This is a genomic window from Flavobacteriales bacterium (assembly GCA_016712535.1).
GTDB lineage: Bacteria > Bacteroidota > Bacteroidia > Flavobacteriales_F > PHOS-HE28 > PHOS-HE28.
This window is the reverse complement of sequence record JADJQW010000002.1, coordinates 2131419-2246761: the sequence shown is the minus strand read 5'-3', so window position 1 is coordinate 2246761 and position 115343 is coordinate 2131419. Positions and strand designations below refer to the sequence as shown.

Sequence of the window (115343 nt, the reverse complement as noted above, 5' to 3'; positions counted from 1 at the left end):
CAGATTGGGCGGCATCCTCTGCGGTGCGCGACCATGGCGCGCGGCCAGAGCAGGTCGCAGTAGTGCCATTCGGGGCGAACTTCAAGACGGTCCCAAGCGTGGCAATAGCTCACGGGGAAAGGCCCTCGGGCGAATTGCGGCTGCTTTTCCTCGGTGTCGATTGGGAACGAAAGGGCGGTCCGTTGGTGCTGGAGACCGTTTTGCAGCTCCGGTCCGCAGGGGTGCCCGTTCGCCTCACCATCGCCGGTGTCGTCCCGCCCATCGAAGCATCGGAGCACATCGACGTGATCCCCTTCATCGACAAGAACACACCGGATGGCGAGCGGAGGATCCAGGCGCTGATGCTGAGCCACCATTTCCTGTTCGTGCCCTCGCGCGCGGAGTGCTACGGCATCGTGTTCTGCGAGGCGGCTGCGTGCGGATTGCCTTCCATCGCGCGGCGCACCGGAGGAATCGCCGGCGCTTTGGTCGATGGCGTGAATGGTCGCTTGCTGCCTTCGGATGCTCCGGCGGCGGACTACGCGGAAGTGATACGCTCCCTGTGGGCCGACCAAAGCGCATACAGCGACCTGCAACGATCCGCCCGCCGACTCTTCGAGACCACCCACAACTGGAAGCACTGGGGCGATCGCATGGAAGAGCTCATCGCTTCGGCGCTTCGCTGAACAGGTGCGAATAGCGCTGGGTATCGCTCATGATCGCGGCCGGCCAGTTCGCATCCATGGCCACGAAGCGGTAGCGGAAGCCGCGCCCGAAGATGTCATCGCCCTGCTCGATCGCGCGACGGATGCGCTCTGGGTCCTTGTACTCGGGCTTGTTGTACTCGGCATGGGCGAATGCCTCGAGCTTGCTCACGATGCGGTCCACGCCTCCCAGGTAGCTGAAGTGCCAGCCGCCTTCGTCGAGGTAGGTGACCGCTATGCCTTCACGGAAAAGCCGCCAGCGGAGCTTCACGGAATAGTAGAGCGCGCGGACCATCGGCGGCGCGAAGGTGTTCTGGAGCAGCATGGCCAGCTCCCGGTAGTGCTGCGGCTTTCGCTGGAGCATAGCTCCATCGATCATCACGGTGCCGTTCCACCGGTAGTCATCGCCGCCCTGCTGCGTGGCGTTCACGCAGTTCAGGTAGTAGTAGTACATGCGCTGCCGGAAGATCCGCAGCCCGCGCTTCGAAGCCGCTGCGCGCACCTTTTCCGGGCGCGGGATCTCGTCCACATCGCTGATCATCACTTGATCCGTCGGCGATATGTCCTTGAGCCCATCGAGGATGCAGTTGCGCTGGTGCTTCTCGTACACCCAGCCATCGCCATCGGGGCGCGGCGGGTAATGCTCAACCACCACATGATGGATCTTGTGCAGCCATTCCGAATAACGGGCCTTGTTCTCCGCGAAGTGCAACGGCTTCGGTTTCCCTTGGTGCGTCAGCGTCGCCTCCACGAGCACGAAGCGGTCCACCACGGGGTCGAGTTCGCGGAGCCGGATCTCCAATAGGTCCAGCTCATTGAAGAAGGTGAAGCAGTCGTGGATCATCGGCGGAAAGGTCGCGCGACCAACCAAAATGGGCATAGCGCCAAGGTGATGGGCACAAGTTGCAGAAGGAAGGCGTTGCGCCGGAGCGGGAGCAGGATCGCCGGTTCACGCTTGATCAACCGCAGCTCGAGGAGGAAATCCGCGTAGCGGACCAGGACCTCCATGCGCAAGATGAAGCTGAGGCAGCCATGGGCCCAGAGGTCCTGCAGCACGGGCAGATACCAGCGCCGCATCCCCGGTCCATCCTTGCTCAATCCGCGCGGGTTCACGCGAACGGCAGAATGGCATGCCGCATCGTCGAGGAACGCGAAGCGATGGCCCATGCCAGCAAGCATGAGCCACAAGTGCCAGTCCTCGACTGCGCGGAACTGCTCCCGGAATCCGCCCACGGATCGGACTGCGGTGGCGCGGACGAGCGCCGTGTTCAGTCGGATCACATTGCCTTTCAAGAGGCGATGGACGACCGCATAGCCTGATCCATGCAGCTTCTCATCGGCCCTGTACTCACCCGGCTTCGTGAAATCCGGAGCAGCGGTGAAATGCGTGAAGTTCGAGCACACGATCGCTGCATCGGCATCCATATCCAGGAGCGCTGCCTGCCGGGCGAGCTTCTCCGGCGCGATGGCGTCGTCGGCATCGAGGAACTGCACATAACGGCCCTGTGCTGCGGCGATGCCCCGGTTGCGCGCTGCCGAGACGCCGACGTTCGCATCCAACCGGATGCTCCGGAATCGCCGGTCCTTCGCGACCGCCTCAGCAACGATGCGCGGCGTCTCATCGCCGCTGGCGTCATCGACGATGATGCACTCCCAATCCTGAAGGGTCTGCGCGGATACGGAGGCCAATGCCGTTGGCAGGTGCTCGCCGTAATCGCGCGCTGCGATGATGATAGAGACTTCGGGCGTGCTGCTCATCGGCCGATCATGCGATTGAAGGCCGCCCAGCCGTGGTAGGCCAAGTACCAGAAGCGCGGGGCGAACCGCCGCTGGATGTCCTTGCGCTCCCATGCGAAGCGCTCCACCTGATCATTTCGCGAGCTGAGGCCTCGGGTATCGAAGACGCCAACGACGAAGGGCAGCTTCACCAGACGCAAACCGCCCTGCCAGAAGGCCCGCGCGAAGAGCGCGTAGTCCGCAGCGATGCGATACTGGGTATCGTACCCTCCCATGCGCTCGAGCAGCGACCTGCGGATGAACTGCGATTGGTGCGCCACCACTTGCTTCATGAGCCAAGGGCTGCGGATGGGGAAAGGATGATGCTTGGTCGCGTACGGCCCTCGATCATCGCTCAAATGAGCGTCGCCGTAGGCGATGTCCACGGCAGCATTCAACGAAGGCAATGCACGCTCGAGCGCATCCGGTGCCGCGAGGGTGTCGCCGCTGTTCAGGAAGAGCACGAACTCCGCTGTGGCGGCCCGCCAACCCTTGTTCTGGGCATCGTACACGCCACCGTCCGGTTCGCTCACCCACGTGGTGAAACGCGCGGCTTGCTCGCGTATCAGCTCAAGGCTGCCATCGCTGCTGGCCCCATCAACCACATGATGCGCGAAGCCTTGCCAGCCCTGCTCGCTCAGACTGGCCAGCGTTCGCTCCAGCCCAGAGCGATCATTGCGGCACACGGTGACGACGGCGAGCTTGCTCATGAGCGCAGGTCGCTGTAAAGCTGTGCATAGCGGCCGGCTATCCGTGTCCGGTCGTAGCGCGCCGCTGCACTCCCCGCAATGGATGAGCGGTCCCACGGATGAAGGAGCGCTTCCCGCATAGCGTCTCGCAGGCCAACTGCATGGCCGGCCTCTACGAGCAGGCCGTTGCCGGCATGGACCTGCTCCGGAATGCCGCCCACGTTGAAGGCGACGACCGGTGTACCGCAAAGCAGCGATTCACTGATCGTGTTCGGCAGGTTCTCTGCCAGCGAGGGCAGCACGAACAGGTCAGCGGCCGCATAGTGCATCGCGATTCGCGATGCATCATTCAGCAGTCCGGTGCTGGTGGTCCTGGGTCGATCCAGCAGGTCCTGCATCGGATGGCCCATGCTCACGAGATGCGCATCGATCCCCAGTTCATCGAGCGCCTTCAGCAGGAGCGGCATTCCCTTCCGCGGGTTTGCGGCATCGAAAGCGCTGAAGAGGATGATGCGTGCTTCCATCGGCAGGCCGAGCGCCGCGCGGGCCTGCGCGCGCGGCATCGGATTAAGTGTCCTCAGGTCGAAACCGTTCGGGATCACCGTGCACTCACGGCCGGCCAGGATGGAACTTCGCCGTGCGCGTGCGGCCAGCCACTCCGATGGCGCCACCAAGGCCTTCCGATCCTTGGGGAAGCCCTTCAGGGCAACTTGTTTCACGCGCCAGTAACCATGCGCCTTGCTCTTATCCGCGAGTTGAGGGCAATCCCGGCATTCGCGTGTGAATCCGTGGCACGCATCAGCATGGTGGCAGCCGCCGGTGAACGGGTTCATATCGTGCATCGTCCACACGATCGGGGAGCTGCATCGCGCGAAGAAGCGGTCGAACCCGATCATGCCGCGGCTCACCCAATGCAAGTGGACGATATCCGCTCGCTGCACCAGTGGATGGCGGCCGGCATCGAAGAAGGAATAAGGCAATGAGAATATCTCAAGCCCTGATGGACGGCCTTGCAGGTTCGCATTCCCCGGGCCGACGCTCCGGTCATCAACAAGGCCAGCCTTCTCCATCGCGCGCCGCGCATGGTATCGTGCACGAGCCAGAAGGGGAGAACCAGCAAGCTCGAAAGGGGCGATGGCATGATGCCGTTGAACATCATTGCGCGTGCGGCCCAATGTGAGCAGATCGCTCTCAATGCCTTGAGCGAGCAAGGCCTCATGCAGGTTGATCGCTGCGACGGCCGCTCCACCGAAATCGTTGGTGCAGAGGTGGACGATGCGCATCATCGCATGAAAGGTCGCAGGCGGCGCGCGAATTCCGCGGCTTCCCAGTCGCGCGCGATCACACGGGGGAAGGCGAATCGAGGGGAGCGCTTATGGACGATGCCCGTCATATTGGCGGCTGCATGAAGGAATCCGGCCTGCTCACAGATGCGCATGGAGACGGCATTGAACTCTGCACCGGTTCCGAACGGGTATGCGAAGCGCTCGATGCGGCGATCGAGGAGCTTCTCGAGCGCGAGTTTCGATCCGATGATCTCTGACCGCTGGCCATCCTCGTCCCGGCTCGATAAGGCGCAGTGCCCGACGGTGTGCGCGCCGATTGCGACTGAAGGGGATGACGCGAAGGCGCGCAGCTCATCCCGGGTCATGGGCAGATGCGTCGAACGCGGCTCTGGCGAATTCAGTCGAAGGCGCGCTTCGCTCAGGATGGCATCGCGTGCCTCGCTCGACAGGATGCGAAGTGTGGCGATCAGGAAACCATACCGCTCGCGCATGTCCGAAGCATTCGGCGGGTGGTCGTATCTCCAGTTCAACTCACCTTCGAGCCCATCGAATTCAAGGGTCTTCGGCAGGTTCGGATTCACCATCAGAAGCCGTTCCAGCTCGTCCCACCAGTATTCCCGTCCAGCACCGATGTAGCCGGAAGCAATGTAGAAAAGGCCTTGCAAGGCGTGCCGCTCCAGGATCGGCCTTGCGAGCTGGTGATTGTCGGCGTAGCCATCGTCGAAGGTGATGAGCGCGCTGTTGCGGGGGAATCGCTTTCCACTCAGGAGGATCGCATCGAACTCATCGGCCGTGAGCACCTGGCAATTCGCCTTGAGCCAGGCGAGTTGAGCATCGAATCGCGCTGGAGCGACTGCCAACTGCTGCGGGTCGGTAGCCAGATCAATGACGCGATGGTAGAGCAGGACGATGCAATTGCAGCCGAGCAGCGCGTCGCCCCGTTGGCGCAAGCGGTGCGCCATAGGGCGCAAGGCGCGCTTCAGATCAGCAGCGGAAGGCATGGATGTCGAGCTGAAGGTCCATGGGTGCGGCCGGCGGGACCAGGAATGGCTGCATTGGCGCGGCGCCGATGCCGCGCAGGTGGTATCGGAATCCGTTCGCAGACAGGACAGCCAGCAATTCATGCAAGCGCTGCGGCCTGGCCGCGTGCGAATGGTACTCCACGAATACCCTGTCCACGCGCTGCAGCACGTCCCCGCAATCGAGCAGCACATCGGTCTCTGCGCCCTCGATGTCGATCTTCAGCAAATCGATGCGCTCATGCGCGAGGAGCTCCTCACGCAGCCTCACTGATGGCACTTCTGTCGCCGCTGGGCCTTCGCTTACCGACCCTCCGTCTGCTCCGTCACCGTTGAAGGACACCCCATCACTGTGGACCCACACCGCCGCTCGCCGTGCCTCAACGCCCTGTGCTCCGTTTACTTTGAGGTTGCGCTCCAAGCACGCGAACACCTTCGGGTCCGGCTCATAGGCGATGATCCGCGCGCGGGGATGCCGCTGCTGCTGATACAGCGCAGTTATGCCCACGTTGGCACCGCAATCGACGATCAGCGGTGCCCGATCATGCGGCTCGAAGCGAATGCGCTCTTCACCGAAGGTCTCCGCGATCTGCCACGCGACGGATAGGAAATCGGTGCATGCGATCGCGAGGCTGCGGTAAGTGAAGGTGTGCGGGGTGTGGCGCGCAAAGGCGGAGGCCTCATTGATGAGCCGCGCCTCATCCGAGGGCGATCCGTGCACGATGCGGGATAGGACGCTGCGTATCATGCCTTTGTCGCGCTGATGCCGATCACGACCGGATAATCCGGATCAGGCGCATCGAGCAGCCGTGCGTCGCACTCTTCGGCAGCGAACCCTTTGAGCAGGCAGGTTGCTGCATAGCTGTTGCCGAATGCGCGCACGGTGATTCGCTCCGATCCGAATGCCTCTGCGAAGAGCCGTTCGATCCCTTGCGGGGTGAAGCGCCAGAAATCTCCCCATCGGTCCGCATCGTGCCGAGAGATCTGGCAGAGCCCGGCCACGGTGACGAGCGCGGTACCGCCCGGCCGCAATGATCGATGCAGCCCTTCGATCGCGGCACGCACGTCGAAGATGAAATTGAGGGTCTGTGTGCAGATGAAGGCGTCAACTGCACCATGCGGCAGGCTCTCGTGCCGCGTGAGGTCGCCGATGCGCTGGCCCGCCATTGCGTCGCCTTGGAAGTGCAGCACCTCGCTCTGCGCAACGCCCGATCCGAATCGCCGGGTGTACCGGTCCTCGCCGATCTCCATGACATGACCGGTGATGCATTCCTTCTTCGAAGACAGGAATCCTTCAATGTAATAACGGTCGATCGGTTGCCCTCTGTCGAATCCGAATGCGCGCGACACGGGCTCGAAGGCGAGCTGCTCAGGCGATGCGCCACTGCTGTTGCGGCGCGCCCACCATTGCCTGAGCTCAGGTGGCAGCTTACGCCAGATGCGGGTCTTCAGCGAGGCGTTCCGACCGATGAAGTGGGCTTGGGCATATTGGGTCCAGAGCGCGAGCGCTTCCTGGCTCTCCACCGCATCGATCCGCTCAACGGGAACGGGCGCCGCAGCGATGGGCAATTCGGCATTGTGGTCATTGCCGGTCTCATGCGTGCCGCCATGGCCGATGCCCTTGTTGCGCAGCAGCGAAACACGGGGGTAGTAACAGAGCCCTCCTGCGGCGATGCAGCTCGCCGTCCAACGGATGGCCCAGCTATCGATGTGCCCTTCAACTTGCGCGCGCAGCATCTCCGAATAGATCTCCACGCGGCCATCGCCATCGAATGCCTTCAGCTTCCCTGTTCGCTCAAGATGATCAAGCAAGGCCTTGCCATCGGGCTCGAAACGGTCCCAGGCTCGCTTCCAAGTGGCCCAGGCCTGGCTGTCGGGATAGCGCAGGAAGAAATTGCGCTGGATCCTCTCCTCCGGGGCGAAGTAGTTCCACGCTCCAATGCCGAAGACCCGCCCATCATCAGCGTAAGCATCGAGGGCCTCGTTCATGAAGCGCAGGAAGTGCGGGGACAGGACCACATCATCCTCGACGATGATGGCACGGCCGTGCACGGCAATGATCCGCGTCACGCCATCGATCACTGACCGCGCGAGGCCCTTGTTCGTCGGCGCCTCGATCACCGTGACGCTTCGGAATCCTTGGGCCCCATGGGCAACGGCGCGCACTTCATCAATGGCGCTCACGCCCGCCGGGGGAGCCCCCGGTTTCGGACCGTCGCAGAAGATGTGCAGATCGCTCGCGGCGGCAATGTCATTCGCCGCCAAGGTGCGCAGGGCTTCGCGGAGCAGCACCGGCCTATTGTAGGCGAAGACAATGACCGGTGCCGTGCTCATGCGTGCTTTCGGTAGATGCGGGTCTCGGAGAAATCGGGTCCGTAAGGCACCGGGCCGATGCCCTGAAGGACTGGAGTGAGCGACCCAAGCGCATGTCCGTTACGTGCCGTGTAATGTGCTCGTTCGGCATTGTCCAGGATCAGCAGGCCGCCAGGTTTCAGCTTGGGCACGCTCACAGCGAGGCAGGAAGTGCGCGCCCTTCCATCGATCAGGATGATATCGAAGTGGGCATCCGGGTAGGCAAGGATGGCTTCAACGTACTTGCGGAATTGCCTGCCTTCCGAGGGCTCATCAGAGCTGGCGAAATGCGACGGGTCCGAAGGGTCGAGCGATGCTCCATTGCCGGGTTCCGCAGGATGGTGCATTCCTGTCCACTTCGCCTTAGCGCCTTTCACCATTTCCTGTTGCAGTGCTGCGAACCACGCTGGATCATGCTCAACGGTGACCACCTCGGCTGCACGATCGCACCAGAAGAGCGTGCTGCCGCCTCCGCCGTATTCGAACACGCGATCCGTGGGCTTCACCAAGTGCTTCAGCAGGTCGATCGCGGCGAAGCTGATCCATGGCTGCCGGTCGCGCAAACTGCTGGCGCCGGGCAGTCGGCTCTTGCGCCAGCGTGGGAAGTAGCGGAGCATGGCCCAGCTCGTATGAGGCTTGCCGTACCGGATTCGGCGTGCGAAATGGATCAATCGCTCCACCTAGCTGATGCTGAATGAATGTTCGAGCAGCACTGCACCCTGGTCGCCGGGAGGCAGCTTGCCGGTGCCATAGAAATCGCCGTCCTCCACATCGAAGCTCCCTGCATTGAAGAGGTAATCGGCCGTGTCTCCGGCTACGGAGCTGAAGAGCGTGAAGGTGTAGCGCCCATTGCGCAGCGCGCATTTCGGAATGCTGATCGTGATGCGCCTCTTGCCGGCGGCGTCCACGAATACCTGCCCTGTCGCCTCGTTGTTGAATTGCGCCACGCGCGTGCCCAGTTCATCGTCGATGCCGATGGCCAGGTGCAGGTCGTGCACTGCACCTGCCGCTTCGAAGTCGAAATGCAGCGCTGCGGGTGATCCGCATTGCAAGGCGGCCAGTCCCCGCCCTTGATCATCCGTGATGCTGAAGCTCATGAAGCGCACGGCGCCGTTGCCTTGGCGGTCCTGCCGAAGCGCAAGGTCCTGCCGGGCGGCGTCACTGCTGCTGCGGAGGTACTCGGTGATCACGGTGCCCGCTTCGCCTTGGGCCTGCACCTGCCCGTGCTTCAGGTAGATGGCCGTGCTGCACAGGTTCTGGATGGCGGCCATGTTGTGGCTCACGAAGAGGATGGTGCGGCCGCCGTGCGCCACTTCCTTCATCTTGCCCATGCATTTGCGCTGGAACTCAGCATCGCCCACGGCGAGCACTTCATCCACCACGAGGATCTCGGGCTCCAGGTGCGCGGCCACGGCGAAGGCGAGCCGCACGTACATGCCGCTGCTGTATCGCTTCACCGGGGTATCCAGGAAGCGCTCCACCTCGGCGAAGGCCACGATCTCGTCGAACTTGGCGCTGATCTCCTTCCGGCCCATGCCGAGGATCGCGCCATTGAGGTAGATGTTCTCACGGCCGCTCAGTTCAGGATGGAAGCCTGTGCCCACCTCGAGCAGCGAGGCCAAGCGCCCCTCGATCTCCACGCGGCCCTGGGTGGGATGCACGATGCGGCTGAGGATCTTCAGCAAAGTGCTCTTGCCCGCGCCATTGCGACCGATGATGCCGACGCGATCGCCCGGTGCGATGCCGAAGCTCACATCCTTGAGCGCCCAGAACTCCGATGCCTCACTTGAGCCGTTCGGCCTGAAGAGCCCACGCGCCTTGTCCGCGATCACATCGCGCAGCGCGGTGTAAGGCTCCGTGCGCTGGTGCCGCAGCACGTAGCGCTTGCCCAGCCCTTCCACGCGGATGATCGGTGCGGCCATGGATCAGATGATGTCGGCGAAGCCGCGTTCGGTGCGTCGGAAGCGAACGACGCCGATGAGCAGGAGCGCAAGCGAAGCACCGCATGAAACGAGGAAGCCCGTTTGATGGATGGGCTCATTGCCGCCGAGCAGGCACCAACGGAAGCCATCGACCACCGCCACCATCGGGTTGCACGCATAGAGCAGCTTGAGCGCCTCCGGTATGGCGGGATTGCCGAACACCGCAGCGCTGCTGAACGCCACGGGCGTTATGTAGAGCCCGAACTGCACGATGAAGGGGACGAGGTAGCGGAAATCCCGGTACTTCACGTTCAGCGAAGCGATCAGCAGCCCTGGACCGAATGATGCCACCAACGCGAGCAGGAGGAAGAAGGGCAGGAGCAGCGCTTCGATGCCTGGGACGAATCCGTAAATGACCATGAGCATGGCCATCACGGCGAGCGCGAGCGCGAAGTCGATGAGGCTGGTGAGCACCGTGCTGAAGGGGAGCACCAGCCGCGGGAAATAGACTTTCGTGAGCAGGTTGCTGTTGGCCACGAGCGAATTGGCCGTTTCACCGAAGCTGGTAGCGAAGAACTGCCATGGAAGCACTGCGGCGCAGACGGTGATCACGCGCGGCGTTCCCTCGGGCACCTCGGCACCGAAGAGCCATCCGATGAAGCCCATGGCTCCAATGGTGATGGCCGGCCGCAGCAGGCCCCAGAGGATGCCGATGGCGGTCTGCTTGTAGCGCACCAGCACATCGCGCCAGGCAAGGAAGAGGAGCAGGCCGCGATGATCCCAGAGCTCGCGCCAGTACCGGAGGTCGGCGGTTCCGGGCTCGATGACGATGCGGTGGCGGTGCATGGCGGAGAAGGCGGCCAAATGTACCCAAGGGGTACTGGGCCGCTATCCCTTCGGGTACTTGTGCGGATCGGTGTTGTCCTCCTCGATCGCAGCTTTCACCACGCGCATCTTCTGCGCGAGCATGGCCATTTCCCGGTGGCCATGCTGCAGGAGCCACTTGAAGGCCTCGTCATCTCCATCACCGGTGAGGGCCACCTGCTTCAGCATGCCCATATTGTTGCGCTCGAGCCAGTCCAAGGCGGCAGCGTTCCCCTCGATCCCGTTGATCACCGCCATCAGGTGCGGGTGGCCGTTGTCCATGAGCCATTTGCGCGCGTCGGCCTTGTTGCGCAGGGCGAACGTGAAGATGCCCAGCTCGGGATAGCCGTTCTGGATGAGCCAATCGCGCAGCGCCGCGTTGCCGCTGATGGCTTCGCCCCAAGCCAGCAGGATCTTCGCAGGATAATCGGTGCGCATGGCCGAAAGGAACGACGAACGCGCGGCATTCAGCGCCCATCAACGCTTTGATCGATCACGGCACGATCGATCGTGGATAAGTGCGCGCACCGTCCACCCAAGCCCCGTCCGGCACCCGGATACTTTTGGCTCACACCGTTCCTTGAGCGAATGAAGAAGAAAGACCGGAAAATCTTCGTGCTTGACACATCCGTGATCCTGCACGACCACTCAGCCATCACCAACTTCGAAGAGCATGATGTAGCCATACCGATACAGGTGCTCGAGGAGCTTGACACCTTCAAGAAAGGGAATGATACGATCAACTACGAGGCGCGGGAGTTCATCCGCCACCTCGACAGCATAGCCCAGCGCGACGTCCTCACGGACTGGATACCGCTCAACGGCGCCACCCACGGCAAGCTGAAGGTGGTGGCCAAGCACGACCTCAACGGGGTCGATGCCACCAAGGTGTTCCAGGATGGCAAGAACGACCACCAGATCCTCAACGCCACGCTCACCCTGCAGCGGCAGAACCAAGGCCGAAAGGTGGTGCTGGTGACCAAGGATGTGGCCCTGCGCCTGAAGGCCAAGAGCCTCAACTTGCTGAGCGAGGATTACCTCACCGGCAAGGTGCGCAACGTGAGCGACCAGCTCTACACCGGCCGCACGGTGGTGGATGATTTCAACGAGGCCGCCATCGATGGCCTATTCGAGAAAGGCTCAGTTCCCGCTGAGGAACTGGGGCTTGAGGTGCCGAAAGGCAACCACTTCTTCATCCTCAAGCACAAGAAGAAGAGCATCCTCGCCAAGTACGATCCACGCACCTCCACGGTCGATCGCGTAGAGAAGAAGAATGTCTTCGGCATCGGTCCCAAGAATGCCGAGCAGGCACTGGCCATGAGCGCGCTGCTCGACCCGGAGATCAAGCTCGTCACCCTGCAAGGCGCTGCGGGAACCGGCAAGACGCTGTTGGCGCTGGCCTGCGCCCTGGAGCAGCGACGCGACTACCGCCAGATCTACGTGACGCGCCCCGTGGTGCCCTTGAGCAACAAGGACATCGGCTACCTGCCCGGCGACATCCAGAGCAAGCTCGATCCCTACATGCAGCCGCTCTGGGACAACCTCAAGCTCATCAAGGGCCAGTTCGAGAAGCACGACAGCACGCCCAAGCGCATCGATGAGATGCTGGAGAACGACAAGATCTCCATTGCGCCGCTCGCCTACATCCGCGGCCGCAGCCTTAGCAACATCTTCTTCATCGTCGATGAGGCGCAGAACCTCACGCCGCTGGAGGTGAAGACCGTGATCAGCCGCGCGGGCGAAGGCACCAAGATCGTCTTCACCGGCGACATCCACCAGATCGACTCGCCCTTCCTCGACAGCGAGAGCAACGGCCTGAGCTACCTCATCGACAAGGCCAAGGGCGATCCGCTCTTTGCGCACATCACCTTGGAGAAAGGGGAGCGCAGCCCGCTGGCGAACCTGGCGAACGACCGTCTCTGATAACGGATAGCTTCGCTCGCATGAAGCTCTCCGACCTGCTGGGAAAGGCGCGCCATTCCTGGGCGCATCGCTGGCTCGCGAATTTCCTGCTGCCCTGGTTCATTCCTTTCAACCGGCCGCACGGATTCCGAGTAGTGCCTTTGAAGGATGGCGGCATGAGCGTGGAGCTTCCGTACTGGCGCATCAACCGGAACCACATCAAGGGCATGCATGCTTGCGCGCTGGCCACGGCGGCGGAGATGTGCAGCGGGCTGGCGGTGATCGAGCGCCTCGACCCCAAGCAGTACCGCATGATCCTGCGCGAGCTGCGCATGCAGTACAGCTACCAGGCCAAGCAACGTGTCATCGCATCGGCACCGGACCTGTCGAGCGCCATTGAGGAACAGGTGATCGCGCCTTTGCGCATAGCCGAGTCCGTGGACTACACCAGCACCGTTGAATTGCACGACATCGCCGGCAACCATGTGGCCACCGGAACAGCTACCTGGCAGGTGAAGCCTTGGAGCAAAGTGCGCACGAAGCGCTGAGGCTCACTTAGGCCGATGAGCCTCAGGGATCGTGAGCAGATACACGAGATCTAAGGAGTAAGTGCGCTCGTAGCCACTCAGCTGCCTTACGACTACGCCATAAGAGTCCGTTACGGTAGCCGCGCCCATAAGATCGGTGAATCCATGGGCATATCGCCCATCGACCATGAGCCGATGACCACCGACGCGGAAGGTGAAGCCCGCACCCGCAACCAAGCTGAATTGCGTCCGGCCCAGTTTCATTCGCTCAGCATCGAGCGATTCCCTTTCAATGACCTCATTATCGTGCAGGTGAAGCAGCCATGCGCTGTTCAATAGGCCGAAGGATGGCCCGATCAGGAAGTGCGGGCGAACCGGGTTCTGGCCGACTCTGACGATGGCTATGGCATTGAGGTCGATGTAGTTGAACTTCCAGATCAATCCGTATCGTCGAGCCAGGAAATTGAGGGATTCGCGCGCACCGCGCACGTGGTAGGCAGCCTCAGGCATGAGCGACAAGTAGCGCGTGATCGGTACTTCGAAAGCAACCCCTGCCGCTGGCACAAGGCGACTGCTATAGCCTACGGTACTTGCACTGGCCATTCCCGACCATGCGCCGCCCACGTGATACCCTATAGCCGTCTGGGCATCGGTTTCCGCGGTAAGCGCAACGCTCAGCACGGAAAGGGCGATAACGTGGAAGGTTGTCATGCGCCTCATCCTGATCAAGACGTTCCGATCGGGCTTGAACGCGGCTTCATCCGTTTCACCATGCTCGCCAGCACCATCGCCAGCACCGCTCCGCTGAAGGCCAGCCCCATGTCTTTTTGCGCATCCCAAACATCGCCTTGGGTGCCTAGGTAGGCCACGCCCTGCGCGGGGAAGAAGATGTCGGCCACGGCCCACTCGATCAGCTCGTAGGCCGCGCTGAAGCTCATGGTGATCTCCACGGGCAGCACCCAGCACACCCAATTCGGCCATTGGAAGTGGTTCATGAACCAGTCGCGCATCGGGTAGGCGAGGAGGAAGCCGAAGCTGAAGTGCACGATGCGGTCGTAGTGGTTGCGCTCCCAATGCAGGGCATCCTTGAGCCAGTAGCCCATGGGATTCTCGGAATAGGTGTACATGGCCCCGTAGATGTGAAGCAGGATGTACACGAACATGAGCGTGTAGCTTGCATCACTGAACTTGAAGCGCTTGTGGGTGATGGCCAGCCCGCCGATGAACAGGATGGTGAGCGCGTTCTCCGTGATCCAATTGGCGCGGTCGGTGGTGCCGATGAAAGTCCAGGCCCAAACGAGCAGGAAGAAGATGAGGAAAGCCTTGAGCAGCGGATGATCGCGGAAAGCCTTGCGGGCAGGGGAGGAGGCTGTTGTGAAGGGCATGTGGATCGGATCAATGGTCAATCCTCCTGCTTTTCCTCATCATTGGTTGGAGGTGGCTTCGGATTATTGAAGCGGAAATACACCGTGAGCATGTACACCTGGTTCTGCGGACGCACCACCGGATCCAGCAGGCCGGTGCTCGATTGCCCCCGCGCATCGAATCCCCAGCGCTGCCCTTCCATGCCGAAGCCCAGGGTGATGCTGAACTGCGATCGGCGCTCATTGTCAGCGAGGGTCACGGGCTCATCGAAGGTGAGCTGGCCGTTCAGGTAGCGCTGCTCGCGCCCGCGCACGAACCAGCCGAGGCCGGGCCCAGCGAGGATGAAAAGGCCATTGGGCTTGCGGTCGGTGGAGACCTTCAGCAGCAATGGGACCTCGATGTAGCGCAGGGTGAAAACGGTGCTGAGGCCTGATGCTGGAACACGGACCAAAGCGCCCTTGGTCATCCAGAGCAACTCCGGCATCAGGGATACCTGCGGGTGCAAGGGTGCCTCGAAGTACCAGCCGAACAAAGGGCCGGGCAGCATGTCGGCCTTGCTCCCGCCGAAAACGCCCGGACCTCGGGTGGCGAGGCCGATGCCGATGCGCGGCCCATGCTGCGCCGAAGCCATGCAAGCCACGAAGGCGCAGATTATGGCGATGAGGGAGCGCATGCGCCGAAGATCGCACTTGAACGCGATCACGCTGTGGTGGTGATCAGCTGCTCAAGGCTGGCTGCGCTCCGGTCCCAGTCGAATCGCTCTCGGACGAAGGCATATCCATTCCGTGCGATGCGTTCGCGCTCCTCGGCGTCGTCGAGCAGGCGCAGCACCAGGCGGGCGTAGTCCTCGGGCGTCTCCCCGATGAGCACGGCATCGCCAGGCGGCGCGCCCACGGCATTGTTCGCCAGGGCGCTGGTGATGCAAGGCATGCGCATGGCCATGGCCTCGAGCAATTTGTTCTGAAGGCCGGTGCCGATCTGCATGGGGGCGATGAAGATGCGCGACGCCGCGTAGGAGCTGCGGATGTCCTTCACCCAGCCGGTGACCGTGATGAGGGGGTCCTTGCGCGCCAGGTCGCGCACGCTTGCGCTGGGGTCCACCCCGCTGATGAGCAGGTTGGTTCCTGGTTTCGCTTGTCGCACCAGCGGGAGCACCTTGTTCACCAGGAAGAGCACGCTGTCGATGTTGGGCGGGTAATTCATGTTGCCCGTGAACACCAGGTCGAAGGTGGGTTTCTCCTCCTGCGGCGTGAAGTGCTCCATGTCCACACCGTTGGGCACAACAGCCATGCGATCGCGCCATGGGTGGTAGATGTAGTCACGGTCCTGCGTGCTGATGATCACCTGATGGTCGAACTGGTCGAACATGAGGTTCTCGTAGCGGATGAGGCGTCGCGTCTCCAGCCGGAAGATGGGCTTGAGGTACCAGGGCGCGGTCTCCGTTCGGCGCTCCATGCCCTTGCTCAGGGTGTCCATGTAATCAAGCGTCTTCGGCAGTTCGTAGCGGTGCCTCACATATTCCGTGGTGCGGACGAGCTGGCAAAGCACGTGGTCAGGCCTGATCCGGTCGATCGCGGCATCGATGCGGCGCTGCGCATGGGCATGGTGGAAATAGACCACCTGCACAGGCAACCGCGAGAAGAGGGCCGTGAACAGCTTGAGCACGATCCGCCAGCGTTGGATCCGCACCACTTCGATGCTGGTGCAGAAGCGGGCCAGGTGATCCATGTGCGCTGGGTCGGTGGGCGTATCGCTCAGGCAGACCAGATGCACCTCATGGCGCTTGGCGAGCCGTGCGATCAGGTGATAGGCGCGCAGCTTGTCGCCCTTCTCCAGCGGATAGGGCACACGGGAGAGAAGCACCAGCAATCTCATGCCTTCAGCAGGCGCTTGTAGAAGGCGGTGAGGTCCTCTACGATGGGCGCATCGGCGTAGGAGCGAAGCACCAGCTTTCGCGCGGCCCTACCGATGGCGGCCGCGCGCTCCGGACCGCTATGCAGCGCGATGAGGTGCTCGGCGAATTCTTGCGCGGTGGTGCCGAGCAGGATGTCCTTGCCGTCGGTGCATGCGATGCCCTCGGCGCCGATGGGCGTGCTCACCACGGCCTTGCCCATGGCCATGCCCTCTATGATCTTCACCCGCATGCCGCCGGCGCTGAAGAGCGGCACCACCATGACCTGGTGCTTGTGCATGTAGCTCACGGCATTCTTCACGCGGTCCTTCACCTGGACGCCTTGCATGTCGATCCGCAGCAGGTCAGCGGGCATCTTATTGCCAGCCAGATGCAGCTGGGCCTTGGGCTGCTTGCGTAGCACCTTGGGCCATACGCTCTCCAATAGCCAGCGGATGCCTTCCTCGTTCGGGAGCCAATCCATGCTGCCCAGGTGGAAGAACGCAGGGGCGCGATTCGGGTCGATGGGGTCCGACGGGTATTCGGCTGGGTCCACGCCGAAGGGGATGGAGACCACCGGGGTGCGCGTGCCATGAGCGCGGAAGTGCTTTGAATCGCTGGGGCTGATCGCGGCTACGCCATCCACGCGGTCGAGCACGGCCATCTCGTAATCCTCCAGCTGCTTGGCCAGGTAGCGCCGATAGGGCCGCTTGATGATGTTGCGCTCACCGCTGGCAATGCGCGCTTGGATCAAGTGCTCGAGGTTGTGGCTGCGCAGCACGATGCGGGCCTTGGAATAACGCCGGATGGTGGCGATGTAAGGCGTCATGAAGAGGCTCTCGAGCTGAACGATGTCGAACTTCTCCTCGGAGAGCAGCCGGATGAGCCGGATGTCCATGTCCGGCGAGAAGAAGCGGCTGATGTTGTAGTTGTCCGCCGTGAGCAGGTCGGACAATGCATCCACCACATTGATGGCGGTGTCCACGAACACGCCTTCCATCCGGGTGGCGCGCATGAAATCAGGGGGCACGGATTCTGGATCGAGCGGCTGCTTGGCGGTGCTGATGCAGAGCACCTTCACCTGATGGCCGGCGCTGAGCAGGCCCCTGGTGATGTTGTGCATGGCCTTGCTCCCGCCATCGATGGGCGGCCAGGGCGGCTTATTGCAGAGCTGCAGGATGCGCATCGTTCTTGCTTCGGCGCAAACGGGAGCGGAGGCGCTCCCAGCCGCGATGATACGCATCGCGGTCAAGCAGGGGGCTGTCCACCGATGCCTTCCAGGTGATGAAGAGGCCAACGGGCAGGAGCACGAGCAGGCCCATCCACATGCCCGGCCAGCCTCTCATCTCACCGGCGATCACGAGTTTCTCCGTGGCGAAGCTCACGATGTGGAACACCAGGAAGAACAGGATGGCGAGCACCACCGGGAGGCCCATGCCGCCGCGGCGGATGATGGCTCCGAGTGGAGCGCCGATCAGGAAGAAGACCAGGCAGGCCATGGCCAGCATGGGCTTCCGGTGCCATTCAGCGGAGAAACGCGCGAGCTGGTCCTGCCGGCCCTCCACTTCGCGCGCGCACCGCTCGGCGAAGCTGGCATTGGCGCGCGCCATGTTCATGGCCAGGTCAAAGGCTTCGCTCCGGGCGGCAGGCGGCAGCGAATCGAGCCAGGACCGCATGGAGGGCTTCGGATCCTGTGCGTCGCGGATCGGTGCTTTCACGGTGCGCAGCGCGAAGAGGCTGTTGCGCAAATGATCCGCTTGCTCTGCTCGGCGGAGCGCCAAGGTCCCGTTGAGGCTGTCGATCCCGTTGGTGAGCTGCCCCATGGTGAGCATCTTGTAGTGGTCACGGTACAAGTCCTCGTCGGTGCGCTGCATGCCCAAGCCGCTGAGGTCCATCGTGATCACGTCCTTGGTGAAGGTGCCGCGCATCATGGGCCAGCGCGCACGGCGGTCGGGAGGAGCGCCTCCCTCATCGTAGAAGTGCCCGTCCTCGAGGGTGAGCACCAGGAAATTCCCATCGGCGCTGCGTTCCATGATCCCGCGTTCGGCTCGTATCACCGTGCTGTTGCCCCGCCGGGCTCCGCGATGGTCATAGATGAGGACATCAGTGAGCCGGCCGGTCTCCACATCCTTGTCCATCACGCGGATCGAGAAGCCGTCGATGCCGTTGTAGAAGATGCCGGGGGTGATGCTCAGCGCAGGCTTCTTCTCGCGCATGTCATAGAGCAGGCTGTGGAACTTGAGGTTGGCCCGGGGCAGCACGTTGTTGCTGAAGAACAAGGAGAAGCCGGCCAGCACCAGCGTGAAGGCGATCAGCGGCATCAGGATGCGGCCGAGCCCGAGGCCAGCAGAGCGCATCGGCACCAATTCGCTGTTCTCCCCCAATCCGCCCATGGTCATCAGCGAAGCGAGCAGGATGGCCAGCGGCAGGGCCAATGGCACGAAACTCGAGCCTGCATAGAGCAGCAGTTCCAGCACCACGCTGATCGGGAGTCCCTTGCCCATCAGCTCGTCCACGTACTTCCACAGGAACTGCATCACCAGGATGAAGACCACCACCAGGAACGTGATGGCCAGCGGGCCGATGAAGGCCCGGATGATCATGCGATGCAGCTTCTTCATGCGGCCATTGGGCGCACCAACGGCGGCAAAGGTGCGCCGATCAGGGACCTATGCGCCCAGCACGCGCGTGAGGTTGGCAATCTGCGACGACCAGAGGCTGCGCACATTCTCCACATCGCCGGGCCAGGCATGGTCGGTGACGATCAGGGCCACCTCATTGGTCATATCGTCGATGCGGATGCGGAACTCGAAATAGGCGGCCGGGTCGTCATCATCGTTCCGACGGAAGCGGATCACCTCCGGTGCCTTCCGTCCGATCATGGTGGCGGCCTCCTCATCGGTGCCCCATTTGAAGGTGTAATGGTCGCCGCGCACGTCCACATCATCGCAATACCACTCACTGAAACCGCTCGGTGAGCTGATCAGCTCATAGAGCACGTTGGGGTTGCTGTTGATCTCGAACTCGATCACCACGCGCTCCTTGAGGGGTTTCCGCTCCACTGGGCGCGGCACCGGTTTCTCGGCTGGCGCTGTTGCGATCACTGGCGCCGGTGCAGCGCGCTTGGGTTCCGGCTTGGGAGCAGCTGCCTGAATGGGATCTGAGGTCTTGGGAGCAGCAGGCTTCGCGACCTTCTTCGCCAGCGGGGGCTTGGCGAGCGGCTTCTTCGCTGGTGCCTGAGCTACGGGCTTCACCCCCTTCTTGGGGCTCGCAGCCTTGGCCTCGGACCTCGGCTTTGCGGCCTTCTTCAAGCTCGGTGATTGGGTATTCGGTTTCGGCTTGGTTGCCTTTGGTGCCGGCTTATTGGCCTTGGCAAGGGACTTCTTCGCGACGGGTTTCTTCAAGGCCTTGGCAACGGTCTTCGGCTTTGCCTTCGATGGCTTCACGCTTTTTCCGGCTGAAGGCTTCTTCTTCGGGGGAGCGGAAGGCTTGCTCGAGGTTTTCTTCACTCCCTTGGATGTCGAGGACTTCTTCTTGGCCATAGGTCGATGCGCGTTGGTAGGGTAGCGGCTAAAGGTAGACGGATGATTTTTCCGTGCAAGTCCGCCTTGGATGCCGATCCTATATTTGCCGCCCCTCGAATACCCCCTTGGGGCTTGGCGCGGTAGCTCAGCTGGTTAGAGCGCATGATTCATAATCCTGAGGTCGGGAGTTCAAGTCTCCCCCGCGCTACCAAGGCCATCCCCCGAAAGGCGGATGGCCTTTTGCTTTCTTTAGCCCGCATGCGTCAATTGGTCATCCTGCTGCTCTTGGTCGCATCGTGCCAAGCTCCCTTCGGGCAGGCCGATGAATCGGCGATCCGCCAGCTCATGGCCGAACAGGAAGCTGCTTGGGACCGGGGCGATATTCCAGGCTTCATGGCAGCCTATGCCGACAGCATCTGCTTCCACAGCCCGAAGGGCAATACATGCGGCAAGCAGCAGGTCACGGAGAACTACATGCGTTCGTACCCCACACCCGAGCATATGGGCGATCTCCGGTTCGGCATACACGAGCTGCTGCCCGCAGGCGCGGACCATGCCTGGCTCTCGGGATCCTGGGCCCTGCACCGGAAGGCCGATACCTTGGAAGGGGCCTTTGCACTGCTTTGGGAGCGGCAGCCTGAGGGGTGGAGGATCTTGCGGGACCATACCTATTGATGCATGCTCGACGAGACCGGCGCCCCCATCACCTTGCTTCTGCTTGGTGCCAGCGTGGTGCTATCGGTCCTCGCGTTCGGGAACCAGAAGCTCTTCAGCGACCTGCTCTTCGAGCCCTTCGTGATCAAGGCTCGCGGGCAATGGCACCGCTTCATCACGCACGCCTTCATCCATGCGAATTGGCCGCACCTGCTGGTGAACATGTTCGTGCTCTTTGGCTTCGGGCAGCATGTGGAGCAAGCGCTCTGGTTCTACGCCCCGGCGGCGCCGGCGCTCGCTTTCGCCACGCTCTACCTCGGTGGCGTCCTTTTCTCTTCGCTTCCCGCATACCGGCGCCACATCCATGATCCGAACTACCGCGCTGTGGGGGCCAGCGGGGCTGTCTCGGCGGTGCTGTTCGCGTACATCCTGATGACCCCCACCAACACCATCCGCTTCCTGTTCATTCCGGCGCCCATACCGGCCTGGGTCTTCGGTGGTCTCTACCTGGCGTACAGTTGGTACATGGACAAGCGTGGCCAGGACAACGTGGCGCATGATGCCCACTTCTATGGCGCCGTGTTCGGGCTGGTGTTCATGATCGTTCTCGACCCGGGCACCGTGGCCGCCTTCATCACGCAGATCCTCGGCGAATGAGCTTGCGACCCGGATTCTTCCTGGACCGTGATGGCGTGATCAACCGCGAGCGCGGGGAGCACACTTGGCGCATGGCCGATTTCGAGCTGTTGCCTGGAGTGGCCGAGGCGGTGCGGTCCGCTTCGGATGCTGGCTATGCCGTGGCCGTGATCACGAACCAGAGCGGGATCGGGCTGGGATTGTATGGGCACGCCGAAGTTTCGGCCCTCCACGAGCGTTTGGAATCCGAATTGGCCGCTTCAGGCGCGCGAATCGACCTGGTCCTGTACTGCCCGCACCACCCCTCGAAGGGCAAATGCTTGTGCCGCAAGCCCGGGAGCTTGCTTCTGGAGAGGGCCGTGGCCCGCCTTGGCATCGACCCTGCGCGTTCGGTGATGATCGGAGACCGCGAGCGCGATGTGCAGGCTGCTGGATCAGCGGGCGTTCGGGGGGTGCTGGTGCCTGCCAACGGCGATCTGCGCGTGGCCGTGAAGCGCGAACTTCGCCCCGCATGACCGAATGGGTGGACCATAACGGCGATCTGCACCCGGCCGATGAGCCCGTGCTCCGGCTGGACAATCGTGCATTCCACTTCGGCGATGGCCTCTTCGAGAGCATCCGCGTGGTAGGGGGCAAGCCGTGCTTCCTCGATGCGCATTGGGCGCGCATGAGCACTGGCGCCGATCTGCTGCGGATCACCCTCCCGAAAGGATTCGACCGGCAGCGCTTCGGTGAGGCGGTGCAGGCCATCATCCAGAAATCGGGGATCATGAGCGGCCGCATGCGCTTCACCCTGTACCGCGGCGGCAGCGGGTATTACCGCCCGCAGACCGACCAAGGCGCCTACACCATCGAACTCAAGCCGATCGAAGAGCCGCATCACGTGCTCAACCCGAACGGACTGCTGGTTGACATCTGGCCGGAGATGCGCAAGCCGGTGAATGACCTCTCCAGGCACAAGACGCTCAATTGCCAGTACTACATCATGGCGGCGCTCTGGAGCCGGGCGCGCGGCCTCGATGATTGCCTGCTGCAGAACGATCGCGGCAACATCATCGAGAGCAGCGCGGGCAACCTCTTCATCGTGAGCAACGGCGTGCTTTACACGCCTTCGCTCACCGATGGCTGCCTGGGCGGTGTGATGCGCGCGCAGGTGATCAACCTCGCCATCGCCAATGGCATCAAGGTGTATGAGTGCTCCTTGAACCCGCAGAACCTGCTGGCGGCCGACGAGCTGTTCTTCACCAACGCGATCCAAGGCATCCGCTGGGCGGGCGGCTACCGCACCAAGCGATACACGCACAAGATGGCTGGCGCGCTCACCGACCTGCTGGTGCAGGCCACCGCTAATTGAGCGAAGGGTCCTCCGGGAAATTGGCGAGCGGCGCGAAGGCCCGGCCCATGCCGCGTAGGGTGTTGCCCCAGAGCGCTTCCACACGACGGTCCATCACGCGGCGGCGATCAGCAGGGGCAATCAGCCACGAGCGGTCGCCGAGCTCTTTCTTGAGCTGGTCGGGCCCCCAGCCGCTATAGCCCACGAAGAAGCGCACATGCTTGCTCAGCTTGGGGTCCGTGGCCAGCAGGGAGCGCAATTGCTCATAGTCGCCGCCCATATGCACCCCGTCCACCACTTCGGCGCTGCCCTCAATGGCCTTGCCCAGCGTGTGCAGGTAATAAAGCTCGCCGCTCTGAACGGGCCCGCCGATGCCCACGTGTGCATTCACGGGCGGGAAATTCTCCATGAGGTCGTTGATGGTGATGTCCATGCTTCGGTTCAGCACGAAGCCGAATGAGCCTTCGTCATTGTGGTCGCAGAGCAGCACCACCGTGCGCCGGAAGTAGGGGTCCGGTAGGTAGGGCTCGCTCACGAGCAACCGGCCGCGGGAAGGGAGGAGGCGGTTCTCCGGATCGAAGTCGAGCAGGTGGCCCATAGGGTGCGGAAGATAGCAGGGATGCGTGTCCAGCACCAAGGGCGAGCGAGCAGCGGTCACGGCAGCTTGTTCGCAGGTAATGGATGGCTTTCGGAACTGGACACGGATCCAGAGCCGACATTCGCGGAATGAGGTGCATGCTCATCGCGCTCTTGATCCCATCTCTTGCAGGAGCGCAGCTCATCACGCCCGACCTGCTCTCCGTGCTCCCTGCGCAGCTGAATGAGACCAGTGGGCTGGTGGTGATTGATGGCACGGTGTGGACGGTGCTTGATAGCGGCAACCCGCCAGCGGTGCTGCAGGTTGATCCAGTGAACGGCACCGTCACGCGCACCGTGCAGCTCATCGGCGCGGGCAACATCGATTACGAGGACATCACGGCCGACGCCGATTGGGTCTATATCGGCGACTTCGGCAATAACTCGGGCTCCCGCACGGACCTCCGCATCTATCGCATCCCGCGATCGGAGCTGGAGGATGAAGGCGTCGTTTCGGTCCAGGTGGAGGTGATCGCCTTCTCCTTCGCCGATCAAACGGACTTCACGCCGGCGTTCAATGGCACCAACTTCGACTGTGAGGCCTTCATCGCCGTTGATGACAGCCTTTTCCTGTTCACGAAGCGCTGGATCGACGAGACCACGCGGCTTTACGCGTTGCCTGCCACCCCAGGAACGCACGTGGCCAACGTTCGCGGCGATCACGACTCGAACGGCCTGGTCACCGCAGCATCATGGGATGGCGCCGGTCGCCTCGTGCTGCTCGGCCATGAGGATGATCCTGGCCAGCCCTTCATCATCCTGTTCAACGCGGTGCAGGGCCACGATTTCTTCGGCCAGACGGGCATCCGCCGCCAGGTGGACCTCTTTGACCATCAGACCGAAGGGGTCGCCTGGCTCACGCCCGATGAATGGATCCTGAGCAACGAGCTCGCGAACGGCTTCACGGCGGCGCTCTGGAGCATCGACGTGAACTCAACCCTGATCGTCACGACCGCGAACGATCTTATCCGAGCCTTTCCAATTCCCGCGAGCGATCACCTCTTCTTCGCTGGCTCATGCGGAGCCATGCACGTGGAATTGCGGGATGCATCCGGACGCATGGTCCTCACCGCCCGCTTGGGCATCGAAGCATCTGTGGATGTGAGCGGCCTGGCTCCTGGGCGCTATGCGGCGCGAATCGCATGCGTTGGCAGCGAGTGGCGCGTGCCTGTCGTGATCGCGCGCTGAGCTATTCCGTTCGTACGGGAGGCTCGAGCAGCACGACTTCCAACTTACGATGGCTGTAGGAGCGGTGCAGCGAGGCCCGTTTCTCATCGGCTTCGTCCTTGGTGCCGAAGAGCAGCACGTCGAGATTGTCATCGGCGATGTCCTTCAGCTCAGCGTATTGCGCGCGGAACTGCGCTGCGAGCTTCACCTTGCTCATGGCTTCAGTGGTCTGGATCACCGGTGTGAGGTACACCGGGCTGCCGCTGCGCCAATTGCCGATGGCGAGGCTGTGGATGGTGTTCTGGGCCAAGGCTGATAGGCCGCACAGCAGGAGTGCGATGGCGAGGAGGTGTCTCATGGCGTTCTCGTTGCGCAAAGATCGTTCTAGCGCACCTCAATCTCATCCAGGAACATCCATGCCGGGTTGCCCGCGCCGGCATGGCCATCGGGGATCTTGCCGATGTGCTCGATGTCGAGCCGGATGTAGCGCGCTCTGTGCTTCGTCACGAAAGCCGCTTCATAAGCCGCGCGACCGCCGTGCTTGTTCCCTTGGTACGGCGAAAGGACGGACCGAGGAACATATGTCCTGCCATCCACGCTGGTGTGCAGCTTGACGTACTTCGGCAGGTGGATCCAACTATGGGTCTCGTCCAAGGCGCCGATGCCGACGTATCCGAATTCCTGCTCGCTGCCCAGGTCCAACGTGATAGTAACGCCTTCGCGCCAGCCGAGCCACTCGGTGTTCACGCGCTTCTCCTGCGCGGTGATGCCATCCACCAAGGTGAACGAGCCGCCTTCGTTGTAGCGCTCGTTAGGCTGTACGCTGAGCGTGATGGGGCGGGCGGTGGCGAGGTTGAACAGAAGTGTTCGCTTCAGCGGATTCCCCACCATAACATCACCTCGAAAACTGGCGACCTCAATTGTCAGGTTGCTCATGTTCGCGGATGAAACCGTGGTAGATGCTTTCATTGGCTGCCATACCAGTTCGAATGGCCAATCCTTGAATGCACCTTTTGCACCTGAGGCCAGCATTCGCGCTCGTACCTCGGTATTTCCAGCACTGGCCTGTGCTTCAATGCTCATCACGCCAGCACCGCTCGACTTAAGTTTGACCGTGGGGGCGTACATCGTTTTGCTCGCATTCACATTCATTGCATCCAATCTCGGAAACTCATCTTCCAGCCGTCGGATGAAGTCCCCTTCAACCCGCTTCTCCTTCGGCGTCCACAGCACCTCTGCCAGGGCTAGCATGCGCGGAACGGCCATGTACTCCACGTGCCCCGGCGTCAGGATGTACTCCGTCCACACATTGCCTTGCGCGCCGAGGATGTACTTGGCCTCTTCGGCGTTCAACTCCGCGGGCACTGGCTCGTAGCTGTACACCTTCTGCACGGTGGTGTAGCCGCCGATCGCCAGCGGCTCGTTCGCGGGATCGCCTTGGTAGTGATCGAAGTAGCAATGGCTGCCGGGGCTCATGACCACATTGTGATTCTGCTTCGCCGCCGCCACGCCGCCCTCGGTGCCGCGCCAGCTCATCACGGCTGCATTCGGCGCAAGCCCGCCTTCCAGGATCTCGTCCCAGCCGATGATCTTCCGGCCCTTGCTGTTCACGAACTTCTCGATGCGCTGGATGAAGTACGACTGAATCTCATGCTCATCCTTCAAACCCTCCGCCTTCATGCGCATCTGGCATTTCGCGCAGGCCTTCCACCGCTCCTTGGGGCACTCATCGCCTCCGATGTGGATGTACTCGCCAGGGAATAGCGCCATCACTTCCGTAAGCACGTCCTGCATCACGGTAAAGACGCTGTCGTTGCCCGCGCAGAACACATCCTCGAAGACGCCCCAGCCTTTCTGCACTTCGTAAGGTCCACCCGTGCAACCGAGATGCGGATAAGCGGCGAGCGCAGCCATGGCATGCCCCGGCATCTCGATCTCCGGCACCACGGTGATCTGCCTTGCCTTCGCGTAAGCCACCACCTCGCGGATCTGCTCCTGCGTGTAGAAGCCGCCATAGGGGATGCTGTCGTATTCGCGCCGACTGTACGGCCCGACCTGGCTTCCCTTCCGCCATGCGCCCACTTCTGTGAGCTTTGGATATTTCTTGATCTCGATGCGCCAGCCCTGGTCCTCGGTGAGGTGCCAGTGGAAGCGGTTCATCTTATAGCGTGCCAGCAGGTCGATGTACTTCTTGGTGAACTCCACGCTCCAGAAGTGACGGCAGGCATCCAGATGCATGCCGCGCCATTGGAAGCGTGGCCAATCGGTGATGGTGAGGCAGGGGAGGGAGCCCGCTTCGCGGCCTTGCTCCATGAGTTGGATCAAGGTGCGGCTGCCACGGAAGAGGCCGGCTTCGGTTGGTGCCATGACACTGATGCCATCCGGCCGCACATGCAATGTGTGCCACTCATCCGATGCAATGGTCTCGGGTTGAATGATCTCGAATCGGATCCGGAGCGGCAGCAGGCAGTCCTTGGCCTTCGGCAATTGAAGCGGCGCCAGTTCCGCTTGAAGCAGGTCGAATAATCCCTTGGAGGCGGATTCGCTCACTTCAACCTGCCACGGGCAGCCCAAATCCAGCTTGCCGGGCTCCATCCGCAATTCCACGGGTTCAGGGATGAGGTTGGGCTCGGCGGTAGTTTGTGCCAAGGCGCTGGACGCCAACAGGAATAGAAGGGCAGGGGTGATGCGCATCGGGCTAAAGGTCGTGCCGGCGCGTGCTTCGGTGAACCTCTTTGGCCCTAGGCTGAAGCCCTTCATGCGCTCTTCGCCCGAAAAAGCCCATATTTGCGGCCCCAATTCCGGGAACTAAACACAAACCGCGACATGCCAACTCGCATCCGCCTTCAGAGGAAAGGCAAGAAAGGCCAGCCCTACTACCACTTGGTAGTGGCTGATTCCCGCGCCCCGCGCGATGGGAAGTACATCGAACGGATCGGCGCCTACGATCCCAACCAGAACCCTGCGTTCATCGAGATCAACAGCGAGAAGGCGCTAGACTGGCTGCAGAAAGGCGCCCAGCCCAGCGACACCTGCCGTGCGATCCTGAGCTACACGGGCATCGTTTACCGTAACCACCTTAATGGTGGCGTGAAGAAAGGCGCGTTCACGCAAGAGGAGGCCGACCGCCGTTTCGATGCGTGGATGAATGAGAAGAACGCCAAGATCGAGAGCAAGCGCACCAAGCTCGCCGATGGCGCCGATAAGGCCGCCAAGGACCGCGTTGCCGCCGAACTGAAGAAGGCCGAGGAGATGGCCGCGAAGCTCAGTGCCAAGCTTGCCGCTTCGGCCGCTGCTGAGGTTGCCGCTCCTGCTGCCGAGGAGGCTCCCGCCGAGGGTGCTGCAGAAGGCGAGGCTCCTGCCGCCGAGTAAGCAAGCACGCGATTCATCAGAAGCCTCCCGATCTGTCGGGAGGCTTCTTCATTTCCGGCTCTTTGATTCCGGAGGCTCCGGCCCTTTCCCCACTTGGAAATGACCGGCCTCGAATCGCCGCAGAAGCTCTGCGATCCGCTTGGCGCGCGTGGATTCGGTCTTGGCGCTGCCTACCCAGTAGCACATGCTGCGCTTCATGCCAGGCGTGAGCTTGCCCCAAGCTGCCTTCATCTCCGGGATGAAATCGAGCGTCTCTGCCAGCTCCACCGGGATGTTGATCCGGTCGGGCTCGGGGTCAAGCCACAATTCCACCTTCACCGGTTCGCCGGGCCGTTCTATCCCGGCCTGCCTGCGCAGGTCTCCGCCGAGCACGATGATGTGGTAGCCGCTTTTCGTGGGCATCAGTGCACGGTCTGCGGCCACACCGTTGATCACGCATTTCACGCGCACTTCGCCGCGTTTGCCGAAGAGCTCCTTCACATCGTGCGGGAACTCCACGTAGCTCCAGGCGAACCGTCCCGTCATGCGCTCCAATGGGGCCGTGAACCTGAAGACCTGAGGTCTCTTCTTCGCTGGCATGCTGGCTGGTGCAAGTGTAGTTCGCGGTGGAGCGTTGCGGGGTTGGGGAATGGGTTCATACCGGACGGAGTCCAGCGGACCGACAGGTTGGCGTTGACAAGGCGGCGACCCCGGCACGGGATCGGGTGGGCCGTGCGCGAACTTCGCGCACCCTTAGGGCAGTCAAAACCAGGAAACATGAAGAAGTGGCTCAAGCGAATCCTCCTTTCGTTCGGCATCCTGCTCATCCTCCTGCTCGCGGCAGCGGTGCTCATCCCCATCCTCTTCAAGGATAAGATCGAAGCAGCGGTGAAGGTGGAGGTGAACAAGAGCCTCAACGCCACGGTGAATTGGGGCGAATGGGACATCACCCTGCTTCGGAGCTTCCCCAATCTCACGGTGGAAATAGCTGATGTGAGCGTGCTGAATACCGCTCCATTCGAAGGCGTGGAATTGGCCCGTATCGCTGGCCTGATCGCCACCGTGGACATCAAGAGCCTGTTCGGCGACCGCATCGAAGTGAAGCGCATCCACCTCGAGAAGCCGAACATCCATGTGAAGGTGCTGACCGATGGCACAGCCAACTGGGACATCGCCAAGGCCGACAGCGCTGCCGTGGAAGCGGAAGCATCTGCGGACACCTCTGCAGGATTCCGCCTTGGCTTGGATGAATTCTCGATCGCCGATGGCCGCTTGGTCTACGACGATGCCTCACTCGGCTATTACATGGATCTGCTCAGCCTCGACCTCACGGGGAGCGGAGACATGACGCAGGACCTGTACCTGCTCAAGACCGTGCTGCATGCCGACACGGCCAATGTGGTCTTCGATGGCGTGAAGTACCTGCGCAACGTGAAGGCTGACGTGAAGGCTGACATCGATATGGACATGCCGAACATGAAATTCGCGTTCAAGGAGAACGAGGCGACCATCAATGAGCTCGTGCTCGGCTTCGATGGATGGCTGGCCATGCCCGGCGACCCCATCGACATGGACCTGACATGGAACGCGAAGAAGACGGATTTCGCCACCCTGCTATCGCTCGTCCCCGCTGATTTCGCAACCGACTTGAATGGGGTGGAGATGAGCGGGAAGGCGGCCTTCAGCGGTCATGTGAAGGGCACGTACAGTGAGAGCAGCATGCCCGGATTCGGCTTGGTGATGGAGGTTGATAATGGCCGATTCAAGTATCCCGACCTGCCCGCTTCGGTAGACGACATCCATGTTGACCTCAAGGTGAACAGCCCGGGCGGGAAGGACCTCGACGGCACTGTGGTGGACCTGAAGCGGTTCGCCATGAAGATGGCCGGCAATCCGGTTGAAGCGCGCATGCACCTCACGCATCCCATCAGCGACCCGAATGTGGACGCGGAGCTGAAGGCCGACCTCGATCTCGCCAGCGTGAAGAAAGTGGTGCCCATGGAAGGCGACGAGCTGCAGGGCAAGCTCGCAGCCGATGTGCGCATGAAAGGCGCCATGAGCGATGTGGAGGCGCAGCGATACGAGGAGTTCCAGGCCGATGGGCGCGTGACGCTCGCGGGCATGAACTACGCCTCCGACTCGCTGCCGTACGCCGTCGGCATCAAGGCGCTGCAGTTCGATTTCAGCCCGCGCTTCCTGGCGCTCACCAGCTTCACCGGAAGCCTGGGAAGCAGCAACCTGCAGGCGAACGGCCGCATGGACAATTACATCCAATGGTGGCTGCGCGACAGCACGCTCACGGGCAGCTTCGACCTCGTGGCGGACAAATTCGACCTGAATGAACTCATGGGTCCGAGTGATTCGCCCGAAGCCGAAAGCGCACCGGCCGACAGCACGCCGATGAGCGTGATCGAAGTGCCCAGCAACATCGACTTCCGGATGGGGCTGAAGGCCGGTGAGGTGATCTACGACCAGATGAAGCTCACCAATGTCCGTGGCGGCATGCATGTGCACGACCAGCGCGTGGACCTGAAGGATGTGTTCTTCAACCTCTTCGACGGCAGTGTGCTGATGGCTGGCGGCTACGAGGCCACGGACAACAAGGCTCCGCGCATCGACTTCCGCTACGATATCAAGGACCTCGATATCCAGAAGACCGTGACCTATGTGGACATGGTCCAGAAGGTGGCGCCCATCGCGAAGACCTGCAAGGGCACTTTCAGCACCAAGCTCGACATGAAAGGCCGCTTGAACGGGCGGATGGAGGCTGACCTGAACACGCTCACTGGCGATGGAACGCTCCTGACGAGGAATGTCCAGGTCGATGGCTTCCAGCCCTTGGTTGACCTCGCGAAGGCGCTCAAGGTGAAGGAGATCGAGAACACGAAGCTGCAGGATGTCAGCTTCAGCTACGAATTCAGGGACGGCCGAATGGAAGTGAAGCCCTTCAAGGTGAAGATCGATCGGATCCAGAGCGAAGTGAAGGGAAGCACGGGCTTCGCGCAGCAGGACATCGACTACGACATGAAGGCGAAGATTCCCACGGACATCTTCGGGGCCAGCGCGGCCAGTGCGGTGGGCGGCCTGCTCGGCAAGGCCAATACCGCCATCGGCTCCAACTTCCAGGTGCCGAAGGAACTTGATGCCACGATCAAATTCACCGGCACGGTGACCAAGCCCGTGGTCAAGCCCGTCTTCGCCGGCGGCACGGCCAATGTGAAGGATGCCGTGGTCACCGAGGTGAAGGAGACCATCAATGCGGAGATCGGGAAGAAGAAGGAAGAGCTGATCGCACAGGCCAAGGCAGAGCGTGACCGGCTGATCGCAGAGGCCCAGGCGCGGGCAGGCCTGCTGAAATCCGATGCGCGCACGGAGGCGGCGAAGGTGAAGGCGCAGGCCTACAAGGCCGCGGATGATGAGCTCGCCAAAGTGTCCAACCCATTGGCAAGGGCTGCTGCGAAGATCGTTGCCGACAAGGCCAAGCAAGAGGCTGAGAAGGTGGAGCAGCGCGCCCTTGCTGAAGCCGATAAGAGAGCCGACGCCCTCGTGGATGAGGCCCGCAAGCAAGGGGATGCGCTCGTTGCCAAGGCGGAGGCCACGGATACAACTGTGAAATGAGATTGAGCAGGTTGAGGTTTGGGGAGGTTGAAGGTTGCGCACAGGCCAAAGCCGCGCGCGCGATCCTATGCGCTTTGCTGTTTATTTCCGGCAGCGCATCGAGTGCTCAAGATGACGACCCGTGCGCACTTCCCACCGACAAGAGGATCATCAAGCTCCTTGATGAGGCCGCCAAGGCGAAGGACCCGAAGGAGCGCCACGCCAAGCTGAAGAGCACGCTGGAGATCGACGCGGAGTGCGTGGAATGCCACTACCGTTTGGGGCTCTCGGCGTCGCGCATCGCGCGTGAGGCCGGCAAGGGCTTCAGCAGCGCGATCAAGTACTTCGAGGCCGTGCAGGCCAAATGCCCTGCCTACCACAGCGAGGTGCTCTACCAGCTCGGCATGATGCGCTACGCCGAGAGCGATTTCGGAGGCGCTGCCCGTGACCTCGAATCATTCCGGAAGTTCCCGACCGATGATCCCGCGCGCGTGAGCAAGAGCTACGACAAGCAATACGCCGAAGTGGAGGCCATGATGCCCGAACTGGGTTTCTACGCCGATTTCTACCGCAACACCGGCAACCTGAATCCGGAGCCGGTCCCGAATGTGAGCACGCCTACCGATGAGTACCTGCCCATGCTCTCTCCCGATAACGAGATGCTGTTCTTCACCCGCAAGCGGCAGGTGAAGGCCAAAGGCGACCTGGTTGCGCGGGACGTGGAGGAATTGACGGAGGCCCGCCGCAAGAGCGCCTCCGATGAGTTCAACGCTGGCCGCGTGCTGCCCGACCCCTTCAATACCGGCGACAGCTACGGCGGCGTGACCATCAGCCTCAACAACAAGGAGATGTTCGTCACGGTGTGCGGCCCAGCGAATGCCAACGGTTACCGGAATTGCGATATCCATCGCTCGCACTTCAACAGCAAATTCAACCTCGATGCAGGAGGGCAGGAGTGGGAGTGGGAAGGGCTCGATGAGATAGGTGAGGCCGTGAACGGGCCAAGCAGTTGGGAGAGCCAGCCCAGCCTCAGCGGTGATGGGCGCACGCTCTATTTCGCCACGAACCGGGAGGGCAGCAGGGGCATCGACATCTTCTATTCGAGCCGCGAGGGCAAAGGGACATGGTCGCCCGCGCAGCCCGTGCCGGGCATCAACACCGATGGCGATGAGAAGGCGCCCTTCATGCACGCTGACAGCCGCACGCTCTACTTCGCGGCTAAGCCTGCGGCGAACGGCAGCGGCCAAAAGGGCATCGGCGGATACGACATCTTCTTCAGCAAGCTCAACGACGATGGCAGCTGGACCAAGCCGCGCAACATCGGTCACCCCATCAACACCGACCAGGACGAGCATGGGCTGATCGTGAGCGCCGATGGACGCACCGCCTATTTCGCCAGCGGGCGCTACAAAGGGGCGGGGGGGCTCGACATCATGCGCTTCCCGCTGCCTATGGATGTCCGTCCCGATGAGGTGCTGATCGTGAAGGGCGAGGTGAAGGACGAGAAAGGCCAGGCGGTGCGCGGCGCCACGGTTGAGGTGAAGTACATGGACACGCGCAAGACCGAAGTGATCAAGGCCGATAGCGTGGATGGGCGCTATGCGACCGTGGTGCGCCTGAAGGCCGGCAGCGATGTGGTGGTCACCGTGAAGAAGGAAGGGCACGTCTTCGACTCGCGCAGCTTCAGCGTGGCCGATACTGCGCGCGGCGGCGTGGCCAAGGCCGATATGAGCGTCCAGCGCATCGCCGTGAACCAGAGCTACCGCGTGAATGATATCAATTTCGGAACGAACAGCGCGGAGATCACGAAGGCGAGCGAGTTCGTGCTCGATGAGCTGATCGCCTTCCTGAAGGAGAACCCGTCGATCAGGATCCGCATCGAAGGCCACACCGACAACGTAGGCCGGTTGGAGGACAACATGGCGCTGAGCAACGACCGGGCCTTCACGGTGATGGGCTACCTGCAGGAAAAGGGCATATCAACGGCGCGGTTGAGCTTCAAAGGGCTTGGGCCCACCCAGCCGGTGGCCTCGAACGATTCGCCCGAAGGCCGCGCGCGCAACCGTCGCACGGAATTCGTGATCGTGGGGCGTTAGGGCATCGGAACCAGATCACGAGCGCGCCTGTCGCCTGCGCAGGCGGTAGCCTAACTTAGCGGCATCATGCGCCTACTGATTTCACTGATTGCTTCCGCCGCCACGTGCAGCGCTGCCGCCCAGGCGCTGCTTTGGACCGCAACGGGGCATCCGGAGCAACGTGCCGTGTACGGTGTAGCCTTCTCCGCCAATGGCCAGCATGTGCTCAGCGGCAGCGAATGCCCTCAAGCTCGGCTGCGCATGTTCCAGACGACCAATGGTGGAATGACCTGGGATTATCAGGTGAGCAATTCACTGCTATGCTCCGCCGGCGTGAAGTTCTCCTCCAACGGCCAATACCTGGTCAATGCCGAAGAGACGGGCAATCTGCAGGTTTTCCAGGTCAGCGGTTCCAGCGCCTCTCTCCTGACCACCATCACCAACAATACCGGCGCCCTTTACTCCGTGGATTTCTCTCCCGCCAGCGACAAGGTCGCGGTGGGGGCTGGCAGCGGTCGGCTCATCGTCTATAGCATGCCCGGTGGGAGCCAGCTCGTGAACGTTGTGGCGCACGCCAATGAGGTGCTGGGAGTCTCCTGGTCGGCTGATGGGCAATTCATCGCCACCTCAGGCAGCGATGGCCTGGTGAAGCTCTGGAGCAGCAGCGGTGCGTTCATACGCTCATTCTCGCATCCAGGCTGGGTCTTCGGCGTGAAGTTCACGCCCGACGGCCAGCGCATCGTGAGCGGCGGCACTGACGACGCCGTTCGGGTGTGGATCGCGGGCACGGGGGATCTCGAGCGGACCATCACGGGCCACACCGGCGATGTGCGGTCGGTGGAGGTGTCGCCGAACGGGGCCTTCATCGCGAGCGCATCCGTGGATCAGAGCGTGCGCATCTGGAGCCTGGCAACCGGGATGCAGCAGCAGGTGCTCACCGCAACGGGGTCGAGCTTCTTCGTCTCCGTGGCCTGGTCGCCCACGGAGAACAGGATCGTGGCAGGCGGCCTCAATAACATGGTTGCCGTCTGGAACGTGGCGCAGCAGGGCATTCCCTCCGTTGCGGTTCGGCCGCGGGTTTACCTTGAAGGGCCTTACAGCACATCCACCTTGCAGATGAATTCCACCCTTCGCGCGAATGGGTTGGTTCCATTGACTGAGCCGTTCACGTCGGCGGGCTATGCGCATGCGGGCGGCGGCGGCGGGGAGGCCACCAGCGCAGCCGTGCTCAGCATCACCGGCGCGAATGCCGTGGTGGATTGGGTGGTGGTGGAATTGCGCAGCTCAAGTGCCCCGGCATTGGTGCTGGCATCGCGCAGCGCGCTGCTGCAAGCGGATGGCGATGTGGTCAACGCGGCTGATGGCACCTCATCGGTCACGATGAATGTGCCAGCGGGCGGCTATCACGTGGCCGTGCGGCACCGGAACCATTTGGGCATCATGAGCGCAGCACCGGTGGCGCTCACCAGCAATCCGTTATCGTTGGACTTCAGCAATGGCTCAGTGGGCCTGCTCGGCGGTGCCAACGCCGCGAAGATGGTGGGGACGCGACTGCTCATGTACGCTGGCGATGTGAACCGCAACGGCACGCTCCAGTACATCGGGCAAGGCAATGACCGGGACCCCATACTCACACGGATCGGCGGGTCAACGCCCACGGCGACGATGGCCGGTTACTTTGCGGAGGACGTGAACCTCGATGGGGTGGTGCGGTACACCGGTAACGGGAACGACCGGGACATCATCCTGGTGAACATCGGCGGATCGGTGCCCACGAGCACCCGGACCGAGCAGTTGCCCTAGGCGGCCTAGCGCTCCATCAGCCCCTTGCGCGCCATGCGCAGGTTCAGCATCTCGACCGTCACGCTGAAGGCCATGGCGAAGTAGATGTAGTTCTTGTTGATGTGCTCGCCCATGCCCTCGATGAGCAGCGCCACGCCGATCATCACCAGGAACGCAAGCGCCAGCACTTTCACGGTAGCGTGCTTCTCCACGAAGGAGCTGATAGCGCCAGCGGCGAGCATCATCACCGCCACCGCGATGATCACGGCCAGCACCATGATGATGATCTCATTGCTCATGCCAACCGCGGTGATGACCGAGTCGATCGAGAAGACGAGATCGATCAGGATGATCTGCCCGATCACCGCTGGGAGGCCCTTCGCCTTGCGTTTCGCACCGCTCTTGTGGTGCGTGCCAACCATCTTCTCGTGGATCTCTGCCGTGGCCTTGTAGATGAGGAAGAGGCCGCCGGCGAGCAGCACCAGGTCCCTTCCGCTGAACGGGTGGCCGAATGGGGTGATGAAGGGCTGATCGAGGCTCATGACCCAGCTCAACGAGAGCAGCAGCGCAATGCGCGTGAGCATCGCCAAGGCCAGGCCCAATTGACGCGCCTTGCGCTGGTCCTTCTTGTCGGAAAGGCTGTTGCTGATGATCGAGATGAAGATGATGTTGTCGATGCCTAGCACGATCTCCAGCGCGGTGAGCGTGAGCAGTGCGATGAGGCCATGCCCGGTAAGGAGCACGGCAGGGTCGAGGTGGCTGAGTTCGAGCATGGCCGCGAATTAAAGCGCGTTCCGGTCGCTGATGCGCGCAATGATGATGACTTCGTTCCGGTTCACCGGATTCAACCAATGCACGATGCGATCGATGAGGCCCGGCTCCGCCCTCCCGATCACCTGCACCGGGCCGTAGCCCGCCTCGAAGCGCGCGATGCGCTCATCGATCTTCTCCTGGCCGATGAAGAGGACATGATGGTCGCGGCCATCGAGCTGTTTCTCGCGCAGGAACTCACCCGGATCCAGATCGGCCTGGCCAGGTCCCAGCGGGAATACCCCCATGTCCCATTGGCCCAGGTAGAACAGCGGCGGCATGGCCGGGTCCTCTTCACGGTCATCGAGGATCAGGCCCCCGAGCGGACGCTCATCGCGCAGCATGAGCATGGCCTCAATACGGCTGCGCTTGCTGTACGTGGTGCTGAGGAATGGAAGCAGCAACAGATTCAACGACCACACGAAGGCCAACGCAGCATGCCAGAGCCCTTTGCGCGCGCTCCACCAGCCCGAAGCACTGCGCCACTGCTCCCAACTTGCATAGCCCAGCACGAAGAGCAAGGGAACGATGGGCAGCAGGAACCGTTCCTGCTTATTCGGGAAGTAGGAGTGGATGGCCACGAAGAGCAGCACGGGCAGCCAGAGCACCAAAGGCTTCCGCTTGCGGAAGAACCCGAACAGGACGGCCAGGCTCAACGGCGGAAGCAGGAGGCCCGCAAGCAAGAGCAGGTAATTGTACCACGGCAGCACGCCATAGGTGGTGGTGTTGCTGAGATTGTAGAGCACGTATTGGGTGATCTCCGCCCATGGCCGTCCCCAGAGGAACAGGTCGATGCCACCTTGGATGACGGCTAAGGGAAGCAGCACGCCCGCCCCGTATGCGATTGCCTGGCCCCATCGCTGCATGATCAGGAACCCTAGCCCTGGACCAGCAGCGAAGAAGATGGTCTGGAACCGAACATTCATGGCCAGCCCGATCCAGAGTCCGGCCACGAGCGCCGTTCGCCAGGAGCGGTCCGCATCGGATTCGAGCAGGCGCAGGCTACCGATCATCAGCAGCGGAATGCACGCCATCTCCACCAGATTGCGCACGCTGAGGAAGGGCATGAAGCAGAAGAGCGCTAAAAAGAGACCAGCTTGCCAGGCCACCACAGGACCGGCGAGGCGATGCGCGATGCGATGCCCCGCACGCACCACGATCAAGCTCCACACGGCGTGGAGCAGTCTAACCACGAGCATCAATGCGCGAGGATCGGTGATCCCGATGGCCTTCAGTCCGGAGAACAGGAGGAAGTGGATGCCCACGTAGAAGAAGCTGTGGCCGCTGGGCGTCGGATCCGAGCCCTGGTTCCAAGGCAGCCAATAGTTGTAGTCGAATCCATCGGCCCAACTGGCCGCGGCCTCGATCACCAGGAAATGATCGTCGTGCGCGAAGTAGCCGGGACTGAAGAGTGCGGCCAACAGCCGTGGCGCAAGGGCGATCAGGGTCAGCCAGCGCAACGCGCTCGTCGGAGGGGCATCCCAGAATCGCTTCACGGCGGCAGGCATGGCGGCGAAGATCGCATCGGCACGGATGGCGCCGCAGGCCATCTTTGCGCACCATCCGAAACATGCGCATCGGCATTGTCTGTTATCCCACCTTTGGCGGAAGCGGCGTGGTGGCCACCGAGCTGGGCATGGCCTTGGCGGAAAAGGGCCATATCATCCATTTCATCACCTACGATCGGCCGGTCCGGCTTCGCGATCACCCGAACGTGTTCTACCATGAGGTGCGCGTGAGCGATTACCCGCTCTTCGATTACCAGCCCTACGAGCTCGTGCTCACCAGCAAGCTCGTTGATGTGGCCAAGTACGAGGGCCTCGACCTCATGCACGTGCATTATGCCATCCCGCATGCCAGCGCAGCGTGGATGGCACAGCGGATTCTGGACGCGCAAGGCATCCGCGTGCCCTTCATCACCACCTTGCACGGCACCGACATCACGCTCGTTGGCCGCGACCCCAGCTTCGAGCCGGTGATCACCTTCAGCATGGAGCGGAGCAATGCCGTGACCGCCGTGAGCGAGAGCCTGCGCCGCGATACCTATTCCCATTTCCCGCTGAAGCGAGACGTGCAGGTGATCCCCAACTTCGTTTGCCTCGAACTGTACAAGCACCATCATGACCCCAACCTCCGGCAGCGCTATGCGCCGAGAGGCGAGCGCCTGCTCGTGCATGTCTCCAACTTCAGGGCGGTGAAGCGCGTGGATGACGTGGTGGGCATGTTCAAGCTGCTGCGGCAGCAAATGCCGGTGCGCCTGCTGCTGATCGGTGACGGGCCGGAGCGGCAACGGATCGAGACCCAATGCAGGCAGGATGGCACCTGCGATCAGATCCACTTCCTCGGAAAGATGACCCGCCCTGAAGAGGTGGTGGCCAGCTGCGACCTTTTCGTGCTGCCCAGCGAGACCGAGAGTTTCGGATTGGCTGCCTTGGAGGCGATGGCCTGCGGGGTGCCGGTGGTCTGCAGCGATTCCGGCGGACTGCCCGAAGTGGTCTCGCACGGGGAGAGCGGGCTCTTGTGCCCAGTGGGCGATGCGCGCGCCTTCGCCGATGCGGCCGCAGCGATACTCGGCGATGACGCAAGTCTCGCCGCATACCGGCAGCACGCCCTGCGCAGCGCTGCGCGCTTCGACCTGATGGAGATCCTGCCTCGCTACGAATCGCTGTATGCGCAGGTGCTGGCACAAGTGAAGGCGTGATGGAGTTCATCAGCGATCGCGTGAGCGTGGACCGTGGCGATGGCCGGTTCAGCGTTGTGATCAGTGCAAGGCCGTCCGGCGGCAAACGGGTGATGCTGCTGGTCTGGGTCGCCGCCTGGCTCCTGTGCGGCATCCTCATCCTCTTTGAGCGCGCCAAGGTTCCCTTGGGCGACCCGCTCCGGCAATACCTGCTCGCATTCCTCGCGTTCTGGCTTTATTTCATGCTGCAGGTGGGGCGGGCGACCCTCTGGCGTTTCAAGGGCTTCGAGCTGTGGAGGGTGAAGGAAGGGAAGCTCACGGTCAAGGATAGCCTCTTCGGGTTCGGGCGGGCCACGGAGTATTTCGCGGAGAATGTCGAAGGCCTCGGCTTGCTCAACATCGATCGTGATTCGTGGAAATGGCAGTGGAACGACAGCGTGTGGATGATAGGCGGCGAGCGCCTGGGCTTCGAGCACCTGGGGAAGAAGGTCGCCTTCGGTAAAGGGCTCACCGATGAAGAGGCGCAGCGCCTGGTGCCCCTCTTGAAGCACGCATTGAAGGCGCAGCGAGCGCCCGCCCAGCGATAAGGCTCAATCGCCGATGCGGAAGGCATTGCCGCGCAACCGCATCGTATGCGCACCATCGATCTCGGATCGGAGGGTCATTCGGCGCGCCGCGGGAGTGGCGAGCACTTCATCCATTGATCGCACCGCCCCGGCCGGCACCCCGCCCTTGAGCAATCGCTCCAACAGCGGATCGCGGGCCTCTGAAGCGAAAGCTGGTGATAGCGCATCGTGCAGAGCCGAACGATGCCGCACGCGAAGGGCATTGGATGCGAATCGCGCATCGGTTGCCGCTGCAGGCGATCCGAGCAACGCGCACAGCACCCTGAACTGCGCATCGCTGCCCACCGCCAGGATGATCCGCCCCGCATCCGCGCAGCGGAACACTTCACCGTACGGAGCGATATTGGGGTGCAGCGTGCCCATGGGCCTGGCCACTGCATCGGCCATCAGGAAATTGCTCGCCTGATTGATGAGCCCTGCCAGCGCGGCCTCTTCAAGGGAGACCTCAACGTAGCTTCCCATGCCGCTGCGCTCGCGATGGAGCAGAGCGAGCAGAAGGCCTTCCTTCAGCTGATGCGCGGCCAGCATGTCGATAAGGGCGATGGGCATCTTCGCCGGGTGGTCGGGTCCGCTGCCGGTCATGCTGATATAGCCGCACTCCGCCTGCAGCACCACATCATAGGCGGGGCGCCCCGGCTGGTCGGCAAAGCCCTTTATGTGGCCATGGACCAATCGCGGATTCAGGTCGCTGAGGCGCTCGCGTGCAAGGCCGAGCTTCTCCGCGTCACCAGCCATGTGGTTGGTGATGAGCACATCGGCATCCTGCAAGAGCGCATCGAACCGAGCTCGGTCAATGGCATCCTTCAGGTTGAGGCGCTGATGGTCCTGCCCCAGTTCACGCTGCTGAAGTACGCGCTCACTGGTCCGTTCGGATCCTCGGATGGCAGCTTCCAAGATCGGGTGACATCGCCTGTGGGCGGTTCCACCTTCACGACCCGCGCGCCCAGCTCCGCCAGGAATAGACCCACGGAGGGGCCGGCGAGCACCGTGGCAGCCTCGATCACGAGGAGGTCCTTCAGCGGAGATTCCATGCTCAGGGTCTTGAGTGGCTTCGTGAATCAGATTACCGCGGTGCGGGCATCCAAGACCCTCGGCCAGGGACTTCGGCTCAAAGATGCGGGCATGGACCGCCGTACGACCGTGATCAGCTCGCCGTATTGGTATTCCATCGCTGAGTTTGCTCACCCGTCCTCATTTTCTCTGGCAGCCGACGCCACCTCTTGGGCAGGGCCTCCTGGCCACCAACGGTGTTGAGGACTGAACTGACACCGGTTCGCGCCGTCGGGCCGGTTCGGCCGTGAAGGGAATCGAGCCCTGCCCGCTCCGCTCGCTGGGGCTTTCATGCGCGCCTCCGGGTTCACGCTGCGCTTGGTCCGTCGAAGCATGAGAAAGCCCCGCCGCGGCGCGGCGAGGCTTTGTTCATCAAGTGCCCAGGACTGGACTCGAACCAGCACACCCTTTCGGGCGCTACCACCTCAAAGTAGTGCGTCTACCAATTTCGCCACCTGGGCAGGCTTTCAAAGAAGCCGATCACGCTCGCTCGTGTGATCGGTTTGGTGACTCGGCCGGGGCTCGAACCCGGGACCCCAACATTAAAAGTGTTGTGCTCTACCAACTGAGCTACCGAGTCCTCCGGCGCGCTTCCCCCGAAGGGTCCCTGCGCCAAGGGGCGGCAAAAGTAGAGATCTGATCCACTGTGCCAAACGGAGTTCATTTCTCCTTTTTCTCGATCACCGGATGCCGCTCGAACGGGGCATTGCGGTCGAAGAGGTACCGGAAGGTGGCAAGGGTGCGGTAATTCACGGCATCGAGGTTCTGGCACACCTTGATCATGCGGGGGTTGAAATCGCCGATCCAGGTGAGGATGGTGTCGTGGTAGAGCTTCTTCTCTACGATGGTCTTCTCAGCGAATACGATGAGTGCACCCTCGAGGCCCTTGCCCTGCCACGCCTTGGCCACGCCGAACACGATGCCCGTCATGGTCTTCACCGTGCCTCTCTTCTTGTGCCAGAGGAATTTCAGCTTGCCCAACCAGTTGAGGTCTCCGTTGACGTACCGGAATATCTCATTGAGCTCCGGCAGGCTGATGTACATGGCCACGGGCCGGTCCTTGTGGCGGATGAACATGAGAAGGCGCGGGTCCATCACGGGCTTCATCGCCTTGACGATCTTGAGCGCAGTGGCCAGCTCCATGGCCTTGTGGTTCTCGTGGTCAACCCAGGCATCATTGTATACCGTGCAGAAATCCTCGGCGATCTGCTTCAGGCTGCGGCCCGTGCATTCATGTATGAGGATATCCGGGTCGTTCTTGAGCTGGTTGTACTTCCGGTGGAAGATGGGCTGGGCGCCGACCGTGACGGAGCGCTTGAAGAAGAGCTGTTTGAAGTACAGCTGGAAACCGTAGGACTCGAGGAGCTCTTCGTAGTACGGCGGGTTGTAGTTGGTCCCGTATATCGGCGGATCGGTGAAGTTCTCGATCAGCAGCCCCCAGAACTGGTTGCGGTCGCCCAGGTTGACCGGGCCGTCCATGGCCTTCATGCCGCGCGCGCGCAGCCATTCGCGGGCGGCGTCGAGCAGGAGCGTTGCCGCGCTTTGGTCGTTGATGCACTCGAAGAACCCCATTCCGCCGGTGGGCTGCTTCTCGGTCCAGGCCGTGCGCGGGTTCACGAATGCGGCGATGCGGCCGATGGCCTTTCCATCTGCGCCATACAGCACCCATCGGACCGCTTCGGCGCGCTTGCCGCTTTCCTTGTCGGGTTGGAACAGCTTGTTTCGCTCGGGATCGAAGACCTTCTCGATGTCCTGTTTCAGGTGGGGGATCCAATTGCTGTCCTTGGAATAGATGCTCCATGGCAGGCGCATCCAATCCTTCAGGGCCTTCGCGTCTTTGGCTTCAATCAGCTTCATGGGCGGCGAAGTTCTTTCTTTGGCGGTAGCCACCGGCTTCTACGGGTGATGTTCACCCGCTGCCATCGGCCATCAGCGCCACAACGGTACTTTCCGGTGTGATCATTCAATCCCCTTTCAGCCATCAGCCACATCCACCTCATCGGCATGATGTGCTGCGGAAAGAGCACCGTAGGGCGCCTTCTGGCGCCGCGTCTCGGTTTACCATTCATCGACCTGGACCGGGAGATCGAAGCCCGCGTGGGCCCGCTTCTGCCATTCGTGCAGCGCTCTGGGGAGGAGGCTTTCCGCGCGGTAGAAAGCGAGGTGCTCGCCGCCTTAGCGGATGCTCCGGATTCCGTGATCGCTACAGGCGGGGGAACGCCTACGGTGCCCGGGAATCTGGCACTTCTGCGGTCGATCGGCACGATGGTCTGGATAGACGTGGCGTTGGAGACCTTGATGCCGCGGATCGAACGCGCCGGAGGCGATCGGCCCTTGCTCTTCGGTTTGAAGGGCGACGCCTTGCGCGAACGGGTCATGGACCTGCTCGACCAGCGTGCCCTGGCATACAGTCAGGCACCAGTGCGTGTGCGAGGCGAAGGTGCGGCGGAGGAGGTCGTGGCGCGGATCGAAGCCGCACTCCTGGCTCAGCGCAAGTGAACGGCGTCCTTTCGCCCGAATTCCACACTGATGCGCTCTTGCAGGGTGGTGCTCAGCGTAAGGCCCACGATATCGGCGCGGATGGGGAATAGCCGGTGCCTCCGGTCCACGAGCACCACGGTGGTGAGGCGCTTGATCGGAGCCTGGACCAGATAGCTGGCGGCATGCATCAACGTGCGGCCGCTCATCAATACATCATCCACGAGCACCACCACACGGTTCTTCAGATCCTTGGGCTCAATGCCGAGCTGCACAGGGCGCTCAAGCGGATGGTCCTTGTCGAGCTTGAGCTCAACCAGTCGGACTTTCATTTCGGATATGCTCTCCAGCAGGGCGGTCAGACGCTTGGCCAGCGTGGCTCCGCGCGGGGCAATGCCCACCAGCACGATCTCCTTCTCGGCATGATGCTCCTCGTGCAGCTGATGCGCGATGCGGCGCAGCTTCCGCTGCACTTGATCATGGTCCAGCACCAAGGTGCGCTCGCTCATGGGGGCCAAGGTAAATGGCGGGATCAAGGCAGGATATTGCCCAATGGCACTAACAGTTGGCGGCGGGGTGCTCTGACGTCGCCTTCACTCGAGGCCGGCTTCGGCGAATGCTCATGGTTGAAAAGGAACCAATCACTTCACAGAAGCCGACGCCCGAAGACGGGTGGGACGGGTCGAGTGCTGGCTCGTATGGATCTGGCTGCCCACGTATTTGATCACCCGATCGATCAAGTCCTCCAAGGCCGGTGTCAGCACCCGGATGCGGATGCAGGCGGGTCCGCAATCGAAGCGCATCAAGTCGTTCTTGAAGGGGTGAAGCAGGTCGTATGCGATCACATGCAGCACAACGGTGCTCTTCTGCGCGGCCAGGGCGAATGCAGGCTTGCCATCGATGCAGTAGGTGGGCATCCGATAGGAGAAGTCCTCAACGGCTCCGGGCCAAACGCGGCGAAGGTGGCTGCGCAGAGCACCAAGCTGCTCGCGCTGGGCATCAGGCAACGATTCGAAGTACTCCTGGACCTCCTTGGGTGCGCTCCTTTGTGGCATGGTGTCGTGCGGCTCAAGGTCGGCAAAGAAATCCGATGCCGAACCACCGATCACTCCATGCTGGCAACGGAATCGGCGCGCAGTTGCTTGCCGCCGTGGAGGATCAGCCAGTCTGCACCGTCTCGTGCAATGATGCTGCTTATCCGGCAAGCGAGCTTTTGCCCATCGTTCAAATGGAGCACCACCGGCATCTGCTTAAGAGCGGCGTCCTCGAAACGGTCCAGTAGCTCGCATCCCACGGGCTTGTGCTTCTCGGCGTTCAGCCAGAGCTCGCGGCCAGCGCGCGGCGCGATGCTGTTGCGGCACGGCTCCATGGTCACGCTCGGGAACCAGGGTCGGAAGAGCGGCAGGTAGTCGTTGAGGAACCCGCCGAATGGGGGCTTGTCCGCATTCAGGGCGTCGTTGAAGAGCACCCCTGCCAGCTTCCCGCCAGGATTGAGCAATCGGTGCATCTGCGCCACATATTGCTCGCGGAGCACGGGGTCGATCGCGCAGAAGAAGGTCTGCTCCAGGATCAGGTCATAGCGGCCTCGGTGCGCGAAGAAATCACCGACGATGAAATGCGCCCGCGGGAAATCCGGGCAGCGTTCTAGCAAATCGTTCAGCGGCGCATCGGTGAGGTCGAGGACGAGGACGTTCTGGAAGCCGAGCCGGTGCGCGTATTCCGCTTCCCAGGCACGCCCTCCGCCCGGAATGAGGATCCGCTGTTCCTTGTCCGTGAGCTGATCGAGGTATTCCTTCAGCGGTGTGCTGGGCGCACCCAGGTCCCAACCGGTCTCGCCAGTGGCGTAGCGCTGATGCCAGAAGTCGTGGGCGAGGTTCATCGGCGGTTGAAGCGTCCCATGTCAATTCATCGTCGCGCGAGCCGCACCACATTCTCCACGTGGTAGGTGTGCGGGAACATGTCCACAGGCTGCACGAAGTCAATGCGGTAGCGATCGTTGAGGATGGCGAGGTCGCGTGCTTGCGTGGCGGGATTGCAGCTCACGTACACGATGCGTTGCGGGTCCAGTTCCAGCAAGTGGCGCGTCACGGGCTCGTCCATGCCGGCACGCGGCGGATCGGTCACCACCACATCGGGCCTGCCTTGCTCACGCACGAAATCGGGGCTCAGGGTCCTCTTCATGTCGCCGGCGGTGAAGCGCACGTTGGTGATGCCGTTCAGCTCGGCATTCACGCGCGCGTCGGCGATGCTCTCCGGCAAGAGTTCCACGCCCGACACATGACGCGCGCCACTTGCGAGGTATAGCGTGATGCTGCCCGCTCCGCAATACAGGTCGTACACGTTCTCCTGCCCTGTGAGCCCTGCGAGCTCGCGCACAAGCTTGTACAGCGCGATGGTCTGCTGCGGATTGGTCTGGAAGAAGGTCTTCGGCCCGATGCGGAAGCGCAAGGGCCTTCCGCCGGGGCCATCCGGCAGCTCTTCAACGATGTGGTCACGACCATGGAAGCAGTTGATCTCCAGGTCGTATATGGTGTCGTTCTTCTTGGTGTTGATGGTCCATAGCACGGATGTGATCCGCGGGAAAGCACCAACAAGAGAATGGAGCAGCCGCTCGCGGGCCATCGTATCCTCATGCCCCAGAGCCACCAGCACCATGCACTCTCCCGTGGTGGTGGTCCTGATCAGCAGCGTTCGCAAGAAGCCGATGTGCTCGCGGATGTTGTAGAAGCTGAGGCCGTGCTCCTTTGCATGCGCACGGATGAAGCTCCGTATGGCGTCGCTGGGTGCAGGCTGCAGGTGGCATTCGCTTATGTCCAGTACCCGATCGAAGCGCTGCGGGATATGGAAACCCAGCGCATTGCGGTCAGTGAACTCATCGGGTGCGCCTATCTCTTCCTTGGTGAACCAACGGCTCGCGCTGAAGGTGAACTCGAGCTTGTTCCGGTAATGCGTGAGCGCGGACGAAGGCATGATCGGTACCACGGGCGGCAGTTCCAAGCCGCCGATACGCTCGAGATTGTCGGTTACCTGCTGCTGCTTGTACTCGAGCTGCTTGGCATAGGAGAGGTCCTGCCACTTGCAGCCGCCGCAGGTCCCGAAGTGCGCGCAGAAAGCCGGCACGCGGTCCGGTGAAGGCTGCACGATCCGGACCGCGGTTGCCTCGGCGTAGCTCTTCTTCTTCGCCAGCACGCGGAGGTCGGCCACATCACCGGGCACGGCCTCGGACACGAAGACCACGAGGCCATCGACCTTGGCTAGGGCTTTCCCATTGGCCCCAGCCCCGATGATCGGCACGGCCTCCCAGAAAATGGTCTCCTTCGGTTTGCGTTGGCGCATGGTTACCGTTTCGGGCGGGCAAAGATGAGCCACTGCCATCGGCCAGCACCCATAAGGCTTTGGGCCGCCAGTGAAGCAGGCTACTTTCGCGGCCCCATGATACTGCCTATCCGCGCCTATGGCGATCCCGTGCTGAAGAAGGTGGCCCAGGACATCAAACCCGGGCATGCCGGACTGGAGCAGCTCATCGCGGACATGTACGAGACGATGTACGCGGCGAACGGTGTAGGACTGGCTGCTCCGCAAGTAGGACAGAGCATCCGCCTTTTCATCGTGGATGCCTCGCCATTCGCCGTGGATGAGGATGGGAAGCCAACGGAAGAGGCCCACTTGAGGGACTTCAAGAAGGTCTTCATCAATCCGTACATCGTGGATGAGGAGGGGGAGGAGTGGCCCTTCGAGGAGGGCTGCCTGAGCATTCCAGGCATCCGCGAGAATGTGAGCCGGCAATCCCGGATCGTGCTCCAATACATGGACGAGGGATTCAAGGCGCATGAAGAGGCCTATGATGGCTTCGCAGCACGCGTCATCCAGCACGAGCACGACCACCTCGATGGCATCCTCTTCGTTGACCACCTTCCCGCTCTTCGACGCCGCCTGCTGCAAGGCAGATTGCGCGACCTCTCACGCGGCAAGACCGACGCCACGTACAAGCTCCGATTCACACCTATGAAATGACAAGGAACATGCGAGACCTCTTCAAGCTCCTTCCCGTCGTGCTGCTCGCGGCCTGCGGAGGATCCGATGCTGCTCCTGACGCCAAGATGATCGAGGCCCGCGAGCGCATCCGGTCCAAAGAGGATTCGCTCTTCGAGCACCGCGCGTTCGATCAGCGCACGGCCTTGGGCATGATCGATATCTATAAGGCCTACGCTGCGGCCTATCCGCTGGACAGCATGGCGCCGGAGTACCTCTTCCGCGCCGCTGGAATGCACAAGAGCGGACAACAGCCCGATGAGGCCATCGCGCTCTATGATCGCATCACGCACAATTACCAGAGTTGGCGCCGCCGCGTGGACGTGCTGTACATGAAGGCCCTCACCCTCGACGATGATCTGGATCAGGATGGGGAGGCGAAGCGGATCTATCAGCAAGTGATCAATGAATACCCCGATCATCCCTTCGCGCGCGATGCCAAGGCCATGATCGACAACTTGGGACTGACCAACGAGGAGCTCATCGCGAAGTTCAAGGCGATGAATGACAGCGCGGAGGCGGCTTCAGCAGCCAACCGTTGAGTCAGGATCAAACGATGACGCCGGCATAAGCCGGGGCCAAGCGCAGTTGGCCATTGGCAACGATGCCAACGGCTCTACCGGTGAATCGCGTCCCCATGAAGGGCGTGTTGCGCGCGTGGCTCACGAGGTCGCTCTCTGTGAGGATCCAATCCGCTCCCGGGTCGAAGAGCGTGAGTTCCGCCTTGGCGCCTTCGGTGATATGCGCAGCAGGTAACCCCAGCACCTCGCGCGGTCCTGTCGTGAATCGCTCCACGATCCGGCGGATCGAGATGCCCGCCTTCAGCGCTGTGCTGGACACAGCAAAGGCGGTTTCCAAGCCGATGATCCCGAAGGCCGCAAGCCCCAATTCAACCAGCTTGTGCTCCCGGTCCTCCGGTCGGTGATCGCTGACGATGGCGTCGATGGTGCCATCCTTCAGGCCTAGCCGAAGGGCATCGATATGCGCTTGGTCGCGCAATGGGGGCATCACCTTGAAATTGCTGTCAAAGCTGCGCATCGAGGCATCATCAAGCATCAGGTTGTGCGCGGCCACGGAAGCGGTGACGTGCAGTTTGCGGGCCTTGGCCTGCCTCAGCAGCTCCACGGCCTGCGCCGTGCTCACGGTGGCCGCGTGCAAATGGCCGCCTGCATATTCTGCCAGTGCGATGTCGCGAGCCAATTGGAGCGCTTCCGCCTCTGCCGGGATTCCGCGCAAGCCAAGGCTGGCACTCATCACACCCTCGTGCATGGCGCCATTCGCGACCAGGTGCTTGTCCTGTGAGAAAGCCATGATCGGTGGAGCACCACCCGGCAGGCCTGCACTGTACTGGAGCGCGAGCGCCATCAGCCTGCTGTTGGCGATGGACCGCTGATCATCAGTGAAGGCAACCGCGCCCGCTGCGCGCATATCAGCCATCTCCGCGAGCTGCTTGCCCTCGCAGCCCTGCGTGATCGCGCCCAAGGGAAGCAAACGAACGGCATGCCCCTCGGCCTTCCGCAGCCAATAGCCAATACCCGAACGGCCATCCGTGGCAGGGGTGGTCGAGGGCAAAGCGCAGACGGCAGTGAAGCCGCCGGCGGCTGCGGCGTCGAGCCCGTTCTTCACTCCGCATTTCCATTCCTCTCCTGGATCGCGGAAATGCGCGCGCAGGTCGATCCAGCCCACGCTGAGGTGCAACCCATCGATCCTGACCTCGGTGGCATTGCCCTTGGGCAACCGCAGGCCAACCCGGGCGACCATTCCGTCGCGAATGAGGATATCCTGCTCGGATCCGTGATGCGGGCCTCCAGGGTCCACCACATGGGTGCGGCGCAGGATCAGGTCATTCATCGGGCGGCTCTGAGCAGGATGGTCTCCATAGCGAGCATGAGCAGGGCGATCACGATCAGCCATTTCCAGAGCTTGCCTCGCTGACCGAGGTCGGCCAAACGTAGCGAAAGATCATCGCCGGGGTCCAGCACGGAGAATGTCGTGAGTCCGTGCTGCTCGATGGCGGTGCGCAATTCACTCACAGAGAAAGCGCCAAGATCGCTTTCGTAGCGGGATCGGTTCATGGCGTATGCAGCCAGGGTATCGGCATCCGCGGAGACCAGCGCATAATGCCCTGCAGGCAAGTCGGCGTCATGCAGGAGCAGTGTGGCGCCCGCCATCGAGCGGCGCAGCTCCGGTATCGATTCGGTCCCCCCAGGTCCTCGCAGCCTGGGTGGCTGCTCTCCAGCGATCGCGATTCCGCTCAAGGACAGGCTCACCTCGTCGCCGATCACGGAATAGGAAGGCGGAGCGGGTCTGGCCAACTCGGCCATGCGAAGCAGCGTAGCCGCAAAGAGCGCATGGCGGATAAGGTTGCCGCTGCGTTCATTGAGGGGCGTGGCGAAGAGATAGGCGGAACCATCGCCGATTCGAGTCCGGGTGAGAAGAGGAAGCCCATCCTGAGTGCGCAGCAGCTGATCGCTACCGGGCGCTGCCTTGATGCTCCATCGCTCACGCACGATCGGCAGGTCCACATTGCGCGGCATGGTCTGGAACATGTCTCGATAGAACGGCTGCTCCAAATCGATCCGATCGACACGAGCTGTTCCGGTATCCACGCGCGAGGCAGCGGCGCTCATCGACGCGAGCAGCGCTGCATAGCGTTCCGGTTCACCTTGGCTCGGAGGGAACAAGGCCAAGCTGCCACCATTCTGCACGAACACATCCAGGGCCTGCGCCAGGCCACCAGCGACCTCAGGCAAAGCGTTCAGGATCGCAAGGTCCTGCCCGGCCAAGGTTGCGATGTCGAAGCTCCTGAACTCGCTCTTGGTGATCGCATGCGCGCTGTCCGTGCCATAGGCGGCTTCGATGGCGCGATCCCCAGCGGCATCGCCGCCACTGATCAGAAGCACGCGCAGTTCGTCAATGGTGCGATAGGCAAGGAACAAGCGGTCATCGAAAGTCACCGGCTGGTCCGCAAGTGAGACTTCAGCCCAGTGCGGGCCGGCCAGGTCGTTGCTGAAGCGAAGCATGGTATCCACCGTGGCGCCGGCGGCCATGCTGATCGTGAGCAGCCCGCGCTGCTCCCCGCTGATGGATAATCGGATGGGCACCCCAACACGCTCTTCAGGGCCGTGGTTGGTGATTCGCACATGGAGTTCTTCACGCTGGCCCAGTCTCCTGACAGGCGAAGCGAACCACGCCGAATCGAGGCTGATGTTGGCCGCGGCGCTGGATGCAATGGGGACGATCACGGTCCTCACGAGGCTGTCATCCCGCCAAGCCTCAACATCCGCAATGCTGCGCTGCAAGTCGGTGAAGAGGAAGGCGCTCTTCCGCTCCGCCTCGCTCCCGGTGAGTGCTTCACGTTGACGAGTGAGCACCCGCGATAATTTCCTTGTCCATGGCCCCGCATCGGCCTGCGCTGCGGCGAGTAAGGCTTCGTCACGGCTAAGCAAGACCTGTTGCCGAGCCTCGAACGAGCCTGTGAGCACTTGGAATCGGTCCGTGGGCCTATGGGACATGACCAGGTCTTGTGCGCCTTTGCGCGCTTGATCGAGCAGCCGGCCTTGCGTATTCTGGCCATCCATGCTGTAGCTGTCATCGATGTACACGGAAATGGCGCGATCGCTGCCAATCGGCATGTCATCCGTTCCTGTGAAGCTCGGCTGTGCAAACGCCAGCACCAACGCGGCAAGAGCGAGGCAACGGACGATGAGCACCAGCCAATGCCGCACTTTCCGGCGCGCGCGCGTCTGCTTGGTCACCTCGGCGAGCAGCCGCACGTTGGGGAAATCAAGGCGCTTGAAGCGCCGCAGCTGGAAGAGGTGGATGAGGACCGGGATGATCAGGGCGGTGAGCGCCCATAGGAACTCCGGGTGCAGGAACGACATGGGCGGCGAAGGTATCGCGCCCGGTAAGGCCATCAGCGCTTGCGTGCGCCCGCTTTTCGGGTGGCCCCGCTGAGCGCTTCTTGGGACGGTATCGGTCCGCCTTCCACGGTCATCCTGAACTCCACCCGCCGATTCAGCGCGCGCCCTTGCTCAGTCTTATTGCTGGCGATCGGGTGGTTCTTGCCATGTCCGATGGGCACCATGCGCGTCGGAAGCACTCCCTCCTCCGCGAGGTAATCCATGACCGCCAGGGCGCGGCTCTGGGAAAGGGTGAAGTTGTACCGGTGGCCGCCGATGTCATCCGTGTGCGCTTCGATCACCAGGCGCAGTTCGGGGTGCTGGCGCATCAGCCCGACCACCTGTTGCAGCACGTCGTGCGATTCATCCTGGATCTCGGCGCTCTTGTACGCGAAGTGGATGGCGCTCGTCCGCAGCTTCTTGTTATTGAGGTCCTCCAAGCTGGCCATATCGAGCTGGCTCAGGTCGATGAGCTTCTCTTCGCGCAGCGCGAAGACCTCGGCATCCAGGAACTGCAGCTCCTTCACCTTCTTGAAGACTCGGTAAAGTTCTTCAGGGTTCTTGGTCTCGCCAACGGAATAGGTATACACCCCGGCCACCGGGTCGAAGCGCTCCACCACGCGATAGAGCTTGCGGATCTGCGCGAACCGGGCATCATCCAGATCGACACGCTCCTTGCTCGCGAAGAGCTGCACGCTGAAGACCGCATCGATGAGCTCCTCTCCATTGAGGCTGACATCGTCGAAGGGCAATTCCTGGTACTCGAATGTGTGGGTCTTGCCGAAGGCATCCTGGTACTCGGCCACGACGGTTTCATCCTCATGGTCCTTGAAGCGGTCAATTACGACCACTGTGCGGGTGTTGCAGCGATTCGCTATTCCGCCGGAGGCATCGGGAACGCCGATAACATCGAGCTTCACCTGGTAGACCCCCGCTTGCTTGTAAGAATGCACGATGCGGGCACCCTCACTGCGTGTTCCATCGCCAAGGTCCCAGTAGTACTCGGAGGGTGCCATGCCTGGAAGATGGCTCAAGCTGCCATGCAACTCCACGCGCCGGCCAGTTCGCACCGTGTCTTGAACCGCCACCCATGCCTGCTGCAGGTCGGCGACCTCCAGTTGCTGCGCTCCGAGTTCATGGAACACCTCACCAGACTGCCGGTCGATGAGCAACGAGCGTACCGTATAGACTCCTGGTTTCTTGAAGCAGTGCTGCGCTTGGTAGCCTTTTATCCGGGTACCATCGCCCATGTCCCAATAGTGATCGACAGGAATGGTGGAACTGGCAGCGTGCTGGCGTTTGCGCAGTGAGAAGCAGTAATTGTTCGGTTTCTGCTCGCTGCAGTCGCGGAACTTGGGCACAGTGAGCTTGGTGAGGAAGATCGCATCGGAACCATCCCGGTCCGAGCTGATCAGCGCCTTGTAGCCATCGGGCAGCTGGTTGAAGCCATGCTCATTGTGAGGGCTGTTCACGGGCGCAGGCATAGCCTCAGGGGGCAACCATCCTCCTTCTCGGGCCTGGGCCATGTAGATATCGAGCCCGCCCATTCCACCTGGCCTGTTACTGGAGAAATGGAGCCTGCCATCGGCCTGAAGGCGGGGGTACACTTCATCGAGCGGGCTGTTCACTGCCGGTCCTAGGTTCTCCGGTGCGCTCCATCCAGTGCCGGTCCGGACGCAGCGGTACAGGTCCATGCCCCCTATTCCGCCCGGGCGATCGCTGGAGAAGATCAGTGTGAGGCCGTCCTGTGAGAAGGCCGGATGCATATTGGAGCTCTTCGGCTCGTTGTACTGGAAAGGCTCAGGCGCGGACCAGGCTCCACCTTCGAACCGGGAGAAGAAGAGGCCGAGCTGGCCATTGGCCGCACGCATGTTGGAGAACTTCTTAGGCAGAACCTGGTTGCGTGTGAAGCTGATGGTGCGGCCGCCATCCGTGAAGCTGGCTGGGCCCTCGTTCACGGGTGTGCAGAGGTTCTGACTGAATAGCACGGGAGCGCCGGCCTTGCCTTGGGCGAAAGGCACGTAATAGAGGTCGCTCAGCGGTTTGCCGGTCTCTGAATCGACGAAGCCTATAAGAGCCGCGTTCTCGCGCACGCTGCACATCACGAATCCGCTGTCCAGGAAGACAGGGGCGTAATCCTCACCGCTGGGACTGATGCCGAGCGGATGCACCTCATGGATGAGCTGCGCACGTGCCGCCGGGCTGCAGATCGCGGCGAATAGGAGAGGGAGGGCGTTCTTCATGGCGTCAGAAGTAACGCGGGTCCCTCACCCGGATCCGGTAGCCGAACTCGTACTGGACCAGGAGCTCGTGCGAGCCCTTATGGTATTGATTGATCCTGGAGAAGCCGGCATCGTAAGCATAGCCGATCCGCCATTGCGGCGTGGGCAGCACTTCCACCATGCCGATGATCGCATCGTTGGTGCGCACTGATGCGCCAAGCCAGACCTTGTCGCGATAGATCAGGTTGGTGCTGACATCGCCCTGAAGTCCGCTGGCCAAGCGGTACCGGAGCAACGAAGTCGGCTTCAGTTTGAACTCGTCGTTCAGCTTGATCACATAGCCACCGGTCAGCATAGGTTCAAGGTCGATGCGCTCATCGGAGAGCCGGTAAGAACGGTTCACCACATCATAGCGGTGCGCAAGCAGGAAAGGGACCGAAGCGCCCACGTACCAGATCTTGGTCTGGTACAAGAGGCCGGCGCTGAAGTTCGGCCTGGCTGCACCGCGCGTATCCCCTGCGAAGCTCGGATCGTTGTTGTCAACGATGGCCACTTGGCTCCATTTTGCGCGATACAGGCTCAGGCCTGCACCGAGGCCAAGAGCAAGCTTCGCCCTGTTCGGCATCTTGATCCGGTACGCGTAGTTGGCCAGCACGCCGGTCTCATTGCTCACACCGATGCGGTCATTGAAGACCATAAGCCCCAGTCCGACCTTACTGCGCTTCACGGGCGCATGCACCGCGATGGTCTGCGTGACGGGCGCCCCCTCGAACCCCACCCACTGCTGCCTGTGCGTGAGCGTTGCGCTCAGCACGTCGCGGCTGCCCGCGTAGGCCGGATTGATGGCCAGTCCGTTGAAAAGGTATTGGCTGGTCAAGGGTGTGTGCTGTCCAACGCAATCGACCGTGAGGACGAATGCCAGAAATGAGAAGTAGGGCAGGATCGGCCTCACCGTTTGATGATGACGTGGCCGTTGTACGAGCGTCGGCCATTTAGGTTAATGACGTAGAAATAGGTGTCGTCGGGCAGCGGTTGGCCATTGCGAGAGAGCCCTTCCCACTCGTTGGAATAGGCTTCGGCCTCATAAACGGTCTTGCCCCACCTATTGAATACCTGAAGCGAGCTGTTCGGGTATGCCTCCATGCCGCGGATCTCCCATCGATCGTTCACGCCGTCCCCGTTCGGGCTGTACCCCTCGGGAATGAAGAGTTCGTCCACATGCAAGAGCACAGTGTCGCTGATGGACGCGCATTGATTGATGCTGGCAGTCAGCACCACCAGGTTATCACCGATCGAAAGGCCGCTGATCGCGGTGGTGCTGTCCGACGGTTCATCGATGGACCCGCTGCCGTTGAGCACCCACCAGTTCAGGGCTGCACCGGCCATGGCGCTTCCGGAGAGCTCCGTGAAGTCGATAACGGCGAGGTTCTGGTCTTCCCCAGCATTCACCCAGATTCCTGAACCGGGATCCACGAAGTTGGCCAAGGCGGTGTCAGACGCCGAACAGCTGCCATTGGTGACGCTCCACACCAGCGCGTAGGTGCCGTAGGCGGCAGCGCCGATCTCCATTGTTGCAGAGGTTGCAGGAGTATAGGACGTGATTCCTGCTGGTAGGATCCAGGTTGCATTGCCGCTGAATGGGACCGCGTTCATGGCAGCGCGCAAACCGCACGCGGTGATGTCCGGACCGGCGTCCGCAATAGGAGGCTCAAGAACCGAAACGAACTGCGTGAGTTCTTGGGTGCAGCTTCCGATCGTGGCTGTATAAGTCAGTTCGATTGAACCGGCAAGGCCAACTGGGTTGAAGATGCCATTTGCCACCCCTTGGCCCTGCCAGGTTCCGCCCGGCGTGCCGGTAACCAGCGGATCCAGTGCAATCGGGGCATTGCTGCTGCACAAGGGGCCAGGAGCCGTCCAGCTTGCATCGGCACCTGCCGCGATGGTGACTGACTGGGTTTGCGAAGCCGGGCAACTTCCAGCGATGTAATAGGTGACCTGATAGCTGCCAGGGTCGCTGGAACCGATGCTGATCGCTCCTGTAATCGGATTGATGTCGATACCGCTAGGGAAGGCCGTGAAGGTTCCGCCTGTTTGCGCCGTCCATGGCGCCGCCGAAGGATCACCATGGCAGTAGGTGGACTGCGCGTAGGCGAAGGACGCATCACTTGGCAGATAGAATGTGACAGAAACAGTATCGATTCCGATACAGGTTCCATTGGTCACAGTCCAATAGAGATCATATACGCCCGGCAGAGCGGCATTCACTGTGGACTGAGCGTCCGACTGATCCGCGAATGAGATTCCGGATGGACCGGTCCATTGACCCGCTCCAGCAGCTTGCATGGTGGTGGTCAGCCCACAGGTCTCTTGGTCAGGACCTGCTTCACTGATGCAATCAATGGTCTGCCCGGAGCACACGCATCCGGCGCTCCAGGTATCGTTCACCGTTGCTGTATTGCCTTCATCGCAAGCGGTTCCGATCAGCGCGCTGCCGCCGGGCACGCCCAGGCAGTCGATCAGCTGGCCGGCGCAGATGCAGTCGGCGCCATACACGTCGTTGCCGGTGAGGGCGTTGCCGTCATCGCAGGGTGTGCCGATCAGCGCAGCACCTCCGGGCACGCCCAGGCAGTCGATCAGTTCGCCAGCGCAGATGCAGTCGGCGCCATACACGTCGTTGCCGGTGAGGGCGTTGCCATCGTCGCAGGGTGTGCCGATCAGCGCGCTGCCGCCGGGCACGCCCAGGCAGTCAATCAGCTGTCCAGCGCAGATGCAGTTGGCGCCATACACGTCGTTGCCGGTGAGGGCGTTGCCGTCATCGCAAGCGGTTCCGATCAGCGCAGCACCTCCGGGCACGCCCAGGCAGTCGATCAGCTGGCCAGCGCAGATGCAGTTGGCATCGTAGATATCGTTGCCAGTGTTGGGGTTGCCATCGTCACAGGCGGTTCCGATCAGCGCAGCACCTCCGGGCACGCCCAGGCAGTCGATCAGCTGGCCGGCGCAGATGCAGTCGGCGCCATACACGTCGTTGCCGGTGAGCGCATTGCCGTCATCGCAAGCGGTTCCGATCAGCGCGCTGCCGCCGGGCACGCCCAGGCAGTCGATCAGCTGGCCGGCGCAGATGCAGTCGGCGCCATACACGTCGTTGCCGGTGAGGGCATTGCCGTCATCGCAGGGTGTGCCGATCAGCGCAGCACCTCCGGGCACGCCCAGGCAGTCGATCAGCTGGCCGGCGCAGATGCAGTCGGCGCCATACACGTCGTTGCCGGTGAGGACGTTGCCGTCATCGCAAGCGGTTCCGATCAGCGCGCTGCCGCCGGGCACGCCCAAGCAGTCGATGAGCTGGCCAGCGCAGATGCAGTCGGCGCCGTACACGTCGTTGCCGGTGAGGGCGTTGCCGTCATCGCAAGCGGTTCCGATCAGCGCGCTGCCGCCGGGCACGCCCAGGCAGTCGATCAGCTGGCCAGCGCAGATGCAGTTGGCATCGTAGATATCGTTGCCAGTGTTGGGGTTGCCATCGTCACAGGCGGTTCCGACCAGCGCGCTGCCGCCGGGCACGCCCAGGCAGTCGATCAGTTCGCCAGCGCAGATGCAGTTGGCGCCGTACACGTCGTTGCCGGTGAGGGCGTTGCCGTCGTCGCAGGGTGTGCCGATCAGCGCAGCACCTCCGGGCACGCCCAGGCAGTCGATCAGTTCGCCAGCGCAGATGCAGTTGGCGCCATACACGTCGTTGCCGGTGAGCGCATTGCCGTCATCGCAAGCGGTTCCGATCAGCGCGCTGCCGCCGGGCACGCCCAAGCAGTCGATCAGTTCGCCAGCGCAGATGCAGTTGGCGCCATACACGTCGTTGCCGGTGAGCGCATTGCCGTCATCGCAAGCGGTTCCGATCAGCGCGCTGCCGCCGGGCACGCCCAAGCAGTCGATCAGTTCGCCAGCGCAGATGCAGTTGGCATCGTAGATATCGTTGCCAGTGTTGGAGTTGCCATCGTCACAGGCGGTTCCGACCAGCGCGCTGCCGCCGGGCACGCCCAGGCAGTCGATCGGTTCGCCAGCGCAGATGCAGTCGGCGCCGTACACGTCGTTGCCGGTGAGGGCGTTGCCGTCGTCGCAGGGTGTGCCGATCAGCGCAGCACCTCCGGGCACGCCCAGGCAGTCGATCAGTTCGCCAGCGCAGATGCAGTTGGCGCCATACACGTCGTTGCCGGTGAGGGCGTTGCCGTCATCGCAAGCGGTACCGATCAGCGCGCTGCCGCCGGGCACGCCGAGGCAGTCGATCAGTTCGCCAGCGCAGATGCAGTTGGCATCGTAGATATCGTTGCCAGTGTTGGGGTTGCCATCGTCACAGGCGGTTCCGACCAGCGCGCTGCCGCCGGGCACGCCCAAGCAGTCGATCACCTGGCCAGCGCAGATGCAGTTAGCATCGTAGATATCGTTGCCAGTGTTGGGGTTGCCATCGTCACAGGCGGTTCCGATCAGCGCGCTGCCGCCGGGCACGCCCAGGCAGTCGATCAGTTCGCCAGCGCAGATGCAGTTGGCGCCATACACGTCGTTGCCGGTGAGCGCATTGCCGTCATCGCAGGCGGTTCCGATCAGCGCGCTGCCGCCGGGCACGCCCAAGCAGTCGATCAGTTCGCCAGCGCAGATGCAGTTGGCGCCATACACGTCGTTGCCGGTGAGCGCATTGCCGTCATCGCAAGCGGTTCCGATCAGCGCGCTGCCGCCGGGCACGCCCAAGCAGTCGATCAGCTGGCCAGCGCAGATGCAGTTGGCGCCGTACACGTCGTTGCCGGTGAGCGCGTTGCCGTCGTCGCAAGCGGTTCCGACCAGCGCAGCACCTCCGGGCACGCCCAGGCAGTCGATCAGCTGGCCAGCACAGATGCAGTCGGCGCCATACACGTCGTTGCCGGTGAGGGCATTGCCGTCATCGCAGGGTGTGCCGATCAGCGCAGCACCTCCGGGCACGCCCAGGCAGTCGATCAGCTGGCCGGCGCAGATGCAGTCGGCGCCGTACACGTCGTTGCCGGTGAGGGCGTTGCCGTCGTCGCAGGGTGTGCCAATCAGCGCGCTGCCGCCGGGCACGCCCAGGCAGTCGATGAGCTGGCCAGCGCAGATGCAGTCGGCGCCGTACACGTCGTTGCCGGTGAGGGTGTTGCCGTCATCGCAAGCGGTTCCGATCAGCGCGCTGCCGCCGGGCACGCCCAGGCAGTCGATCGGCTGGCCAGCGCAGATGCAGTTGGCATCGTAGATATCGTTGCCAGTGTTGGGGTTGCCATCGTCACAGGCGGTTCCGACCAGCGCGCTGCCGCCGGGCACGCCCAGGCAGTCGATCGGTTCGCCAGCGCAGATGCAGTTGGCGCCGTACACGTCGTTGCCGGTGAGGGCGTTGCCGTCGTCGCAGGGTGTGCCGATCAGCGCAGCACCTCCGGGCACGCCCAGGCAGTCGATCAGTTCGCCAGCGCAGATGCAGTTGGCGCCATACACGTCGTTGCCGGTGAGCGCATTGCCGTCATCGCAAGCGGTTCCGATCAGCGCGCTGCCGCCGGGCACGCCCAAGCAGTCGATCGCGTTCGCCAGCGCAGATGCAGTTGGCGCCATACACGTCGTTGCCGGTGAGCGCATTGCCGTCATCGCAAGCGGTTCCGATCAGCGCGCTGCCGCCGGGCACGCCCAAGCAGTCGATGAGCTGGCCAGCGCAGATGCAGTTGGCGCCATACACGTCGTTGCCGGTGAGGGTGTTGCCGTCATCGCAAGCGGTACCGATCAGCGCGCTGCCGCCGGGCACGCCCAGGCAGTCGATCAGCTGGCCAGCGCAGATGCAGTTGGCATCGTAGATATCGTTGCCAGTGTTGGGGTTGCCATCGTCACAGGCGGTTCCGATCAGCGCGCTGCCGCCGGGCACGCCCAGGCAGTCGATCAGCTGGCCAGCGCAGATGCAGTTGGCGCCGTACACGTCGTTGCCGGTGAGCGCGTTGCCGTCGTCGCAAGCGGTTCCGACGAGCGCAGCACCTCCGGGCACGCCCAGGCAGTCGATCAGCTGGCCAGCACAGATGCAGTCGGCGCCATACACGTCGTTGCCGGTGAGGGCATTGCCGTCGTCGCAGGGTGTGCCGATCGAGCGCAGCACCTCCGGGCACGCCCAGGCAGTCGATCGGCTGGCCGGCGCAGATGCAGTCGGCGCCGTACACGTCGTTGCCGGTGAGGGCGTTGCCGTCGTCGCAGGGGGTGCCAATCAGCGAGCTGCAGCCGGGCACGCCCAGGCAGTCGATCAGCTGGCGAGAGCAGATGCAGTCGGCGCCGTACACGTCGTTGCCGGTGAGGGCGTTGCCGTCATCGCAAGCGGTTCCGATCGACGCGCTGCCGCCGGGCACGCCCAGGCAGTCGATCGGCTGGCCAGCGCAGATGCAGTTGGCATCGTAGATATCGTTGCCAGTGTTGGGGTTGCCATCGTCACAGGCGGTTCCGACCAGCGCGCTGCCGCCGGGCACGCCCAGGCAGTCGATCAGGTTCGCCAGCGCAGATGCAGTTGGCGCCGTACACGTCGTTGCCGGTGAGGGCGTTGCCGTCGTCGCAGGGTGTGCCGATCAGCGCAGCACCTCCGGGCACGCCCAGGCAGTCGATCAGTTCGCCAGCACAGATGCAGTTAGCGCCATACACGTCGTTGCCGGTGAGGGCGTTGCCGTCGTCGCAAGCGGTTCCGACCAGCGCAGTACCTCCGGGCACGCCCAGGCAGTCGATCAGTTCGCCAGCACAGATGCAGTTGGCGCCATACACGTCGTTTCCGGTGAGCGCATTGCCGTCATCGCAAGCGGTTCCGATCAGCGCGCTGCCGCCGGGCACGCCTAAGCAGTCGATGAGCTGGCCAGCGCAGATGCAGTCGGCGCCATACACGTCGTTGCCGGTGAGGGCGTTGCCGTCGTCGCAAGCGGTTCCGAGCAGCGCAGAACCGCCGGGCACGCCCAAGCAGTCGATCAGCTGGCCAGCGCAGATGCAGTCGGCGCCGTACACGTCGTTGCCGGTGAGCCCATTGCCGTCATCGCAAGCGGTTCCGATCAGCGCGCTGCCGCCGGGCACGCCTAGGCAGTCGATCAGCTGGCCGTCGCAGATGCAGTCGGCTCCATACACGTCGTTGCCGGTGAGGGCGTTGCCGTCATCGCAGGGTGTGCCGATTAGCGCAGCACCTCCGGGCACGCCCAAGCAATCGATCAGCTGGCCAGCGCAGATGCAGTTGGCATCGTAGATATCGTTGCCAGTGTTGGGGTTGCCATCGTCACAGGCGGTTCCGATCAGCGCAGAACCACCGGGCACGCCCAGGCAGTCGATCAGTTCGCCAGCGCAGATGCAGTCGGCGCCGTACACGTCGTTGCCGGTGAGGGCGTTGCCGTCGTCGCAAACAGTTCCGACCAGCGCGCTGCCGCCGGGCACGCCCAGGCAGTCGATGAGCTGACCAGCGCAGATGCAGTCGGCGCCGTACACGTCGTTGCCGGTGAGCGCATTGCCGTCATCGCAGGGTGTGCCGATCAGCGCAGCACCTCCAGGCACGCCCAGGCAGTCGATCAGCTGGCCAGCGCAGATGCAGTTGGCATCGTAGATATCGTTGCCAGTGTTGGGGTTGCCATCGTCACAGGCGGTTCCGATCAGCGCGCTGCCGCCGGGCACGCCCAAGCAGTCGATTACTTGGCCAGCGCAGATGCAGTCGGCGCCGTACACGTCGTTGCCGGTGAGGGCGTTGCCGTCGTCGCAGGGTGTGCCGATCAGCGCAGCACCTCCGGGCACGCCCAGGCAGTCGATCAGCTGGCCGGCGCAGATGCAGTCGGCGCCATACACATCGTTGCCGGTGAGGGCGTTGCCGTCATCGCAGGGTGTGCCGATCAGCGCAGAACCACCGGGCACGCCCAGGCAGTCGATCAGTTCGCCAGCACAGATGCAGTTAGCGCCATACACGTCGTTGCCGGTGAGGGCGTTGCCGTCGTCGCAGGGTGTTCCGATCAGCGCAGCACCTCCGGGCACGCCCAGGCAGTCGATCAGTTCGCCAGCGCAGATGCAGTTGGCGCCATACACGTCGTTGCCGGTGAGGGTGTTGCCGTCATCGCAAGCGGTACCGATCAGCGCGCTGCCGCCGGGCACGCCCAGGCAGTCGATCAGTTCGCCAGCGCAGATGCAGTTGGCGCCATACACGTCGTTGCCGGTGAGGGTGTTGCCGTCATCGCAAGCGGTACCGATCAGCGCGCTGCCGCCGGGCACGCCCAGGCAGTCGATCAGTTCGCCAGCGCAGATGCAGTTGGCGCCATACACGTCGTTGCCGGTGAGGGTGTTGCCGTCATCGCAAGCGGTACCGATCAGCGCGCTGCCGCCGGGCACGCCGAGGCAGTCGATCAGTTCGCCAGCGCAGATGCAGTTGGCATCGTAGATATCGTTGCCAGTGTTGGGGTTGCCATCGTCACAGGCGGTTCCGATCAGCGCGCTGCCGCCGGGCACGCCCAGGCAGTCGATCAGTTCGCCAGCGCAGATGCAGTTGGCGCCATACACGTCGTTGCCGGTGAGGGTGTTGCCGTCATCGCAAGCGGTACCGATCAGCGCGCTGCCGCCGGGCACGCCCAGGCAGTCGATCAGCTGGCCAGCGCAGATGCAGTTGGCATCGTAGATATCGTTGCCAGTGTTGGGGTTGCCATCGTCACAGGCGGTTCCGACCAGCGCGCTGCCGCCGGGCACGCCCAGGCAGTCGATCGGTTCGCCAGCGCAGATGCAGTTGGCGCCGTACACGTCGTTGCCGGTGAGGGGCGTTGCCGTCGTCGCAGGGTGTGCCGATCAGCGCAGCACCTCCGGGCACGCCCAGGCAGTCGATCAGTTCGCCAGCGCAGATGCAGTTGGCGCCATACACGTCGTTGCCGGTGAGGGTGTTGCCGTCATCGCAAGCGGTACCGATCAGCGCGCTGCCGCCGGGCACGCCGAGGCAGTCGATCAGTTCGCCAGCGCAGATGCAGTCGGCGCCGTACACGTCGTTGCCGGTGAGGGCGTTGCCGTCATCGCAAGCGGTACCGATCAGCGCAGCACCTCCAGGCACGCCCAGGCAGTCGATCAGCTGGCCAGCGCAGATGCAGTCGGCGCCATACACGTCGTTGCCGGTGAGGGCGTTGCCGTCATCGCAGGGTGTGCCGATCAGCGCAGCACCTCCGGGCACGCCCAGGCAGTCGATCAGCTCGCCAGCGCAGATGCAGTCGGCACCATACACGTCGTTGCCGGTGAGCACATTGCTGTCATCGCAGGGTGTGCCGACCAGCGCAGCACCTCCGGGCACGCCCAGGCAGTCGATCAGCTGGCCAGCGCAGATGCAGTTGGCGCCGTACACGTCGTTGCCGGTGAGGGCGTTGCCGTCATCGCAAGCGGTTCCGATCAGCGCGCTGCCGCCGGGCACGCCCAGGCAGTCGATCAGCTGGCCGGCGCAGATGCAGTTGGCGCCATACACGTCGTTGCCGGTGAGGACGTTGCCGTCATCGCAAGCGGTTCCGATCAGCGCGCTGCCGCCGGGCACGCCCAAGCAGTCGATGAGCTGGCCAGCGCAGATGCAGTCGGCGCCGTACACGTCGTTGCCGGTGAGGGCGTTGCCGTCATCGCACGCGGTTCCGATCAGGCGCGCTGCCGCCGGGCACGCCCAGGCAGTCGATCAGCTGGCCAGCGCAGATGCAGTTGGCATCGTAGATATCGTTGCCAGTGTTGGGGTTGCCATCGTCACAGGCGGTTCCGACCAGCGCGCTGCCGCCGGGCACGCCCAGGCAGTCGATCAGTTCGCCAGCGCAGATGCAGTTGGCGCCGTACACGTCGTTGCCGGTGAGGGCGTTGCCGTCATCGCAGGGGTGTGCCGATCAGCGCAGCACCTCCGGGCACGCGCAGGCAGTCGATCAGTTCGCCAGCGCAGATGCAGTTGGCGCCATCCACGTCGTTGCCGGTGAGGGCGTTGACATCATCGCAAGCGGTTCCGATCAGCGCGCTGCCGCCGGGCACGCCCAAGCAGTCGATCAGCTGGCCAGCGCAGATGCAGTCGGCGCCATACACGTCGTTGCCGGTGAGGGCGTTGCCATCATCGCAGGGTGTGCCAATCAGCGCAGCACCTCCGGGCACGCCCAGGCAGTCGATCAGTTCGCCAGCGCAGATGCAGTTGGCGCCATACACGTCGTTGCCGGTGAGGGCGTTGCCGTCGTCGCAGGGTGTGCCGATCAGCGCAGCACCTCCGGGCACGCCCAGGCAGTCGATCAGCTGGCCAGCGCAGATGCAGTCGGCGCCGTACACGTCGTTGCCGGTGAGGGCGTTGCCGTCATCGCAAGCGGTTCCGATCAGCGCGCTGCCGCCGGGCACGCCCAGGCAGTCGATCAGTTCGCCAGCGCAGATGCAGTCGGCGCCATACACGTCGTTGCCGGTGAGGGTGTTGCCGTCATCGCAGGGTGTGCCGATCAGCGCAGCACCTCCGGGCACGCCCAAGCAGTCGATCAGCTGGCCAGCGCAGATGCAGTCGGCGCCGTACACGTCGTTGCCGGTGAGGGCGTTGCCGTCATCGCAGGGCGTTCCTGAAACGGTGATGGTGAGCACAAGCGTTTCGGCATGACAGCCGCTCACGTGGGTGTACGAGCCGCTCGTGGTGTAGATCGTTCCGTTTACCGCCCAGGTGTAGCTGTCGCAGCTCGAAGCAGTAGTGGTTGTCGTCGACGATGGTATCTCTGTCACTGTCACCGTTGCGCTGCTGCTTCCGCATGGCACTGGACCAATGACGGTATACGTGTACACGCCGGGGTTCATCGAGGCCGGGATGTATGCATGGCCCACGACAGGACTCGGACCACTCCATGTCCCACCACTCGCTGGCATGCCGCCGAGGAACGCCATAAGACTCTGCGACGGAGCGTTGCTGCAAACGGTGAGTGCTCCATTGCTTCCAGCACTGAATGGCGTCGTTTCGCTAACGGTTATGGATGCGCTCGCACTGACGCATGGAGCAGCGGCGCTCAGGGTGTAGGTGTACACTCCTGGGTTCATGGTCGCCGGGTCGAACATGTCGCCGATCACTGAGCTTGGACCGCTCCACGAGCCACCGGGTTCCGGAGTTCCGCCAAGCTGAGAGAGCAAGGATGCAGACGCCGAGTTCGAGCAGATCGTAAAGGTTCCGTTGCTCCCGGCGGCAGGTTGATCCGCTATTGAAAGCAGGAAGCTGTCGATCGATGGACTGAAGCACGAGCCGACGGGAGCCTGGTACTGGATGGTATGCGTGCCGATTCCGATGGCAGACGCGCTGAACGACCCATCGGAGGCGATGGCGCTGGCGCATGTGGCGCATGTGAAATTGCCGCCAGCGGGCATGGCCGCGACCGGCGCGATGATACCCGCTGTTTCACAAAATGATCCTTGCGCATATGCGAGATCGGGTAGTGCCGATGCGAGCACCGTGGCCTGGATGGAGCACGAGCGTTGGTTGCTGAAGGCGTCCGTCGCGGTGAAGACGACCGTGAAGGTGCCGGTGACCGTGGCACCGGGTGCTGGAGCTTGCGCGAGGGTCACCGTCCCGCAGTTGTCGGAAGCGATCACCAGGCCGCGCAGATCAGGCATCGTAGAGTTGCAATTCCCTGCCGTCGCATTGATGGTCTGGTTCGCCGGGCATGTGATCAGCGGTGCGATCGTGTCGCTCACCGTGATGGGCATGCTCTGGATGGCACTCACGTTGTTCGAGGCATCCTGTGCGCGATAGCGCATGAGGTAGGTGCCCGGAGAAAGGGCATCACCGGGCATCGGACCGCTCACATGCACGATTGTGACTCCGGGGCAATTCTCCGCGGGTGCCTGATAGCCGGGCGCGTTGATGGTGCATGCATTGGCGGGCACAAAGCCGAGCATCCCAACGCTTGCTGGGAAGCTAGGGGCAGTGTTGTCGACCACTGGAACGATGAAAGTGCACTCCGTTGTGAGGCCTCCAGCCGTGGCGGTGATGGTGACGTTCACATTGCTTGGGCCTACAGGTGTGCCCGGAGCCGGCGATTGCGTCAGCGTCACGCCCCCGCAATTATCACCCGCTGACGCGCTGGCGCGATAGTCCGGCAGGGGCTTCGTGCAATCGACCCCGACGTTCAACTGGGCGATGACCGAAGGACACGAGAGGGTTGGAGCTTCCAGGTCATCCACCACCAGATTGAATGTGCAGGTGGCGCTGTACGTGCCGTCAGTGACCTCGTAGGTGACAGGATGCGTGCCCAGCCCGATGCTTTCACCGGCTATGGGTCCTCCGATCTGCGTCCAGGAGGCGCTACTGCAGTTGTCCGAGATCACGGGCACGCCCAGGGCAGGCACAGTCGCGGTGCAGGCCCCGGCGTCTTGTGCAAGCTCCGCATCACCAGGGCAGGAGATCGTCGGCGGCGCGTTGTCCATGACGATGATCTGTGCGGTGCACGTTCCCGTGTTTCCGTGGATGTCCAGCGCGGTGAACGTCACGGTCACCGTATCAGGCGGCCAGATTCCTGAAGCATGGTCGGCGGTCAGGCTGCCGGACATCCGCGCGCAATTATCCTGGATCAGCGTGTCCAGATCAAGGATATCCACCTGGGCACCGCACGACACGCCGGTGTAAGAAACGGAATACGCGTTGCTGCAATCGATCACCGGTGCGATCGTATCGCGAACGATGATGCTCCATTCGCAGAATGTCTCGTTCAAGCTGTTGTCCTGGTGGCGCTCACGTATGCGGTAATCGCCCGGTGCGAACCAATGATCGGCTTCGCCGGTCACATCAGTCACATCACCGTTGTCCAGGTCCGTAACCCAGGTCCGATAGTCCGATTCGGTATCCGGATCGCAGTTGTCCGTTGAGGTCAGCGTAGGCCAGATGTATTGCGCAAGGCAGCCATTCGCGGGGCTGAACAACTCCACCGTGTCCGGGCAGTTGGCGATCACCGGAGCGATCGTATCGAGCACGCTCACTTCCCAGTTACAGATGGTCTGGTTTCCGGATCCATCCGTGATGGTGTCCGAGAAGTTGTGCGTGCCGGGTCCGAGCTGCAATGCAGCGCCACCGCCGATGCTTACCTCATCATCAGTCGCTATCGCGGTTCCATTCACCAGCAGGATATTGCCGTTGGAGTTGATGACGATCCCGCTGCCGGAGGTGAATGTGAGGCAATTGTCCGTGCTGGCAATGTTCGGCACATTGTACGCGGCCGTGCATGATGCCGCGGTCACGAAGAGCGTATCGCTCTGGGGGCACACCACCGTTGGCGGGATCAGGTCCTGCACGATGATGGTGGTGGTGCTGCTATAGATGGTGCCGCATGCGCCCCCATCCACCAGCACACGGAATCGCATGGTGCCGGTGATTCCGCTCCAGGCAAGAACGTCCGATGATTCAGCGAGCGGGAACCAGGTGACGCCGTCCACACTGCGCTCCCATCGGATCACCGTGCCGCTTGAGCCCGTGAGCGTCAGCACACCGGAAGCGCCAGGGCAATAGGTGCCGCCTCCACTGATGGTGCCGCCTTCAGGTGGGTCGTCCACAAGGATGGTGCGGGTATGCGTGTAGTTGCAGGAACCCAGTATTACCGTGTAGGTAACGGGATGCGGACCTGAGGCGGACGGCGTGAAAGAGCCTGATGCGCTCACGTATGCCCCGCCGCTCCAGGTGCCACCCGCCATGCTGGATCCCAGGAAGCGTGCAGCGTCGAGAAGGAAGGCGGTATAGAGCGCGTTGCTATGACGTTGCACCTTGATGAAGCGTGCGTTCACCGGTACTGGGTAGCTTGTGGTGACATACGTCCCGCTGGTGGTGCTGTAGGTGGTTGAGATGCTCCAGTTCACACCATCCAAGGAGGAAGAAACGAGCATGCGCGCCTGTAAGCCGGCGGTTTGGCTTCGCCACAAGAGGCTTACGGCCTCTCCGATCAGAACCGTATCGGCCAGATCGAGCACCGCCCAACCGCCCGTGGTGCTGAAGGATGCTCCGACTCCATTCGGAGGGCCATCAGCTTGCTCGGGGGTGATGACATTGGAGCTGGCAACCACCGTATCGGCATAAGCCAGCAGGTAGTTGTTCAGGTCGAATGGAGCGTTGCTGCTGCAGAACGGACCCGGTTGTGCGAAACGGGCCGGATTGTTCGAAACGTTTGTCCAATCGGGATCGGTGAAGCGGGCGGTGAACAGATCCGTTCCGTTCGTGCCGGGGTACGTGTTGCTCCCCAAGGTGAGGGCATCCTCGAATTGCCCGCCGACGATTTGGCCTCCGATGCCTGTAGGTGCGATCGCCAGTGCATGTTCGTCATCGGGGTTCGCTTCGCGATGGTGCCAAACCGCCGTGCCATCCCGGTTGAATCGCGCGATGAGAAGATCCGTATCGTTATTACCAGCGATCACGGTGCCTCCATCGGTCGTCAGCGTTCCGGAGGTCATACCGGCCACATGGATCTGGCCGTTCCGGCCAACCGAGACATCATAACCTGTAACGCCGTGGCCAATGCTGCTCGAAGCGGTCCGGACCCAATTGGTGGTGCCGTTGGTTGGATTGAGCGAACCCAGGAACCAGTAATCGTGCGTGCCGGGATTCATCGGTGTGATGCCGCCGGGGAAGAGGCTTCCTGTGTGCGTGCGACCGGTGATATAAACGCCTGCGCAATCGACCGCCACCCCATTGCACTCCGATTCTGCGTCACCCGGGTTGTTGATCAGCCTCGTCCAAGCATGTCCACCCGCCAGGCTCACCGCGGATGCGAATAGAGCGTTGCCGTTCGAGGTGGTTACTGTTGTGCTCGAGTTCCCAGTGCTGTTCCTCCAGGACAGGGAAGTGCCCTCCGTGCCTCCAACGACATACACATTGGTGGCATCTGCGGTAATGCGTTCCGTTTGCAGGTCGTCATCTGATAAGCCGGATAACGACCAGATCAGGGTTCCAGAAGCGTTGTATGCGTTCAGGTATGCGTATCGCCGGCCTGATGTGAGACCCACAGCGGAGAGCACCCCACCGATGAGCGTATGGTATGTGTAGGTGCCGTATGCCACTAGGGTGTTACCGCTGATGGCTACCCCGGTGCCGTACTCGACATGAGGGCCCGTTATTGACTTAACCCACTGGACCGTCCCCGAAGCGTCATAGGATATGATGAACGCATCGCGCGAGCCTGCATTCGACAATCCCAGGCCGGCTATGGGGTTGTCGTAGAAACCGGTTGCCACCACCAAACCGGTTCCGCTAATAGCAACGCCCAACGCACCGTCCTCCTGCGTGCTGCCGATCGAGCGGCTCCAGAGCAGGTTGCCATTGGGGTCGAGCTTCGCGATGAAGGCATCGACTGACCCGCCCATTGAAGCAGGAAGGCCGTAGGGTGCGACCGTGGCGGAAGCAGACTGGTAGGCGCCGACCACATAGATGTTGCCCGTTGTCGTTTCCACTGCGATGTCCCGGACATATTCAGTGTTGCCGGCATCCTGTGTCTTGGCCCAGTTCCAAACGGGGCCTTGCGCAAAGGCCAAGTACGGTGCTGCGAGCAGGCCCGCGCAGATCCAGCGCACGGAACGTAAATGGGTTGACATCTGCCGGAGAGTAACGGCCATCGGTCGGTGATTATCCAGCGCTAATGGGGTGTCCAAGCCCATTGGCATTGCCCCGTTTCAACGGGCATGGGGGCGCACGGTTTCAGCCGCCCTCGCCGTTACCTTGTCGCGCTCAGGGCATTCCGTGGCAGAATGGGATCCGATCAAGGGTTCGACGACCGGCAAGTGGCCCTGGCCAAGAGCTCTACAGAGGCTTTCGGGCCCTTGTATGAGCGATACTTCGGCGATGTTTTCCGATTCATCCTCCGCCGAGCAGCAGATCGCGAACTGACAGCCGACCTCACCCAACAGGCATTCGTGAAAGCCATGCTATCCATCCACCGGTACGAATCGCGCGGACTTCCCTTCAGGGCTTGGCTGTACCGCATCGCGCTGAACGAACTGCGCATGCACTGGCGGAAGAGAAAGGAAGTCCTGATCGATTTGAGCGTGAAACAGGTGAAGGGCATGGTGGCGGAGATGGAGCTCCATTTGGACCCCTCGGACATGGAACGCGTGGCTCAAGCGCTCTCCGGCCTGGACGAAGCACGCGCCCAGCTGATCCACCTGCGCTTCATGGATGGGCTCAGCTATCAGGAAGTCGGGCAGGTGCTCGGCATCGGGGAGGATGCTGCCAAGATGCGCACCCACAGGACGCTCAGCGCGCTGCGATCCTACCTTGCACCGAAGGCATGAGGCACCGCTACCGCATATCACCCGAAGGCCCCGGCCGGGAACCCTCCGACGATGAATTGAGGCGCTACCGGGATAGCGGCAAGCTGATCCACAATTACCAGCGTGCGCGCGATCGGCTCCACAGGCCCATCTATAAGGACCCGAAGGCCTTCCTGATCCTGCTCCTGGTTGCATTGGTGGCCTGGCTGGTGAGCCATTCAACGGTCAAGCGCGCGGCCCCGGCTACCAATGGCATTGAGCAGCACCCTTGAATGGCAAGAGCCGCAAGGCGCGCTGGCACTTCGCGGCTCCTGATGCGCTTGAAACGGCTATTTGAGGAAACGGCGCGCGGTCATTCCAGCGTCGGTCTGCGCGCGCATGATGTACATGCCAGATGGCCACGAGGCCACGTTGATCCGGTGAATGGCGCCCCACTTGGCGCGCGTGCTCATCATGGGCTGTCCCGCCGCGTTCAGCACGGAGAGCACCAATGTGCCCGATCCGCCCATTGCGGTGGTCACCTGAAGCTCATCGTTTACGATCTGCATGGAGGGGATCACCTCGCTGAAGTTCGGGCCGGTGCTGGCAGAGTTCTCGTCGGTTCCGCCCGCCCGGGGCTCGCCATTCAGCACGATGCTGTAGTTGCCCTCTTGGGTCGAGGTCCATTGGTCGTCAGCGACGGTGGCATCGGCGATTGATCCGCTGATCGGCAGGCGCAGAAGAAGGTGGTCTTCATTGCCCAGCCAGGACTGTTGCGCTCGAGCGAGGCTGATGGTGCCCTCGCCATGGAAGCGCTGATAGGTGAATCCGTTCGAGGTCACCTCCGGCCCCACCTTCTCGAGAGGAAGCGCTTCGCTGATCGCGGCATCCTGGACGATGGCCCCTAAGCTGCTGCCGTTCGCGGGCCAGCGCAGGGAGAAATCGATAGAGTTGACCCACCCGAAATAGTCTGACTCCGGGGTGAGCAGTACATCAATGAAACCGTTGCCGCTGTTCACCGCCTTGGCGCTCACCTGCGGAATGGGGCTCGGGAACACGATTCCGGTGCGCTCCATGCCGTTGAGCGAAACGAAGTAGTCGCGGTTGTTGGCGGCGGTGAAATCGTCGTTGCCGAGGTACACTTCCAAACCTGGCGTGAGGATGTCCATCACGCACACCGGGTATTCCATGCCGCCTTCCCAAACGCGCCCGAAATCGCTCATCATGGAGAGCGCCACGGCCGTGTAGGTGCGGTACAAGTAGCCATTGCCAGGGTTGACGATTGGCGTTGATGAGATGGGCATGAACTCGGACTGAGGCCACACAGGTTGGTAGACCGAAAGGGCAGGACCGAAGGTCTCTTGCCAACGCAGTGTGAAGACCACGCCGCTCACGACCTCATTGAAGGGGCCGTTCGGACGAAGCCTGACTTCGAGCTGGTTGTTGCCATTATCGGCCAAAGTGATATCAACCACTGGTTGAGAAGCGAGACCGAGGACAAGAAAGCAGCCGGTCGCAGCAAGGAGTATCTGCTTGTTCATGGCCCATTCGTACGGGACGGATGGGCCACGGTTTCAAGGCGTGCTGTGCAGGAATGCGTTTGAAAGCACGTTGGTCGGCACCGTGCCTCCGATGGCGGTGAGGATAGGATCACGGTCATTCTGCTCGCCGATGTACTTTATGGTCCCGTCCATGTTCACATCCGAGGTGGCGTATGCCCCGGACACCACATTCGTCGGTACGGAGCCGCCGATGGCTAGCAGGATCGGGTCGCGGTCGTTGCCAAGCCCCAAATAGCTCACGTTGTCGTTGAACGTCACATCCCCGTTGATGAGCCCCACCACAGGACCCAAGGGGGCTCGAGCAGAGGCGCCGAATGCTACGGCCGTGCTTGCATCGGTGAAATCCACGAAAGCCCCATCGAGCGGAGCACCCGCATCCGTGACCACGCCCTTGTGGTTGCGATGCAGGGCCGCGAGCCGGTAATTCCCAATAGGCACAGGGAAACGCACCGGTGACACGCCGTCCAGGTCAACAACATCACCATCGCGCTGCACGAGCACGTAGCGCGTGGCGATCCGAACGGCCCCATCATCGGGGTGGCGTAGTTCCAGGACCACCCAGTCAACTATGTCATTCAGCACGACGGATGCTGGCAACAGAACGCTCGCATCAATGCTGGCGCCGGCTGGTGATAGCGCCCCGGCCGGGACGTAGCCCAGGCCCGAATAAGGCTCCGTAAGCGGGATCAGGCCATGGATACGCAGGTGATCGGTCATCAAGCCGCTGAAAACCGAGTAGCACCCTTGCAGATAGAGCTTGGCCGAGACGGTCAGCGACTGCCCTGCACAGGAGCACCCCGGGTAGGCCTGTATCACGTCGTTGCCGGTGAGCGGATCTCCATCGTCGCAGGCCGCGCCGGGGTATAGCAGGAAATCCGAGTCATCGCAATCGGTCGGGGCGCTCGCGTAACCCGGTGGTTGCGTGCAGGCCAGGGTGCTGATCGCCGGATTCCCGAATCCGTCGCCGTCGAGATCAATGTACCAATCCACAGGTCCTGTCACCAGAGGGTCGCTGTCGTCGCAATCGGTATCAACCTCCACCCAGCCCGGCGGACCCAGGCACGCGATGACCCAGATATCCGGATCACCGAGGCCATCGCCATCCGCATCGATGTACCACGCATTGGCGTCATTGATGCTCGGATTCGAGTCATCGCAGTCGTCGGGCAATGGTGCATAGCCAGACGGCTGTTCGCAGGCCACCGTGCTGTCCGACGGGCTGCCGAAGCCATCGCCGTCCGCATCAACGTACCACGTCATCGGTCCGGTGATCAGTGGGTCGTTGTCGTCGCAATCGGTGTTGTCTGCAACGAATCCGGCCGGTCCGGTGCACGCCGTTACCGTGGTAGTCGGATCCCCAAGGCCATCTTCATCGGAATCGGCATACCAAGGCGACGGCAAGCAGTAGCTGAATGCGGCGAATCGCGACCGGGCACCGCCTGGGCTCACGGTTGCGAACGAGCCACCGAAGAAAACCCGGCCGGCATGCACAGCAAGGGCGTTCACGATCGTGCCAGCGCTGATCGAGGAATTGAGCAACGCCGCTGAGGACGGATCCAAGGCCGCCACATGCGAGTTGGGCTGGCCGCCGACATGCGTGAAGAAGCCACCGATGAAATCGATGCCGGGAGCACGCGCAAAGCACCGGCCGCCGCCGCCGGGCGCGGTGAGCTGCGGATCCCAGGAAGTCAAGGTTCCATCCGCGCTCGTCACCTCAGCCATGCCGATTCGGGCGATCCCGTCAACCGTGGTGAACTGTCCGCCGATCAGGATGCTGGAAGGCGAAGCATGCAGCCCCACCACAACGTTGTTCGTGTTCGCCTCCCATGCAGTGGCCAAGCCCGTGTTCACATCCAGTTCCGCCGCATTATTCCGCGAGGCGCCACCAACCGCGCCGAACAGGCCGCCAATGATCAGGTTGGGGCCGTTGGAGACCATGGCCCGGATAACGCCCGAACCGGTTCCGAAAGGGCTGAATGCGGTCAGTTCACCGGAAACCGGGTCGAAAGCCGCCAACAGGGGGCGAGGCTGGGTATCGATCGAACTGAAGCTGCCGCCCACATACACCAAGCCTTGATGGAGATGCACGGCGAATCCGTTGGCATTCAATTGAGGCGACCACGGACGCAGTGCACCGGTTGAAGCATCGATGGATGCCAATCTGCTCCTGGGCTGCCCATCGATCTCCGTGAAGCCGCCGGTGACGATGATGGAATCGCCCGCGACGAGCATGTCTTGGACATTGCCGTTGGCCATCGGGGCCCAAGGGAGCAGGGACCCGGTTGAAAGGTCAACAGCAGCAATGCGCCCGCGCGCGACTCCATTCACCTCCGTGAAGTTCCCTGAGATGTAAAGCACACCAGCGGCTTCGTCCAATTCAATGGCCTGGACTTCACCGTTTGCCTCCGGCCAGCTGGTGAGCAGCGTGAAATCCTGCGCTGGCGCGATCACCGGGAAAAAGGCAAGGAAGCAGCAAACGCTGCGCGCGATGTGCTTGAAGGGCATGGCTCAAGGTATCAAAGGGTGCAGGAAAGGTATCGGTTCACCGTGGATTCATGGCACCCGACGTCACCTACTTTAGCCCGCCAGCCGAATCCCGAATCACAACATGCGCGCAAGTCCCATCCCAGCCCTTGCAGCCTCCCTGCTGTTCACCCTTTCAGGCCCGTTCCATGCGCGGTCGCACGAGGGCATGTGGCTGCCTACCTTGCTCAAGAGCATCGAGGGTGACCTGCAATCCGCCGGCCTGGAACTCTCCGCCGATGACATCTACAGCATCAACCGCAGCAGCCTGAAGGATGCGATCGTCCTTTTCGGTGGCGGCTGTACGGCCGAAGTGATCAGCGGCCAAGGCCTGATCCTCACCAATCATCATTGCGGCTTCAGCGCCATCACCGACCACAGCACGGTGGAGAATGACCGGTTGAAGAATGGCTTCTGGGCGGCCACGAAAGCCGACGAATTGCGCAACCCCGGCCTTACAGCGACATTCGTTGTGCGCATGGAGGATGTGACCGAGCGGATCGCACCCATGATCACGGCTGCGGTGGAGGGCAATGAGCAAGCACGGCGCGATCTGGTGGCCCAGTTGAGCAAGACCATCATCGATGAGGCCATTGCGGGAACGCATTACAAAGCCGTTGTGCGCCCTTTCAACTACGGCAACAGCTACTACCTCATCGTCACCGAGACCTTCCGCGATGTTCGCTTGGTGGGAGCGCCGCCATCGAGCATCGGGAAGTATGGCGGCGATACCGACAACTGGATGTGGCCGCGCCACAACGCTGACTTCAGCCTCTTCCGGATCTATGCAGGCCCCGATGGCAAACCGTCCGACCCCAGCGATGCCAATGTGCCCTTCGCACCGCGCCATGTGCTTCCGATCAGCCTTGAAGGCGTCAAGGAGGGCGACTTCGCCATGATCTTCGGCTTCCCCGGACAAACGCAGCGATACCTCACCAGCTACGCCGTGGAATACGTGCAAGAGAAACAGGATCCAGCCCGCATCGCCATGCGTTCGGCCAGCCTTGGCGTGATCGATGCCGCCATGGCCAGCAGCGACCGTCTTCGGTTGATGTACGCCGACAAGCAGGCGGGCATCAGCAATGCTTGGAAGAAGTGGATCGGCCAGCGCCGTGGGCTTAAAGAGCTGCGAACGCTTGATGCGAAGCGTGCCTACGAAGAAGCATACAACGCCAAGGCGAAGGAGATGGGGAAGCCCGAGTACGCCCAAGCGCTCGTCACGCTCAAGGCTGCCTATGGCGACTACGTGGCATTCGCGACCGCGCGCGACCTCTTCGTGGAGATGGTCTACTACGGGCCCGAGCTGCTTCGTTTCGCCGATGGCTTCAAGGACTTGATCGAGCAGCAAGAGGCGCTCCGCAAGGATGGGAAGATCGGGGCCGAGGCGGCCAGATTGCTTCAGGCCGCCGAGGCGCATTTCGCCGCGCACGATCCGGAAGTGGATAAGCGCGTGATGAAGGCGCTGCTCCCTATTTATCGGCAGCACATGCCGCCGCACTTGCTGCCCGATGCGCTGCCCGCAAAGGACCTTTCGCACAAGAGCCAGTGGTATGCATGGGTCGATGACCTGTACGCCCGCAGCGCTTTCACGGACCTTGAACGCCTGAGGAAAGCGCTGCGCAAACCAACCCCCGGCGCCCTGAAGAGACTTGCGAAAGACCCCGGATACGAACTGGCCCGCAGCTTCCAGCAGGCATTCCTGGAAAAGGTGAGGCCGGCGCACACCCAGCTCAGTGATAGGATCGAGGCAGCCATGAGGACCTATGTGAAGGGCATGATGGAATTGCACCCGGAGAAGACCTACTGGCCCGACGCCAACAGCACATTGCGCCTCAGCTACGGCAAAGTGGAGGGCAGCGCGCCGCGCGATGGCGTAACCTACCTGCACTACACCACCCTCGATGGGGTCGTGGAGAAGCACATTCCCGGGGATGCCGAGTTCGATTTGCCTCAGCGCCTCATTGACCTGAATCGAGCGAAGGATTTCGGTCGGTACGGAGCGAATGGCAACATGCCGGTGTGCTTCACCAGCTCGCTGCACACCACAGGCGGCAATAGCGGCAGCCCGGTGCTGAATGGGCGCGGAGAGCTCATCGGACTCAACTTCGACCGCAGTTGGGAGAGCACCATGAGCGATATCCAGTTCGACCCGGACAAATGCCGGAACATCTGCGTTGATGCACGCTACATCCTGTTCCTGATCGACAAGTTCGCAGGGGCCGGTCACTTGGTCGCTGAGATGAACCTCGTGGGGCGCGGTGAGCCGCGCACCATCAACCTGCCCATTCACCGATGAGCGCCTGGACCGAAGAAGGCGGGCAGCTCTGCCGCGAATTCCGCTTCGCGGACTTCAGCGAGGCCTTTGCGTTCATGACGCGTGTGGCTCTCGTCGCGGAGAAGTTCAACCATCACCCGGATTGGACCAACGTGTGGAACACGGTGCGCATCCGCCTGAGCACGCACGACACTGGCGGCGCGATCACCGAGAAGGACCGTCGGCTCGCTGCAGCGATTGACTCGATAGCCGGGTAAGCTGAGCCCGGACTGCAATGAAGAAGCCCCGCTGGTTGGCGGGGCCTCTGATGCGTGGAATGGGCGGTTATTGGCCGATCGTGATGGTCTGGGGTTCTTCGCCTTTGGCATTGGGGTCTCCGGTGCCGGGTTGAACGAAGGCCTTGATGCGCAACTCGGTCTCCTTGGGCTCCGTGTTGGCCACCACCTTCACGGTCTTCTGTTGCTGGTTCTCTTGCTTGCCAGGGCTGTACTCCACTTCAATCTCGCCTGTGCCGCCTGGCGGGATGGGCGCCTTGGGGTAATTCGGCACGGTGCATCCGCAGCTACCGGTGGCGCTCTCGATGATCAAGGGCTCCTTGCCGGAATTCGTGAAGGCGAAGACGTACTTGTTCTTGCTGTCCTGTTTCACGTTGCCGAAGTCATGCTCATACTTGCCGAAGGTCATCGTGGTCTTCGGACGGTTGTCCACGACCGGCGCGGCGCTGGCTGCCGCTGGATCGAAGGTCTCGCTCGAAGCGGGAGTGCTGCTTGCGGCAGCCACCACGCTGGTCTCAGTGGCGTCGGAGCCGCTGTCTTTCAATTGGCCCCAGGCGATTACGCCCAGTGCTACTGCGATCAGGCCCAAGAGGGCAATCTGGATCTTGTCTTTCATGGTGCTCTGGTTGGCGGATTTCGGTGATTCGGGGGGCGAAAATAGGAGAAGACCCGCCAGGTGCGCGGGTCTTAACGATTCCTTGAGGATTGGGCTCAGCGCGACATGCCTAGGCGCTGAAAGCTGTTGTCAGAGAGCACCTCCAATGCCCTCTGGAAGCTGCGGTCGACCATGTTGTCGCTGTTGATCACCTGCCAGTAGGCCGAGGTGTCCCAAAGGTCGCGCGCCATCAGGGCTTTCAGACGCAGGGCGATCAGGTCACGCGACCGCGCCAGGCCCTCGGCATCTTCCGCCACCCCCTCTTGAACGGCATAGGCGGTCAAGGCATCGAGCATCACATCGCCCACCTGGAACATTTGCCGGAACTGGTCAACGCTGCTGTAACGGCGCTTCAATTCTTCCCGGTTGTCGTCCACGTACGTAAGGGCGAAGGTGTTCAGCACGCCTTTGCGCACCAGCTGGCCGAAGTAGGCGCTGCTCTGGGTGGTGTCGATGGGCACGAACACGTCGGGCATGATCCCGCCACCGCCGAAGACCACGCGCTTGTTCATGGTGTAGTATTTCAGCGTATCGCCAGGCAAGGCCTCTTCGCCGCCAGTGAGCTCGCCATTGGCCAACCGCTCTCCTTTCTCTTTGCGGTACGCTTCAACGCCATCCTCGTAGGGTTTCTGGATGCACCGGCCGCTGGGCGTGTAGTAACGGCTTACGGTCAGGCGCACGGCGCTGCCATCCGGCAGCATGACCGGGCGCTGCACCAGGCCCTTGCCGAAGCTCCGGCGGCCCACGATCATGCCGCGGTCCCAATCCTGCATGGCGCCGCTCACGATCTCGCTGGCACTGGCACTGCCTTCGTCGACGAGCACCACCAGCTTGCCCTTCTCGAAACGCCCTTCTTTCGTGGAGAAGGTCTCTTCGCGCGGAGAGGTGCGCCCTTGGGTGTACACGATGAGCTTCCGGTCGCCGAGGAACTCGTCGCTCATCTCGATCGCCGTGCGCAGGTATCCACCGCCATTCCCTTGCAGGTCAAGGATGAGGTCGTCCATGCCCATCGCCTTCAACTCGTCGAGCTTCTCGCGGAATTCCTTCATGGTGGTGGCGCTGAAACGGCTCACCTTGATGTAGCCCACATGCGGCGTGGCCATGTACGAGGCCTCCACGCTGTAGATGGGGATCTTATCGCGCGTGATCGCGAATTCGAGCGGTGCAGGTTCGCTGCGCCTGTTGATCATCACGGCCACCTTCGTGCCCTTCTTGCCTCGCAGCCGCTTCATCACATCGCTGTTCTTGAAGCCCGCTCCAGCGGCATTCTCGCCATCGATGCTGAGGATGCGGTCGCCTGCACGGATGCCTAAGCGCTCACTCGGCCCGCCCGGGATCGCATCCACCACCATGATGGTGTCCTTGACGATGTTGAACTGGATGCCGACGCCCTCGAAATTCCCCTTCAGTGGCTCATTCACCTCTTCGAGCTCGTCCTTCGGGATGTAGATGGAGTGCGGATCCAGCTCCTCCAGCATGCGCACAATGGCGGCATCCACGAGCACCTTGCGGTCCACGTCGTCCACGTACATGCGGTCGATGTGGTAGAGGAGTGATTCCAGTTTCCCGATGGTGGCGGGATCCTGCGAGCTCGGTGGCGGCTGTGACCAGGCGGCGGTGGTGCAAAGGATCGCCGTGGCGAGGACGGCGGTGCGGACGTGGATCATGCGCATGGAAAGGATCGGATGACAATGTAACGCAGTGAGGAATGGCGCGGTTGCCTGAACAGGGTGGGCAAGGACCGCACCATTGCGCTCAAGGGCGGGTTGAAAAAGTCCGGAACGCGGTCTCAAGGCGGGCCCCAAGATCGTCGGTTAGGGTAAGGCGATGCTCGCCATCGCCGATAGCGATGGCCATTTGATGCTCACCGCGCGTACTGCCGCGATAGTCGCCATCAAGGTCCCAATGAACCGTCGCATCCGGGGAACGGTGCGCTGCGCGAAGGACGATACGTCCGGATTCGCCGCTCAGTTCAACGGGGATGAAGAGTGAAGCACCGTTTTCGGGATAGATCATCTGCATCGATCGGTCGCTGCCCATATTGCCCATGAGGCCAGGTTCCATTGGCGGTAGTGGACGGTAACCGGGGTGGTGCTGCGTGTAGTAGAACTCCATGGCAGGCGGCAACGTGAACCACGCGATGCTATGCGCACCAGGGCCCGGCTGAACACGCTGGGTTCCTGACTCATTCACGAGGATGCGATGATGGTACGGACACGGTATCGTGCGCAATGCCTCATGCAAGGTCTGCCTGCGCTCAAGGTGCGGGCAATCGGCGTTGGCGCGGTAGCCGCTTTCCGAGCACACGTCCATGAGTTGAAGCGCATCGTGAGGCGTTTCGAAGCCATCCCCTTGCGGCAGGGCTCCGAACACATCGAAGAGCAAGGGTGCGGCAGCGAGCGTCCCGGTGAGGCCCGGACGGCCCTCGCCACTTGCATTGCCGGTCCAGACACCAACGGCATAGCGATCGTTCACCCCGATAGCCCAAGCGTCTCGGTGACCGAAACTGGTGCCCGTTTTCCAGGCAATGTGCTGTTGCGCCGCGAAGTGCTGCCAGCCGCTTTCCGATTCAGGTCGGTTCACTTGCTGCAGGGCTTCCAAGGTGTGGTGGGTGGCGCCAGGTCCTAGCGGAGAAGGAGTCGCCTTCCGAATGGTGTCCCCAAGAATGACGCAGGGCCCATGCACCGCACCAAGGATTGACTGCTCTGATCCGGAATAGAGCATCAGAACGCGCGCCATGGAAGCATATGCACCGGTCATTTCCCATAAGCTGCTCTCCCCGCCACCCACGATCAGCGACAAACCATAATGGTCTGCGCTGCGATCAAGGCGGTGCATGCCCATGGCTACCAGCATGCGGCGCGCGCGCTCCACCCCATGTTCCCTTAAAGCGCGAACGGCCGGCACGTTGAGCGATCGCGCCAACGCGGCCGATGCTGGCACTGCGCCGGTGTACCGGCCATCGTAGTTGCGCGGAGCGAAGCCATCGATGCTGGTGGGCAGGTCCGCAACGAGCTGGTCGGGCATGCGCTCGCCAGCCTGCAGCATGGCGGCATGCAGGAATGGCTTGAGCAGGCTGCCGGTGCTCCGTGGCGCACGGATCAGGTCAACCTCGCCGCCCTGCTCGGCATCGGGCAGGTTGCCGACGTAGGCCAGTGCTTCGCCCGAGTGCACATCGAGCACGAGCACCGCCGCATGGTGAACCTCGTTGGCACGCAAGACCGGGGCATAGCGTGAAGCGAGTTCGGTGATGCGCGCCTGCAGCTGGCGATCAATCGTGCTCCGGATGCGTTTCCCTCGGTGGCCGTTCGCCTGAAGGGTGCCTAGCAACTGCGGCGCGGATCGGGGCAGGGGCAGAGGCGATTCCGGCAGGGGCTCCTGCTTGCTCAGCGACCATTCCATGCGATCGATCGCGCGCACTTCCAGCAACCGGTCCAGCAGGCGGTCGCGCTTCCTGCGCAGCGCATCACGATTGCGCCCCGGATGGATGCGCGACGGGGCGTTGGGCAGAACGGCAAGTGTGGCGCATTCGGCCCAGCCCAACTCGTGCGGTGCCTTGCCGAACCAGCGCCACGACGCAGCCTCGAGGCCCACCACATTCCCTCCGAACGGCGCGTTGGCGGCATGCAGCCGCAGGATCTCGTCCTTGGAGAGGCGGGTTTCCAATCGAAGAGCAAGGCCCATCTCCAACATCTTGTTCCAGACCGATCGCTTCTTCCGCGCGAGCGCCATGCGAGCCACCTGCATGGTGATGGTGCTGCCGCCGCTCACGGTCCGACCTTCAGAGATGTTCTGTTTCGCAGCGCGCAGCAACGAAGGAATGCGGATCCCAAAGTGCTTCCGGAATCGCCGATCCTCGAATTCGGTGAGGCACCGTTCGAACCGGCGTGGGATGCTGTCGGGCTCCGGCATGCGCCATTGCCCATCGCCAGCCACGCTAGCGGCAAGCAGGGCGCCCTCGCGGTCGAGCAACAAGGTGCTGGTAGGAGCGCCGAAGAGCGGCTCCATGGGCCACCAACGCGCCCAAGCGAACAGCAAGGCCAAGAAGACCATTGGCCATCGCAGGCGCCTGGCCAAGCGTTCAGCGCTCACCTCCATTCGATTGGTCGTTGACTTCCCCGGCAAGGGCGCAAGTTGGATCGCGCGCTTCAACCGTCCGCCTACATTCGCCCTCTTCATCCCAGAACACATGCGCGCTCCGCTGCTAATCAACGCTGTCCTCCTCGCAATCGTGCATACGGCCAAAGCCCAGGAAACCACCGGTGCAGTTCCGCTCAGCTTGCGCATGGGCCTCGCTCTTGAGGGCGTGCCGACCGCTTTCGCGGAACCATTCGACCAACGAGCCGCTGCGGCTGCCGATGCGGTTCGGGAGGCCGAGAACAAAGTGCCGCTCTATGGCCGCTTCGTGGATTGCGCAGCGGCGTTGCATACGCATGGCTCGTGGACCGAACTGCCTGGCGGGGATCGGATCTGGCGCCTTCGGGTGGAGTCGCCAGGGGCATTGGCTACAGAACTCTTCTTCGAGAGCGTGAATCTGCCTGCTGGCTCGCAACTGCATATGCTCGCAGCGGATGGCAGCACGTGGTTCGGCGGCTACACCTCGGCGCATGTCCGCGATGGGCTGCTCAGCACCGACCGCATCATGGGCGATGCTTGCGTGATCGAATACCATGAGCCTGCATCAGTGAGAGGGGAAGGCTCCTTCGACCTGCGGAGCATGGCCCACGCCTATCGCATGGAGGGCCTTTTATCCGGCGAGTGCCAGGTTGATGTGGCCTGCCCTGAGGGGAGCACCTGGCAGGATCAGGTGCGTTCGGTGATGCGGATCCGCGTAGTTGACCCCGCAGGAGTGGGCTTCTGCACCGGTGTGCTGATGAACAACAGCGCGCAGGACTGCAAGAACTACGTGCTCACGGCCAACCACTGCACCATGGATAGCAATACGTCCAATTTCTCGAGCTTTCAGTTCCGGTGGAATTACCAGCAGCCCAGCTGCGATGGATCGGGCGTTGTTTCGGGCTTCAATGTGGTGGGCTGCACACGCCGCGCGGACAGCAACGACAATGGCGGGGACAACGGATCGGATTTCACCCTGGTGGAACTCAATTCGGCCATCCCTGCTTCCGTGAACCCGTACTATGCCGGCTGGGATGCGACCAACACCGCGCCCGCAGGCGGTGTCTGCATCCACCACCCTGATGGCGACTACAAGAAGATCAGCTCCTTCACCAGCACCGCGGTGAGCACCACTTGGGGAGGTCCGAGCGGAACGCATTGGCGCGTGACCTGGGCGGCAACGGCGAGTGGCCACGGGGTCACTGAAGGCGGCTCATCGGGCTCGCCCATCTTCAATTCAGCGAAGCGTGTTGTGGGTACCCTAACCGGCGGATCGAGCTTCTGCGATACGCCAACCGCTCCCGATTTCTTCGGCAAGATGAGCTACCATTTCGGCACGGGCAATCCGAACCCGGCCGCTGAGGAACTCAAGAACTGGCTCGCGCCAGAGTTCAACGTCACCGCGCTCAATGGCAGCAATAACCCTTGCGCGACCATCGGTGTGGATGAGCGCCCCATGCCTTCACCCGAAGTGGCCCCAAACCCCTCGATCGACATCTTCTCGGTGACCTTGCCTGAGGCCTTGAATGCCGCTGATCTCTGGGAAGCGCGCGATGTGACCGGAAGGCTCGTTGCCGCAGGCCGCATACAGAGCGAGCGCTTCGTGATCGATGCCGCTGAATGGGGCGAAGGCGCCTACTTGCTCTCGGTGCTCAGCGCTAGCCAAGCCTTGGGCGGCACGCGCATCGTGAAGCAATAGCTCGAGCGAGAGGATAGCCGGGCATCCTTGCCGAGAGAATCGGTAACACGCGATGCTAGGTACTTTGCACCTCATGCGTGCATTCCTCACATGGCTGGTCATCCTTGGCTTTTTTCATGGCTTTCGGGCAAGATTCACTGGAGCAGCGCGTGCGCCTTCCCATTTGGACCTTTCATCAGAAGCGCACCACCACTGTAGGTCTGAATATGGGACTGGGAACGGTTCGCGAGACACCTCGTCACGTTATGACCATTGGCGTGCATGCCGAAGCCCTTGGTGTCGGACTATTCCTTCTCCTGGCCCCGCGTGAAGCCACGGCTCGCGACTCGGTGGAGTGGGGGCGGCGGCTCAATGATCCGCTGAGCGAGCGCATCTACGGCATGAGCGTATCTCCGCTTGGCGCCGTGTGCGATTGCGCCGTGCATGGTTTGAGCATGAATGGGGGCGGGGTGTATCAACGACAGGTGAATGGACTATCAGCTGCATTCGCGATCAATCAAGTCGACCTGATGAGCGGGGTACAGGCTGCGTGCCATGTCAATTTCGCCTTTCGTGCATCAGGGCTGCAAGCCTCATTCATCCGCAACTCAGCGGTGGTGCTCCATGGCGTTCAGGTGAGCGCGATCAATAGAACCGTTCACGGTTACGGGATTCAGGTCGGTATTTACAACCAAGCGAAGCGCCTGCGTGGCGCACAGATCGGCATTTGGAACGTGAATCAGCGGCGCAAGTGGCCGCTGATCAATTGGGCATGACGACGAAACGACGAGCGGCCCGAATTGGGGCCGCTCGATTCCGGATTCCCGATGCGTTCACTCTGAGGGCGGCAATTCCTTGGTCTCGTCGCCGTCACCCTTGGCGATCTTCTTCTTGCCCTTGGTCACCTTGATGGCGACATCGGTCTTCTCCTTGTTCAGGCCAATGGAAAGCTTATCGCCTTCCTCCACGCCCTGGTTGATGATCTCCTCGGCCATGGGATCCTCGATGAATTTCTGGATGGCGCGCTTCAGCGGCCGTGCCCCGAACTTCTCGTCGTAGCCCTTCTCGGCAAGGAAGTCCTTGGCCTCATCTGTCAGCTTGAGGTCGTAGCCCAGCTCGCTGATGCGCTTGTAGAGGTGGCCCAGCTCGATGTCGATGATCTTGTGGATGTCCTCGCGCTTGAGCGAGTTGAACATGATGATGTCATCGATGCGGTTGAGGAACTCCGGCGCGAAGGCCTTGCGGAGCGCCTTCTCGATGATGCCCCGGTTGGCCTCGTCCTGGCCGGCGGTCTTGGCGCTGGTGCCGAAGCCCACGCCTTTGCCGTAGTCGCTCAGGTCGCGCGCACCGATGTTCGAGGTCATGATGATGATGGCGTTCTTGAAGTCGATGTGGCGCCCGAGGCTATCGGTCATCTTGCCATCGTCGAGGGCCTGCAGCAGCAGATTGAACACGTCGGGGTGCGCTTTCTCGATCTCATCGAGCAGCACGATGGAGTATGGGCGGCGGCGCACCTTTTCGGTGAGCTGTCCGCCTTCCTCGTAGCCCACATAGCCGGGAGGCGCCCCGATCAAGCGGCTCACGGAGAACTTCTCCATGTACTCGCTCATATCGATGCGGATCATGGCATCGTCGGTGTCGAAGAGGTAGCGAGCGAGCTCCTTGGCGAGCTGTGTTTTGCCCACGCCGGTGGGTCCGAGGAAGATGAAGGAGCCGATGGGGCGGTTAGGGTCCTTGAGGCCGGCACGGTTCCGCTGGATCGCCTTCACCACTTTGGCCACGGCCTCTTCCTGCCCGATCACCTTGCCCTGCATCTCCTCCTTCATCCGCTTGAGCTTGCCGCTTTCCTTCTCGGCGATGCGCTGCACGGGAATGCCGCTCATCATGGCCACCACTTCGGCCACGTTCTCTTCGGTCACGGTGGTGCGATTGGTCTTGCTCTCCTCCTCCCAGGCTTTCTTGGCCTTCTCGAGCTCCTCGAGCAACTGGCGTTCGCGGTCGCGCAGTTTGGCGGCCTCTTCGTAACGCTGGCTGCGCACCACCTTGTTCTTCTCGTCCTTGATGTCCTCGATCTTCTGCTCCACATCGAGGATGCTCTTGGGCACCACGATGTTGCTGATGTGCACCCGGCTGCCGCTCTCATCCATGGCGTCGATGGCCTTGTCCGGCAGGTGGCGGTCGGTGATGTAGCGCGCGGTGAGCTTCACGCAAGCCTGGATGGCCTCCGGAGTGAAGTTCACGTTGTGGTGGTCCTCGTACTTCTCCTTGATGTTGTTCAGGATCTGGATGGTCTCGTCAACGCTCGTGGGCTCAACGAGCACCTTCTGGAAGCGACGCTCCAGAGCTCCGTCCTTCTCGATGTATTGCCGGTACTCATCCAAGGTGGTGGCGCCGATGCACTGGATCTCGCCGCGTGCCAAGGCGGGCTTGAACATGTTGCTGGCATCCAAGCTGCCGCTGGCCCCACCTGCGCCTACGATGGTGTGGATCTCGTCGATGAAGAGGATCACGTCCGGGCTGTTCTCCAGTTCATTCATCACCGCCTTCATGCGCTCCTCGAACTGGCCGCGGTATTTGGTGCCTGCCACCAGGCTGGCGATATCGAGGGCCACGATCCGCTTGTTGAAGAGCACGCGGCTCACCTTGCGCTGGATGATGCGCAGCGCCAGGCCCTCAGCGATGGCGCTCTTGCCGACACCGGGCTCGCCGATGAGCACGGGGTTGTTCTTCTTGCGCCGGGAAAGGATCTGGCTCACGCGCTCGATCTCTTTCTCGCGGCCAACGATCGGGTCCAGTTTGCCATCCTCGGCCAGTTTGGTGAGGTCGCGGCCGAAGTTGTCGAGGACAGGGGTCTTGCTCTTGCTGTCGCCTTGCTTGCGCTGCCCGCCTCCGCCTTGGAAGCTGCCGCTCTCCTCATCATCGTCATCAGCGCTCTGCGGCCCTTGGGCGCGCGGCCCACTGGTGCGGGTGGGCTTGTTTCCCTTTCCGGTGTAGGTGCTTCCGCCATCGGCCAGGATCACGTCGAGCTCGTGCTTCACGGTCTCGTAATCCACGCTGAACTTGCGCAAGGTGCGAGTGGCCAGGTTGTCCTCATCCTTCAGGATGCTGAGCAACAGGTGCTCGGTGTCGATGCTCTGGCTCTTGAAGAGCTTGGCCTCGAGGTAGGTGATCTTCAGCATCTTCTCCACCTGCTTCAGCAGGTTGATGCTCTCCTTGTCCTTGGGCCTGGTGGCGCTTGGCGGCTCCATTCCCCGCTCAACCGCCTTGCGGAGCTCATCCACATCGACCTCCAGTCGCTGCAGGATGCGCAGAGCATTGCCTTCGTTGTGCCGCAGCAAGCCGAGCAGGACATGCTCGATGCCGATGAAGTTGTGTCCGAGGCGAAGCGCCTCCTCGCGGCTGTAGCCGATGATGTCTCGGACTCGGGGGGTGAAGCGGGCGTCCATGGGTTGAGGGCGCTAAGTTGAGTAGATCGGGGACTGTAGCCGACGGCTTGATCAAGGTAATCCGGCCTTCGGCGCGGGCAAGCTATCCCCACGGGCAACGGCGGTCCTGGATCGGGCAAATCCAATTTTCCACATTCACCTGTGGTGATGTGGAAAAGTGGGGTCGGCTGGATCCTGTTGGCAGGGTACCTTCGGGCGCCCGAAAAAGAAGGGGCAAACCGGGTCGGCAACGGCCACTACGCAGCCATCCATCATGAGCGAGCCAGGAGGAGAGAAGATCATCCCGATCAACATCGAGAACGAGATGCGCACCGCCTACATCGATTATTCGATGTCGGTGATCGTGAGCCGGGCACTGCCCGATGTGCGTGATGGCCTGAAGCCGGTGCATCGCAGGGTGCTCTTCGGCATGCAGGACCTCGGGGTGCTCAGCAATCGGTCATACAAGAAGAGCGCCCGTATCGTGGGTGAGGTGCTGGGCAAGTACCATCCGCACGGCGACGGCAGCGTGTATGATGCCATGGTTCGCATGGCGCAGGAATGGAGCCTTCGGTACCCCCTGGTCGATGGTCAGGGCAACTTCGGCAGCATCGATGGCGACCCCCCGGCCGCCATGCGCTACACCGAGGCCCGGATGCGCAAGATCGCTGAGGAAGTGCTCGCCGACCTCGACAAGGAGACGGTGGACATGCGGCCCAACTTCGACGATACGCTGGAAGAGCCCAGCGTGATGCCCACCAAGATCCCCTGTTTGCTGGTGAATGGCTCGGCTGGCATCGCCGTGGGCATGGCCACCAACATGGCGCCGCACAACCTGAGCGAGGTCTGTGACGGCATCGTGGCCTACATCGACAACAAGGACATCGATACCGATGGCCTGATGCAGCACATCAAGGGCCCCGATTTCCCCACTGGGGGCGTGATCTACGGCACTGCCGGCATCCGTGAGGCCTATGAGACCGGTCGCGGCAAGGTGATCCTGCGCGGCAAGACGCATGTGGAAGAGGATCCCAAGACCGGACGCGAGAGCATCGTGTGCACCGAGATCCCTTACCAGGTGAACAAGGCCGACAAGCTGCATAAAGGCGTGGCCGACCTCGTCACCGATAAGCGCATCGAAGGCATCAGCGATGTGAACGACTACAGCGATCGCGACGGCATACGCTTGGTGTACGACGTGAAGCGCGACGCCATGAGCTCTGTGGTGCTCAACCAATTGTACAAGCACAGCGAGCTGCAGGTCAGCTTCAGCATCAACAGCATCGCCTTGGTCGGTGGCCGCCCCATGATGCTGGGGCTGAAGGCGCTGATCTCGAACTTCGTGGAGCACCGGCACGATGTGGTGGTGCGCCGGACCCGGTTCGACCTGCGCAAGGCCGAGGAGCGCGCGCATATCCTGGAGGGCCTGCTCATCGCGCTCGATCATCTCGATGCGGTCATCGCCCTTATCCGCGCCAGCCAGACACCAGACGAGGCGCGTGAGGGCCTCATGGCGGGCTTCGGCCTCTCGGAGATCCAGGCCCGTGCCATCCTCGACATGCGCCTGCAGCGCCTCACCGGCTTGGAGCGTGACAAGATCCGTGATGAGCATGCGGAGCTGATGAAGCTCATCGCCTACTTGAATTCGGTGCTGGCAGACGAGGGCCTGCGCATGCAGATCATCAAGGACGAGACCCTTGAAGTCAAGGAGAAGTACGGAGACAAGCGGCGCACCCAGATCGTGCATTCCAGCGGCGACATGCGCATGGAGGACCTCATCGCCGACGATGCGGTGGTCGTCACCATCAGTCACCTGGGATACATCAAGCGCACCTCGCTCACCGAGTTCCGCACGCAGGGCAGGGGAGGCGTAGGCACGCGCGGCAGCAGTACGCGCGATGAGGATTTCCTCGAGCACCTCTTCGTGGCCACGAACCACAACTACCTGCTGGTCTTCACGCAGAAAGGCCGATGCTACTGGATGCGGGTCTACGACATCCCGGAGGGCAACCGGCAGAGCAAGGGCCGTGCGATCCAGAACCTGGTTCAATTGGAGGCCGAAGACAAAGTGGTGGCCTACCTCAACGTGAAGGACCTCACCAGCGAGGAGTACATCAACAACCACTTCGTGGTGCTGTGCACGAAACAAGGCATCATCAAGAAGACCACACTGGAGGCTTACAGCCGGCCCCGCGCCAATGGCATCATCGCAGTCGGCATCCGCGAAGGCGATGAGCTGCTCGAGGCGCGCCTCACCACGGGCAAGAGCCACATCATCCTGGCCAGCCGGGCCGGGCGAGCGGTGCACTTCCAAGAAGAGGATGTGCGACCCATGGGCCGGAATGCCAGCGGCGTTCGCGGCATGAACCTCGATGGTGAGGCGAAGGACAACGAGGTCATCGGCATGATCACCATCGACAGCGCTGAACTGGCCACCCGCCAAGTGATGGTGGTGAGCGAGAACGGCTACGGCAAGCGCTCCGCCATCCTCGACGAGAACGGCGAATACGAGTACCGCATGGTCTCGCGCGGCGGAAAGGGCGTGAAGACGATCCAGGTCACCGAGAAGACCGGCAACCTGGTGGCCATCAAGGATGTGAGCGCGGACGATCAATTGATGATCATCACGCGCAATGGCATCACCATCCGCATGGACCTGAGCGAGATGCGCGTGCTGGGCCGTGCCACGCAAGGCGTGCGCTTGATCGAGCTCCGGAATGGCGATCAGATCGCAGCGGTGGCCAAAGTGGACAGCGAACTGCACGAAGAAGAGGCGCCCGCTCCTCCTGGAACACCAACGGATGGACCTCCAGCGGACGATGCGGCCGCAGATGGCACCGATGTTGCCAACGACGACACCCAAGACCAATAGCCCACATACACGACCGATGAAGCAGTACATCCTGACCACTGTGACCCTGGCTCTCGCCATCGGCGCAACCGCACAGAACGCGAACGTGGTGAATGCATTCAACTACATGAAGGACGGCCAGTACGCCAAGGCCGTGGAGTTCATTGAACCCGCGACGCAGGATGCCAAGACCGGCCTGAGCGAGAAGACCTGGCGCTACCGCGGTGATATCTACCGCGCCATCGCCTTGGGCACGGACGAGGCCCTGAAAGGCCAATTCCCCGATGCCGTGGAGAAGGCTGCCGAGAGCTACCTGAAGGCGAATGAGCTCGATGCCAAGGGCGCCTACAAGCGCGAGAACGCGCAAGCCCTCGCCGCGCTCCAGGGCGCCTCGCTCAACGCGGGGAACGATGCATTCGGGAAGAAGGATTACCAAGGTGCGGTTGCGCGCTACCGCATGAGCGAGAAGATCGCCAAGAGCTTCGGGCAAGTGGATACCAATGCCATCTTCAACCGTGCGTTGGCATACGAGAGCGCCGGCGATGCTCCGAACGCCATCGGCAGCTACCGCGAGGCCATTGCTGCCGGATACAACAAGCCTGAGGTGTACCGCTATATCGCCAGCCTTCAGCGTAAGGGCGATGACCTCAACGGCGCCATCGCCACCTCCCGCGAGGGCCTCGCGCGCTTCCCGGGCAACAAGGACCTGATGCTCGATGAGATGCAATTCCTGTTGGCCGCCGACCGCAGCGACGAGGCTGAAGCCAGCGTGAAGGCCGCGCTGGACAAGGATCCAAGCAACGCGGTGCTCTGGAGCGTGCTGGGCGGGCTCTATGACAAGAAAGCCGGCATTGCGGCGGAGGCCAAGGACCTGGCTGCCGTTGACGAGTGGTACAAGAAAGCCGAAGGGGCCTACCTCAAGGCCATCGAGATCGACCCGAAGCTCTTCGACGCTTACTTCAACGTGGGCGTTGTGTACAATAACCGCGCAGCATCGGAATACGAGAAGTGCAACTCCATCAAGGACGATGCGCAATACATGAAGTGCAAGAAGGTGGCGGACGACATCTACTTGAAAGCCGTGCCCTTCTTCGAGAAGGCCCACGAATTGAACTCCACCGATATGCAGACCATCCAGCAGCTCATCAAGCTATACGGCAAGACCAACGATCAGGTGAAATATGCCGCGATGAAGGAGAAGCTCGCGAAGCTGCAGTAAGCGAAACGAACAGACTTAGCGAGGGCCGGGGATTCCCGGCCCTCGCGGTTCATAAGCGACCATTGTCCGGATCAACACCTTGAAATACCTGATTGCATCCGTTGCCCGAAATGTGCGCATTCCCGTCGTCCCTGTCCGCGCGGATCGCGCATGACCTGACCGCATACTCGGAAGATGACCATGCTTTCATGCTTCTGCTGCATGGCCAGCAGGTGAATGCCGGCCCTGCCGCCAGCGTCACCGCGCCGAACATCAACTTCGACTAGGCCAAGGTGGAGGTGCGCTTCGTGGAGAAGGCGAAAGCGCCCATCGTGCGGCGGAACCTGCAGATCGCCATGGCTGGAACCGGCCCGAAAGGACCGGTGGCCACGGTGTACGCCTTCAAGGAGAAGAAAGGAGAGCCGGTGCTGCGCTTCGTTTCACGTTACGTGATGGAGATCCAGGACGCACCGGTGATCATCAACAACTGAGCTTCACCGATGCCGGGGCAGGATCGCAGCGATGGCCTGCCGGTGACGCTGGGGCGATTCCAGGTGCCGTCATATGGAATTGCGGGCTCGCCTGACGGTATCGATGTCCGCGGGACGGGCTGATGGCCGCTCCTTCATCGTTGGCGCCCTTCGTCGACCACCCAATTCAATTCGGTGCGATAATCCTTGGGGTCCTTCACTTCGTCGGGGTTGTTCAGGTAGCGCTCGAAGAACCGGCCGTCCTCGGGCAGCTTTCGTTCACGAACCCAGTCCTGCAACTCGCGCCAAGCATCACCCAGCCGTTCGTAAGGACCGCGGTATACAGCGCGCACCACCTTCGCCGCTGGCAGAGCGCTATTCTGCACGCGTCCCGCTTCGTTCACGGTCTTCGCTACGGGGAACCCGATCTCGAAATCGAAGGTGTCGCTCGGTCGCCGGTGGTGGTAGCTGAACATCGGCCCGGCGGGGCGCATGCCTTGATCGGCGAGCACTTGGAGGATCTCTTGGATCGCGGGGTCCATGTACCTCGGCATGTCGCGGCCGGTGATCACCAAATGGATGGTGGCGGCCAGTTGTTCCGTGATGGTGGTGACTTCGGGTGAGGTGATCATGGGGTGAAGATCAGTTGAGGAAGGGGCATCCGATCAAATGAGTCTGATCCAAGCGCTCACGATGGCTTGAAGCGCATTCGCTTTCGCCTTGATATCCGGGGCATCCTTGAAGGTGATCTGCGCGCGGTCGTTGCCAAGCCATCTGATCAGGCCTTCCGGATCGGGGATGCGCTCCTTCAGCACGATGCCTCTTGCCTTGGCACCAGCATGCAGGATCAGCATCGGCTCCTTCACGTGCTTCGGGCCGTTCAGGGTGGCGAACCAATCCGTGGTGCGATAGCTCGCGGTGTTCCACTTCACGCCCTCCTCGATGGACTTGTCGGCATTGAGGATGATTGCGCGCAACTTGTCGAGTTCCCTGCGCAGCGGGTGCTTGTGCGAATCAAGCAGGGTGGAGGTGACGGGATTGAAACGGACCATGATCCTCAGTTGGCTTCCGCATGCGCCTTGAACCGGTCAAGGATCGCCTGCCAGCCGCTTCGCTGCATCTCCACGGAATTCTCCGTTTCCGCATCGAAGGATTCGGTGACGAGCGTGCCGCCTTCCTTCTCCTGGAAGAGGATCTCGCAGGTACGGCCATCGGTCATGGTGTAGGCGATGCGCTTGAGCAACTGGACATCATCGTACACGCCCTCGAAATCGAAGCTGAAGCTCCCATCGCGCGCGGCCATGGTGCTGCTGAATCCACCGCCAGCGCGCAGATCGTTGTTCGCCTTAGGGCAATGCCAATCATCGCTGGCGGCGTTCCATTGCATGATGTGGGCTGGTTCGGTCCAGGTCTTCCAGACGAGGGCCAAGGGCTTGTTCACATGGGTCGTTACGGTGATGCGCATTGGTACCGTTTGGGTTTGGTAATTGGTCAATCCCTATTCCGCCTCGATCAGCACCTCATCCGCGAAGACCCAGGTGGTGCCGCCCTTGCCGGGGTGCCAATCCGGACAAACGCCTGCGTTCTTCGCGGTGATCGCGATGTAGCGTGCTTTCCTTCCGCCTAGTTCGCGCCATAGCTCGCGCGTGATCCCTCCGTCCGCTTTGCGGTCCACGTCGTGGCTGATCGTGGTGGTGCTCCATTGCCGCTGATTCGTGCTCACGCTGAAGGTGACCTCGCTCGGCAGCCAGATCCAGCTCTTCTGGTCCTGAAGCACGCTCAGGCCCACGCGCTTCAACTTCTGCACGCGGCCCAGATCGATGAGCAGCACCACGTCTTGGTCGCGGTAGCCCTGCCATTCGCCGGTGCGGAAGTCCTTGCCACCGCGCACCCCATCGATCAGCGCGTTGGGGCCGCCGGCGGTGTACTCGTTGGCGAACTTGCTCTCCAGCGTGATGCTGCGCCCGCCTTCGTATTTCGTGTAGGTCGCGGTGACCGGCTTCGAGCCGAAGAGCGGCCCATGTCCTTCGGCCTGCACCATCGATTTGGCTGTTGAAGTGGCGGTGACCGCACAGCTCTGCTTGATCCAGAAGGGCTCCGAATAGGGACGGGGCATGCCCTCGTCGATCCGATACTCGATGCGCGCCCGTTCATCGCTGCTGCTGATGGTGATGAGCAAGCTGTCGGTGAACGCCTGCCGCTCGGCTTGAATGACGGGCGCAGGGGTCCAGGCATCATCAAAAGCGGGGATGAAGCGTCCAGGTGATCCTCCGGCGCGCGGGCCCAGCGTGAAGCGCAACTCGCCGCCCTTCATCAGTTCGTCATGCGGGATGTTCCGGTAGGTCTCAGGCTGCTGGCCATTCCACATGAAGCTCTCCACGTGCGAGCGGTCGTTGCCCATCACCTCGGTGCTCATGCGCCACTGCCTGCCGTTGCCGAGGTCGATCGTGGCTTCCTCGAAGAGCGGCCAGCCGATGGTGTACTCCGGCTTACCCGGACAGATAGGATAGAGGCCCAGCGCGCTCCAGACCAGCCAGGCGCTCATCTGCCCGCAGTCCTCGTTACCGATGAGGCCGTCGGGGGCGTCCGTGTAGAAGTTCTGCATGATGCGCCGCGCGAACACGTCTGTGCTCAATGGTCGGTCGCTCAGGTTGTAGAGGTAGGTGAAGTTGTGGCTGGGCTCGTTGCCATGCGCGTACTGGCCGATGAGACCAGTGATGTCGCTCTGGTCACGGCCCGTGGTCTGCGGCTTCGCGGTGAAGAGCGCATCGAGTTTGCCCGCCAAGCCGCTGGGGCCACCGGTGAGCTGCATGAAGCGATCCATGTCGTGCGGCACGAAGAATCCGTATTGCCAGGCGTTCGCTTCAGTGAAATTGAAGTTCACCTCGTAGGGGTCGAAGGGTTGCATGAAGCCGCCGTTACGCCGCGCACGGAAGAAGCGCGTCTCGGGATCGAATAAGTTCTGCCAATTGCGGCTGCGGGCGTAGAACCGCTGCGCCGTTTCATCCTCACCGATCTTCTCCGCGAAGCGAGCGATGCACCAATCGTCGTAGGCATACTCCAGCGTTCGGCTCACGCTCTCCGGCTCGTCCTCGCTGCTGATGTAGCCGCGCTCGCGGTAGGCCTTCAGCCCGAAATGATCGGCATCCGCGCTGGCCACCATCGCTTCCAAAGCCAACTTGGTATCGAAGCCACGGATGCCTTTTGCATACGCATCGGCGATCACGCTCACGCTGTGGTAACCGATCATGCAATCGGTCTCATTGCCCCAGAGCTCCCATACCGGTAACCTTCCTCCTTGCTGGTAATGCAGCAGGAAGGTCTTGATCCAATCCTCGGTCAACTGCGGCTCCAGCACGGTCATCAGCGGGTGCAGCGCGCGGAAGGTGTCCCACAAGCTGAAGACGGTGTACACGCTGTGCTCGGCCTTGTGGACCTCGCCATCCATGCCACGGTATCGGCCATCCGCATCATTGAAGATGTACGGCGCCACGTAACTATGGTAGAGCGCGGTGTAGAAAGCGCGTTGCTGCTCCTTCGTTCCGCCTTTCACCTGCACCTTGTTCAGCTTGGCGTTCCATGCGGCTTCGGCTTGCGTCCGCACGCGGTCGAAATCCCAATGCGGCACTTCGGCCTCGAGGTTGGCGCGCGCGCCTTCGATGCTCACGGCGCTGATGCCGACCTTCACGACGAGCGGATTATCCAAGGCTCCGAAGCCCAAGCCGACGATGGCGCCGTCGGCGAGGTTCGCCGGCATGACGTCCTCATCGATCCAAGGAGAGCTGAACCGGATGCAGAAGAATAGGCGCTGATGCTTCGCCCAGGAGGAAGAGCTCCGCTCGCCAACGATCTCATTCCGGTTGAAGGTCCCCGTGCTCGCCTTCATGATCTTGTCACGGTGGCGCAGGTCGAGCACGATGCGGGCGTCCTGGCCTTTCGGGTATTCGTAGCGATGCACCCCAACCCGTTGCGTTGCCGTGAGCTCGGCCACGATGCGCGCCCCGGGCACGCGCGTGGGCCTCGCGTCGACGATGGAGTGCATGTCGGCAGGTGATCGCGGCGGCCCGGTGAGTTCAACCTTGTAGTACCCGGCGTGCGCTTCTTCCGTGGCATGGTCAAAGACTGATGCGGTGGCCCGGCGGTCGAAGGCCATCCCACCGCTCCCCGCAACGGGCGTGATCAGCACGTCGCACAGATCCGCCACGCCTGTTCCGCTCAGGTGCGTGTGGCTGAAGCCGTAGATCACGCTATCGCTGTGGTGGTAGCCGCCGCAGCCGTCCCAATCCATGTAGCCATCGGAGCGGGTATCGGGGCTGAGCTGCACCAATCCGTTGGGCACGCAGGCGCCGGGGAAGGTGTGGCCATGGCCGCCCGTGCCGATGAAGGGGTTGACGAGGTCGCGGGCTGGATTTACCTGAGCGTAGCCGAAGCCGCGAAGCAACATGCAGATCGCCATCAGCACGAGGCGCGTCGACGCTCCAGGTCGACCGGCTGGATTGGAATGGTCGTGGTAAGCCATTTCTTATTAGAGGGTTCCAAGCGCCGCCGCCCCCAGCAGCGCCGCGTCGTCATCCGGCAAAGCCGATACCGTAAGGTCCACGCGGCCCTGATAGATGTTGAGCAGGTTGGCGTGGAAGCGCTCGCGCAGCGGGGCCATGAGCAGGTCTCCGTTGCGGGCGATGCCGCCGAAGAGCACGATGCGCTTCGGGCCTGTGGCGCATACCGCGTTCGCCAGGCCGATGCTGAGCCATTCCGTTGTGCGCCGGAAGCAGGCGATGGCAGCCGATTCACCAGCATGCGCGAGGTCGGCGATGGTCTTCACGTCGGTGGGATCCGCGGTGCCGTCTTCCTCGGCATAGGTGGCCAGCATGCCACGGATGCTCACGTAGGCCTCCAGGCAGCCCTTCCTTCCGCAGGTGCAGGCACGGCCTTCGGGCTGGAGTATCGTATGTCCGAGCTCTCCCGCATTTCCTGCGCTGCCCAGCACGAGCCGGCCATTCACGATGAAGCCGCTGCCCACACCGGTGCCGAGCGTCACCACCAGGAGGTCATCGATCCCGCGACCCGCGCCATAACGCCATTCGCCGAGGGCAGCCGCATTCGCATCGTTGCCCAAGGTGGACGGGACGCCGAGACGGTCGCTCATCATCCGCGCCAAGGGCACGTCGTGCTTCCATGGCAGGTTGGGCGCCATCTCGATGATGCCCGTGAGCTGATTGGCGTTGGGCGCCCCGATGCCGATTCCGACCAGCGGTTCGCGCGCATCATTGATCAATTGCTTGGCCGTTTCCGCCAAGGCATCCGCGAACGCGTGGTCATCGGCGTGGCCGGTTGTGGCGAGCCGCGCGCGAGCAATCACCTTCCCGTCTTTCACCACGCCCAGCTTGCTGGTGGTGCCGCCGATGTCAATGCCGAGGATCATGCAGTGCGGCGCTTGGTGTAGAAGCTGTAAGCCAGGATATATCCGTAACAGAGCAGCAGCAGCACGAACGCCGCCTTGAAGCCGAAACCATCGGCCAGGCGTCCGAGCAGTGGCGGGATGAAGGCTCCCCCGGCGATGGCCGTGCACAGGATGCCAGATGCCTGAGGCTTCATGTCGCCCATGCCTTCGATGGCCTCGGTGAAGATGGTGGGGAACATCACGGAGTTGAAGAGCCCTACGGCGAGGATCGACCACATGCTCATGAAGCCCTGCGTGTTCATGCTGACGGCGGTGAGCGTGATGGCGATGATGGCGAAGGCCCCCAGGACCACAGGGGGGCGCATGACCTTCGTGAGCACAGAGCCCATGAAGCGGCCCAGCATGGCGCCGCCCCAGTAGAGCGCCACGAAGGCGCCGACGACGCCTTTCGCGTCTACCTGATCGAGCGGTTTGCCGTGCAGCATGGCGGCGATGCTGCTCATGATCGCATCCGCGCGCACCGCGGTGGCCAGGTCCATGCTCAGGAAATAGTTCACCAGATAGGTGCCGATGGCCACTTCAGCGCCCACGTACACGAAGATCCCGAATGCGCCCAGCAACAGCCGCGGGTGGGAGAGGGCCTGCCAGTAACTGCCCGGGTGCTTCCTCTCGAGGATCTCCGGGAGCCGCGCCAGGGCCACGATCAGCGCCAACAGCAACAGAGCGCCCGCCAGCACGATGAATGGCCCTTGCACCGCGCTGGCCTCGCTGAGGTAGTAGGCTTCCCGGTCGGTTGCGGAGAGTGCCGCGATCGCATCGCCGCTCAGGATGCGATCGCTCAGTATGAATTGCGCTCCCAGGATCGGGGCGATGGTGGTGCCCACGCTATTGAAGGCCTGGGCGAGGTTCAAGCGGCTGCTCGCACCGCGCTCCTCACCAAGCACGGCCACGTACGGGTTGGCGGCCACCTGAAGAATGGTCATGCCTGCTGCGAGCGTGAAGTAGCCGAGCATGAAGAGCGGAAACATGCGGAGCCCGGCAGCGGGCCAGAACAGAAGGCAACCGAGCCCCATGGTGGCCAGGCCGATCAGCATGCCCTTCTTGTACCCGATGCGTGAGAGCAGCCATCCTGCCGGGATGCTCACCAGTCCGTAGGCGATGAAGAAGGCGAACTGCACCAGGCCCGCTTGGAAGTACGTGAGCTCGAAGACTTCGCGCAGCCGAGGGACCAGCGAATCGACCAGCACGGTGATGAAGCCCCACATGAAGAAGAGGCTGGTGACGGCAGCGAAGGGCGCCAGAAAGGATCGCTTGCTCATGGGCTTCGGCCAAAGATGCTCGCCAGAATGATCCGAAAAGCAGAAGGGCCGCCCTTGCGGGCAGCCCTTCTCATTATTCAGTGAACAGCCTACTTCACCTTGTTCACGATCGCGGCGAAACCGGCGGCGTCGCTATAAGCGATCTCCGCGAGCGCCTTGCGGTCGAGATCGATGTTGGCCTGCTTCAGCTTGTTCATCAGCACGCTGTAGCTGATGCCGTTGATGCGCGCGGCGGCGTTGATCCGCTGGATCCACAGGCCGCGGAATTCGCGCTTCTTGAGCTTGCGGCCGTCGTACGCGTGCACGAGGCCCTTCTCCACCGTGTTCTTCGCGACGGTGAGCACATTCTTTCGGCGACCGAAGTTGCCCTTCGCCATGTTGAGGACCTTCTTCCTCCTCGCCTTGGCGGCTACTTTATTCTGACTGCGTGGCATGTTCCACTTGGGTTTTCGGGCGTGAGCGTCGGCTCGATGACCGGTCTTTGGTGCTGCACGTCCTGGTTAACGCTACCGATTATTACCCTGGAGCGGTTGGGGTTGCTTACTTCAAGAGGTCGAGCACGTTCTTCCTATCCACCGCGGCGATCACGCCGGTCTTGGTAAGGGCGCGCTTGCGCTTGGTCTCCTTCTTGGTGAGGATGTGGCGCTTGAATGCGTGCTTGAACTTGATCTCGCCGGTGCCGGTGAGCTTGAATCGCTTCTTCGCACCGGACTTGGTCTTCATCTTAGGCATGGGCTGTCGTCTTTGGTCTTTGTCATTCCGGGCTTGAACCGGAATCGCTTTGATCTTTCGCTGGTTGCTCGTGTGCCCTTTGGGTCAACCGCCCGGGGTCATTTCTTCTTCTTCGGGATCAGGTACATGATCATGCGCTTGCCTTCGAGCTTGGGCATGCTCTCCACCAACCCGATGTCCTCCAAGTCCTGGGCGAACTTCAGGAGCAGGATCTCCCCGCGCTCCTTGAACACGATGCTGCGACCGCGGAAGAACACGAAGGCCTTCACCTTGTGGCCCTCTTCGAGGAAGTTGCGCGCGTGCTTCAGCTTGAAGTTCACGTCGTGCTCATCGGTGTTCGGCCCGAAGCGGATCTCCTTCACCTCCACCACCGTCTGCTTGGCCTTGATCTCCTTCTGCTTCTTCTTGAGGTCGTACAGGAACTTCTTGTAGTCGGTGATGCGGCACACGATGGGCACAGCCGTGGGGCTGATCTCCACCAGGTCCAGGCCCAGGTCCTCGGCCATGCGCAGCGCCTGGCTGAAGGGGTACACGCCCTGTTCGATGTTCTCGCCCACGAGGCGCACCTCATTCACGCCATAGATCTTATTGTTGATCCGGTGCGGGTCTTCTTTGATGACACGGCCGCGGAATGGGCGACGCGGGCCGCTGCCACCGGGGCGCGGACCACTGGGACGGAAGGGAGGACCTGCCACTTATTGGGGTTTGGTTCGGCCTCCGGGAACACCTGCCCCGGAGTTTGAGGGCGCGAATATCAGCATCTTTCCCTATCCGCCAGCACGTTAAGCCGCCGTTGCCTGTCCCAGCTGCACCTCGATCCGCTCCCGGATCACCTGGGCGAAGGCTTCAACGGTCACGGAGCCGGCATCGCCCACGCCATGTTCCCGCAGGCTCAGGGTTCCGCTTTCCACCTCTTTCTCGCCCAGGATCAGCATGAAGGGCGTCTTGGCCAGTTCCGCATCCCGGATCTTCCGGCCGATCTTCTCGCTGCGCTCATCGAGCTCGCACCGGATTCCCAGCGCTGCCAATTGGGCCTGCGCCTGCTTGGCGGCATCAACGAATTTGTCGCTGATAGGCAGGAGGATGGCCTGCTCCGGGGTGAGCCACAGCGGGAATCGGCCTCCGGTATGCTCGATGATCAGGGCGATGAAGCGCTCCAATGAACCGAAGGGCGCCCTGTGGATCATGACAGGTCGGTGGCGAGCATTGTCGCTGCCCACATATTCCAATTGGAATCGTTCCGGGAGATTGTAATCCACTTGGATGGTGCCCAGTTGCCAGCGGCGGCCCAGCGCATCGCGCACCATGAAGTCGAGCTTCGGGCCATAAAAGGCAGCTTCGCCATACTCCACCACGGTCTTCATGCCGCATTCCGCTGCCGCGTCGATGATGGCTTGTTCAGCCTTCTGCCAATTCTCGTCGCTGCCGATGTATTTGCTCCGGTCCTCCTTGTCGCGCAGGCTCACTTGCGCTTCGAATTTCTCGAAACCCAAGGCCCTGAGCACCAGCAGCACAAGGTCAATCACCTTCAGGAACTCTTCTTTCACCTGGTCCGGGCGGCAGAATAGGTGGGCATCGTCCTGCGTGAAGCCGCGCACCCGGGCGAGGCCATGCAATTCACCGCTCTGCTCGTAGCGGTACACCGTGCCGAACTCGGCGAAGCGCAAGGGCAGATCCTTGTAGCTGCGCGGCCGGCTGGCGAAGATCTCGCAATGGTGCGGGCAGTTCATGGGCTTCAGCATGAAGAGCTCACCCTCTTGCGGCGTATTCATGGGCTGGAAGCTGTCCTTGCCGTATTTCTCCCAGTGCCCGCTGGTCTCATACAAGGCCTTGCTGCCGATGTGCGGCGTAGCCACCTGCACGTAACCGGCCTTTTCCTGCGCCTCCTTCATGAAGTTGATGAGCCGCTCACGCAAGGCAGCGCCCTTCGGCAGCCACAGTGGCAAGCCTGCGCCAACGCGTTCGCTGAAGGTGAAGAGGTCCATCTCCTTCCCCAGCTTGCGGTGGTCGCGCTTCTTGGCCTCCTCAAGGAGCATGAGGTGCTCGTCAAGCTCCTTCTGCTTCGGAAAGGTGATGCCGTAGAGCCGCGTGAGCTGCTTGCGCTTCTCATCACCTCGCCAATAGGCACCTGCTACGCTCATCACCTTCACGGCCTTGATGAACGAGGTGTCCGGGATGTGCGGCCCGCGGCACAGGTCGGTGAAGCCGCCTTGGGTGTAGAAGGTGATCTCGCCGTCGTTCAGGCCTTCGATCAGCTCCAACTTGTACTCATCCCCCTTCTCCGTGAAATAGGCGACCGCATCGGCCTTGCTCACCTCTTTGCGCTCGAATGCGCTCTTCTTCGAGGCCAGCTCTTTCATCTTGGCTTCAATGGCCGCGAAGTCGCCGTCGCCGATGGACTTCTCGCCGAGGTCGATGTCGTAGTAGAAGCCGTTCTCGATGGGCGGACCGATCCCGAATTTGGTTCCCGGATACAATGCTTCGATCGCCTCGGCCAGCAGGTGCGCGCTGCTATGCCAGAAGGTGCTCTTGCCTTCTGCATCGTTCCAGGTGAGCAATGAAAGGGTGCAGTCGCCGGGCAGGGGCCGGCTGGCGTCACGCACTTCGCCGTTCACTTTGGCGCTGAGCACGTTGCGCGCGAGTCCTTCACTTATGCTCCTGGCCACATCCATGGCCGTTGCGCCTTGCGCGAATTCCCGCACGCTGCCGTCCGGAAGGGTCACTTTGATCATTTCTGTTCGCTTCACGTCCGTACAAATGGCCGCTGAAGGGCTGCGAAAGTAGGCCCAGGGCAGCGAACCTTTGGGCCATGCCGCGCCGAAGTCCGAAGCCAGCCAACGCCCTGGTTAGCGCTACCATGAGCCGGATCAGGGCCAAGGACACCAAGCCTGAGCTGATCGTGCGCGCGTGCCTGCGTTCTGCCGGCCTCATCGGATACCGCTTGCATTATGCCAGAGCGCCTGGCCGGCCCGACATCGCTTTCGTGAACCGCAAGCTCGCTGTTTTCGTGCACGGCTGTTTCTGGCACGGCTGCCCGCATTGCCAGCCGCCCAAGCCCAAGCGCAATACCTGGTACTGGGGGCCGAAGCTGGAGCGCAACCAAGAACGCGACGTCGAGAAGGCGACTGCGCTGCGACGTGAAGGTTGGCGCGTGATCACGCTCTGGGAATGCCGCATCAAGCGCGCTCCTGATGCTCAAGCAGCGCGCGTGCTCAGGGCTTACGACGCCCGGACAGCCGTACGAAGAAGCGCTTCTCGAAGGCCCAGAAGAAGCTGAACTGACCGAGTAACGCGCCGTAGATGAGCAGCAGGGCATTGTACACGGGCAGGATCAGGATGTAATAGAGCACCGTGAACAGCAGCGGAGGGTCGCCGGCATCGCCACTGGCCCAAGCCACCAAGGGCTTTTTAAGGAACATGACCGTGAAACCGGTGAGGGCGAAGACCAGCAGGATGATTCCGACGCGCGCTGAGGACACGCCCCACCGTTTCGCTAAGCGCTGCACCCAACTGGCCTTCGCTTCCTGCGCTTCCATCGTGAGCTGCGAAGATCGCTGCAGATCAGGGCATGACAGGTGCTCTGCTGAAGAATACCCCGATCGCGGCAGGCTCAATCGGCCCACTCGGCCAGGAAGAGGTTCGTCTCCCGTGTGCCGCCATTGTTGCGGTTGCTGCTGAACACCAGATAGCGCCCATCGGGACTGAACACCGGGAATGCATCGAAGGTATCGCCATGGCTCACCTGCTCTAGGCCAGTGCCGTCGGCGTTGATCATGAACAGGGTGAACGGGAATCCGCGCTTGCTGAGGTGGTTGCTGGCGAAAAGGACTCGCTTGCCGTCGGGGTGCCAATAGGGCGCCCAGTTCGCCTGGCCAAGAGAGGTGATCTGCCGGGCGTCGGTCCCGTCGGCGTTGGCAACCCAGAGCTCCATGTTGGTGGGCATCACAAGGCCTTCCTTCAGCAAGGCCCGGTACTCCTCTTCTTCAGCCGCGGTGCGCATGCGCGATGCGCGCCAGAGCAATTTGCTGCCATCGGGGCTGAAGAATGCGCCGCCATCGTAACCGAGCGTGCTGGTAACGCGCCGGACATCAGTGCCATCGAGCTTCATGGTGTAGAGATCAAGGTCGCCGTCGCGCATGCTGGTGAACACGATCCGGTCGCCTTTAGGCGAAACGGTCGCTTCCGCATCATAACCTGGTGTTTCCGTGAGCTTGCGGAGCAGTTTCCCGTTCAGGTCCGCCACATGGATGTCGAAGCTCGCATAGATGGGCCATACGTACTTCCCATCGGCCCGGCGCTCGGGAACGGCTGGACAGGCGGCGTTGTGCTCGTGCGTGCTGGCGTATAGCACCTCCTTGCCGTTGGGCATGAAGTAGCTGCACGTGGTGCGGCCGCCTTTCACGCTGATGAGCGCAGGCCGCTTTGCGCGAAGGTCATCGGTGAACGGATTGAACACATGGATCTGGTCGCAGCTCTCTCCCCAAGCCGGGTTGGTGCTCTGGAACACGAGACGTTGGCCATCGAAGCTCCAATACGCCTCAGCGTTATCGCCACCGAAGGTGAGTTTCTTCAACCGCTTGAAGTGCCGCTCATCCGGATGGATCAAGGTGCTGTCCCAGCCAGTTACAGCATCGTCGGGAGCATCGGGAGCCACGATGTGCTTCGCTCTAGAGCATTGCACCAGTGCGGTGATGAGGGCGATAAGGGCGAGGCGCATGGCGGATTGTTCGGGCCGCGAATCTACCTGCCGCCCGTCAGCCGACCGCCGCTGATAACTTGTCCGCATGGCCACTGCTGGGAAATCCGTCAAAGGACGCGGGGCGGCCGATCAACCGGCCAATCGCTTCTTGCGCAACAGCTACGGCATCGTGCATCCTGAAGGCATCGATGAGCCGCTGGACGACGCGCGCCCGACGCGCTATCTGCTCGAGGAGCCCCGCACCATCGTGAACCGGGTGAACAGCCCCGACCTGCCCTTCGTGTACAGCTTGAATCCGTACCAAGGCTGTGAGCATGGATGCGCCTATTGCTATGCGCGGCCCACGCACGAGTATTGGGGCTACAGCGCCGGGCTGGATTTCGAGCAGGTGATCCTGGTGAAGCGCAATGCGCCGGAGTTGCTGCGACAGAAATTGATGAGCCAGCGCTGGGAGGCGCATCCCATCAGCATCAGTGGAGCAACGGACCCGTACCAACCGAAGGAGCGCGTGGAAGGGCTCACCCGCCGGTTGCTCGAAGTGGCGCTGGAGTTCAAGCAGCCGGTTTCGTTGATCACCAAGAACGCGCTGGTACTGCGTGATAAGGACCTGCTCGCGGAGTTGGCCATTCAAGGCCTGGCCTCCGTGGCCATCAGCATCACAACATTGAACGAGGATCTGCGGCGTATCATGGAGCCGCGCACCAGCACAGCTGCCAATCGGCTTCGGGCAATCACCGAATTGCGCGCAGCCGGGGTGCCCGTGATGGCGATGCTGGCACCGGTCATCCCAGCCTTGAATGAACCAGAGATACCGGAATTGATCAAAGCCGCTGCAGCGGCCGGCGCGCTCACAGCAAGCTATACGGTACTGCGCACCAACGGTGCCGTTCGGCCGATCTTCGAAGCTTGGCTGCGGTCGCATTTCCCCGATCGTGCGGAAAAGGTGCTGGCGCAGACCCGTGAGCTGCATGGCGGCGATGTTTCGGATAGCGTTGCTGGCCGCCGCATGCGAGGGCAGGGGGCTTATGCAACCAGCATCAACAGGATGTTCAGCGTGCTGCGCTTGCGCCATTTCGGCGATTCGGGGATGCCAGCGCTGCGTTGCGACCTGTTCAAAAGACCGCCCCAAGGCCAACTCGGCTTGTTCGATTATCCCGGGGCGTGATCCCGGGCAGGCCAACAACCCTCAACTTCGCGGCACGTAGTAATGGTCAATCCAGTGCTGACGCCCTTCAGATTCCTCCGAACGGCAATGCTCTTGTGCTGTTTGCACGTGTGCGGCTTGCACGCCCAAACGCTCCCGGCTGGATTCGTCTCGTCGCTGGTTTCCGATGGCTGGTTCAGCCCGGTAGGCGCCACTTGGGACGCCAATGGCCGCATGTACGTCTGGGAGAAATCGGGCCGGGTGTGGATCGTGGAGAATGGGGTGCGACTGCCATCGCCGATGCTGAACTTGATCGAGGAGGTGGGCAATTGGGCCGATCACGGCATGCTTGGCTTCGCGCTCGACCCGAACTTCACCACCAACGGCCGCATCTACGCGATGTACGTCGTGGATCGGCACCACCTGATCAATTACGGCACGCCGAACTACAGCTCCTTAACCAATGATTTCGGTACGGCCACTATCGGCCGGATCGTCCGCTATACGGCTATCGGTCCGAGCTTCAACACCGTGGATCCTGCAAGCCGAACGGTACTGCTCGGGGAGACCATCACCACCGGGGCGCCCATCCTCTATAACACCCACGGTGTGGGCACATTGCTCTTCGCACCGGATGGCACCCTGCTCGCAACGATCGGGGAAGGCGCCAGCGCGGCTACTGCTGACCTCGGCAGCGCATCGGAGAGCTACTTTGCCCAAGCGCTGAATGATGGCATCATCACCGCTGCGGAGAACGTTGGGGCGTTCCGGTCGCAGCTCATCAATTCGTTCAGCGGGAAGGTGCTGCGCATGGATCCCGCTACGGGCGATGGCGTGCCGAGCAATCCGTTCTACGACCCGGCACAGCCTAGAGCGCCACGTTCACGCGTTTGGGGCCTTGGGCTGCGCAACCCGTTCCGGATGACGCACAAGCCGGGCACCGGGAGCACCGATCCCGCTGCAGGCGATGTCGGAACGCTCTTCATCGGCGATGTGGGCTGGTATACCTGGGAAGAGATGAACGTTTGCACCCAGGCGGGCCAGAACTTCGGCTGGCCGCTCTTCGAGGGCCTCAGCCCTGCGCCTGGATACCCGGACGTGGACATCGAGAACCGCGATGCCGAGAATCCGCTGTACAATGGCGTGAGCTGCACCTCGCGCTATTTCCGCTTCAAGGACCTGTTGAAGGAGGACACGCCTGTGCATGTGAACGGCCATCCGAATCCATGCGACGCAGGCCAACAGGTGCCCAACTACATCCCCAAGTTCTTCCATAGCCGACCCAGCATCGATTGGCGGCACGGCAACCAATCACGATGCGGGGCATTCAATGGCGGCAATGCGATCACGTTCGACCTCGACGATCCGTTATCGCCCGTGCCGGGGCCGCGTTTCGGAGGTAACGCACCTGTGGCAGGTCCATGGCGGGCATGGAGCGGGTTCCCGGCGCAATACCAGAACAGCGCCTTCCACGCGGATTATGCCCTAGGCTGGATCAAGCGCTTCGTGTACAACGCGCAAGGAGATATCCAGACGGTGCATGATTTCGCAAGCGGGTTGGGCATGATCAGCTGGATGGGGCAGGGGCCCGATGGCTGCCTCTACTACCTGAAATACGGAACTGGCGCTGAGCTGCGGCGCATCTGCAACACCACCACAGTGAACCTGCCGCCAGTAGCGGTTGCCACGCAGAGCGTGCAATTCGGTCCAGGACCCTTGAGCGTGAGCTTCACCGGCAGCGGGAGCAGTGATCCGGAGAACGGTGCGCTCACCTATCTCTGGAACTTCGGCGATGGCGGCAGCACGTCGAGCGTCCCGAATCCCTCACGGGTATTCAACGCACCGGCCGGGCAGCCGGCCATGTTCACCGTAACGCTTACGGTCACGGACAACTTTGGGCTGCAGGCCACGAAACAGCTCATCGTGAGCGTGAATAACACTCCGCCTTTGGTCGCCATTACCAGCCTCAACAATGGCGCAACCTACCCGGTGGGGATTGATACTGTATTCCAGCTGACCGCCTCCGTGACCGACGCGCAGCATGGGCCCTCCCAACTCGCCTATGCCTGGCAGACCACCTTGGTGCATGGGAACCACGAGCATCAAGGGCCGATCTATTCGTTCGTGAGCGGGAACATGACGACCAATGGTGAAGGCTGCGACGGGCAGACCTACCATTACCGCGTTGACCTCACGGTGACCGATGCCCATGGGCTTACCGGAACAGCCAGCAATGTGCTCTTGCCGCGGTGCCAGGCCGTAGCCCCGGTAGCGATCATCCAAGCATCTGCCCTGGCCGGCCTCGCTCCTTTCGCCGTGCAATTCGATGGAACCGGCTCCTACGACCCCGGGACAATCGTGAGCTATGAATGGGACTTCGGCGATGGCACGAGCAGTACATTGCCTGCACCGCTGAAGACCTTTTTGAACGCCGGGGACCGTACCGTGACCTTGCGGGTGACGGATAATGATGGCCTTATCGGCATCTCCACGCGCACCATCAGCGCATTGGCCTTGCAGCCGCCGCAATGCGCCGGGCTCTCAGGCGGTTTGACCCGCCAGGTCTGGAACAACATCGGCGGCACCAGCATCCCGGACCTCACCGGGCATCCGAGCTACCCGAACAGCCCTTCAAGCGCCAGTGTGATCACCAGCTTCCAAGGCCCTGCCAACATCGCCAACAACTATGGCACGCGCGTACGCGGCTACCTCGTGGCGCCCGAGACCGGGACCTATACTTTCACGGTGACCAGCGACGATGCCAGCGCTGTTTATCTCAGCCCGAATGCAGAGCAGGTCCACAAGCAGCTCATCTGCTCCGTGCCGGGCAACACGCTTGCTGCCGAGTTCAACAAATATGTTACCCAAACCAGCGCAGCGTTGCAGCTGGTAGCTGGTGCGTATTACTACGTGGAACTCCTGCACAAAGAAGGCTCCTCCAACGATCACTTCGCCGTTTACTGGCAGACCCCCTCGAACAGCAATCGCACGATCGTGCCAGGAAGCGCGCTGGTGCAATGGGCGGATTGCCCGCCGGGATTGCGTTTACGGGCCAACCTGCAAGGGCCCTATGATGCTGCCAACAATCTCATGCGCGACAATCTGCGCGCTGCGGGCTTGGTGCCGCTTGCGCAGCCCTATTCTGCGCTCGGGTACAGCTTCGTTGGCGGCGGAGGAACAGAAACCATCAGCGCCACGAGGCTTTTGGAAACCGGCCCTAACGCCGTTGTCGATTGGGTCGTGGTCGAACTGCGCAACAAGAATAATCCCGCGCAGGTGCTTGCTTCAAAGGCCGCATTGCTTGAACGTGATGGAGATCTTGCGGGAACCGATGGATATGCTCGCCTCAATTTCAGTTTGCCCAACGACGACTACTACGTGGCCATCAGGCACCGCAACCACTTGGCGGTGATGTCTGCAGCCCCGCGACGGCTCGATGCGAATGAGGCCGTGCTCGATTTCACCCTGGCCAGCACGCCTGCATACGGTTCGCAGGCGAGGACGACGCTTTCCAATGCGCGCATGGCTCTCTGGTGCGGCGATGTGAACCGGGACGGCACCTTGAAGTATGTGGGCTTGGGCAACGACCGGGACCCGATCCTTCAGGCAATCGGCGGATCGCTGCCCTCGGCCACGCTTGCAGGCTATCGTTTGGAGGATGTGAACCTAAGCGGCGTGGTCAAATACACCGGTGCGGATAACGACCGCGACCCGATTCTGGTCAACATCGGGGGAAGCGTGCCCACGAGCACCCGGGCGCAGCAGTTGCCCTAGGGCACCAAGGATTGACATTGGTCTTCTTGAAGGATATTTTCGTCGGCTCAATAAGCCTATTCATCATCAAATGACCATGCTTGCACCCGCCCGTACACTCGTCGCTTTCGGCCTTTGGCTAACGGTGCATTCCCAGCCAATCGGCCTCTTCGCGCAGACCTACCAGCCCAACTTCAGCGATGCCTTGGTGATGGGCGGCTGGGTCTCACCGGTAGGCGCAACTTGGGATGCGAATGGGCGCCTATACGTCTGGGAAAAGCGCGGTCAGGTATGGATCGTTGAGAATGGCGTGCGGCTTCCGAATCCACTGCTCAACATCAGCGATGAGGTAGGGGATTGGCGCGACCACGGATTCCTGGGTTTCGCCTTGGATCCGAATTTCACGACCAATGGGCACATCTACGGCATGTACGCTGTGGATCGGCACCATTTGATGAATCATGGCACGGGCAGCTACAATGCCAACACGAACGAGTACTACGCTGCCACCATCATGCGCATCACGCGATGGACAGCCATCGGACCGAGCTTCAATGAGGTGAACTACGGAACACGGCAGGTGCTGGTGGGAGAGACGCGCTCCACCGGCGTGCCATTGCTGCACGAATCGCACAGCACTGGCTCGCTCATGTTCGGATCAGACGGGACCTTGTTGGCTACCGTAGGCGATGGCGCCAGCTACAACGTGGTGGATGTTGGCAGCAGCAGTGATACCTATTGGTCGCAAGCGCTGGTCGATGGGATCATCCGCCCCGCCGAGAATGTAGGCGCTTTGCGCTCGCAGATGCTGGGAAGCCATAACGGCAAGCTGCTCCGCATCGATCCAGCCACGGGCGACGGCATCCCCAGCAACCCGTGGTACAATCCGGCAGCGCCCCGTTCACCGCAATCGCGCACATTCGCGCTAGGCCTGCGAAATCCTTACCGGGCGACCATTAAGCCCAACAGCGGCAGCACCAACCCGGTCGATGCTAACCCCGGCGTCATCTACATCGGCGATGTGCAATGGGGCACCTGGGAGGACCTGAATGTGTGCTATGAGGGCGGAATGAACTTCGGTTGGCCCCTGTTCGAGGGCCTCACACCGCACACCGGGTACATGAACGCGCTCACGGCCAACCTCGATGTGCCGAATCCGCTCTATGATGGGGTGAACTGCACGATCCAATACCTGCGCTTCCAGGACCTCTTGAAGCAGGACACGCCGATCCACCTCAACGGGCATCCGAATCCGTGCAATCCCGCTGTGCAGATTCCCAGCGCGATTCCGACGCATTTCCACTCAAGGCCCGTGGTCGATTGGCTTCACGGCAACCAGAGCCGATGCGGAAGCTTCGATGGCAATACCGCGGTGACATACGACCTGGGTGCATCCGGCTCACCTGTCTCCGGTCCGCAATTCGGCGGTAACTGCGCTGTGGGTGGGCCCTGGATGGCCGGTCAGAACATGCCAGCGGGCTACCAGAACAGCACCTTCCACGGCGACTACGCGAGCGGCTGGATCCGCCGCTTCATGTTCAATGAGCAGAACCAGCCGGTGAGCGTGCATGATTTCGCAACAGGACTTGGCGCGGTGGTTTGGATCGGTGCCGGTCCCGACGGCTGCGTTTGGTACATGAAGTACAATACCAATGAACTGCGCCGGATCTGCTACACGTTGGCCGTGAACCTGCCTCCTGTGGCGGTGGCCACCCAGAGCGTGCAGTACGGACCAGGCCCGCTAACCGTGAATTTCAACGCGGGCGGCAGCTCCGATCCTGAGAACGGCGCGCTCACATACTTATGGAACTTCGGCAACGGCAGCCCCAACTCGACTCTCCCGAATCCGTCACGGACATTCAATGCGCCGCCCGGCGTGCCCACGACCTACACCGTGACGCTCACGGTCACGGACAACATCGGGCAAACGGCCACTCAGCAGCTGATCGTTTCCGTGAACAACACGCCGCCGGCGGTCAACATCACCAGCATTCCGTTGCCCGCGTTCTATCCAGTGGGCATCGATACCACTTTCCAACTGCAAGCTGCTGTGACCGATCCGGAGCACGGCCCTGCGCAGCTCACCTATGCCTGGCGCACTACGCTTCACCATAACACGCACACGCACCCTGAGCCGTTCGACAACAACGTGAGCTCGAGCACCGTGATCAGCGGTGTGGGCTGCGATGGCGAGACCTTCTTCTACGTGGTGAGCCTGACCGTCACCGATGCTGGCGGGCTGAGCACCACCGAGCAGCGCGAGATTCACCCGCGATGCTTCGCGATAGCACCAACGGCCATCGTCCTGGCCAGCGCCAGCAGTGGTGAATCGCCCCTCGCAGTGACCTTCGACGGCACGCAGAGCTACGATCCCGGGCAGATCGTATCATATGCATGGGATTTCGGTGATGGCACAAGCAGCACAAGCCCTACGCCATCGAAGACCTTCACCGATACCGGCGATCACCAAGTGACGCTAACCGTGACCGATAATGATGGCCTTACCGGCACTGCGGTGAAAGTGATCAGCGTTCTCAGCTTCTTACCGCCGCAATGCCCTGGAGCCGCTGGCAGCCTCTTGCGGGAATTCTGGAGCAACGTATCCGGCAGCAGCGTGAGCGACCTGATCAACACGCCGAACTATCCGAATAGTCCGTCCGGAAGCTCCAGCCTTTCCTCATTCCAAGGGCCAACCAACTTCGCGAACAACTATGGCACGCGCGTGCGCGGCTGGATCGTGGCGCCGCAAACCGGCAACTACACCTTCACCCTCACCAGCGACGATGCCAGCGTGCTCTACATGAGCCTGAATGCTGAGCCGCAGTTCGCGCAGATGATCTGCAACGTGCCCGGCTGGACGAATGAGACCGAATACACCAAATACCCCAGCCAGGTCAGCAACGCGATTCCGTTGGTAGCCGGCCGCTACTACTACGTTGAGCTTCTGCAGAAGGAGGGCAGCGGTGGCGACCATTTCGCGGTGCGCTGGCAGACGCCAAGCAACAGCACGCGCACCATCGTGCCAGGCAATGCCTTGGTGCGATGGCAGAATTGCCAGCCGAGCGTGCGGCTGCGCGTGAACCTCCAAGGGGCTTATGATAGCGCAGCCGGGCTCATGCGCGATGACCTCCGCGCACTGGGCCTTGTGCCGCTGAACGAGCCTTATCAGGCGCTCGGCTTCCCACAGGTCGGCGGGGGAGGGGAGTCCACTACGAACGCGCGCCTTTCGCAGTCCGGCAAGAACGCCGTTGTGGATTGGGTGCGTGTTGAATTGCGGAACAAGAACAACCCATCGCAAGTGATGGCCACGCGCAGCGCGTTGCTTGAGCGCGATGGCGATATCGTTGGCACTGATGGTTACGCACGATTGATCTTCAGCGTAGCGGCGGACAACTACTTCGTCGCCGTACGACACAGGAATCACCTTGGCGTGATGAGCCAGTCAAGCATAGCCTTGGGCCCCGCTGAGGCCGGTGCCGATTTCACATTGGGCACCGTTCCCACGTGGGGGACTGACGCGCGTACCGCTTTCTCCAACGGCAAGCGCGGCCTTTGGTGCGGCAATGTGCAGCGCGATCTCCGCCTCAGCTACATCGGTGAGCTCAACGATCGAGACCCGATCCTCACGCTCATCGGCGGGTCCAACCCGAACAGCACTGCCATGGGCTACCATATGGCCGACGTGACCATGGATGGGATGGTGCGCTACATCGGGCTCGGCAACGACCGCGACCCGATCCTGGTGAACATCGGAGGAAGCGTGCCCACGAGCGTTCGCAACGAGCAGTTGCCCTAGGCATCAGCCCTTCGCCCGGCCAATGGCCCGCAGATAGGCTTGGAGCACGCGGCCACGGGGCTCGGCATGCAGCGCGTTCAGCACTGCTCGAGCGCGCGCATCGAGCACGCGTTCATCACTGTGATCCTTGGTGCGCTGCGCGAAACGCTTGCCGGTGGTCATGGTCTGCAGGGATTGATGCGGTCAAAGCTCTCTTCGACAGAAGCCCTCTGCCATACCGCGATCGGGGTAATCGCGGACGGATCCGCCAACATCCGGATGTGGGCTAGAAGCCGTTGGGGTCCTTGCGCACCACCAAGGCCTGCCGAGAAGCGGCACCGAAGGACCAGCCCGCCGCTATGAATCCATCGGGCAGCGCGCTCAGTGCCAACAAGCGCTCTTCCTTGCCCAGATCCCATGCACGCTCCCAGATTAAAGCCCCATCCGGAGTGAGACGAACTGCCCACGCATCGGTGGATCCCAAGGAAACGCTGTGCTCGCCGCACGCCAGCAAATCACCGTTCGGAGCGGAAGCGAGGCCGAAACAGCGGCGATCGCAGAGCGTGTCGCCAATGGCGCGGGTCCAAAGCGAATCACCGTTGAGATCGAAGGCCACCAGATAGAGGTGGTCCTTATGGCGCCCCTCACTGAAGTCGTAGGGCACCTCGCTGTTGGTGGTGCCTGCCAGCACGAATGCACCGGGTCCGATTGCGGCGATGGCACGACCGATCTCGTTGCGCACGCCTCCCCACGAGCTGGACCATACAAGATCACCGTTCATGAGGCTCAGCCTCGCGATCCAAGCGTCAGTGCTTCCGCCGAAGTTGAGCTGCCGGCCCGTGAGCATCACATCATCCCCTTGCACGGTTATGCCGTGCGCCTCTACGTCGGAGAAATCCGTGACTGACTGGTGCCACTGCACCAACCCGAAGGCATTGAGTCGCGTGATCCATGCGTCGTGGCCATCGCCGATCCCGCGCACACCCGCAGCGATGCAGCCGCCATCGGGCAGCCCATGAACCGCGAGGTACTGCTGATCGCCGGCAAGGCTGGGCCGCGTGAGCCATATCATGGCACCATTCGGATCGAGCTTCGCCACGAAGCCATCGTGATCGCTGCGGCCCGGTGCGAATGAACTTCCCGCGATGAAGGCCGATCCGTTTGTCCCTAGGGCCATGGCATGGGAGGAACTGCGGCCATCGATGCTGATGGGCAGCCACGATTGCTCGCTTCCCGATGTGCCGAGCTGGAGCAGACCCGCTTGGTATTCATTGCCCTGTCCGGCGAAGCGCCGTGTGGCCACGTGGAATCCACTGCTGCCCAACGAGACACCCACTGCGTCGTCGGCCAATGCCCCGCCATAGGTGTTCACGAAGCCTTGCGCGGTTGCTTGCATGGAGAATGCAAGGCTGGCAATTGCTAGGATTTGAGGTCCGGATGCGCGCATGGATCCTGTGAGCGCACGAACTTACAGGCCATGTGGGGCTAGCTTCGCAGCGATGGCCGACGAGAAACGAACGGTTCGGATGTTCATGGCGATTTGGGCCATGCTCTTCTCCCTTGGGGCAGTGTGGTCTATTCTCGGAGATAAGTTCGAGATGCATCGCGCCATGAACGCGTGGCACAGCCCTGTTCCGGATCGGTTCTTCGCTTTGTTCACGCATTTGGCTGATGGCCTGGTGCCCACCGCATTGGCCCTGCTGCTCTTGATTGTCAGCACTTGGCGATCGTTCCTGCTCATGGGCTTGAGCTGCGGACTGAGTGCATTGGTAGCCCAGGCCTTGAAGCATGGCCCTTTCAGTCATCTGGATCGGCCAAGCATGTTCCGCGAGCAGCTCGGGGACCTGTCGTGGGTCGCTGGAATCGACCTGCACAGTCACCATAGCTTCCCGAGTGGGCATGCGACAGCAGCCTTCAGCATGTGCTTCGCACTGGCGGTGATCCTTGCACGGCACCGGCTGGGGGCTGGGCTCGCCCTGTTCGCTGCCCTGCTCGGCTATGCGCGTGTTTACCTCTCGCAGCACTTCCTGCAAGATGTGGCCACGGGCTCAGCCATCGGCACCATCGTGGCATGGGCGGTTTACCAAATGCTTTACAGGAGCGCATGGTCGCGCGCGGCCTGGCTGTCGCGGCGCCCGTTCCGAGCAGGGCTGGAATGACAGAAGGCGCCGAAGCGCCTTCCGGACCAAAGCCTCTGGACTCTCCCTTCCATCGGCGGTCGGGCATGAAGACGCCCGACCATTCAATCGGTCACAGCTTATTGCTCTTCGGCGGCGCATAGCCGATCCGATAGATCATGTCCGCGCCATCGTCGCTCACGAGCAACGCACCATCAGGCGCTACGATCACATCCACGGGCCGGCCCCATGCGCGAGTGCCATCAAGCCAGCCTTCGGCGAAGACTTCATGCGTGGCGCTGCCGTCGGCTTGCGGGAACGCTGCCACAACCCGGTACCCGCTGGGCGTGCTGCGGTTCCAGCTGCCATGCTCCGCAATGAAGATGGCCCCGTGGTACTTCTCCGGGAACAAGGTACCCGTGTAGAAGCGCATGCCCAACGGTGCCACGTGCGGGCCGAGCTTCGCGGCAGGCGGGGCGAATTCGGAGCATGCGCGCTCCTTGCCGAATTCAGGGTCGCTGACATCGCCGGCGTGGCAGAAAGGAAAGCCGAAATGCTGCCCTGCGCGATCGATGCGGTTCAACTCGCAATCGGGACTGTCGTCACCGAGCCAATCGCGGCCGTTGTCCGTGAACCAGAGCTCTCCCGTGCGCGGATGCCAGTCGAAGCCCACAGTGTTGCGCACGCCATGCGCCACGATCTCCCGATCTCCGCCATTCGGGTCGATCCGCATGATAGAGGCATACACGCTGTCCGTCTTCAAGCAGCTGTTGCACGGCGCGCCAACGGGCACATAGAGCTTACCGTCCGGGCCGAAGGCGATGTATTTCCAGCCATGATGGGTATCCGTCGGAAAGGCCTGCGTTACCAGAACCGGCGCAGGAGGATCGGCAAGCCGCGCTTCGATGGCATCCCATCGGAGGATGCGGTCCACCGCGCTGACATAGAGCGCGCCATCGCGGAATGCAACGCCAACAGGCATGTTCAATCCCGTGGACACGGTGAAACGCTCATCGGCGCGGCCATCGTTGTCGGTATCGCGCAGGGCATGCACCGCGCCCGCGCTTCGGCTGCCCACGAAAAGGGTCCCATTGTCACCCCAGCACATCGCTCGCGCGTTCTTGACCCCATCCGCGAATACCGTGATGCTGAAACCCGGCGGCAATTTGATTCCCTCCACCTGCGGCGCCCCACCACGGATGCTGGGCACGCAGACCGAGGCATTCAGCAGCAGGGCGAGGCCGAAGGCCAACGGCAAATTCCGGGGTTCGATGTTCATGATGAGATGGGACTGCAACCTAGGCGGGCTCCATTGCGGCCCTGAAAGGTAGAGGCATCGGGCCGCGGTTTACTTTCGGCGCGTCAACTCCGCACCATGCGCCGAATCACCTTTCTCGTGCTCATTGCGCATGCCGCCTTCGGGCTTGCGCAAGATGCCTACCTCAATACCGCCTTCGTTCCGCGCTACTGGAAGGCCAACGACCCGTGGCCGCTGAGCGCCCGCGTGCGGAACGCGTCAAGCACGGTGCCCCTGATCACCTTCCGGGTGGATTGGCGGTTCAACAGCGGGCCGGTCCAAGTGGGTAATACGCAGAGCACAACAGGGATACTGCCCGGACAGTATTGGCCCTACACGCATCCTACCGCGTTCAATGTCCCGGCCAGCGGCGGCACATTGAAGATGTGGGTGGTGGGGGTAGGCGATTCGAACCATAGCAACGACACGCTTTACTTCACGGTGGACGTGCTGAGCGCATGGTCCACGAAGAGCGTGCTCATTGAACAGTATACGGGCACCTGGTGCCAGTTCTGTCCATTGCCCAATGCCGCCACCGATGCGCTCAACGGCGACCCGCTGATCGTGGTGGCCAAGCATCACAATGGCGATGAATACACCAGCGCGAGCAGCACGGCGTACTGGCAGCAGTTCAGTGCGGATTACTCGCCAGCCGGCGTGATGGAGCAGGAGGAGTTCGGCACCCTTGGCGACGATGCCGCTTACGATCAGTGGGGGCCGCGCGCCGAACAGCGCAAGCAGGGGGTATCGCCATTGAGCATCACGGTCTCATCCGCCTTCAATGCCTGGCAACGGTTGCTAACCGTCGATCTGGCGGTGACCTTCACCGCAGCGCAGACGGGGGCCTTCGTGGTGAATGCCTATATCCTCGAGGACAACATCAGCGGCGTGCAGGTGGCAGGAGGGAGCCCGTACGTGCATCAGCAAGTGGTGCGTGAGGTGCTCGGCGGCGCGGACGGGACGGCGGGGGTGATTCCGGCCACCACCACCGCAGGAAGCACCTACAACCACGAATACACCTTCACGGTGCCGGAGCAATGGAATGCC

96 protein-coding genes and 3 tRNA genes (2 of these 99 cut by a window edge) are annotated in these 115343 nt (G+C 62.1%); 35 read left to right on the top strand and 64 right to left on the bottom strand.

Going from position 1 to position 115343, the window contains the following annotated elements; all coding sequences use genetic code 11:
- Nucleotides 1-665 carry the 3' portion of a glycosyltransferase family 4 protein gene (locus IPK70_09440; GenBank protein MBK8227381.1) on the top strand. It extends 502 nt beyond the left edge of the window, so 665 of the gene's 1167 nt are visible here — the last part of the coding sequence; its start codon lies beyond the left edge, outside the window; the stop codon is at nt 663-665.
- Here IPK70_09440 and IPK70_09435 read toward each other — a convergent pair.
- From IPK70_09435 to IPK70_09385, 11 genes are all read right to left on the bottom strand, one after another.
- Entirely contained in the window at nt 643-1527 is an 885-nt protein-coding gene (locus IPK70_09435) for a hypothetical protein (protein ID MBK8227380.1), read from the bottom strand. The two genes, IPK70_09440 and IPK70_09435, sit on opposite strands and share 23 nt — an antisense overlap.
- On the bottom strand, nt 1524-2441 hold the full coding sequence (locus IPK70_09430; GenBank protein ID MBK8227379.1) for a glycosyltransferase family 2 protein: 918 nt from the start codon (nt 2439-2441) through the stop codon (nt 1524-1526). Before IPK70_09430 ends, IPK70_09435 begins: the two co-directional genes overlap by 4 nt.
- Nucleotides 2438-3169, bottom strand: a complete 732-nt coding sequence (locus tag IPK70_09425) for a glycosyltransferase (protein ID MBK8227378.1) — start codon at nt 3167-3169, stop codon at nt 2438-2440. The genes IPK70_09430 and IPK70_09425 overlap by 4 nt, the downstream gene beginning before the upstream one ends.
- Nucleotides 3166-4434 (bottom strand): glycosyltransferase, encoded by a 1269-nt coding sequence (locus IPK70_09420; protein MBK8227377.1) that lies wholly within the window; start codon nt 4432-4434, stop codon nt 3166-3168. Before IPK70_09420 ends, IPK70_09425 begins: the two co-directional genes overlap by 4 nt.
- Nucleotides 4431-5435 (bottom strand): polysaccharide deacetylase family protein, encoded by a 1005-nt coding sequence (locus IPK70_09415; GenBank protein MBK8227376.1) that lies wholly within the window; start codon nt 5433-5435, stop codon nt 4431-4433. Before IPK70_09415 ends, IPK70_09420 begins: the two co-directional genes overlap by 4 nt.
- Nucleotides 5419-6201 (bottom strand): FkbM family methyltransferase, encoded by a 783-nt coding sequence (locus IPK70_09410; protein ID MBK8227375.1) that lies wholly within the window; start codon nt 6199-6201, stop codon nt 5419-5421. The genes IPK70_09415 and IPK70_09410 overlap by 17 nt, the downstream gene beginning before the upstream one ends.
- Nucleotides 6198-7787 (bottom strand): hypothetical protein, encoded by a 1590-nt coding sequence (locus IPK70_09405; GenBank protein ID MBK8227374.1) that lies wholly within the window; start codon nt 7785-7787, stop codon nt 6198-6200. The genes IPK70_09410 and IPK70_09405 overlap by 4 nt, the downstream gene beginning before the upstream one ends.
- Nucleotides 7784-8422: a hypothetical protein gene (locus tag IPK70_09400; protein MBK8227373.1), complete on the bottom strand. Its 639-nt coding sequence runs from the start codon at nt 8420-8422 to the stop codon at nt 7784-7786. The genes IPK70_09405 and IPK70_09400 overlap by 4 nt, the downstream gene beginning before the upstream one ends.
- 63 nt (nt 8423-8485) lie before the next feature.
- Nucleotides 8486-9715: an ABC transporter ATP-binding protein gene (locus tag IPK70_09395; protein MBK8227372.1), complete on the bottom strand. Its 1230-nt coding sequence runs from the start codon at nt 9713-9715 to the stop codon at nt 8486-8488.
- A gap of 15 nt (nt 9716-9730) precedes the next feature.
- Nucleotides 9731-10573 (bottom strand): ABC transporter permease, encoded by an 843-nt coding sequence (locus IPK70_09390; GenBank protein MBK8227371.1) that lies wholly within the window; start codon nt 10571-10573, stop codon nt 9731-9733.
- 42 nt (nt 10574-10615) lie between these two features.
- On the bottom strand, nt 10616-11029 hold the full coding sequence (locus IPK70_09385) for a hypothetical protein (GenBank protein ID MBK8227370.1): 414 nt from the start codon (nt 11027-11029) through the stop codon (nt 10616-10618).
- A gap of 150 nt (nt 11030-11179) precedes the next feature.
- On the opposite strand from IPK70_09385, the gene IPK70_09380 reads away from it, so the two are divergent.
- Both IPK70_09380 and IPK70_09375 read left to right on the top strand, forming a co-directional pair.
- Nucleotides 11180-12514 (top strand): PhoH family protein, encoded by a 1335-nt coding sequence (locus IPK70_09380; GenBank protein ID MBK8227369.1) that lies wholly within the window; start codon nt 11180-11182, stop codon nt 12512-12514.
- 20 nt (nt 12515-12534) lie between these two features.
- On the top strand, nt 12535-13041 hold the full coding sequence (locus tag IPK70_09375) for a DUF4442 domain-containing protein (protein MBK8227368.1): 507 nt from the start codon (nt 12535-12537) through the stop codon (nt 13039-13041).
- A 3-nt stretch (nt 13042-13044) separates the two neighbouring features.
- On the opposite strand, the gene IPK70_09370 is transcribed toward IPK70_09375, so the two are convergent.
- From IPK70_09370 to IPK70_09340, 7 genes are read right to left on the bottom strand one after another with little or no spacing between them, the layout of a single operon-like run.
- Nucleotides 13045-13731, bottom strand: a complete 687-nt coding sequence (locus IPK70_09370) for a PorT family protein (GenBank protein ID MBK8227367.1) — start codon at nt 13729-13731, stop codon at nt 13045-13047.
- A gap of 14 nt (nt 13732-13745) precedes the next feature.
- On the bottom strand, nt 13746-14405 hold the full coding sequence (locus IPK70_09365; GenBank protein ID MBK8227366.1) for a DUF2238 domain-containing protein: 660 nt from the start codon (nt 14403-14405) through the stop codon (nt 13746-13748).
- Nucleotides 14406-14422: 17 nt separating this feature from the next.
- Nucleotides 14423-15058: a PorT family protein gene (locus IPK70_09360; protein ID MBK8227365.1), complete on the bottom strand. Its 636-nt coding sequence runs from the start codon at nt 15056-15058 to the stop codon at nt 14423-14425.
- Between the two features lie 26 nt (nt 15059-15084).
- Nucleotides 15085-16260 carry a glycosyltransferase gene (locus tag IPK70_09355; protein MBK8227364.1) on the bottom strand — a complete coding sequence of 392 codons (1176 nt, stop codon included), beginning with the start codon at nt 16258-16260 and terminating at the stop codon, nt 15085-15087.
- The gene (locus IPK70_09350; protein MBK8227363.1) at nt 16257-17462 is read right to left on the bottom strand and encodes a glycosyltransferase; all 1206 of its coding nucleotides are present in this window, start codon (nt 17460-17462) and stop codon (nt 16257-16259) included. Before IPK70_09350 ends, IPK70_09355 begins: the two co-directional genes overlap by 4 nt.
- A complete protein-coding gene (locus tag IPK70_09345; GenBank protein ID MBK8227362.1) occupies nt 17437-18897 on the bottom strand; it encodes an LptF/LptG family permease in 1461 nt (486 codons plus the stop codon). The genes IPK70_09350 and IPK70_09345 overlap by 26 nt, the downstream gene beginning before the upstream one ends.
- A gap of 48 nt (nt 18898-18945) precedes the next feature.
- Complete coding sequence (locus IPK70_09340; GenBank protein ID MBK8227361.1) at nt 18946-19530, bottom strand: hypothetical protein; 585 nt, start codon at nt 19528-19530, stop codon at nt 18946-18948.
- Between the two features lie 22 nt (nt 19531-19552).
- Here IPK70_09340 and IPK70_09335 point away from each other — a divergent pair, with 22 nt between their 5' ends.
- The 6 genes from IPK70_09335 (at nt 19553) to IPK70_09310 (ending at nt 22444) form a co-directional block, all read left to right on the top strand.
- Complete coding sequence (locus IPK70_09335) at nt 19553-19843, top strand: hypothetical protein (protein MBK8227360.1); 291 nt, start codon at nt 19553-19555, stop codon at nt 19841-19843.
- A gap of 91 nt (nt 19844-19934) precedes the next feature.
- Nucleotides 19935-20011 (top strand) — tRNA-Met (locus IPK70_09330).
- A gap of 47 nt (nt 20012-20058) precedes the next feature.
- Nucleotides 20059-20475: a nuclear transport factor 2 family protein gene (locus IPK70_09325; protein ID MBK8227359.1), complete on the top strand. Its 417-nt coding sequence runs from the start codon at nt 20059-20061 to the stop codon at nt 20473-20475.
- 3 nt (nt 20476-20478) lie between these two features.
- Nucleotides 20479-21111 (top strand): rhomboid family intramembrane serine protease, encoded by a 633-nt coding sequence (locus IPK70_09320; protein ID MBK8227358.1) that lies wholly within the window; start codon nt 20479-20481, stop codon nt 21109-21111.
- Entirely contained in the window at nt 21108-21605 is a 498-nt protein-coding gene (locus IPK70_09315; GenBank protein MBK8227357.1) for an HAD family hydrolase, read from the top strand. The genes IPK70_09320 and IPK70_09315 overlap by 4 nt, the downstream gene beginning before the upstream one ends.
- Nucleotides 21602-22444: an aminotransferase class IV gene (locus IPK70_09310; GenBank protein ID MBK8227356.1), complete on the top strand. Its 843-nt coding sequence runs from the start codon at nt 21602-21604 to the stop codon at nt 22442-22444. Before IPK70_09315 ends, IPK70_09310 begins: the two co-directional genes overlap by 4 nt.
- Here IPK70_09310 and IPK70_09305 read toward each other — a convergent pair.
- Nucleotides 22437-23021, bottom strand: a complete 585-nt coding sequence (locus IPK70_09305) for a YqgE/AlgH family protein (protein ID MBK8227355.1) — start codon at nt 23019-23021, stop codon at nt 22437-22439. The genes IPK70_09310 and IPK70_09305 overlap by 8 nt on opposite strands.
- Nucleotides 23022-23149: 128 nt before the next feature.
- Between IPK70_09305 and IPK70_09300 the strand changes: the two genes are divergently transcribed.
- Nucleotides 23150-24247, top strand: a complete 1098-nt coding sequence (locus IPK70_09300; GenBank protein ID MBK8227354.1) for a T9SS type A sorting domain-containing protein — start codon at nt 23150-23152, stop codon at nt 24245-24247.
- Between the two features lies 1 nt (nt 24248).
- On the opposite strand, the gene IPK70_09295 is transcribed toward IPK70_09300, so the two are convergent.
- A complete protein-coding gene (locus IPK70_09295) occupies nt 24249-24584 on the bottom strand; it encodes a hypothetical protein (GenBank protein ID MBK8227353.1) in 336 nt (111 codons plus the stop codon).
- A gap of 26 nt (nt 24585-24610) precedes the next feature.
- Complete coding sequence (locus IPK70_09290; protein ID MBK8227352.1) at nt 24611-26920, bottom strand: family 20 glycosylhydrolase; 2310 nt, start codon at nt 26918-26920, stop codon at nt 24611-24613.
- A gap of 132 nt (nt 26921-27052) precedes the next feature.
- On the opposite strand from IPK70_09290, the gene IPK70_09285 reads away from it, so the two are divergent.
- Nucleotides 27053-27598, top strand: coding sequence for a 30S ribosomal protein S16 (locus IPK70_09285; protein ID MBK8227351.1), 546 nt, complete (start codon nt 27053-27055; stop codon nt 27596-27598).
- A gap of 48 nt (nt 27599-27646) precedes the next feature.
- Here IPK70_09285 and IPK70_09280 read toward each other — a convergent pair whose 3' ends face one another.
- On the bottom strand, nt 27647-28177 hold the full coding sequence (locus IPK70_09280; protein MBK8227350.1) for a DUF1905 domain-containing protein: 531 nt from the start codon (nt 28175-28177) through the stop codon (nt 27647-27649).
- A gap of 177 nt (nt 28178-28354) precedes the next feature.
- Here IPK70_09280 and IPK70_09275 point away from each other — a divergent pair, with 177 nt between their 5' ends.
- The 3 genes from IPK70_09275 (at nt 28355) to IPK70_09265 (ending at nt 35052) form a co-directional block, all read left to right on the top strand.
- Nucleotides 28355-31195 carry an AsmA family protein gene (locus IPK70_09275; GenBank protein MBK8227349.1) on the top strand — a complete coding sequence of 947 codons (2841 nt, stop codon included), beginning with the start codon at nt 28355-28357 and terminating at the stop codon, nt 31193-31195.
- A gap of 74 nt (nt 31196-31269) precedes the next feature.
- Nucleotides 31270-33270 (top strand): OmpA family protein, encoded by a 2001-nt coding sequence (locus IPK70_09270; GenBank protein ID MBK8227348.1) that lies wholly within the window; start codon nt 31270-31272, stop codon nt 33268-33270.
- Nucleotides 33271-33336: 66 nt separating this feature from the next.
- Nucleotides 33337-35052 carry a WD40 repeat domain-containing protein gene (locus IPK70_09265; GenBank protein ID MBK8227347.1) on the top strand — a complete coding sequence of 572 codons (1716 nt, stop codon included), beginning with the start codon at nt 33337-33339 and terminating at the stop codon, nt 35050-35052.
- A 5-nt stretch (nt 35053-35057) separates the two neighbouring features.
- Here IPK70_09265 and IPK70_09260 read toward each other — a convergent pair whose 3' ends face one another.
- Complete coding sequence (locus tag IPK70_09260) at nt 35058-35804, bottom strand: TerC family protein (GenBank protein MBK8227346.1); 747 nt, start codon at nt 35802-35804, stop codon at nt 35058-35060.
- Nucleotides 35805-35813: 9 nt separating this feature from the next.
- The gene (locus IPK70_09255; GenBank protein MBK8227345.1) at nt 35814-37349 is read right to left on the bottom strand and encodes a glycosyltransferase family 39 protein; all 1536 of its coding nucleotides are present in this window, start codon (nt 37347-37349) and stop codon (nt 35814-35816) included.
- 62 nt (nt 37350-37411) lie between these two features.
- On the opposite strand from IPK70_09255, the gene bshA reads away from it, so the two are divergent.
- Together bshA and IPK70_09245 are read left to right on the top strand one after the other, a co-directional pair.
- On the top strand, nt 37412-38542 hold the full coding sequence (bshA, locus tag IPK70_09250) for an N-acetyl-alpha-D-glucosaminyl L-malate synthase BshA (GenBank protein ID MBK8227344.1): 1131 nt from the start codon (nt 37412-37414) through the stop codon (nt 38540-38542).
- Complete coding sequence (locus tag IPK70_09245) at nt 38542-39108, top strand: hypothetical protein (GenBank protein MBK8227343.1); 567 nt, start codon at nt 38542-38544, stop codon at nt 39106-39108. Before bshA ends, IPK70_09245 begins: the two co-directional genes overlap by 1 nt.
- Before the next feature lie 3 nt (nt 39109-39111).
- Here the strand turns inward: IPK70_09245 and IPK70_09240 are convergent, their stop codons facing one another.
- From IPK70_09240 to IPK70_09220, 5 genes are all read right to left on the bottom strand, one after another.
- Nucleotides 39112-40041, bottom strand: coding sequence for a CoA transferase (locus IPK70_09240; protein ID MBK8227342.1), 930 nt, complete (start codon nt 40039-40041; stop codon nt 39112-39114).
- Nucleotides 39951-40178, bottom strand: coding sequence for a CoA transferase (locus tag IPK70_09235; protein ID MBK8227341.1), 228 nt, complete (start codon nt 40176-40178; stop codon nt 39951-39953). Before IPK70_09235 ends, IPK70_09240 begins: the two co-directional genes overlap by 91 nt.
- A gap of 396 nt (nt 40179-40574) precedes the next feature.
- Nucleotides 40575-40658: transfer RNA gene (locus IPK70_09230), tRNA-Leu, on the bottom strand.
- A gap of 43 nt (nt 40659-40701) precedes the next feature.
- Nucleotides 40702-40777: transfer RNA gene (locus IPK70_09225), tRNA-Lys, on the bottom strand.
- 80 nt (nt 40778-40857) lie between these two features.
- Nucleotides 40858-42054, bottom strand: coding sequence for a hypothetical protein (locus tag IPK70_09220; protein ID MBK8227340.1), 1197 nt, complete (start codon nt 42052-42054; stop codon nt 40858-40860).
- Nucleotides 42055-42201: 147 nt separating this feature from the next.
- Here IPK70_09220 and IPK70_09215 point away from each other — a divergent pair, with 147 nt between their 5' ends.
- Nucleotides 42202-42696 (top strand): shikimate kinase, encoded by a 495-nt coding sequence (locus IPK70_09215; protein ID MBK8227339.1) that lies wholly within the window; start codon nt 42202-42204, stop codon nt 42694-42696.
- On the opposite strand, the gene IPK70_09210 is transcribed toward IPK70_09215, so the two are convergent.
- From IPK70_09210 to rlmD, 4 genes are all read right to left on the bottom strand, one after another.
- Complete coding sequence (locus IPK70_09210) at nt 42684-43184, bottom strand: phosphoribosyltransferase (protein ID MBK8227338.1); 501 nt, start codon at nt 43182-43184, stop codon at nt 42684-42686. The genes IPK70_09215 and IPK70_09210 overlap by 13 nt on opposite strands.
- A 132-nt stretch (nt 43185-43316) precedes the next feature.
- Nucleotides 43317-43730, bottom strand: a complete 414-nt coding sequence (locus IPK70_09205; GenBank protein MBK8227337.1) for a DUF1801 domain-containing protein — start codon at nt 43728-43730, stop codon at nt 43317-43319.
- Between the two features lie 50 nt (nt 43731-43780).
- Nucleotides 43781-44554 carry an SAM-dependent methyltransferase gene (locus IPK70_09200; protein ID MBK8227336.1) on the bottom strand — a complete coding sequence of 258 codons (774 nt, stop codon included), beginning with the start codon at nt 44552-44554 and terminating at the stop codon, nt 43781-43783.
- Between the two features lie 26 nt (nt 44555-44580).
- Nucleotides 44581-46011: a 23S rRNA (uracil(1939)-C(5))-methyltransferase RlmD gene (rlmD, locus tag IPK70_09195; GenBank protein ID MBK8227335.1), complete on the bottom strand. Its 1431-nt coding sequence runs from the start codon at nt 46009-46011 to the stop codon at nt 44581-44583.
- A gap of 96 nt (nt 46012-46107) precedes the next feature.
- On the opposite strand from rlmD, the gene IPK70_09190 reads away from it, so the two are divergent.
- Complete coding sequence (locus IPK70_09190; GenBank protein MBK8227334.1) at nt 46108-46689, top strand: peptide deformylase; 582 nt, start codon at nt 46108-46110, stop codon at nt 46687-46689.
- A gap of 8 nt (nt 46690-46697) precedes the next feature.
- Entirely contained in the window at nt 46698-47249 is a 552-nt protein-coding gene (locus tag IPK70_09185) for a tetratricopeptide repeat protein (GenBank protein ID MBK8227333.1), read from the top strand.
- A gap of 7 nt (nt 47250-47256) precedes the next feature.
- Here the strand turns inward: IPK70_09185 and IPK70_09180 are convergent, their stop codons facing one another.
- The 10 genes from IPK70_09180 to IPK70_09135 form a co-directional block, all read right to left on the bottom strand.
- A complete protein-coding gene (locus IPK70_09180) occupies nt 47257-48558 on the bottom strand; it encodes a dihydroorotase (GenBank protein MBK8227332.1) in 1302 nt (433 codons plus the stop codon).
- On the bottom strand, nt 48555-50591 hold the full coding sequence (locus tag IPK70_09175; GenBank protein ID MBK8227331.1) for a BatA domain-containing protein: 2037 nt from the start codon (nt 50589-50591) through the stop codon (nt 48555-48557). Before IPK70_09175 ends, IPK70_09180 begins: the two co-directional genes overlap by 4 nt.
- A gap of 32 nt (nt 50592-50623) precedes the next feature.
- Entirely contained in the window at nt 50624-52852 is a 2229-nt protein-coding gene (locus IPK70_09170; GenBank protein ID MBK8227330.1) for an OmpA family protein, read from the bottom strand.
- Nucleotides 52853-52856: 4 nt separating this feature from the next.
- Nucleotides 52857-53783 (bottom strand): type IX secretion system membrane protein PorP/SprF, encoded by a 927-nt coding sequence (locus IPK70_09165; GenBank protein MBK8227329.1) that lies wholly within the window; start codon nt 53781-53783, stop codon nt 52857-52859.
- A complete protein-coding gene (locus tag IPK70_09160) occupies nt 53780-58423 on the bottom strand; it encodes a gliding motility-associated C-terminal domain-containing protein (GenBank protein ID MBK8227328.1) in 4644 nt (1547 codons plus the stop codon). The genes IPK70_09165 and IPK70_09160 overlap by 4 nt, the downstream gene beginning before the upstream one ends.
- On the bottom strand, nt 58335-58952 hold the full coding sequence (locus IPK70_09155; GenBank protein ID MBK8227327.1) for a hypothetical protein: 618 nt from the start codon (nt 58950-58952) through the stop codon (nt 58335-58337). The genes IPK70_09160 and IPK70_09155 overlap by 89 nt, the downstream gene beginning before the upstream one ends.
- 323 nt (nt 58953-59275) lie before the next feature.
- The gene (locus IPK70_09150; protein ID MBK8227326.1) at nt 59276-61588 is read right to left on the bottom strand and encodes a hypothetical protein; all 2313 of its coding nucleotides are present in this window, start codon (nt 61586-61588) and stop codon (nt 59276-59278) included.
- A complete protein-coding gene (locus tag IPK70_09145; protein MBK8227325.1) occupies nt 61500-62408 on the bottom strand; it encodes a hypothetical protein in 909 nt (302 codons plus the stop codon). The genes IPK70_09150 and IPK70_09145 overlap by 89 nt, the downstream gene beginning before the upstream one ends.
- 25 nt (nt 62409-62433) lie before the next feature.
- Nucleotides 62434-62643: a hypothetical protein gene (locus IPK70_09140; GenBank protein MBK8227324.1), complete on the bottom strand. Its 210-nt coding sequence runs from the start codon at nt 62641-62643 to the stop codon at nt 62434-62436.
- A 25-nt stretch (nt 62644-62668) separates the two neighbouring features.
- On the bottom strand, nt 62669-68377 hold the full coding sequence (locus IPK70_09135; protein MBK8227323.1) for a hypothetical protein: 5709 nt from the start codon (nt 68375-68377) through the stop codon (nt 62669-62671).
- Between the two features lie 153 nt (nt 68378-68530).
- On the opposite strand from IPK70_09135, the gene IPK70_09130 reads away from it, so the two are divergent.
- Nucleotides 68531-69073, top strand: coding sequence for a sigma-70 family RNA polymerase sigma factor (locus IPK70_09130; GenBank protein MBK8227322.1), 543 nt, complete (start codon nt 68531-68533; stop codon nt 69071-69073).
- Entirely contained in the window at nt 69070-69324 is a 255-nt protein-coding gene (locus tag IPK70_09125) for a hypothetical protein (protein ID MBK8227321.1), read from the top strand. Before IPK70_09130 ends, IPK70_09125 begins: the two co-directional genes overlap by 4 nt.
- Before the next feature lie 57 nt (nt 69325-69381).
- Here IPK70_09125 and IPK70_09120 read toward each other — a convergent pair whose 3' ends face one another.
- Both IPK70_09120 and IPK70_09115 read right to left on the bottom strand, forming a co-directional pair.
- A complete protein-coding gene (locus IPK70_09120; protein MBK8227320.1) occupies nt 69382-70572 on the bottom strand; it encodes a T9SS type A sorting domain-containing protein in 1191 nt (396 codons plus the stop codon).
- 33 nt (nt 70573-70605) lie between these two features.
- The gene (locus IPK70_09115; protein MBK8227319.1) at nt 70606-73098 is read right to left on the bottom strand and encodes a hypothetical protein; all 2493 of its coding nucleotides are present in this window, start codon (nt 73096-73098) and stop codon (nt 70606-70608) included.
- 103 nt (nt 73099-73201) lie between these two features.
- On the opposite strand from IPK70_09115, the gene IPK70_09110 reads away from it, so the two are divergent.
- Complete coding sequence (locus IPK70_09110; protein MBK8227318.1) at nt 73202-75412, top strand: S46 family peptidase; 2211 nt, start codon at nt 73202-73204, stop codon at nt 75410-75412.
- Nucleotides 75409-75648 (top strand): 4a-hydroxytetrahydrobiopterin dehydratase, encoded by a 240-nt coding sequence (locus IPK70_09105; GenBank protein ID MBK8227317.1) that lies wholly within the window; start codon nt 75409-75411, stop codon nt 75646-75648. The genes IPK70_09110 and IPK70_09105 overlap by 4 nt, the downstream gene beginning before the upstream one ends.
- A 67-nt stretch (nt 75649-75715) precedes the next feature.
- On the opposite strand, the gene IPK70_09100 is transcribed toward IPK70_09105, so the two are convergent.
- The 3 genes from IPK70_09100 to pbpC form a co-directional block, all read right to left on the bottom strand.
- The gene (locus IPK70_09100) at nt 75716-76282 is read right to left on the bottom strand and encodes a DUF1573 domain-containing protein (protein MBK8227316.1); all 567 of its coding nucleotides are present in this window, start codon (nt 76280-76282) and stop codon (nt 75716-75718) included.
- Nucleotides 76283-76377: 95 nt separating this feature from the next.
- Complete coding sequence (locus IPK70_09095) at nt 76378-77853, bottom strand: S41 family peptidase (GenBank protein ID MBK8227315.1); 1476 nt, start codon at nt 77851-77853, stop codon at nt 76378-76380.
- A 223-nt stretch (nt 77854-78076) separates the two neighbouring features.
- Complete coding sequence (pbpC, locus tag IPK70_09090) at nt 78077-80329, bottom strand: penicillin-binding protein 1C (GenBank protein MBK8227314.1); 2253 nt, start codon at nt 80327-80329, stop codon at nt 78077-78079.
- On the opposite strand from pbpC, the gene IPK70_09085 reads away from it, so the two are divergent.
- Both IPK70_09085 and IPK70_09080 read left to right on the top strand, forming a co-directional pair.
- Nucleotides 80328-82136, top strand: a complete 1809-nt coding sequence (locus IPK70_09085; GenBank protein MBK8227313.1) for a trypsin-like peptidase domain-containing protein — start codon at nt 80328-80330, stop codon at nt 82134-82136. The two genes, pbpC and IPK70_09085, sit on opposite strands and share 2 nt — an antisense overlap.
- A 116-nt stretch (nt 82137-82252) precedes the next feature.
- Nucleotides 82253-82891, top strand: coding sequence for a hypothetical protein (locus tag IPK70_09080; GenBank protein MBK8227312.1), 639 nt, complete (start codon nt 82253-82255; stop codon nt 82889-82891).
- Between the two features lie 57 nt (nt 82892-82948).
- Here IPK70_09080 and IPK70_09075 read toward each other — a convergent pair whose 3' ends face one another.
- Nucleotides 82949-85561, bottom strand: a complete 2613-nt coding sequence (locus IPK70_09075) for an ATP-dependent Clp protease ATP-binding subunit (protein MBK8227311.1) — start codon at nt 85559-85561, stop codon at nt 82949-82951.
- Between the two features lie 253 nt (nt 85562-85814).
- Here IPK70_09075 and gyrA point away from each other — a divergent pair, with 253 nt between their 5' ends.
- The 4 genes from gyrA to IPK70_09055 all read left to right on the top strand — a co-directional run bounded on the left by gyrA (nt 85815) and on the right by IPK70_09055 (nt 90080).
- On the top strand, nt 85815-88412 hold the full coding sequence (gene gyrA, locus IPK70_09070) for a DNA gyrase subunit A (GenBank protein ID MBK8227310.1): 2598 nt from the start codon (nt 85815-85817) through the stop codon (nt 88410-88412).
- A gap of 16 nt (nt 88413-88428) precedes the next feature.
- The gene (locus tag IPK70_09065; protein MBK8227309.1) at nt 88429-89610 is read left to right on the top strand and encodes a tetratricopeptide repeat protein; all 1182 of its coding nucleotides are present in this window, start codon (nt 88429-88431) and stop codon (nt 89608-89610) included.
- 110 nt (nt 89611-89720) lie between these two features.
- Nucleotides 89721-89876, top strand: a complete 156-nt coding sequence (locus IPK70_09060; protein MBK8227308.1) for a hypothetical protein — start codon at nt 89721-89723, stop codon at nt 89874-89876.
- A 6-nt stretch (nt 89877-89882) separates the two neighbouring features.
- Nucleotides 89883-90080, top strand: a complete 198-nt coding sequence (locus IPK70_09055; protein ID MBK8227307.1) for a hypothetical protein — start codon at nt 89883-89885, stop codon at nt 90078-90080.
- A gap of 134 nt (nt 90081-90214) precedes the next feature.
- On the opposite strand, the gene IPK70_09050 is transcribed toward IPK70_09055, so the two are convergent.
- From IPK70_09050 to thrS, 10 genes are all read right to left on the bottom strand, one after another.
- Nucleotides 90215-90691: a GyrI-like domain-containing protein gene (locus IPK70_09050; GenBank protein MBK8227306.1), complete on the bottom strand. Its 477-nt coding sequence runs from the start codon at nt 90689-90691 to the stop codon at nt 90215-90217.
- Nucleotides 90692-90724: 33 nt separating this feature from the next.
- The gene (locus IPK70_09045; GenBank protein ID MBK8227305.1) at nt 90725-91111 is read right to left on the bottom strand and encodes a DUF1801 domain-containing protein; all 387 of its coding nucleotides are present in this window, start codon (nt 91109-91111) and stop codon (nt 90725-90727) included.
- A 5-nt stretch (nt 91112-91116) separates the two neighbouring features.
- Nucleotides 91117-91524 carry an SRPBCC family protein gene (locus IPK70_09040; protein MBK8227304.1) on the bottom strand — a complete coding sequence of 136 codons (408 nt, stop codon included), beginning with the start codon at nt 91522-91524 and terminating at the stop codon, nt 91117-91119.
- 33 nt (nt 91525-91557) lie between these two features.
- Nucleotides 91558-94515, bottom strand: a complete 2958-nt coding sequence (locus IPK70_09035) for a GH92 family glycosyl hydrolase (protein ID MBK8227303.1) — start codon at nt 94513-94515, stop codon at nt 91558-91560.
- A gap of 69 nt (nt 94516-94584) precedes the next feature.
- A complete protein-coding gene (locus IPK70_09030) occupies nt 94585-95481 on the bottom strand; it encodes an ROK family protein (protein ID MBK8227302.1) in 897 nt (298 codons plus the stop codon).
- Nucleotides 95478-96779, bottom strand: a complete 1302-nt coding sequence (locus IPK70_09025) for a sugar MFS transporter (protein ID MBK8227301.1) — start codon at nt 96777-96779, stop codon at nt 95478-95480. The genes IPK70_09030 and IPK70_09025 overlap by 4 nt, the downstream gene beginning before the upstream one ends.
- 89 nt (nt 96780-96868) lie before the next feature.
- Nucleotides 96869-97213 carry a 50S ribosomal protein L20 gene (gene rplT / locus IPK70_09020; protein ID MBK8227300.1) on the bottom strand — a complete coding sequence of 115 codons (345 nt, stop codon included), beginning with the start codon at nt 97211-97213 and terminating at the stop codon, nt 96869-96871.
- A gap of 106 nt (nt 97214-97319) precedes the next feature.
- Nucleotides 97320-97511, bottom strand: coding sequence for a 50S ribosomal protein L35 (rpmI, locus tag IPK70_09015; protein MBK8227299.1), 192 nt, complete (start codon nt 97509-97511; stop codon nt 97320-97322).
- 98 nt (nt 97512-97609) lie between these two features.
- Nucleotides 97610-98128: a translation initiation factor IF-3 gene (locus tag IPK70_09010; GenBank protein ID MBK8227298.1), complete on the bottom strand. Its 519-nt coding sequence runs from the start codon at nt 98126-98128 to the stop codon at nt 97610-97612.
- Nucleotides 98129-98293: 165 nt separating this feature from the next.
- Nucleotides 98294-100243, bottom strand: a complete 1950-nt coding sequence (thrS, locus tag IPK70_09005; GenBank protein ID MBK8227297.1) for a threonine--tRNA ligase — start codon at nt 100241-100243, stop codon at nt 98294-98296.
- A gap of 77 nt (nt 100244-100320) precedes the next feature.
- On the opposite strand from thrS, the gene IPK70_09000 reads away from it, so the two are divergent.
- Nucleotides 100321-100788, top strand: a complete 468-nt coding sequence (locus IPK70_09000; protein MBK8227296.1) for a very short patch repair endonuclease — start codon at nt 100321-100323, stop codon at nt 100786-100788.
- On the opposite strand, the gene IPK70_08995 is transcribed toward IPK70_09000, so the two are convergent.
- Nucleotides 100724-101017 (bottom strand): prolipoprotein diacylglyceryl transferase, encoded by a 294-nt coding sequence (locus IPK70_08995; GenBank protein ID MBK8227295.1) that lies wholly within the window; start codon nt 101015-101017, stop codon nt 100724-100726. The genes IPK70_09000 and IPK70_08995 overlap by 65 nt on opposite strands.
- Nucleotides 101018-101121: 104 nt before the next feature.
- Nucleotides 101122-102228, bottom strand: coding sequence for a PD40 domain-containing protein (locus IPK70_08990; protein MBK8227294.1), 1107 nt, complete (start codon nt 102226-102228; stop codon nt 101122-101124).
- Between the two features lie 67 nt (nt 102229-102295).
- Here IPK70_08990 and IPK70_08985 point away from each other — a divergent pair, with 67 nt between their 5' ends.
- The 3 genes from IPK70_08985 to IPK70_08975 all read left to right on the top strand — a co-directional run bounded on the left by IPK70_08985 (nt 102296) and on the right by IPK70_08975 (nt 110903).
- Nucleotides 102296-103375: a PA0069 family radical SAM protein gene (locus tag IPK70_08985; GenBank protein ID MBK8227293.1), complete on the top strand. Its 1080-nt coding sequence runs from the start codon at nt 102296-102298 to the stop codon at nt 103373-103375.
- Nucleotides 103376-103462: 87 nt separating this feature from the next.
- Nucleotides 103463-107128, top strand: coding sequence for a PQQ-dependent sugar dehydrogenase (locus IPK70_08980; protein ID MBK8227292.1), 3666 nt, complete (start codon nt 103463-103465; stop codon nt 107126-107128).
- Between the two features lie 70 nt (nt 107129-107198).
- Complete coding sequence (locus IPK70_08975) at nt 107199-110903, top strand: PKD domain-containing protein (protein ID MBK8227291.1); 3705 nt, start codon at nt 107199-107201, stop codon at nt 110901-110903.
- A 3-nt stretch (nt 110904-110906) separates the two neighbouring features.
- Here IPK70_08975 and IPK70_08970 read toward each other — a convergent pair whose 3' ends face one another.
- Both IPK70_08970 and IPK70_08965 read right to left on the bottom strand, forming a co-directional pair.
- Nucleotides 110907-111065, bottom strand: a complete 159-nt coding sequence (locus IPK70_08970; protein MBK8227290.1) for a hypothetical protein — start codon at nt 111063-111065, stop codon at nt 110907-110909.
- Nucleotides 111066-111168: 103 nt separating this feature from the next.
- The gene (locus IPK70_08965) at nt 111169-112278 is read right to left on the bottom strand and encodes a hypothetical protein (GenBank protein ID MBK8227289.1); all 1110 of its coding nucleotides are present in this window, start codon (nt 112276-112278) and stop codon (nt 111169-111171) included.
- A gap of 103 nt (nt 112279-112381) precedes the next feature.
- On the opposite strand from IPK70_08965, the gene IPK70_08960 reads away from it, so the two are divergent.
- Nucleotides 112382-113041: a phosphatase PAP2 family protein gene (locus IPK70_08960; GenBank protein MBK8227288.1), complete on the top strand. Its 660-nt coding sequence runs from the start codon at nt 112382-112384 to the stop codon at nt 113039-113041.
- Nucleotides 113042-113132: 91 nt separating this feature from the next.
- On the opposite strand, the gene IPK70_08955 is transcribed toward IPK70_08960, so the two are convergent.
- The gene (locus IPK70_08955; protein ID MBK8227287.1) at nt 113133-114278 is read right to left on the bottom strand and encodes a sorbosone dehydrogenase family protein; all 1146 of its coding nucleotides are present in this window, start codon (nt 114276-114278) and stop codon (nt 113133-113135) included.
- Between the two features lie 96 nt (nt 114279-114374).
- Between IPK70_08955 and IPK70_08950 the strand changes: the two genes are divergently transcribed.
- Nucleotides 114375-115343, top strand: the 5' portion of a protein-coding gene (locus IPK70_08950) for an Omp28-related outer membrane protein (protein ID MBK8227286.1). 360 nt of this gene lie beyond the right edge of the window; the window shows 969 of its 1329 coding nt (coding positions 1-969); the start codon lies at nt 114375-114377; the stop codon falls past the right edge of the window.

What these genes read in the sequence shown, in the direction of transcription:
- IPK70_09025 (MBK8227301.1), bottom strand. Translation starts at nt 96,779, where the DNA reads ATGAGCAAGCGATCCTTTCTGGCGCCCTTCGCTGCCGTCACCAGCCTC.
- IPK70_09380 (MBK8227369.1), top strand. Translation starts at nt 11,180, where the DNA reads ATGAAGAAGAAAGACCGGAAAATCTTCGTGCTTGACACATCCGTGATC.
- IPK70_09170 (MBK8227330.1), bottom strand. Translation starts at nt 52,852, where the DNA reads ATGAAGAACGCCCTCCCTCTCCTATTCGCCGCGATCTGCAGCCCGGCG.
- IPK70_09085 (MBK8227313.1), top strand. Translation starts at nt 80,328, where the DNA reads ATGGGCCACCAACGCGCCCAAGCGAACAGCAAGGCCAAGAAGACCATT.
- IPK70_09425 (MBK8227378.1), bottom strand. Translation starts at nt 3,169, where the DNA reads ATGAGCAAGCTCGCCGTCGTCACCGTGTGCCGCAATGATCGCTCTGGG.
- IPK70_09185 (MBK8227333.1), top strand. Translation starts at nt 46,698, where the DNA reads ATGCGAGACCTCTTCAAGCTCCTTCCCGTCGTGCTGCTCGCGGCCTGC.
- IPK70_09115 (MBK8227319.1), bottom strand. Translation starts at nt 73,098, where the DNA reads ATGCCCTTCAAGCACATCGCGCGCAGCGTTTGCTGCTTCCTTGCCTTT.
- IPK70_09260 (MBK8227346.1), bottom strand. Translation starts at nt 35,804, where the DNA reads ATGCTCGAACTCAGCCACCTCGACCCTGCCGTGCTCCTTACCGGGCAT.
- IPK70_08960 (MBK8227288.1), top strand. Translation starts at nt 112,382, where the DNA reads ATGGCCGACGAGAAACGAACGGTTCGGATGTTCATGGCGATTTGGGCC.
- IPK70_09105 (MBK8227317.1), top strand. Translation starts at nt 75,409, where the DNA reads ATGAGCGCCTGGACCGAAGAAGGCGGGCAGCTCTGCCGCGAATTCCGC.
- IPK70_08975 (MBK8227291.1), top strand. Translation starts at nt 107,199, where the DNA reads ATGACCATGCTTGCACCCGCCCGTACACTCGTCGCTTTCGGCCTTTGG.
- IPK70_09030 (MBK8227302.1), bottom strand. Translation starts at nt 95,481, where the DNA reads ATGATCCTCGGCATTGACATCGGCGGCACCACCAGCAAGCTGGGCGTG.
- IPK70_09405 (MBK8227374.1), bottom strand. Translation starts at nt 7,787, where the DNA reads ATGAGCACGGCACCGGTCATTGTCTTCGCCTACAATAGGCCGGTGCTG.
- IPK70_09400 (MBK8227373.1), bottom strand. Translation starts at nt 8,422, where the DNA reads ATGCTCCGCTACTTCCCACGCTGGCGCAAGAGCCGACTGCCCGGCGCC.
- IPK70_09390 (MBK8227371.1), bottom strand. Translation starts at nt 10,573, where the DNA reads ATGCACCGCCACCGCATCGTCATCGAGCCCGGAACCGCCGACCTCCGG.
- IPK70_09175 (MBK8227331.1), bottom strand. Translation starts at nt 50,591, where the DNA reads ATGTCGTTCCTGCACCCGGAGTTCCTATGGGCGCTCACCGCCCTGATC.
- IPK70_09190 (MBK8227334.1), top strand. Translation starts at nt 46,108, where the DNA reads ATGATACTGCCTATCCGCGCCTATGGCGATCCCGTGCTGAAGAAGGTG.
- IPK70_09275 (MBK8227349.1), top strand. Translation starts at nt 28,355, where the DNA reads ATGAAGAAGTGGCTCAAGCGAATCCTCCTTTCGTTCGGCATCCTGCTC.
- IPK70_09365 (MBK8227366.1), bottom strand. Translation starts at nt 14,405, where the DNA reads ATGCCCTTCACAACAGCCTCCTCCCCTGCCCGCAAGGCTTTCCGCGAT.
- IPK70_09045 (MBK8227305.1), bottom strand. Translation starts at nt 91,111, where the DNA reads ATGGTCCGTTTCAATCCCGTCACCTCCACCCTGCTTGATTCGCACAAG.
- IPK70_09280 (MBK8227350.1), bottom strand. Translation starts at nt 28,177, where the DNA reads ATGCCAGCGAAGAAGAGACCTCAGGTCTTCAGGTTCACGGCCCCATTG.
- IPK70_08990 (MBK8227294.1), bottom strand. Translation starts at nt 102,228, where the DNA reads ATGCGCCTCGCCCTTATCGCCCTCATCACCGCACTGGTGCAATGCTCT.
- IPK70_09285 (MBK8227351.1), top strand. Translation starts at nt 27,053, where the DNA reads ATGCCAACTCGCATCCGCCTTCAGAGGAAAGGCAAGAAAGGCCAGCCC.
- IPK70_09200 (MBK8227336.1), bottom strand. Translation starts at nt 44,554, where the DNA reads ATGAACCTCGCCCACGACTTCTGGCATCAGCGCTACGCCACTGGCGAG.
- rplT (MBK8227300.1), bottom strand. Translation starts at nt 97,213, where the DNA reads ATGCCACGCAGTCAGAATAAAGTAGCCGCCAAGGCGAGGAGGAAGAAG.
- IPK70_09060 (MBK8227308.1), top strand. Translation starts at nt 89,721, where the DNA reads ATGTGCGCATTCCCGTCGTCCCTGTCCGCGCGGATCGCGCATGACCTG.
- IPK70_08955 (MBK8227287.1), bottom strand. Translation starts at nt 114,278, where the DNA reads ATGAACATCGAACCCCGGAATTTGCCGTTGGCCTTCGGCCTCGCCCTG.
- IPK70_09320 (MBK8227358.1), top strand. Translation starts at nt 20,479, where the DNA reads ATGCTCGACGAGACCGGCGCCCCCATCACCTTGCTTCTGCTTGGTGCC.
- IPK70_09220 (MBK8227340.1), bottom strand. Translation starts at nt 42,054, where the DNA reads ATGAAGCTGATTGAAGCCAAAGACGCGAAGGCCCTGAAGGATTGGATG.
- IPK70_08980 (MBK8227292.1), top strand. Translation starts at nt 103,463, where the DNA reads ATGCTCTTGTGCTGTTTGCACGTGTGCGGCTTGCACGCCCAAACGCTC.
- IPK70_09245 (MBK8227343.1), top strand. Translation starts at nt 38,542, where the DNA reads ATGGAGTTCATCAGCGATCGCGTGAGCGTGGACCGTGGCGATGGCCGG.
- IPK70_09315 (MBK8227357.1), top strand. Translation starts at nt 21,108, where the DNA reads ATGAGCTTGCGACCCGGATTCTTCCTGGACCGTGATGGCGTGATCAAC.
- IPK70_09350 (MBK8227363.1), bottom strand. Translation starts at nt 17,462, where the DNA reads ATGCGCATCCTGCAGCTCTGCAATAAGCCGCCCTGGCCGCCCATCGAT.
- IPK70_09110 (MBK8227318.1), top strand. Translation starts at nt 73,202, where the DNA reads ATGCGCGCAAGTCCCATCCCAGCCCTTGCAGCCTCCCTGCTGTTCACC.
- IPK70_09325 (MBK8227359.1), top strand. Translation starts at nt 20,059, where the DNA reads ATGCGTCAATTGGTCATCCTGCTGCTCTTGGTCGCATCGTGCCAAGCT.
- thrS (MBK8227297.1), bottom strand. Translation starts at nt 100,243, where the DNA reads ATGATCAAAGTGACCCTTCCGGACGGCAGCGTGCGGGAATTCGCGCAA.
- IPK70_09265 (MBK8227347.1), top strand. Translation starts at nt 33,337, where the DNA reads ATGCGCCTACTGATTTCACTGATTGCTTCCGCCGCCACGTGCAGCGCT.
- IPK70_09125 (MBK8227321.1), top strand. Translation starts at nt 69,070, where the DNA reads ATGAGGCACCGCTACCGCATATCACCCGAAGGCCCCGGCCGGGAACCC.
- IPK70_09135 (MBK8227323.1), bottom strand. Translation starts at nt 68,377, where the DNA reads ATGTCAACCCATTTACGTTCCGTGCGCTGGATCTGCGCGGGCCTGCTC.
- IPK70_09295 (MBK8227353.1), bottom strand. Translation starts at nt 24,584, where the DNA reads ATGAGACACCTCCTCGCCATCGCACTCCTGCTGTGCGGCCTATCAGCC.
- IPK70_09160 (MBK8227328.1), bottom strand. Translation starts at nt 58,423, where the DNA reads ATGGCGCCAACTGCATCTGCGCTGGCGAACGCGATCGACTGCTTGGGC.
- IPK70_09040 (MBK8227304.1), bottom strand. Translation starts at nt 91,524, where the DNA reads ATGCGCATCACCGTAACGACCCATGTGAACAAGCCCTTGGCCCTCGTC.
- IPK70_09435 (MBK8227380.1), bottom strand. Translation starts at nt 1,527, where the DNA reads ATGATCCACGACTGCTTCACCTTCTTCAATGAGCTGGACCTATTGGAG.
- IPK70_09300 (MBK8227354.1), top strand. Translation starts at nt 23,150, where the DNA reads ATGAGGTGCATGCTCATCGCGCTCTTGATCCCATCTCTTGCAGGAGCG.
- IPK70_09080 (MBK8227312.1), top strand. Translation starts at nt 82,253, where the DNA reads ATGGCTTTCGGGCAAGATTCACTGGAGCAGCGCGTGCGCCTTCCCATT.
- IPK70_09205 (MBK8227337.1), bottom strand. Translation starts at nt 43,730, where the DNA reads ATGCCACAAAGGAGCGCACCCAAGGAGGTCCAGGAGTACTTCGAATCG.
- IPK70_09000 (MBK8227296.1), top strand. Translation starts at nt 100,321, where the DNA reads ATGCCGCGCCGAAGTCCGAAGCCAGCCAACGCCCTGGTTAGCGCTACC.
- rpmI (MBK8227299.1), bottom strand. Translation starts at nt 97,511, where the DNA reads ATGCCTAAGATGAAGACCAAGTCCGGTGCGAAGAAGCGATTCAAGCTC.
- IPK70_09050 (MBK8227306.1), bottom strand. Translation starts at nt 90,691, where the DNA reads ATGATCACCTCACCCGAAGTCACCACCATCACGGAACAACTGGCCGCC.
- IPK70_09355 (MBK8227364.1), bottom strand. Translation starts at nt 16,260, where the DNA reads ATGAGATTGCTGGTGCTTCTCTCCCGTGTGCCCTATCCGCTGGAGAAG.
- IPK70_09255 (MBK8227345.1), bottom strand. Translation starts at nt 37,349, where the DNA reads ATGCCTGCCGCCGTGAAGCGATTCTGGGATGCCCCTCCGACGAGCGCG.
- IPK70_09345 (MBK8227362.1), bottom strand. Translation starts at nt 18,897, where the DNA reads ATGAAGAAGCTGCATCGCATGATCATCCGGGCCTTCATCGGCCCGCTG.
- IPK70_09385 (MBK8227370.1), bottom strand. Translation starts at nt 11,029, where the DNA reads ATGCGCACCGATTATCCTGCGAAGATCCTGCTGGCTTGGGGCGAAGCC.
- IPK70_09420 (MBK8227377.1), bottom strand. Translation starts at nt 4,434, where the DNA reads ATGATGCGCATCGTCCACCTCTGCACCAACGATTTCGGTGGAGCGGCC.
- IPK70_09120 (MBK8227320.1), bottom strand. Translation starts at nt 70,572, where the DNA reads ATGAACAAGCAGATACTCCTTGCTGCGACCGGCTGCTTTCTTGTCCTC.
- IPK70_09180 (MBK8227332.1), bottom strand. Translation starts at nt 48,558, where the DNA reads ATGAATGACCTGATCCTGCGCCGCACCCATGTGGTGGACCCTGGAGGC.
- IPK70_09075 (MBK8227311.1), bottom strand. Translation starts at nt 85,561, where the DNA reads ATGGACGCCCGCTTCACCCCCCGAGTCCGAGACATCATCGGCTACAGC.
- IPK70_09305 (MBK8227355.1), bottom strand. Translation starts at nt 23,021, where the DNA reads ATGGGCCACCTGCTCGACTTCGATCCGGAGAACCGCCTCCTCCCTTCC.
- IPK70_09210 (MBK8227338.1), bottom strand. Translation starts at nt 43,184, where the DNA reads ATGAGCGAGCGCACCTTGGTGCTGGACCATGATCAAGTGCAGCGGAAG.
- IPK70_08970 (MBK8227290.1), bottom strand. Translation starts at nt 111,065, where the DNA reads ATGACCACCGGCAAGCGTTTCGCGCAGCGCACCAAGGATCACAGTGAT.
- IPK70_09410 (MBK8227375.1), bottom strand. Translation starts at nt 6,201, where the DNA reads ATGATACGCAGCGTCCTATCCCGCATCGTGCACGGATCGCCCTCGGAT.
- IPK70_09095 (MBK8227315.1), bottom strand. Translation starts at nt 77,853, where the DNA reads ATGTACGTGGACGACGTGGACCGCAAGGTGCTCGTGGATGCCGCCATT.
- pbpC (MBK8227314.1), bottom strand. Translation starts at nt 80,329, where the DNA reads ATGGAGCCGCTCTTCGGCGCTCCTACCAGCACCTTGTTGCTCGACCGC.
- IPK70_09130 (MBK8227322.1), top strand. Translation starts at nt 68,531, where the DNA reads ATGGGATCCGATCAAGGGTTCGACGACCGGCAAGTGGCCCTGGCCAAG.
- IPK70_09235 (MBK8227341.1), bottom strand. Translation starts at nt 40,178, where the DNA reads ATGGAATCTCCGCTGAAGGACCTCCTCGTGATCGAGGCTGCCACGGTG.
- IPK70_08965 (MBK8227289.1), bottom strand. Translation starts at nt 112,278, where the DNA reads ATGCAAGCAACCGCGCAAGGCTTCGTGAACACCTATGGCGGGGCATTG.
- IPK70_09375 (MBK8227368.1), top strand. Translation starts at nt 12,535, where the DNA reads ATGAAGCTCTCCGACCTGCTGGGAAAGGCGCGCCATTCCTGGGCGCAT.
- IPK70_09290 (MBK8227352.1), bottom strand. Translation starts at nt 26,920, where the DNA reads ATGCGCATCACCCCTGCCCTTCTATTCCTGTTGGCGTCCAGCGCCTTG.
- IPK70_09215 (MBK8227339.1), top strand. Translation starts at nt 42,202, where the DNA reads ATGATGTGCTGCGGAAAGAGCACCGTAGGGCGCCTTCTGGCGCCGCGT.
- IPK70_08985 (MBK8227293.1), top strand. Translation starts at nt 102,296, where the DNA reads ATGGCCACTGCTGGGAAATCCGTCAAAGGACGCGGGGCGGCCGATCAA.
- IPK70_09035 (MBK8227303.1), bottom strand. Translation starts at nt 94,515, where the DNA reads ATGGCGATCTGCATGTTGCTTCGCGGCTTCGGCTACGCTCAGGTAAAT.
- gyrA (MBK8227310.1), top strand. Translation starts at nt 85,815, where the DNA reads ATGAGCGAGCCAGGAGGAGAGAAGATCATCCCGATCAACATCGAGAAC.
- IPK70_09370 (MBK8227367.1), bottom strand. Translation starts at nt 13,731, where the DNA reads ATGACAACCTTCCACGTTATCGCCCTTTCCGTGCTGAGCGTTGCGCTT.
- IPK70_09100 (MBK8227316.1), bottom strand. Translation starts at nt 76,282, where the DNA reads ATGAAAGACAAGATCCAGATTGCCCTCTTGGGCCTGATCGCAGTAGCA.
- bshA (MBK8227344.1), top strand. Translation starts at nt 37,412, where the DNA reads ATGCGCATCGGCATTGTCTGTTATCCCACCTTTGGCGGAAGCGGCGTG.
- rlmD (MBK8227335.1), bottom strand. Translation starts at nt 46,011, where the DNA reads ATGCGCCAACGCAAACCGAAGGAGACCATTTTCTGGGAGGCCGTGCCG.
- IPK70_09310 (MBK8227356.1), top strand. Translation starts at nt 21,602, where the DNA reads ATGACCGAATGGGTGGACCATAACGGCGATCTGCACCCGGCCGATGAG.
- IPK70_09360 (MBK8227365.1), bottom strand. Translation starts at nt 15,058, where the DNA reads ATGCGCTCCCTCATCGCCATAATCTGCGCCTTCGTGGCTTGCATGGCT.
- IPK70_09430 (MBK8227379.1), bottom strand. Translation starts at nt 2,441, where the DNA reads ATGAGCAGCACGCCCGAAGTCTCTATCATCATCGCAGCGCGCGATTAC.
- IPK70_09415 (MBK8227376.1), bottom strand. Translation starts at nt 5,435, where the DNA reads ATGCCTTCCGCTGCTGATCTGAAGCGCGCCTTGCGCCCTATGGCGCAC.
- IPK70_09065 (MBK8227309.1), top strand. Translation starts at nt 88,429, where the DNA reads ATGAAGCAGTACATCCTGACCACTGTGACCCTGGCTCTCGCCATCGGC.